Below are 112155 nucleotides of genomic sequence, written 5' to 3' on the forward strand. Positions count from 1 at the left end.
CGCGGCCACCGGCCTGCTGGCGCTCGCGGGTCGCGTCGCGCGGGCGCGCGCGATGCTGCTGGTGCTGATCGCCTGCGGCATCGCGGTGCAAGCCGTGCTGCTGCGCGTGCCGGCGATCGGCTGGTATGGCGGGCTGTCCGGTGCGCTGCACGGGCTGGCCGTGTGGGGCGCGCTGGCGCTGCTGCGCGCGCCGGGCTTCTCACGCGCGCTGGGCGTGCTGCTGTGCCTGGGCGTGCTGGTCAAGGTCTGGCTGGAACAGTCGTGGCTGGCGCCGGTGGTGTTCGAGCCGGCGCTGGGTTTCGGCGTGGTGCGCGCCGCGCATGCGGCGGGCGCCGTGGCCGGGTTGCTGTGCTGGGTGTTGCAGGAGTGGTGGCTGGCGCGGCGGCCGGCGGCAGGCGCGGGCGACGCCTGACCGGCAGCGCCCGCGCGCCACGCTTCAGAATTCAGGCACGCCGCCGCAGCGTAAAGGCCAGCAGGCCGGATAACGTCAGCAGCAACGCACCCCAGACCGGCACCGCGCCGCCGCCGCCGCCGGATGAGGGCGCCGGCGCCACTGCGGCGGCCGGTGCCGCCCCCGCCGCCACCAGGGCCCCGTCGGCATCGAGCAGCCCCGCGCCGCACACACCGGGGTTGGTGGTGCAGAAGGTGCCGGACGGGTGCGGCCGCGCCGAAGCTTTCAGCGCCGTGGTCACCTGCGCCGGGGTCAGCGCCCCGTTCACCGCAAACATCATCGCCACCACGCCCGACACCATCGGCGCCGCAAAGCTGGTGCCCTGCGACGACGACACCGTGTACGCGCCCAGCGAGGTCTGCCCGAGGTTGCTCAGCGTGCGGATCACCGACGGCGTCACCGTGCACTGCCCGTTCTGCACGCGCGAATTGCCGCAGCCGCCGCCGGGCGCACTGATGGCGACCTGCGCGCCGATGTTGGCATAGGTGGCGTTCTCGCCGTCGTTGGCATGCGCGGTAACGGCGATCACGCCGCTGCAATCGGCCGGCGCTTCCACCGCGCCGCGGTTGTTGCCCGCCGCGGCCACCACCACCACGCCGCGCGCGTTCAGGTCGTTGACGGCCTGCTGCTCGATGCTGCTGCAGGTGCCGCCACCCAGGCTGATATTGACCACGCGCGCGGGCGTCGGGTTGGCCGGCACGTCGGGCACCGGCAGGCCACCGGCCCAGCGTAAGGCGTCGACGGTATCGGACAGCAGCGCGCCGCAGCGCCCCGATACGCGCACCGGCAGAATGCGCGCATTCCAGTCGACGCCGGCGATGTCCTGGGCGTTGTTGGTGAGCGCCCCCAGCACGCCCGCCACGCGCGTGCCGTGCCAGCTGTTTGGCGTAGCCTCCTGTTCCGCCGTGGAGCTGCCGGGGCAGGTGAAGCCCACCGGCACGTTGTCGCCGGCATCGGTGGCGTCGCTGTCACGGCCGTTGTCGTCATTGGAGATGGTGGTGCTGCTGATGAAGTCATAGCCCGGCAGCAGCCGTCCCGCCAGGTCGGGGTGGGGCAGCACGCCGGTATCGACCACCGCGATCACCACGCCGCTGCTGCCGCGCGTGCGGTCCCAGGCGCGCGGCAGGTTGACGCCGCCGACCGCAGTGCCGGTGCCCATCAGATAGGGCTGGTTGACGCGGAACTCAGGGTCGTCGGGCAGGGTGTCGTGCAGCCGCAGCCAGCGGTCGGGCACGGCGTCGGCCACGCGTGGGTCCTGGCGCAGCCGCGCCGCGGCCGCTTCGGGGTCGGCGGCGAGTTCGGCCGGGACCTGCAGCAGCTGCAGGTTGCCGCCCATCGGGCGGCGCAGCGTGGCCGCGATGCCGGTGCGCTCGCGCAGTTGCTGCAGGTTGTCCTTGGGCGCGCCCGTCGCTGCCGAGGCCGGGTCCTTGCCGGCGGTGGCAGGGTCGGTGACGGAGGTGGAGCCATCGCGCCAGCGCACGATGATATGGCCGGTGTAGGCCTGGGCGCCCGGCGCGGCAAGCGCCCCGGTCGCCGGCACCGCGCCGCAAATCGCGGCTGCGGTGAGGAGGGTTACCCGCCAGCGGCGGGCCGGCGAGCATCGGCGGAAGACGGGCTGCGCGTTGGATTGCGGCATGTGTTCCTCCTGGGGCGCCGGCCGGCGGGGACGGTGCGGGGCATGCTATGTAGCGAATACGATCCTGGCCGATAGCGCAAGGGCTACCGAGGGCTTAGAACTCGTCTCTTCCGGACAGCGCCGGAGCGCCGTCAGCTTTGCGGCATGTCCCGGCTGGTGGGCATATTCCGGTTGGGCTTGATCAGGCGGTCGGGCTCGGCGGTGTCGATGCGCGGCGTGGCGCGCAGGGTGTCGACGGCCTGGTCGATGGTCGCCTCCGCCGACGGCGAGATTGCCGTCACCAGCCAGACACCGTCCGACATCGGGCGCTTGACCACGAAGCGGATCGGCCCCTTGATCTCGGCCAGCAGCTTGCCGGCATCTTCTGACAGATTCACCGCGGGCGGCTTGAAGCGGACCATGATGTCGCCGAGCGAGCGGTCGTCGCTGATGCTGCCCGGCGGCGGGGCGTAGGCCTTGGACTGGGCCTGGCAGCCGGACAGCGCCAGCAGTGCCGCCGAGGCGGCGGTGGCGATCGCCAGCACGGCGCGCAGGGATGCCCGGGGGCGATGCCGGAAGCCGGCTTGCGGCGCTTGGCGGGTCATGGTGAAGCTCCTGTCAGTATCGGGTGGGCGGCCGCCGCAGTGGGCGGCCATGGGCGGGCAGCGGGGCGATCAGCCTGCGGCGCGGCGGCCGCGCCGGCCTTCCTTGGCGCCCGCGCTGCGCGCCGACTGGCTGGCTGGTGCCTCGGCCATGCCTTGCGCAAGCATTTCCTCGGCATGCTGCAGCGTGGTCGCGGTGACGGTGGCGCCGCCCAGCATGCGGGCAGTCTCGACCACGCGGCCGGCGGGATCGAGCACGCGGATGCGCGAGCGTGTGACCGAGCCGTCGCCTGCCCCGGTGGTTTCCTTGCTGACCAGCAGGTGCGTGCCGGCCTGCGCGGCGACCTGGGGCAAGTGGGTCACACACAGCACCTGGCGCGCGCGGCCCAGCTCCTGCAGGCGCCGGCCGACCACCTCCGCGACCGCGCCGCCGATGCCGGTGTCGACCTCGTCGAAGATCAGCGTGGGCGTGGGCGAGGCTTCGCTGGTGATCACCGAGATCGCCAGGCTGATCCGCGCCAGTTCGCCGCCGGAAGCCACCCGGGCCAGCGGCCGCGCGCTGACGCCGGCATGGCCGGCAACCAGGAACTCGACCTGCTCGAGCCCATAGCTCTGGCCTTCCTCGAGCGCGTTCAGCGCGGCCACAAAGCTGCCGCCGGCCATCGACAGTCCCTGCATGGCCTCGGTGACCGCGGCCGACAGCGCCTGCGCCGCCTGCCGGCGGGCGTGGCTCAGGTGTTGCGCCAAGGTCAGGTAGGCGGCCTTGGCCGCGGCCTCGCGCGCCATCACCTTGTTCAGGTCCTGGGCGGCCTGCAGGTCGTCGAGCTGCTGGCGGCGTGCGGTCAGTTCGTCGGGCAGTTGTTCCGGCGGCAGGCGGTACTTGCGCGCGGTGGCGTGCAAAGCCTGCATCCGCTCTTCCACCGCCTGCAGCCGCTCGGGGTCAAGTTCGAGCCGGTCGACATAGCGCGTCAGCGAGTGTGCGGCTTCCTCGGCCTGCATCTGGGCGGGTTCGAGCGCGGCCAGCACGTCGCGCAGCGCCGGGTCGAGATCGGCCAGCTGCTGCAGCCTGTGCACGATGGTGTTCAGCGCCGACAGCACCGAGCCGTCGGCCTCGGACAGCGCATCCAGCGCGGCGCGGCTGCCGTCGATCAGGCCGGCGGCGTGCGAGAGTCGGTTGTACTCGGACTGGATCTCTTCCCATTCGCCCGGCTGCGGGTTGAGCTTGTCCAGCTCGCCCACCTGCCATTCCAGCCGCTCGCGCTCGAGCTGCATCTCGCGCGACTGGTGCTCGACCGCCTCGCGCTGGCGCACGCAGGCACGCCACGCGCGCCAGGCCTCGGCCACGGCGCCGGCCTGCTGGGTCAGCCCGGCATGGGCGTCGAACAGCAGGCGCTGGGCGTCGGGGCGCAGCAGCAGCTGGTGCGCGTGCTGGCCGTGGATGTCGACCAGCTGATCGCCGACTTCGCGCAGCTGCGCCAGCGTGGCGGCGGCGCCATTGATAAAGGCTTTGCTGCGGCCGCCGGCATCGACGGTGCGGCGCAGCAGCACGCTATGCACGCCGTCTTCCGCGTCGCCGTTGAGTTCGCGCTCGGCCAGCCAGGCGTCCAGCGCCGGGTGGGTCGAGAAGGTGGCGCTGACGCTGGCGCGCGGGGCGCCTTCGCGCACCACGCCGGCATCGGCGCGCTCGCCCAGCACCAGGGCCAGGGCATCGATCAGGATGGACTTGCCGGCGCCGGTTTCGCCGGTGAAGACGGTGAAGCCGGAGGTGAAATCCAGGTCGAGCGTGTCGACGATGACGAAATCACGGATGGACAGGCTGCGCAGCATCGTGGCGTGAGGGGGTGTCGGTCCGGTGGGTCGGGCTCGGGCTGGGGGGCGGCTCAGAGGCGGTTGTCTTCGGACGGATACTCGTGCCAGTGCAGCTTCTTGCGCAGCGTGGCGTAGTAGTTGTAGCCGACCGGGTGCAGCAGGTTGATGTGCTTCTCCGAGCGCCGCACTACAATGCGGTCGCCCGGCAGCAGCGAGGTCAGCGACTGCATGTCGAAGTTGACGCTCGCGTCGCGCGCGCTGGCCACTTCGATGGTGACCTCGGCGTCGTGCGGCAGCACGATCGGGCGGTTCGAGAGCGCGTGCGGGGCGATCGGCACCAGCACCACGCCGGACAGCGTAGGATGCAGGATCGGGCCGCCGGCGGACAGCGCGTACGCGGTCGAGCCGGTGGCGGTCGACACGATCAGGCCGTCCGAGCGCTGGTTGTACATGAAAAAGCCGTCCACCGACACCGCCAGCTCGACCATGCCGGAGATGCCCGAGCGGTTCACCACCACATCGTTCAGCGCCAGCGCGGAAAAGATATCCATGTCGTCGCGCACCACGCGCGATTCCAGCAGCAGCCGGGTCTCGGCCTCGTAGCGGCCGTCGAGCATGTCGGGCAATACCGTATGCGCGTCTTCCAACGCGATATCGGTCATGAAGCCGAGCCGCCCGTGGTTGACGCCGATCAGCGGCACGTCGTGGCCGGCCAGCTGGCGCGCCAGGCCCAGCAGGGTGCCGTCGCCGCCCAGGACCACGGCGACATCGGCCTGTTCGGCGATCTCCTCGGCGGAGAGGGCCGGGTAGCCGGTCAGCCCGGTGGCCAGCGCGGTCTCGCGCTCGAACACCACATCCTGGCCGTTGCGCAGGATATAAGAGGCGATCTCCTCCAGCGGCCCTTCGATGCCGGCGGTGGAATACCGGCCCACCAGGGCGACGGTCTTGAACGGAGTGCGCAACGCGCTGTCTTTGGGGGGGGCGGACATGCCGGGATTAGACCATACCGCCGTAACCGTTGTCAGCATGCCGGGTGCGGAACCCGGCGCCGGGCGAGGCCGGGCGCCGGAAGGTCCAAAACTTGCGTAAAATCGGGACATCATGGATGAACGTTCCAAAACGCTGCTCAAGACCCTGATCGAGCGCTACATCGCGGAAGGTCAGCCGGTCGGTTCCCGCACCCTGTCCAAGTACTCGGGGCTGGACCTGTCGCCGGCGACGATCCGCAATGTGATGTCCGACCTGGAGGAGATGGGCTTTATCTCCAGCCCGCACACCTCGGCTGGCCGTATCCCGACGCCGCGCGGCTACCGGCTGTTCGTTGATTCCATGCTGACGGCCAAGCCGCTCGAGCGCAACGCCGACCTGGCCGAGCTGACCGGCCAGATCCAGGACCAGCTCGGCGGCCAGCAGCTGGGCCCGCAGCGGATGATCACCATGGCGGCGCGCACGCTGTCCAACCTGTCGCACTTTGCCGGCGTGGTGATGACGCCGCGGCGCGCGCAGGCGTTCCGGCAGATCGAATTCATGCGGCTGTCGGAAAAGCGCATCCTGCTGATCATCGTCAGCCCTGAAGGCGACGTCCAGAACCGCATCATCCAGACCGAACTGGCTTATACGCCGGCGCAACTGATCGAGGCGGCCAACTACTTCAACTCGCATTACGCCGGCATGAGCTTCGACTCGGTTCGCGACCACCTGCGCGTGGAACTGCGCGACCTGCGCCGCGACATGTCGCAGCTGATGCAGGCGGCGGTCGAGGCCGGCAGCACCGTCGAGGACGAGGAGGACGACCACGTCTATATCAGCGGCGAGCGCAAGCTGCTGGAAGTGGAAGACCTGGCCTCCAGCATGGACAAGCTGCGCCGGCTGTTCGACGTGTTCGAGCACAAGACCAGCCTGCTGCAGCTGCTGGACGTGTCCAGCCACGCCCAGGGCGTGCAGATCTTCATCGGCGGCGAGAGCCGGCTGGTGCCGCTGGAAGACATGGCGGTCATCACCGCGCCGTACGAAGTCGACGGGCAGATCGTCGGCACGCTGGGCGTGATCGGCCCCACGCGCATGGCCTACGAGCGCGTGATCCCCATCGTCGACATCACCGCGCGGCTGCTGTCCAGCGCGCTGAGCCAGAACCAGTGACACGGCTGGCCGGTCTCAAAAGCTGCCCCATTCCTACCGAGCGCGGCAAATATTGCCGAAGCGTGTTGCGAGCGCTCGTTATCTGCGCTCGCCGCGCCAACCCGGAAGCGACATGACGTTTTCTCCCGAACCGGCCTACCAGCACGGCCAGGCGCCACGCACGGCGATCCTGCTGGTCAACCTGGGCACCCCCGACGCGCCCACGCCCAAGGCGGTGGGGCGCTACCTGAAGGAGTTCCTGTCCGACCCGCGCGTGGTGGAGATCCCGCGCGCGGCCTGGCTGCCGCTGCTGCACGGTGTGATCCTGCCGCTGCGTTCGCGCGCCTCGGCGCTCAAGTACGAATCGATCTGGCTGCGCGAGGCGCATATGACGGGCTCGCCGCTGCTGGTCTACAGCGAGCGGCAGGCGCATGCGCTGCAGCGGCTGCTGAACCAGAACGGCCATGAGGTGACGGTGGCCTGCGCGATGCGCTACGGCAACCCGTCGATCGCGTCGGTGCTGGAGGCGCTGCGCCGCCAGGGCTGCGAGCAGGTGCTGGTGCTGCCGATGTACCCGCAATACTCGGGCACCACCACGGCGACCGCGTTCGACGAGGTGTTCCGCGTGCTCGGCCAGTGGCGCAACCAGCCCGAGTTGCGGCTGGTCAAGCATTTCCATGACCACCCGGCCTATATTTCGGCACTGCACCAGCAGGTCGGCGCCTACTGGGCCCGGCACGGCATGCCGGACTTCGCCCACGGCGACAAGCTGATCCTGTCGTTCCACGGCGTGCCGCGGCGCACGCTGGAGCTGGGCGACCCGTACCACTGCGAGTGCCTGAAGACCGGCCGCTTGCTGGGCGAGGCGCTGGGCCTGCAGCCGGGACAATACCAGGTGACGTTCCAGTCTCGTTTCGGCAAGGCGGAATGGCTGCAGCCGTACACGGCCCCGACGCTGGCCGAACTGGGCAAGGTCGGCGCCGGCCGGGTCGACGTGTTCTGCCCCGGCTTCCCTGCCGATTGCATCGAGACGCTGGAAGAGATCGCCATGGAAGGGCAGACTGAATTCAAGGTCGCGGGCGGCAAGGACTTCCACTTCATCGCGTGCATGAATGATTCGGCACCGTGGGTGGCGGCGATGGCGGAGATCGCGCTGCAGCACCTGCAGGGCTGGCCACTGGCCACGCCGCACCCGCACGAACTGGAAGCGCGGCGCTCGCGCGCGCAGACCCGGGGAGCGGCGGCATGAATGTGGATTTTGAGGCGGATGCGCGCCAGCGCATCGACAAGTGGCTGTGGTGCGCGCGCTTTTTCAAGACGCGTTCGCTGGCGGCCGAAGCGGTGGAGCGTGGCAAGGTGACTGTCAACGGCCAGCCGTGCAAGAATTCGCGCGAGGTGAAGCCGGGCGACAAGGTCGTGCTGGAAGCGCACCAGCAGCGCTGGGAACTGGCGGTCAAGGGCATTGCCCCGGCGCGCGGCCCGGCGCCGGTGGCGCAGACGCTGTACGAGGAAAGCACAGAGAGCCAGGCGCGCCGGCAGGCCGATGCCGAACGCCGGCGCCTGCAGCCGGAGCCGTCCGCGCAGATCCAGGGCCGTCCGACCAAGCGCGACCGCCGCCGCATCGACGACTTCAAGGGATGAAATGACAACGCGGCGGCACCGGCATAGCGCCGGTGCCGCCGCGCAGCGGAAGGGTGTCGGACAGGAGGCTGTTGGTCCCGGCCGACTATTCCTGCGTGACTTCCTGACTGACGATAGGAACGATGTAATGCTTGAACACCGCCTTGCCACTGCCATACTCCGTATCGCGCGGCGTGAACGCGCCGGAGAGGCAGATAAAGGTGGTCATGACCGCTAATGCGGCCACGAGGCACAGCGTCACCACAGGCAGCTTATGCATGGCCAAATTTTCCGAAGAGGCACAAATGTGAACCATCTCCTGGGCCCCCGACATTTTTGTCATTTTTCTTAATGAGAATCTTAGTGAGTGCGGTGCAGCAAAGCAATAAGGCGTCTATTGCACAGGCCAACGCTTTGTAACGGTGTGTTTCCGCGTCTCGCTGGCGCCACTCTTGAAAACCGGCGCCTTGCCACCAACTGCACGCAACACACGCCGATTTACCACCCGGGGCCGCGCCATCGGCCGGCCGCGACAATGTATTGATACGGATCGACATGGAAGACCAGAAGCAGACGCCATCCACCCAGACGCCTACGCCCGCGGGCGATGAGGCGGCCAGCGCCGCGACCGCAGGCCAGGAGACCGCCGCGCCGGAAACCGCTGCCGTGGAGGATGTGGCGGCCCAGCTGGCCGCCCTCGAAGCCAAGGCACGCGAGAACTATGACCTGTACATGCGCGCCGTTGCCGACGGCGAGAACATCCGCCGCCGCGGGCAGGAAGATATTTCCAAGGCGCACAAGTTCGCGATCGAGAACTTCGCCGACAACCTGCTGCCGGTGATGGACAGCCTGCAGGCCGCGCTGGCCGACGGCTCGGGCGATATCGCCAAGCTGCGCGAAGGGGTCGAGCTGACCGCGCGCCAACTGGCGGCGGCGTTCGAGCGCGGCAAGATCGTGGAACTGAACCCGGTGGGCGAGAAATTCGACCCGCACCGCCACCAGGCCATCTCGATGGTGCCGGCCGACCAGGAACCGAACACCGTGGTTGCCGTGCTGCAGCGCGGTTACACGATTGCCGACCGCGTGCTGCGGCCGGCGCTGGTGACGGTGGCGGCACCCAAGTAAGCCGGGCAGGGCGGCTGCGCGACTGCGCTGTGTGTCCTGACCCTGTACCCTGATGCAGCGCCCGGTGCCGACTGGCCCGGGCGTTTGTCTTTTCGGAGCCAACCGTGAGTATGGAACAGGAATCGTCCCAGGCCCCCCATCTCGACCACCGCGCCTTCGATGCCTTCGGCATGCGGCAGGTCGATGACAAGACCATCGACGCCGCCATTGCCGGCGCCGGCGATGCGCTGGTGTGCGTGTTCTTCTGGGGCGTGGACTGCTTCAACTGCGAGATGGCCAAGAAGGCCATGCTCGCCAATCCCGAGCCGATCCGAGCGCTCGAACTGCACTGGCTGCACGCCAATGTCTATACGTACCCGGAACTGGGCCGCCGCTTCGGGCTGCACGGGATCCCGGTCTTCATGTTCTTCCAGAATGGCAAAAAACTGGGCCGCGCCACCGGCTGGCACGGCCACGGCCAGTTTGCCGCCGCGGTCGGCAATGCGCGGCTGAAGGCGAGCGGCAAGCCGCTGGCGGGCTGAGTCGGGCTAGCGCCGTCAGCGTGACAGCGCGTAGCCGATGCGGAACTGCCAGGGCAGCTTGTGGTTGTAGTCGAGCAGGCTCTCCCCGTAGCCAACGAAGTAGCCCGCCACCAGGTACCCGGCGGTGCCGGGCAGCAGCCGCGCCATCGGGTAGCTGACCTGCGCGTCGACGCTGCCGTACCACTTGCGCGTGCCCTTGCGCAGGGTCGCCGAGAACTCCCACGAATCCGGCCGCCCGTAGGCGATGCCCAGGTCCATGTAGCCGCGGTAGTAGGCGATATCGGGGTTCTCCGACTTTTCCACGTAGGCGTAGACCTTGGGTGCGACGCGCCAGTGCCAGTCGTTCTGGTCGCCAAAGTAGAAGGTCGGCTTGACGAAGACCGTGTTGATGCTGCGCGATTCGTCGCCGTCGCGGCCGTTGGATTCATGCTCAAAGCCGGTGGCCAGCGACAGCCGGCTGATCACGCTGTTGCGCACGCCGGTATCGGACAGGTAATAGAACAGGCTGGGCTTGTAGTTGGTATCGCGGAACGGCTTGGACTTCTCGGACAGATCCCATATCGAGAACTGGGTGTAGCCCACGTAGAGGTTGTCGAACAGGCTTTTCGACGCGGGGTCCTCGCCTTCGAAGATGCGGTACTTGAAGCTGAGCTGGAACTTGGCGTTGGCGCCGCCATGCCCGCCGACCATCAAGTACATCGGATCGTGGAACGACAGGCGTGCGCTGTCGCGCAGGTCGGCCGGTGCGGGGGCGGCGGCGCTGGCGGTAGTGACCGGGGTCACCGGCACGGGCGCGGCATCGGTTGTATCGGCGGGCGGCGCCGGCGGCTTGGCGGCGACCGGCGGGGTTGCCGTGGTCGACTCGCCGGGCTGCGGCAGGCGGTTCAGCGTTACCGTTACGGGAGCGGCGTCGATGCCGGTTGCGTCCAGCCGCACCTGGCCGCGCAGGGCCGGCGGCAATGCCACCGTGTAGCGGATCGCTCGGTGCTCGCCGCGGCGCAGGTTGACCACGGCCGGGCCCGACACCTCGCGCCATAGCACCAGACGTACCGGCGCCTGCAGGTCGCCGGAAGCGGTCACCTCCAGCGTGTCGGGGATACGGTAGCGGCGCGTGGCGTCGTCGGCGCTGACCACCAGCGTCAGCGTCAGCGGCTTGTTACCGTCGATCACGCGCGGCGGTTGCAGCAGCGCCACGCCGGCGTGGCCGGCCAGCGGCCAGGCCAGCATCAGCGACAGGCAGATCGGGGCAAGGGCGCGGCCGGCGAGCGCCAGCCGGCGCCGGCGGGGAGGAGGGGCAATGCGGGACATGGCTTGCGGGCACCGCGCAACCATGTGACGGCAACGCGGCTAGGGAAAATACTGACCCGCAAAGCCTACCACGCACCCGTCCGAGGGTTGTGACGAAATGTACGCTGCACTTGGCGCGTACCTTAGCGGTTGGCGCGGCGCTTGATGCAGTCGACGTAGTGGTCGCCGTCGGGGGGCTGGCCGGTGCGCTGCGCCTGCCACAGCATTTCTCCGAGGCATTCCATCACCTGGTGCTGCGCTTCGTGCGGCGAGTCCAGGCGGCGCGCCAGCGTCTCGTAGGCCTGGCGGATGCCGCGCGGCTGGTCGACCGAGACCTGCTCGGAAATCGACAGGTGCATGGCCAGATGCAGGAAGGGATTGGCCTGGCCGTGCTCCGGGGTGTAGTCCTGCGCCAGCGCGCCTTCGGTGTCGCGCAGCAGGTCCTGGTACTCGGGATGCTCGCCGATCCAGTCGACGGCGATGGCTTCCAGCGGGGTCAGCACGCCGCCTGCAATCTGCTTCTGCCAGGCATCGCAGAAGAACCGGCGGACTTCTTCTCGTGAGGGATTGAACATGGTGGCGCCATTGTAAACGAGGGCTGCGGCCCTCGCTGGCGTGCCCCGCCGCGCCAAGTAGAATGCAGCATCGCCGACTCCCGACCCCCCCGATGACCGCTTCCACCGCCGCCGACCACGCCCGCAACAAACTCGCTGGCGTGCTGCTGATCGCGTTGTCGGCCAGCGCCTTCGGGGCCATGGCGATCTTTGCGCGCTTTGCCTACGCGGCCGGCGCGGATGTCTACGGCCTGCTGTTCGTGCGCTTCGTGCTGGCGGCCGTGGCGCTGGCGTGGGTGATGCGCGCGCGCGGCATCGGCCTGCCGCCATGGCGCCGCGTGCTGGCGCTCGCGGCGATGGGCGGCATCGGCTATGTGGGGCAGTCGTTCTGCTTCTTCAGCGCGCTCAACCATGCACAGGCCAGCCTGGTGGCACTGCTGCTGTACCTGTATCCGCTGTTCGTGACGATCCTGGCGGCCATCTTCCTGAAGGAGCGGCTGACTACGGCGGCGGTGATCGCGCTGGTGCTGTGCTCGGTCGGTGCCGGCCTGACCGTGGGCGGCGGCGAGGGCTCGCCGCTGGGCATTGCACTGGGCCTGGCGGCGGCGGTGATTTATTCCGTCTACATCATCGTCGGCGCGCGCGTGACCGCCAGCGTCAACCCCATCGCCACCACCACGGTGATCTGCACCGCGGCCGCACTGGTTTACGGCGTGGTCGGCTTGCTGCGCCTGGGCGCGGGCGCGCCGCCGCAGTTCCCGGCCACCGCCGGCGGCTGGCTGGCGATGGTGGGCATCGCGCTGCTGTCGACGGTGTTGGCGATCCTGACCTTCTTTGCCGGCCTGCAGCGGCTGGGTGCGGCGCAGGCGTCGATGCTGTCGACGCTGGAACCGGTGGTGACCGTGCTGCTGGCCGCCGTGCTGCTGGGCGAGCATATCGGCCCGGCGCAGGCCGTCGGCGGCGGGCTGATCCTCGCCGGCGTGCTGTGGCTCACGCGCCGCGCGAATGCGCCCGTGCCAGCCCGGGCCAACGTGCAAGAGAATTGAACGGCTTGCTCAAAGGTGCTGTCGCGGCACGCTGACACCGTTCGGTACAATCGCGTCTTCTCACCAATCCTGACCAGGAAGGAGCACATGTCCCAGATCGACCAAGCCGCGCTGGCGCAGCTGTTTACCGAAGCCCGCACCCACAACGTGTGGCAGGACCGCCACGTGGACGATGCCGTGCTGCACCAGGTCTATGAAGCGATGAAGTTCGGCCCGACCGCCGCCAACAGCTGCCCGGTCCGCATCGTCTTCGTCAAGACCGCCGCCGAAAAGGCGCGCCTGGTCGAGTGCGTGTCGGCCGGCAATACCGAGAAGACCCGCTCGGCGCCGGTGACCGCGATCATTGCCTATGACACCGCGTTCCACGACCAGTTGCCCAAGCTGTTCCCGCACGCCGACGCCCGTTCCTGGTACGCCGGCAACGACGAGAAGATCGCCCGCGATGCACTGGTGAACAGCTCGCTGCAAGGCGGCTACTTCATCCTGGCGGCACGCGCGCTGGGCCTGGACTGCGGTCCGATGGGTGGTTTCGATGCCGACAAGGTCAACGCGGCGTTCTTCCCGGACGGCAAATGGAAGGTCAACTTCCTGTGCAACCTGGGCTACGGTGAAATCGACAAGCTGCATCCGCGCGGCCCGCGCCTGTCGTTCGACGAAGCCTGCCGCATCGTCTGACGCACGGCCAGCGTGAATAAGAAAAACCCGCCTCGGCGGGTTTTTCTTTTGCCGGCTCACACGCGCGGCGCCTCCGTTTTCTCACGGTACTCGCACAGCGGCTCGATCACGCAGTGCCAGCACTCCGGCCTGCGCGCCTTGCACACGTAGCGCCCATGCAGGATCAGCCAGTGGTGGGCATCGTGCAGGAATTCATGCGGCACGCACTTGAGCAGCTTCTGCTCGACCTCCTGCACGTTCTTGCCCGGCGCCAGCCCGGTGCGGTTCGAGACGCGGAAGATATGCGTGTCCACCGCGATGGTGGGCTCGCCGAACGCCGTGTTGAGCACCACGTTGGCGGTCTTGCGCCCCACGCCCTGCAACGCCTCCAGCGCTTCGCGGTCGGGCGGGACCTTGCCGCCGTGGCGCTCGACCAAGATGCGGCAGGTCTCGATCACGTGCTTGGCCTTGGTCTTGTACAGCCCGATGGTCTTGATGTATTCGCTCAGCCCGGCCTCGCCCAGGTCGAGCATCTGCTGCGGGGTATGAGCGACCGGGAACAGCCGGCGCGTGGCCTTGTTGACGCCGACGTCGGTGGCCTGGGCCGACAGCAGCACGGCGATCAGCAGCTCGAACGGCGAGCTGTATTCGAGTTCAGTGGTCGGGGCCGGATTGACCTCGCGCAGCGTCTCGAAGATGGCACGGCACTTGGCGGCGTTCATTGTTTTTCTTCTGGAACTTTGTTGGCGTTCTTGTCTGTCGCAGGCGCGGTGAGGCCGGCACGCGCGCGGCGCGCTTCCGCTTCATCGATCTGAGCCTGCACCGCGGGCGAAACGTTCTCCGTATTGCGCGGTTGCACAGCCTGCTGCTTCTGCCGGGCGCGCTCGATCGCGGCCTGGATGATGGCGCGCTTGCGTTCCCGCGCGGCGCGCTCGGCTTCGCTTTCCGGCGTTTCCGCCTGCACCGCGGCGAGCTTGGCCGCGGCCTTGGCGGCCAGGCGCGCGTCGTTCTCTTCGCGCTCGCGCACCAGCCGCGCCTTGCGCGCGAGGTAGCGCGCGTGCGCGGCATCGGCCTGTTCCTGCGACCACGCGGCCCAGCCGGTGCGCTCGCCGGTGACCGGGAGCATGGCGATGCAGTCGACCGGGCAGGGGGCCACGCACAGGTCGCAGCCGGTGCACAGCTCCGGGATTACGGTATGCATCTGCTTGGCCGCGCCGGCGATGGCATCGACGGGGCAGGCCTGGATGCACAGCGTGCAGCCGATGCAGAGGCTCTCGTCGATGCACGCCACCGCGCGCGGCTGCTCGATGCCGCGCTCAGGATCGAGCGGCAGCGGTTCGACCTTCAGCACCGCGGCCAGGCGGCGCACCCCTTCCGCGCCGCCCGGCGGGCAGCGGTTGCAGGCGGCCTCGCCGCTGGCCATGGCCTCGGCGTAGGGGCGGCAGCCATTAAAGCCGCACTTGGTGCACTGGGTCTGCGGCAGCAGCGCCTCGATGCGGTCGGCAAGGGTCTGGGCGGCGGGATTCACGACAGCGGGCAGGAAATCAGGGGACAAAACCGGAAAAGGCACACGGTGGACAGGACATGACAGGACATTGGCGGGGCGCTGTGCGTGCTTGGCGACATAACGTCCGCATCATCGGGCGAACAATAGGGGCGGACAATATGCCGGCTGGCCGCTGCGGCCCCTGCAGGCTTCTCCGAGCCTTCGCGCCGCAAGGATTATCCCCGATTTCGCCGGCGGACAGAAACGGCGATGATGCGCGTCGCACAGCCGGATTGCCGCACTCCGGCCTGTGCCATAATCCGCGCAACAATCGACCAGCCACCCAATGTCAACAGAGACCAAGACCAAACGCGACCCGGAAGGGACGCGCCGACGCATCCTCGCTGCGGCCACCGAGGAATTCGCCAAGGGGGGCCTGGCCGGCGCCCGCGTCGACCAGATTGCCCGACGCGCGGAAACCAACGAGCGCATGCTGTATTACTACTACGGCAGCAAGGAAGGCCTGTTTCTCGCTGTACTTGAGAAGCAATACGCGGAATTCCGCGCCGCCGAAGAGCAACTCCACTTGGTCGACGAAGACCCCGTGGCGGGCGTGCGCACCCTGGCGCGCTTTGTCTGGGACTGGTACTACGAGCACCCCGAGTTCATCCGCCTGGTCAACAGCGAGAACCTGCACGAGGCCCGGCACCTGAAGAAGTCCGCACAGCTGCAGCAGCTGATCAACCCGGTGGTGGACGTGCTGGCCGATGTGATCCGGCGTGGGCAGCAGCAGGGCGTGTTCCGCGACAATATCGACGTGCCGCAGTTCTACCTGACGATCTCCGCGCTGGGCTACTACGTGCTGTCCAACCGCTACACCATCAGCGCCGTGATCGGCCGCGACGTGGCCTCGCAGCACGAGCATGAGCGCTTTGCCGAGCTGCACTCCGAAATGCTGCTCTGTTACCTGAAGCGGCACTGACCGCCCAAGAAGAAACGCCCGCGATTGCGGGCGTTTTCTTTTGTTACTTGGCTGCCGCAGTGGCAGCGGAAGCTGTGGCCGGGTGGTACTGGCGGATGAAATCGCGCAGCAGCGGGTAGATGTCGTCGCGCCAGCGTCGGCCCGAGAAGATCCCGTAGTGGCCGCAGCGTTCGGCGTTCAGGTGCTGCTTGCGCGCTTTCGGGATGCCGCTGCACAGGTCGTGCGCGGCCGCGGTCTGGCCGGCGCCGGAGATATCGTCCAGCTCGCCTTCGATGGTCAGCAGCGCGGTGCTCTTGATGTCCTGCGGACGCACCGGTTTGCCGTCGATGGCCCAGGTGCCGTTGGCCAGGCGAAATTCCTGGAACACTTCGCGGATGGTGTCGAGATAGTACTCGGCGGCCATGTCGAGCACGGCGTTGTACTCGTCGTAGAAGCGTACATGAGCCTCGGCGTCGTCGGCATCGCCTTCGACCAGGCTCAGGTAGTAGTCATAGTGTGAGGAGAGGTGCCGGTCCGGGTTCATCGCCACGAAACCGGCATGCTGCAAAAAGCCCGGGTAGACGCGGCGGCCGTGGCCGGGATAGTTGGCCGGCACGGTGTAGATGACGTTGTTCTCGAACCACTCGTAGGATTTGTTGATCGCCAGCGAGTTGACCGCGGTCGGGCTCTTCCGTGCGTCAATGGGGCCGCCCATCATCGTCATGGTGCGCGGCGTCTTCTCGCCGGCCGAGGCCATCAGCGAGATCGCGGCCAGCACCGGTACGGTCGGCTGGCACACCGAGATCACATGCAGGTTCTCGGCGCCGATATGGCGGATGAATTCCTGGATGTAGTAGATGTAGTCCGAAAGGTGGAACGCCCCCTGGTCGGCCGGCACCATGCGCGCGTCGATCCAGTCGGTGACGTAGACCTTGTGGTCCTGCAGCAGCGTGCGCACGGTGTCGCGCAGCAGCGTGGCGTGGTGCCCGGACAACGGCGCGGCCACCAGCACCACCGGCTCGTCCTTGAGCAGCTTGATGGTTTCCGGATCGTCGGCATAGCGCTTGAAGCGCAGCAGCTTGCAGAACGGTTTTTCCAGCACGGTCTGTTCGACGATGGGGATGTCGCGGCCGTTGGAGCGCACCGACTTGATGTCGAACGCCGGCTTTTCATATTCCTTGCCGAGCCGGTACAGCAGTTCGTAGCCGGCTGCCAGGCGGGGGGCGCCAGGAACCAGCGACATCGGGCTGAGGGGGTTGGTGAAGGTCTTGGCGGTCGCCTGGGCCCACGCGGTCAGCGGGTGCAGGATCGAGCGCTGGAACTCATGCAATTGATAGAGCATGCCGTTTCTGCCTGGTCTTACAACGAAATACGTACCACCAAGTACTAATGTACTGACAATACACCTTGGATCGTGGCGCTGATTATGCCCTTAATCGAACGGCCGTGCTAACGATCTTGCTGTGCAGCATATACCTTAAGGTACATCGATATCCGCAGAAAACAATACGACAAAGGCCTGATTTCTGGATGACACCGTCTTACAAAAAACGCAAACAAATGCAAAAAGCGGCCGAAGCCGCTTTTTTTGTGTTGCTTTGTGATCTTCTCGGCAGTCGCCCGCCGAAGGGTGACCTCGAAAATCATCCCTTTCCGACCGCAGAAATCATCCTTTTCTGACGGCCGGATTGCGCATCGCCTTACATTACCGTTGCGATCGCATCGACCACTGCGTCGATATTGCGGCTGTTCAGCGCTGCCACGCAGATACGGCCGGTACCGACCGCGTAGATGCCGTGCTCGTTGCGCAGGCGGTCGACCTGGGGCGAGGTCAGGCCCGAGTACGAGAACATGCCGCGCTGCGCCTTGACGAAGGAGAAGTCGCCCGGCACGCCTTTGGCGGCCAGCTTGTCCACCAGTGCGTGGCGCATCAGCTTGATGCGGTCGCGCATCTCGGCCAGCTCTTCTTCCCACATGGCGCGCAGTTCCGGGCTGTTCAGCACGGTGGCGACCACGGTGCCGCCGTGCGTCGGCGGGTTGGAGTAGTTGGTGCGGATCACGCGCTTGACCTGCGACATCACGCGTTGCGCTTCTTCCTTGCCGGTGGTGACGATCGACAGCGCGCCCACGCGCTCGCCGTACAGCGAGAAGCTCTTGGAGAACGAGCTCGACACGAAGAAGGGCAGGCCGGAGTCGGCGAACAGGCGCACCGCGGCGCCGTCGGCGTCGATGCCGTCGGCAAAGCCCTGGTAGGCCATGTCCAGGAACGGGATCAGGTTGCGTTCCTTGACCAGCTCGACCACCTGCTTCCACTGCTCGGGCGACAGGTCGACACCGGTCGGGTTGTGGCAGCAGGCGTGCAGTACGACGATGGTGTTGGCCGGGTATGACTTCAGCGATTCCACCATGCCGGCGAAGTTCAGGCCGTGGCTGGGGGCGTCGTAGTAGGTGTAGTTGACCACCGGGAAGCCGGCGGCTTCGAACAGCGCGCGGTGGTTTTCCCAGCTCGGGTCGCTGATGGCGACCTTGGCGTCAGGGTAAAGGCGCTTCAGGAAGTCGGCGCCGATCTTCAGCGCGCCGGTGCCGCCGAGTGCCTGGGCCGTCACCACACGGCCTTCCGTGATCAGCGGCGATTCCTTGCCGAACAGCAGCGTCTGCACGGCCTGGTCATAGGCGGCGATGCCTTCGATCGGCAGATAGCCACGCGGCGTGGCGGTGGTCAGACGGGCCTTTTCTGCCTCCTGGACGGCGCGCAGCAGGGGGATTTTCCCTTCGTCGGTGAAGTACACGCCAACGCCCAGGTTGACCTTGGTCGGGCGGGTGTCGGCATTGAAGGCTTCGTTGAGGCCCAGGATCGGGTCGCGCGGGGCCATCTCGACGGCAGAAAACAAACTCATTTGGAATCTCGTGGTCGGCAATGAAAGAAAACGGGAAGGCGTAGAATGCTCCGGACTGCGCTGGGGGCTGGCAGGCCCCCGTTCTCTTCCGGCTTGAAGCGGGGGCTGACAACCCCAAGATTCTAGCGTATCCGCCCCGTATTCCTGAGGTATTTCCCTAATCTCGCCCGTAATTTCGCCCCCTATGTCGAACCTTGCAGAAGCCGCGCCGGCCCTGGACGAAGACAAATTCGTCACATTTCCCGGCTCCCCGTTCCAGCTCTACCAGCCGTTCCCGCCAGCCGGCGACCAGCCGGAGGCCATCCGGCAACTGGTGGAGGGGGTCGAGGACGGCCTGTCGTTCCAGACGCTGCTGGGCGTGACGGGGTCGGGCAAGACCTTCACCATGGCCAACGTGATGGCCCGCATGGGACGGCCGGCAATCGTGTTCGCGCCCAACAAGACGCTGGCCGCCCAGCTCTATTCCGAGTTCCGCGAGTTCTTCCCGCGTAACGCGGTCGAGTACTTCGTCAGCTATTACGACTATTACCAGCCTGAGGCCTACGTCCCGCAGCGCGACCTGTTTATCGAGAAGGACTCATCGATCAACGAGCATATCGAGCAGATGCGGCTGTCGGCGACCAAGAGCCTGCTGGAGCGCCGCGACACGATCATCGTGGCAACCGTCTCTGCGATCTATGGTATCGGCAACCCGACCGAATACCACCAGATGATTCTCACCTTGCGGGCCGGCGACAAGATCAGCCAGCGCGACGTGATCGCGCGCCTGATCGCGATGCAGTACACCCGCAACGAGACCGACTTCCAGCGCGGCACCTTCCGCGTGCGCGGCGACACCATCGATATCTTCCCGGCCGAACATGCGGAGATGGCGGTGCGGCTGGAGATGTTCGACGACGAGGTGGAGTCGCTGCACTTCTTCGATCCGCTCACGGGCCGCGTGCGCCAGAAGATCCCGCGCTTCACGGTCTACCCCTCGAGCCACTACGTGACGCCGCGCGAGACCGTGCTGCGCGCGATCGAGGCCATCAAGTCCGAACTGCGCGATCGGCTGGAGTTCTTCCACAAGGAAAACCGGCTGGTCGAGGCGCAGCGGCTGGAGCAGCGCACCCGCTTCGACCTGGAAATGCTGTCCGAGCTGGGCTTCTGCAAAGGCATCGAGAACTATTCGCGGCATCTGTCCGGCGCGCGCCCGGGTGAGCCGCCGCCGACGCTGGTCGACTACCTCCCGCCCGACGCCCTGATGTTCCTGGACGAGTCGCACGTGCTGATCGGCCAGCTCAACGGCATGTACAACGGCGACCGCGCGCGCAAGACCACGCTGGTGGAGTATGGCTTTCGGCTGCCGTCGGCGCTGGACAACCGGCCGCTGAAGTTCGACGAGTTCGAGCGCAAGATGCGCCAGGTGATGTTTGTCTCGGCCACGCCGGCGCAGTTCGAGCAGGAGCATGCGGGGCAGGTGGTGGAGCAGGTGGTGCGGCCGACCGGCCTGGTCGATCCCATCATCATGGTGCGGCCGGCCACCACGCAGGTGGATGACCTGCTGTCCGAGATCCATCTGCGCGTTGAAGCCGGCGAGCGCGTGCTGGTGACCACGCTGACCAAGCGCATGGCCGAGCAGCTCACGGAGTTCCTGTCCGAGAATGGCGTCAAGGTCCGCTATCTGCACTCGGACATCGATACCGTCGAACGCGTGGAGATCATCCGTGACCTGCGCCTGGGCGCCTTCGACGTGCTGGTGGGCATCAACCTGCTGCGCGAGGGTCTGGATATCCCCGAGGTGTCACTGGTGGCGATCCTGGACGCGGACAAGGAAGGCTTCCTGCGCGCCGAGCGCTCGCTGATCCAGACCATCGGCCGCGCAGCGCGCAACGTCAACGGCACCGCCATCCTGTACGCGGACCGCATGACCGACTCGATGAAGAAGGCCATCGGCGAGACCGAGCGCCGCCGCGCCAAGCAGATCGCCTTCAACGAGGCCAACGGCATCACCCCGCGCGGCGTGGTCAAGCGCATCAAGGACATCATCGACGGCGTCTACAACGTCAGCGACGCCAGGGCCGAGCTGCAGGCCGCGCAGGAGCAGGCGCGCTACGAGGACATGAGCGAGAAGCAGGTCTCCAAGGAGATCAAGCGGCTGGAAAAGCTCATGCTCGACCATGCCCGCAACCTGGAATTCGAGCAGGCCGCGCAGGTGCGCGACCAGCTGGCCAAGCTCAAGGCGCAGGTGTTCGGCGCCAGCGGCGACGGCGCGCTGCCGCCGGCCTGATGTGCGATGGCGGCCGGCCCGGCTCGCCTATAGTGAAATGCGTCACACCTGAACGGAGACGCGTCATGGTCAAGCTTGGACTGTGGGTACCGCTGGAAGCCAGGCCCGGCAAGGAGCAGGAAATCGAGCAGTTCCTGCGCGACGCGGCGGCGCTGGTAGAGCAGGAGGCCGGCACCACGGCCTGGTTTGCGCTGCGCCTGGGCGCGTCGATGTTCGGCATCTTCGATGCCTTTGCCGACGAGTCCGCGCGCGAGGCGCACCTGGGCGGCAAGGTCGCGGCGGCGCTGATGGCGAGGGCGCCGGAGCTGTTCGTGGGCACTCCGCCGATCCAGAGGCTGGAGGTGCTGGCGGCCAAGCTGCCTTGATGCCCACGGACGAGGAGCTACGATGGAACGCCAGTTCGAATACGGCGGTTACGCGGTCGTGGTCTGCGCGGTGCCGAACGCCGCCGGCGGGTTTGCGGCCCAGCTGCGCATCGCCGACGCCTTCGGCGAGCAAGCCGGCCCCACCTACGAGGCGATCGCGGGCGATGCGCCCACGCCCGAAGCGGCCGTCGCCATGGCGGAAGCCGCCGCCATGCGGGCCATCGACGCGGGCGAGGTCAACTAGCCGCGCCAGCCCCGCGTCCCCATTTCCCGAGGAGAACACGATGCCCGACATCGGCGAATGGAAGAAAAAAGTCTATGAAACCCACGAGGTGCAGGTCCAGGTCAAGCCGCGCTCGCAGAGCGAATGGACCTACACCGTGCGCGTCTGCCGCCCGGGCACCAATATCCGTGCGGCCGGCACGCTGACCGAAAGCTCCCGCATCACCGATCACTACAAGTCGGCCGAGGCCGCGGAGATCGCCGGTTTTGCGCACGGCGATCGGCTGGCCAAGCAGCTGGCCTAGGCGCCTGCCACGCCGGCGGCCTGTGCTTCGGCGCCTGGCCTGACGGCGCTGCGCTCGAGTTCGTAGGCGATGGTGCGGATCACGCCACCGCCCGAGGACACTTCGCACAGCACGCGCGAGGAGCGCACGCGCAGGTTGAACGGCGGCGCGGTCACGATCACGCCGCTCGGCGGCCGGTCCCACAATCGGATCGCAGCACCGGACGTCTTGTCCGTATTGGGCATGAAGCCGCCCAGTGGCACCTGCTCGGTCAGCACCAGCGTGCGGTACTGGCCCAGCTTGGCCAGCACGCTGGCAATGCGGGCGTTGTCCAGGTGCTGCAGCACCATGCGCACGAACACCACGTCGCCGGGTGGCAGCGGGTCGCCGGCAATGTCGAGGCAGCGGAAGTCGACGTCCAGGCCGGCATGGCGCCTGCGATTGGCCGCGATTACGGCTTCCACCACGTCGCAGGCGATGTAGCGCCCGCAGGCGGCGCGCAGCTGGCTGCCAATATGGAAGTCGCCGCAGCCGAGGTCGACTACGTCCGGCGGGGCGCCCTGCGCGGCCAGCCACGCGGTGACGCTGGAGAGGTAGGCATTGGCGATCTCGGGCGAGTGCGTGCCGACGCCGCTGTAGTGCTCCCCATGACCCTTGGGCGCGCCCCAGGCCTGCGAAGCGTAGACATGCGAGAAGATTTCGCCGGGCGTCTTGCCCTGGTACAGGTCGGCGTCGCGGCGCAGTGCGCGGGCGTGGTACTGGTCGAGCAGCCAGCGGGGCACGAGCGGTTTCACCAGGAGCTTCAGGCGCTGCATCAGCCGCGGCTGCGACGACGGGGAAGGGGCGGGCACTATGTTCTCCTTGCAGGATGGCGGCGCTGGCGACCGGTTGCCGGCGGGCCGTCATGCCGGCCACCGGCGCTCAGTGACTGTAGGGGGGCGGCGTGCGGGCTGGCGGTGGGCTCGCGCACATAACCCGGCAGGAACATAGCTCGCGGTGGCGCGGGCTACAGTGGGTAGAATTACGCCTGCCCGCACGTCGCCGCAGTGCGCCGGAATCCCTCGCCATTCCTCCCCTCGAAGTCGTGATCCTATGAAGAAATACGCCATCCTGATGTGCTGCATGGGAAACATCTGTCGTTCCCCGACGGCGGAGGGCGTGCTGCGCGCCAAGCTGGCCGCAGCCGGGTTGGAGCCGATGGTCGAACTGGATTCGGCCGGCACGCACGAATACCACCTCGGCCGTGCGCCCGACCCGCGCACCCAGCGTCATGCGCTTACCCGCGGCTATGACCTGTCCGCGCTGCGCGCGCGCAAGGTGGGCCTGCCCGACTTCGACCGCTTCGACCTGATCCTGGCGATGGATCGCGAGAACCTGGCCGGCCTGACCCGGCTGCGCCCCGACGCCGCCGACAGGGTGCGCCTCCTGATGAGCTTCGCCACCCGCCACGATGCCGACGAAGTGCCGGATCCGTACTACGGCGAGGGTGACGGCTTCGAGCGCGTGCTCGACTACATCGAAGACGCCTGCGACGGCCTGGTCGAGGTGCTGCGCCAGCGCCTGCAAGACGACGCCGGCTGATCCCGGCGCGGTGAGCTTTGCGCTGGCGTTCAATATGGCACTGCGGTCACGCAACCTGCGCCGCGTGGATCGGGCCGAACTGAGCCGGGCCGTGCGGCGGCGCATCCTGAAACAGCCGTTGTCGCTGGTGATGCCGCCGCGCGTGGCCGACCCGCAACCGGCCGCGGGCGGCCGGGAGGCTTGATGCACTGCGGGAGGGGTAGTTGACTGAATTAGTCGGGTACCTTTATACTTGACGGAATCGATCAAGTATTAGCTTTACCCCAAAAGCGTTTTACCCCAAAAGCCCTGCACCATGAGACTGACCACCAAAGGCCGCTTCGCGGTCACCGCGATGATCGACCTGGCCATGCGCCAGGACCAGGGACCGGTCACGCTCGCCGGCATCAGCCAGCGGCAGAAGATCTCGTTGTCCTACCTGGAGCAGCTGTTTGGCAAGCTGCGCCGGCACGAGATCGTCGAAAGCGTGCGCGGCCCGGGCGGCGGCTACAGTCTCGCCCGCAAGGCCGAAGACGTCACGGTGGCGGACATCATCATCGCCGTGGACGAGCCCCTGGACGCCACCCAATGCGGTGGGAAGGGCAATTGTAACGGAGATGACGGCTCCGGGCGCTGCATGACCCATGAACTGTGGGCCACGCTGAACCAGAAGATGGTCGAGTACCTCGACTCCGTTTCCCTCAAGAACCTGGTGGACCAGCAGCGCGAGCGCCAGCCCGCGGTGCTGCACGACATGCGCGAGGAAGCCGCCGCACAGTCGGCTACGGCACGCGGCAAGGCCGACAAGCAGGAAAAGCCGGTCCGGGCCCGGGTGGTGAATTCAGTTTTCAGCCTGGCGCAGTCCTGAGCACTTACTCGGGCGCACGACAGGCAACGGTAGAAATCAGCGATCAGCGGTCCCTAAAAAGGCAGTCATAACGATGAGCACCCCACATTTCCCCATCTACATGGATTACTCGGCCACCACGCCGGTGGACCCGCGCGTGGCGGACAAGATGATTCCGTACCTGCGCGAGCAGTTCGGCAACCCCGCTTCGCGCAGCCACGCGTACGGCTGGGAAGCGGAGCGCGCGGTGGAAGAGGCGCGTGAGCAGGTGGCCGCACTGGTCGGCGCCGACCCGCGCGAGATCGTGTGGACATCGGGTGCGACCGAATCGAACAACCTGGCGATTAAGGGTGCCGCGAACTTCTATTCGGGCAAGGGCAAGCACCTCATCACCGTGAAGACCGAGCACAAGGCCGTGCTCGACACCACGCGCGAACTGGAGCGCCAGGGCTTCGAGGTGACCTACCTGGACGTGAAGGAAAACGGCCTGCTCGACATGGAAGTGTTCAAGCAGGCGCTGCGCCCGGACACGATCCTGGTGTCGGTGATGCTGGTCAATAACGAGATCGGCGTGATCCAGGACGTCGAGCAGATCGGCGAGATCTGCCGCGCGAAGGGCATTATCTTCCACTGCGACGCCGCGCAGGCGACCGGCAAGGTGGCGATCGACCTGAACAAGCTGAAGTGCGACCTGATGTCGTTCTCGGCCCACAAGACCTACGGCCCCAAGGGCGTCGGCGCGCTGTACGTGCGCCGCAAGCCGCGCGTGCGCATCGAGGCGCAGATGCACGGCGGCGGCCATGAGCGCGGTATGCGCTCGGGCACGCTGGCCACGCACCAGATCGTCGGCATGGGCGAAGCCTTCCGCATCGCCCGCGAAGAAATGGCAACGGAAAACGAGCGCATCCGCATGCTGCGCGACCGCCTGTGGAACGGCCTGTCGGACATGGAAGAGGTCTACCTGAACGGCGACCTGGAACATCGCGTGCCGCACAACCTGAACGTCAGCTTCAACTTCGTCGAAGGCGAGTCGCTGATCATGGCAATCAAGGACGTGGCGGTGTCGTCGGGCTCGGCCTGCACCTCGGCCTCGCTGGAGCCGTCCTACGTGCTGCGCGCGCTGGGCCGCAACGACGAACTGGCGCACAGCTCGATCCGCTTCACGGTCGGCCGCTTCACCACCGAGCAGGAAATCGACTACACCATCCAGTTGCTCAAGTCGAAGATCGGCAAGCTGCGCGATCTGTCGCCGCTGTGGGAAATGTTCAAGGATGGTGTCGACCTGAATTCGATCCAGTGGGCTGCGCACTGACGCGCCCGCCGGAACAGCACAAATAACAGCAATACCCCCGCAAAAGATACGCAAGAGGTAAGCAAAATGTCATACAGCACAAAGGTTCTCGACCACTATGAAAACCCCCGCAACGTCGGTTCGTTCGACAAGAACGACGATGCGGTCGGCACCGGTATGGTTGGCGCACCGGCTTGCGGCGACGTGATGAAGCTGCAGATCAAGGTCAACGAGGCTGGCGTGATCGAAGACGCCAAGTTCAAGACCTACGGCTGCGGCTCGGCCATCGCTTCGTCCTCGCTCGTGACCGAGTGGGTCAAGGGCAAGACCGTGGACCAGGCGCTGGAGATCAAGAACACCCAGATCGCCGAAGAACTGGCGCTGCCGCCGGTGAAGATCCACTGCTCGATCCTGGCCGAAGACGCGATCAAGGCCGCTGTCGAGGACTACAAGAAGAAGCACGGCGAGGCCGAGCAGAAGGCTGCCTGATTCTGTCGAGCCGACGAAGGAAGACGCAACGATGATCACGATGACCGAGAAGGCGGCCAAGCATGTCGCCCGCTACCTGGAACGCCGCGGCAAGGGCGTGGGCCTGCGCCTGGGCGTGAAGACCACCGGCTGCTCGGGCCTCGCCTACAAGCTGGAATACGTGGACGACCTGCTGCCGGAAGACAAGGTGTTCGAGTCGCACGGCATCAAGGTCATCGTCGACGCCAAGAGCCTGCCGTATATCGACGGCACCGAACTCGACTATGCGCGCGAAGGGTTGAACGAAGGTTTCCGCTTCAACAACCCCAACGTCAAGGACGAGTGCGGCTGCGGCGAGTCCTTCACGGTCTGAGCCGCGTCAGCGTACGCAAGCCGCGGTGGAGCGCAGCATCGTCGGGTTCCGCCGGGACGAGGAAGGCCACTGGGTGGCGGAACTCGACTGCGGGCACGGCCAGCATGTGCGGCATGATCCGCCGTGGCAGTCGCGGCCATGGACTCAGAGCGAGCAGGGCCGCGCCGGCATGATCGGCAGGCGGGTGAACTGCCTGAAGTGCGACCGCAACGAGCCGCCAGCCGAGTGGGCAGGTAAGCCTGCTGAGCGGTAGCGGGGCGGCAAATGGACAAAGGGGCGGCGCGGCCGCTCCTTTTTCTTGGGGAAGCAGTTGAAAGACGATTTTTTTGCGCTGTTCGGCCTGCCCGCGCAGTACGGCGTCGACGAGGCCGCGCTGGATGCGGCGTACCGCACCGTGCAGTCGCAGGCGCATCCGGACCGCTTTGCCAGTGCGGGCGACGCCGAACGCCGTGTGGCCATGCAGTGGGCCGCGCATGCCAATGAAGCCTATCGTACGCTGCGCCAGCCGCTGCGGCGCGCGACCTACCTGCTGAAGCTGCGCGGCGTCGATGTGCAGGCCGAGAACAACACGGCCATGACGCCGGCCTTCCTGATGCAGCAGATGGAATGGCGCGAGGCGCTGCAGGAGGCGGTGGAAGCGCGTGACGTGGACCGGCTCGATGCGCTGCTGCGCAGCCTGCGCCAGGAAAAGCGCGAGCGCCACGCCGCGCTGGGTGCGCTGCTGGACGCCGGCGACAACGAGGCGGCCGGCGGCGCGGTACGGCAACTGATGTTCATCGAGAAGATCGAGCACGATACCAGCGAGGCCATCGACCGGCTGGAAGACTGACCGGCACGATTGCCGGGCCCGTGACACAATGGCGCCCGGCGCGAAATCCGCCCGCATGGCGGTTTCCCCTGCCGCACAAGACAGCGAAGAATTACCATGGCACTGCTCCAGATTTCCGAACCCGGCATGTCGCCGGCGCCCCACCAACGCCGCCTGGCGGTCGGCATCGACCTCGGCACCACCAACTCGCTGGTGGCCGCGGTACGCAGCAGCATCCCCGAAGTGCTGGGGGACGAGCGCGGCCGCGCGCTGCTGCCCTCGGTCGTGCGCTACCTGCCGGACCACACCACGCATATCGGCTACCGGGCCCAGGATGAGGCGGTGCGCGACCCGAAGAACACCATCGTCTCGGTCAAGCGCTTCATGGGCCGCGGCCTGCGCGACATCGCCAATATCGAGCACAGCCCGTACGACTTCGTCGACGCGCCTGGCATGCTGCAGATCAAGACCGTGGCCGGCGTGAAGAGCCCGGTCGAGATCTCGGCCGAGATCCTCGCCACGCTGCGCCAGCGCGCCGAGGATTCGCTCGGCGACGACCTGGTCGGCGCGGTCATCACCGTGCCTGCGTACTTCGACGAGGCCCAGCGCCAGGCGACCAAGGACGCCGCGCGCCTGGCCGGCCTGGAAGTGCTGCGCCTGCTCAACGAGCCGACCGCGGCGGCCATCGCCTATGGGCTGGACAATGCATCGGAAGGCATTTACGCGGTCTACGACCTGGGTGGCGGCACCTTCGATATTTCCGTGCTGAAGCTCACCCGCGGCGTGTTCGAAGTGATGGCCACGGGCGGCGACTCGGCGCTCGGCGGCGACGATTTCGACCAGCGCGTGCTGTGCTGGATCGTCGAGCAGGCCGGCCTGCAGCCGCTGTCGGCGCAGGACATGCGCCTGCTGATGGTGCGCGCGCGCGCCGCCAAGGAAGCGCTGTCGGAAGCGGACAGTACCGTGATCGATGCCGTGCTGGATTCCGGCGAGATCGTCCACCTGACGCTGACCGACGAAACCTTTGAGCAGATCACTGCCCATCTGGTGCAGAAAACGCTGGCGCCGGTGCGCAAGGTGCTGCGCGACGCCGGTGTGAGCCCCGACGAGGTCAAGGGCGTGGTGCTGGTTGGCGGCGCCACGCGCATGCCGTCGATCCGCAAGGCCGTGGGCGACTACTTCGGTCAGACCCCGCTGACCAACCTCGATCCGGACCGCGTGGTGGCGCTGGGCGCCGCGATGCAGGCCAACCTGCTGGCCGGCAACCATGCCCCGGGCGAAGACTGGCTGCTGCTCGACGTGATCCCGCTGTCGCTGGGCGTGGAGACCATGGGCGGCCTGGTCGAGAAGATCATCCCGCGCAACAGCACCATCCCGGTGGCGCGCGCGCAGGAATTCACCACCTTCAAGGATGGCCAGACCGCGATGGCGATCCATGTGCTGCAGGGCGAGCGCGAGCTGGCCAGCGACTGCCGCTCGCTGGCGCGCTTCGAGCTGCGCGGCATCCCGCCGATGGTGGCGGGCGCGGCACGCATCCGCGTGACCTACCAGGTCGACGCCGACGGGCTGCTGTCGGTGACCGCGCGCGAAACCCATTCGGGCGTGGAAGCGTCGGTCACGGTCAAGCCGTCGTACGGCCTGGCCGACGACGATATCGCGCGCATGCTGCAGGAGAGCTTCCGCGAAGCCGAGCACGACATGAAGAGCCGCGCGCTGGCGGAAGAGCGCGTCGAAGCCGACCGCCTGGCCGAGGCCACGCTGCGCGCGCTGGAAACCGACGGCGACCTGTTGTCGGCGGACGAGCGCGCCGCGGTCGAGGCGCTGGTGGCTTCGGTGCGCGAGATTGCCACCGGCGAAGACCACCACGCCATCCACGCCGCGGTGGAGAAGCTGTCGCACGGCACCGACGAATTCGCCGCACGCCGTATGGACCGCTCGATCAAGAGCGCGCTGGCGGGGCGCAAGGTGCAGGAGCTGGGCTGATCACCACGCCTGCACCGCATTACAGATACCAGGACACGAGATGCCACAGATCATAGTTTTGCCACACGTCGAATACTGCCCGGACGGGACGGTGATCGAAGCCGAGCAGGGCGTCAGCGTCTGCGACGCGCTGCTTTCCCACGGCATCGCGATCGAGCATGCGTGCGAGAAATCGTGCGCCTGCACCACCTGCCACGTGATCGTGCGCGAGGGCTTCAACTCGCTCAACGAGGCCGAGGAGAAGGAAGAAGACCTGCTCGACAAGGCCTGGGGGCTGGAGCCGAATTCGCGGCTCTCGTGCCAGGCCATCGTCGATGAGGACGACCTGACCATCGAGATCCCGAAGTACACCATCAACCACGCCAAGGAAGGCCACTGAGCGGCCGGCACTGACCTCAGCGGAGAAGAACCTCATGAAGTGGACCGATACCTACGCCATCGCGGCAGCCCTGTACGACAAGTATCCTGACGTCGATCCGGTCGGCGTGCGCTTTACCGACCTGCGCCGCTGGGTGCTGGAGCTCGACGGCTTTGCCGACGTGCCGGAACGCTCGGGCGAGAAGATCCTGGAGGCCATCCAGCAGGCCTGGATCCAGGAAGCGGAATAACTTCGCAGTATCGGGAGGAAGCAGAAAGGCCGGCCAGATGCCGGCCTTTCTGCTTTGGTGTTTCGCAAGAGCCTGGTCAGCCCCGCACCAGCGCGCCGTTCTCCATGTGCACGCGCTCGCCTACCTGCACTGCAGGATCCTGCTCGTAGGTGAAGCTGCGTTGACTGCCATCGTCCATGCGCACGCGGACTTCGTAATGCGTGTCCTTGCTGACCGCCTTCTCGATCTGGTTGCCGGCCACGCCGCCGCCCACCGCACCGACCACGGTGCCGACGATGCGGCCGTTGCCCTTGCCGACCTGGTTGCCCAGCAGGCCGCCGACCACGGCACCGCCTAGCGCGCCCAGGCCGCTGGTGTTGGGCTTCTGGGTCTGGATCGGGGTCACGGCGACCACGCGGCCGGCGTAGGGACTGCCCTTGGCGGCCTGGCGCTCGGTGTCGGCGCGCTGGCTGGCGCGCGGCTCGCTCTCGCGCTGCGCGGCCTGGCTTGCCGGGGCGGTGCGTGGTGCGGCTTGCGACGAACGGACGGCGTCCGGATTGGCCGAGCGCGGCTGGCCGTCATCGTAGACCGGTGGGCGCGTGGTGCTGCCCGGCGGGGGCGCAGTCTCCGCGGTGACTGGCAGCGGGCCTTGCGGACCTTGTTGCGTTTGCAGGTCAGGGTTGGCCTTGCTGATCGGCAGCACGCCGGTTACGGCGGCAACGGCGGTCAGGCTGGCGATCACCACGGCCACGGCTGCCGCGCCGATCAGCGGATGCAGCCGGCGTTGCGGCGGCAGCGGGGCAGGGGTGTGGTCTTGCGAGGTGGCTTGGCTCTGCATTGTTGTGGCTCCGGTGCGGCGAAGGCCGCGATGGGATGGAACCAGTGTGGCCGAAGCGGGTGGCGTTTTCCGTTTGTTTTTGTAAATATATGTAGGCGGAAAAGGCCTTTTGTATCAATGGGTTGGGTGTTGCTCGCGCTGCCTGTTGGCGGGATGGCTGTAACAATCGGGGGCCGCGCGACGCGATCTGGATGACCGCTGTGTGCTCCCTCTCCCGCTTGCGGGAGAGGGAGCACACCATCAGTCTTCCCGGCGCAGGTGCGGGAACAGGATGACGTCGCGGATATTGGGGCTGTCCGTCAGCAGCATCACCAGGCGGTCGATGCCGATACCGCAGCCGCCCGTCGGGGGCATGCCGTACTCCAGCGCGCGGATGTAGTCGGCGTCGAAGTACATCGCCTCCTCGTCGCCGGCGTCCTTCTGCTCGACCTGCTTGCGGAAACGATCAGCCTGGTCCTCGGCATCGTTCAGCTCCGAGAAGCCGTTGGCGATCTCGCGGCCGGTGATGAACAGCTCGAAGCGCTCGGTAATGCCCGGCACCGTGTCCGAGGCGCGCGCCAGCGGCGAGACCTCGACCGGGTAGTCGACGATGAAAGTCGGCTCCCACAGCTGGCTTTCAGCGGTTTCCTCGAACAGCACCAGTTGCAGTGTGCCCAGGCCGGCGTTGAGGAACTGCGGCGCGTTGGTGTTGACGCCGAACTTCTTCAGCTCGGTGCGCAGGAATTCCGAATCGGCCAGCTGCGCGTCGGTGTACTGCGGCGCGAACTTCTGGATCGCCTGGCAGATGGTCAGGCGGTGGAACGGCTTCGACAGGTCCAGCTCGCGGTCCTGGTAGGTCAGCACGGCGCTGCCGCGCGCATCGATGGCGGCCTTGCGGATCAGGTCCTCGGTGAAGTCCATCAGCCAGCGGTAGTCCGTGTAGGCCGCGTAGAACTCCATCATGGTGAACTCGGGGTTGTGGCGCGGGCTCACCCCTTCGTTGCGGAAGTTGCGGTTGATCTCGAACACCCGCTCGAAGCCGCCCACGACCAGGCGCTTCAGGTACAGCTCAGGCGCGATGCGCAGGAACATCTGCATGTCCAGCGCATTGTGGTGCGTGATAAAGGGCTTGGCCGCGGCGCCGCCCGGGATCGGGTGCAGCATCGGCGTTTCCACTTCCATGAAGCCTGCATCGGCCATATGGCGGCGCAGCGACGAGATCGCGTTGGTGCGGGCGCGGAAGGTGTTGCGCGTTTCCGGCGACACGATCAGGTCGACATAGCGCTGGCGGTACTTCATTTCCTGGTCGGCCAGGCCGTGGAACTTGTCCGGCAGCGGGCGCAGCGACTTGGACAGCAGGCGCAGCTCGCGCACCTGCACCGACAGCTCGCCCTTGTTGGTGCGGAACAGCTCGCCGCGGGCGCTGATGATGTCGCCCAGGTCCCAGTGCTTGAACGCGGCGTAGACTTCTTCGCCGACCTTGTCGCGCGTGATGTAGAACTGGATCTGGCCGCTGCCGTCCTGCACGGTGGCGAAGCTGGCCTTGCCCATCACGCGCTTGAGCATCATGCGGCCGGCGATGGACACCTCGACGGGGCTGGCTTCGAGCGCGGCCTGGTCGGTTTCGCCGTACTGCGCGTGCAGCGTGGCGGCCTGGTGGGTCGGGCGGAAATCGTTGGGGAAGGCCACGCCTTGCTGGCGCAGCGCGGCCAGTTTCTCGCGCCGCTCCGCGATGATCTTGTTCTCGTCGACGGCGGGCGTTTCTGCGGCGGCGGGCTTGGCCTGGGCGCGGTTCGGTTCAGTCATGGTGTCTGGTGGGATCGCGCGCGGCAGGCCGCGCGCGGATTCGTTATGGCTTCAGTAATTGCGGAGATCGTCCAGTTCGGTCGTACCGAAATCCGGACGATGCAGGTAGGCAACGATGCGGCCCGCGGTTTCCTCGGCGGAGGCCAGCTGCTGGTTCGCCTTCAGGTCGCGGAAGCGCTGCACCTGCGCGAAGTCGGCATTGCGGATCACGTCCTGCATGCCGGTGTCGATCACGCCCGGGGCCAGCGCCACCGCGCGCACCGTGCGCGGTGCTGCGGCCTGCGCGTATTCGGCGTTGACCGAGCGCATGAACATGTCGAGTCCCGCCTTGCTGGCGCAGTAGGCGCTCCAGCCCTCGACCGGGCGGCGCGCCGCGCCGGACGAGATCGCCAGCACCTTGCGCGGGCAGTCGAACTTTTCGGTGCGCTCCAGGAACGTCCCGGTCATCGTCATCGGCGCCGCCAGGTTGGTCAGCAGGTGTGGCACCAGCGTGCTTTCCTGCAGCCGCGAGACCGGGCCGATCGGCTCGACCACGCCCGCGTTCAGGATCAGCGTGGCGCTGGTCGGCGGCTGGTCGAGCGTGTCGAGCACGCTGGCCAGCCAGGTGGCGGCGGGGCCGGCCTGCGACAGGTCCTGCAGGTGCCACGCCACCGGCACGCCGCTCAGGGTGGCAATGCGCTCCAGCTCGTTGTTGCGGCTGCGCGCCACGCAGATCAGGCGGTTGCCCGGCACGAGCAGGGCATTGGTCAGTGCCGCGCCCAGCCCGCGCGAGGCGCCGGTGATGATGTACAGGTGATTGGCTTCGCTCATGGTGCCCCGGTCGGAAAGGCCGCCGTGCCGGTGTGGCGCGGGCGGCGGTACAGCGATGATCCAGCGATTGCGGTGATGTTGCTGTGCCGCCGCGGGCGCCACCGCCGCGCCGGAGGGCGCGGGGCGGGCGGCCCGGTTCGGCCTTACAGTCCCTGCTTGAGGCTGGCCTCGATGAACGGGTCCAGGTCGCCGTCCAGCACCTTTTGGGTGTTGGACATTTCCACGTTGGTGCGCAGGTCCTTGATGCGGCTCTGGTCCAGCACGTACGAGCGGATCTGGTGGCCCCAGCCCACGTCGGTCTTGCCGGCTTCGAGCTTGTCGGCCTCGGCCTGGCGCTTGCGCATCTCATGCTCGTACAGGCGCGACTTCAGCATCGACATGGCCTCGGCACGGTTGCGGTGCTGCGAGCGGTCGTTCTGGCACTGCACCACGATGCCGGTCGGGATGTGCGTGATCCGCACGGCCGAATCGGTCTTGTTGATGTGCTGGCCGCCGGCGCCCGAGGCGCGGTAGGTATCCACGCGCAGGTCGGCCGGGTTGACTTCCACTTCGAACGATTCGTCGACCTCGGGGTAGACGAACACCGACGAGAACGAGGTATGGCGCCCGCCCGACGAATCGAACGGCGACTTGCGCACCAGGCGGTGCACGCCCGTTTCCGTACGCAGGTAGCCGAAGGCATATTCGCCCTCGATCTTGATGGTCGCGCTCTTGATGCCGGCCACGTCGCCTTCGGACTCTTCCAGCACCTCGGCCTTGAAGCCCTTGCGCTCGCAGTACTTCAGGTACTGGCGCAGCAGCATCGAGGCCCAGTCGCACGCTTCGGTGCCGCCTGCGCCGGCCTGGATGTCGATAAAGGCGTTGGCCTGGTCCATCTCGCCCGAGAACATGCGGCGGAATTCCATGCCCGCGACGATCTCCTCGAAGCCCGTGACGTCGGCCTCGATCGCTTCGAGCGTGTCGTCGTCGCCTTCTTCCTTGGCGAGCTCGAACAGCTCCTCGGCGCCGCTAAGGTCGTCGGTGAGCTTGCCGAGGACGCTTACCACGCCCTCGAGTGCCTTCTTTTCCTTGCCGAGGTCCTGGGCCCGCTTGGGGTTGTTCCAGACGTCGGGGTCTTCCAGCAAGCCGTTGACTTCGTCCAGCCTTCCTACTTTGACATCGTAGTCAAAGATACCCCCGTAGATCTTCCGTCCGGGAACGGAGATCGGAGATGGCACCGGAGATGGCGTTGAGGCGTTCTGCTTCCATGATGTTCCTGCGCTTCGAAAACCCTGAATTATAGCGGATCAGGGCCCTGATCCGGGCGCGGATTCAGGGATTTGGGCCGGTTCGCGGGCCTTGGACGGCGAACGGAACGCGCCCGAAACGGTCTATCCGGCGGTGCCGGGCAGTGCACGCGGCGATAATACGCGTTAGCAAGCCGCCCCCGGCTAGACAACGAACAGGGACGAATGACGCAAACCAGACATGACATCGAGCCAGGCCGGCGCCGCGCGCTGGGCCTGCTGCTGGCCGCCGCGGCCATGGTCGCAGCGGGCTGCAGCACCTTGGACAGCGGCCCGGCGCCGGACGGTTTCTACCGCGTGGAGCGCGGCGACACGCTCTATTCGATCGCCCGCAAGCACCGCCGCAGCGTGCGCGACCTGACCCGCTGGAACCCCGACCTGGCGCGCCCCGAACAGATCGAGGTCGGCCAGCTGATCCGCGTGCGGCCGCCTGGCGCAAGCGCATCAGCGTCTAACGGCACCGGCCAGACCGTCACCGAGACCCCGCGCGTGGACAGCGGCTCGTCGAAGCCGCCCGCCAGCAGCATTCGCTTGCAATGGCCGGCCGACGGCCGCGTCACGGCCGGCTTCTCGCCTCCGGCCAGCAAGGGCCTGAGCATCGCCGTGCCCGCCAACGGCACGGTGCGTGCCGCTGCCGCCGGACGGGCCATCCATGTCGGCAACCTGCGCGGCTACGGCATGCTGGTGATCGTCAAGCACAACGACGACTGGCTGACCGTCTACGGCAACCTGGACCAGCCGCTGGTCAGCGAAGGCGCGCAGGTCTCCGCCGGCCAGGACGTAGGCCGCATGGGCGCGAGCCCGAGCGAGCTGCATTTCGAGGTGCGCGGCAACGGCAAGCCGGTCGATCCGGCCAACTACCTGCCGGCGCGGGGCTGAGCGCCCCCGGGGCAGGCTATTGCGCGTGCTCGATCACCAGTTGCACCCGCGTGACGCCGTTAAAGGTGTTGTTGTCGAGCCGGTAGGCCACCTGCGCACTGGCGCCGAGCGAGTCGGCGTGGTTGAACCAGATCGCGTCGAAGCGCTGGCTGCCGCGCCCGAGCTGCAGCTTCAGGTGCTTGCCCTTGAGCACGCTCTGGCGCAGCACGTCGAACTCGCCGCAGAAGGTCGGTGCCGGGAAGCCCTGGCCCCACACCTGCTGCTCCAGCAGCGTGACGAATTCCGGGCTGAAGCACTGGTCCTCGATATCGCCGTCGGTCTCTATCACGCGCGCGAGCTGGTCGTCGGTCAGCCATTCCTTGCCGATCGATTCGAACGCTTCCTGGAACTCGGCAAAGCGCTCGGCTCGCACGGTCAGGCCTGCCGCCATCGCGTGGCCGCCGAACTTGACCAGCATGCCGGGATGGCGCTTGGACACCAGGTCGAGGGCATCGCGCAGGTGGAAACCGGGGATCGAACGGCCTGAGCCCTTGATGGTGGCTTCGTCGCCCGGCGCGAAGGTGATGGTGGGGCGGTGGAACTTGTCCTTCAGCCGCGAAGCCACGATGCCGATCACGCCCTGGTGCCAGGTGTCGTTGAACACGCTGACGGTAAATCGCGCCGACGGGTCCGGGCCGGCCAGCGGCTGCTCCAGGATCTGCAGCGCCTCCTGCTGCATGCCGGCCTCGATATCGCGCCGCTCGCGGTTCATGCTGTCGAGCTCCTGGGCGATCTCCCAGGCGCGGTTGGCATCGTCGGTCAGCAGGCATTCGATGCCGAGCGACATGTCCGCCAGCCGCCCGGCCGCGTTCAGGCGCGGACCGAGTCCGAAGCCCAGGTCGAAGGTATTGGCGCGCGAGGCCTCGCGGCCCGCCGCGCGGAACAGCGCCGCCACGCCAGGCTGCATGCGCCCGGCGCGCATGCGACGCAGGCCCTGCGCGACCAGGATGCGGTTGTTGGTGTCGAGCTTGACCACGTCCGCCACGGTGCCCAGCGCCACCAGGTCCAGCAGCGTCTGCAGCGGCGGCTGGGTCGCCTGCGTGTAGACCCCGCGGTTGCGCAGCTCGGCGCGTAGCGCCAGCAGCACATAGAACATCACGCCCACGCCCGCCAGGTTCTTGCTGGGGAATTCGCAGCCGGGCTGGTTGGGGTTGACGATCACTGCGGCTTCCGGCAGCTCCGCGCCCGGCAAGTGGTGGTCGGTCACCACCACGTCGATGCCCAGCGCATTGGCCGCGGCCACGCCGTCGACGCTGGCGATGCCGTTATCCACCGTGACGATCACGTCCGGCTGCTGCTTCGCCGCCAGCGCCACGATTTCCGGCGTCAGGCCGTAGCCGTACTCGAAGCGGTTCGGCACGATGTACTCGACCCGCGCGCCCAGCATGCGCAGCCCGCGTACGCCCACCGCGCAGGCGGTGGCGCCGTCGCAGTCATAGTCGGCGACGATCAGCAGGCGCTTGCCGGCGGCGATGGCGTCGGTCAGGTAGGCGGCGGCGTGGCCGATGCCCTTCATCGCGGCAGGAGGCACCAGTTCAGGCAGATCGGTCGCCAGTTCGGCGGTGCGGGCCACGCCGCGCGCGGCCAGGATGCGGGCCAGCGTGGGATGCAGGCCGGCGGCGGCCAGCGAGCTGGCGTGTTCGGGGGAATATTGGCGGATGGCGATCCGGGTCATGGGCGGGGCAGGTGAGGTTTCGGGAGTCGGCCGGAGCGGGTCAGGCGGCGAAGGCGAGGTCGGACAGCAAGGCGCGCCAGTCGCCGCGCGAGCCCATGCCGCGCCAGAACTTGCGCAGGTCGGCGCGCCGCACGGTGAACTCGGCGAAGTGGTTCTCGCCGCCCAGCACCAGCGTCACCGAGCCGATCTGGCCGGCAGCGAGCGCGTCCAGCGCCGGGCCGAACCAGTCTGCGTCGAGCGCGTGCATGCGGTCCAGCCACAGACCCCAGTCTTCGAAGATATGCGCCTCGGTGGCGTGGTCGAGCATGGCCAGCACCGAGCCTTCCAGATCTGCCGCGCCGGCAAGGTCCGCCGGCACCGGCAGCACGCGGCTGCCGGCTGCCAGCGCCAGGCCGCCGAGGAAAGGATCGCCGCTGAGCACCGTGTCGGCCAGCCGTGGCACCGGCTGCAGCGTGCCGCCGCCATACAGCCAGACCGAGTTGACCGTCGGCTCGCCGGCGGCCTCGCGGGCCTGGTTGACCGGGTGGTCGTACCAGGTCATCTGGATTTCGTTCTGGATGCGGCGCCAGTCGCGAGCGCGCTCGCCGGCCTGCATCCAGATATCGATGTTGCGGCCGGCGGCGCGCAGTGGCGTGGTAGCCTCCAGCGGGCCGAACACCGCCTCGGGCAGGTACCAGCGCGACGGGCAGGGGGCTTCCAGCACGATGCCGGATTCCTGCAGCAGCCCGTCGATGGCGGCGTAAAGGGCGGCGGATTCCTCCGGGCGGATATTGAGCTGCGCCGGCGGCATCAGCACCAGATGGTCGCGCGCGGCGTGGATATGCACCGGCTGCAGACAGGCCCAGGCCTGGCCGTCCGCGGCTGCGGGGCCGGTCGCTCCGCTGTCGGCCAGTCGCATATAGGGCGCCAACGGCACCCGGCTGGTGTCCAGCCCCGCCTTGCCGGCCAGCCAGCGCTCTTGCGGCAGGCTGCGCAGGAAGGGGTCGTCGTGCCGCTCGCGCGGGCCGGGCTCGGCCCGGGTCAGCAACTTTCCGAGCGCGGGCAGCTCCAACTGCCGCAGCAGCGCGCCGGGTACGACATCGTCCCGGCCGTCGTCGCCGGCGCCTGGCGGGACGGAAAAGGGCACAATCAGGGTCAGGTGCGTCATCATGGTGGCGAGATTGTAAACTCCCGGCTGGCCCGCGCCACTCCCGCGAAACGCCGTTGCGTGACCGGGGCGACGCACGCCAGGGCGCGCAAGCGTGCCGCCAACGCCCCACCACCGGGCGCCGGCGATTTCCCGAAACAACAGGAATTCTCTTGAACTTTCCCTACGAATGGCAGATCGGCTGGCGATATACCCGCGCAAGCAAGCGCGCCAGCCGCAACACCTTCATTTCGTTCATCTCGATGATCTCGATGCTGGGGATCGCGCTCGGCGTGGCCGCGCTGATCGTGGTGCTGTCGGTGATGAACGGGTTCCAGAAGGAAGTGCGCGACCGCATGCTGTCGGTGCTGTCGCATATCGAAGTGATCGGCCCGTCGGCGCTGCCGGACTGGCAGCAGACCGCGGCCGAGGCGATGCAGAACAAGGAAGTGGTCGGTGCCGCGCCCTACGTGGCGGCACAGGCCATGCTGACTCGCGACGACGCCGTGCGCGGCGTGCTGCTGCGCGGCGTGGAGCCGTCGCAGGAGCCCAAGGTCTCGGACATCGGCAACCAGTTCAAGGCCGGCAGCATGAACGCGCTGGCGCCGGGCGAGTTCGGCATCGCGCTCGGCAATGAACTGGCCAACGCCATGGGCGTGCAGGTCGGCGACAAAGTCACGCTGGTGGCGCCACAGGGCACCATCACGCCGGCGGGCGTGCTGCCGCGGCTCAAGCAGTTCACCGTGACCGGCATTTTCTCGTCGGGCCACTTTGAGTTCGACAGCGCGCTGGCGCTGGTCAACATGCATGACGCCGAGACCCTGTTCCGCCTGAGTGGTCCCACCGGCGTGCGGCTGAAGCTGGATGACATGCAGCGCGCGCCGCAGGTCGCCCAGCAGCTCGCCGGCACGCTGTCGGGCGAGCTCTACCTGCGCGACTGGTCCAAGCAGAACCGCAACTGGTTCGCCGCGGTGCAGACCGAGAAGCGCATGATGTTCATCATCCTGACGCTGATCATCGCCGTGGCCGCGTTCAACCTGGTGTCGACGCTGGTGATGACCGTCACCGACAAGCAGGCCGATATCGCCATCCTGCGCACCATGGGCGCGCAGCCCCGCTCGATCATGAAGATCTTTATCGTGCAGGGCGTGGCCATCGGCTTTATCGGCACGGTGCTGGGCGTGGCCGGCGGCACGCTGATCGCCACCAATATCGACGTGATCGTGCCCTTTATCGAGCGCGTGCTGCAGGTCCAGTTCCTGCCGCGCGACATCTATTTCATCAGCGAATTGCCCTCGGATCCCCGCGTGAACGACATCGCCACCATCGGCATCATCTCCTTCGTGCTGGCCACGCTGGCCACGCTCTATCCCAGCTGGCGTGCTGCCCGCGTCAACCCGGCGGAGGCGCTGCGCTATGAGTGAGGCCGTGTTGCACGCAGATACCCCCACGCCAGCCACCGGGCAGCCGCGCACCGGCACGCCGGTGCTCGTGGCCGAAGGACTGACCAAGCGCTTCCGTCAGGGCGAACTCGACGTGGACGTGCTGCGCGGCGTGGACGTGCGCGTCGATGCGGGAGAGAAGGTCGCCATCGTGGGCGCGTCGGGCTCGGGCAAGAGCACGCTGTTGCATGTGCTGGGCGGGCTCGACAATCCCGACTCGGGCCGCGTCGCGCTGCTCGGCAAGCCCTTTACCGCGCTGCGCGAGCGCGAACGCAATGTGGTACGCAATCGCTCGCTGGGTTTCGTCTACCAGTTCCACCACCTGCTGCCGGAATTCACGGCGCTCGACAACGTGGCGATGCCGATGCGCATCCGCGGCCTGACCCAGCATGACGCGCGCGGCGTGGCGCAGGCGATGCTGGAGCGCGTGGGACTGGGCGGGCGCGCCAAGCACCGGCCCGGCGAGCTGTCAGGCGGTGAGCGCCAGCGCGTGGCCGTAGCCCGTGCGCTGGTGGGCCAGCCCGCCTGCGTGCTGGCCGACGAGCCCACCGGCAACCTCGACGACCACACTGCCGGCGGCGTCTATGACCTGATGCTGGAGCTGTCGCGCACGCTCGGCACCAGCTTTGTCATCGTCACCCACGACCTGGACCTGGCCGGACGCTGTGACCGCGTGCTGCGGCTGCGCGACGGCCACCTGCATCAGGAACGCTGAGCCGGCCCGCCCATGTGGATCGACACCCATTGCCACCTCGACGCCAGCGAGTTCGACGCCGACCGCCGCCAGGTGGCCGATGCGGCCGAAGCCGCCGGTGTGCGCGGCATCGTGGTGCCGGCGGTGGCGGTGTGGAATTTCGAGGCCGTGCGCGCGCTGTCGCGGCAGGATGCGCGCTGCGTCTATGCGCTCGGCATCCACCCGCTGTGCTCGCCCGGGGCGGGCCAGGCCGATGTGGACACGCTGCGGCGCGAAGTTGCGGCCAGCATGGGCGATCCGCGTTTTGTCGGCATCGGCGAGATCGGGCTCGATTTCTTCGTGGCCGGGCTCGATGCCGAACACCAGACCTGGCTCTACGCCGAGCAACTGAAGATCGCGCGCGAGTTCGACCTGCCGGTGCTGCTGCATGTGCGCAAGTCGCAGGACCAGGTCGGCGCGCAACTGCGCAAGCTGGGCGTCAAGCGCGGCATTGCGCATGCGTTCAACGGCAGCAACGAGCAGGCGCGGCGTTTTGTCGAGCAGGGGATGAAGCTGGGCTTTGGCGGCAACGTCACGTTCAGCCGCGCGCGGCAGATCCGCCGGCTGGCGGCGGAGTTGCCGCTGGAGGCGCTGGTGCTGGAAACCGATGCGCCCGACATTGCCCCGGCATGGCTGTCGGACGACCAGTTCGGCGAGCAGCACAAGTTCCGTAATACGCCGGCGGAGGTTGCGGGCGTGGCGCGCGTGATGGGCGAGCTGCGCGGCATCGATGCGCCCACGCTGGCGCAGGCGACATGGCGCAATGCCGTGGACGCGTTGCCGCGGCTGTCGGCGTTTGCCGAGAGCATGGCGCCGCGATTGGGCTGAAGCGCAGGGAGCCCATCGCACGCCGGTGGTTTGCTCCCCTCTCCCGCCTGCGGGAGTAGGGCCGGGGGTGAGGGCAGGCGCTGGAAGTAAAGTACCTCACCACATCCCGATCACTGGCATGCCATACAGATGCCAGTCACACATCTTCACTCCCTCCTGACAGCCTGACAACCATCCAGCCCCGCCGCGGCGGTACAACCCTCACTGTGCGAAACACACAGGAGCATGGTGGTGCGCAGATTCGTGCTGGCCTTCGTCGCAGGATGCTGGACACTGCAGCAGCAGGCAAGCTGCCGGCGCCGCATGCCTTGCGCGCGACCGCACTCGTGCTAGCACTGCTCGCTATCGGCATGATCATGCGTGGCTGGCGGCTGCATCCCGCACTTCGCAGCCTGGCGCTCGCCAGCCTGGCATTCGCCGCCGCGTTCAGTTGGACCGCCTGGCGCGCTGACCTGCGCATGCGCGACTGGCTGCCCGCGACGCTGGAATCGCGCGATCTCGACGTGCGCGGCGTGGTGTCTGGCCTGCCGGCGGAGACCACTGCCGGGACCCGCTTTGCCTTCACCGTCGAGCATGCCGGAGCAAACGTGCAATTGCCCACCCGCCTGATCGTCAACTGGCGCGGCGCGCCGCCCGACCTGCGCCCGGGTCAACGCTTCACGCTGACCGTACGCCGGCGGCGTCCGCGCGGGCTCGCTAATCCCTTTGGCTTCGACTACGCCTACTGGCTGCTGGCGCTGGGCTATGGCGCCACCGGCTATGTGCGCCGCGCGCAAGGGCCGCCGCAGGATGCGACCGGCGAACGCCTCGCATGGCGCATCCAAGCCCAACGCGCCGCCATGCGCGACCACCTGCGCGCGGCACTGCCACCCGATGCCCGCTTCGGCGCCGTGCTAGTCGCGCTGGTGATCGGCGACCAGCGCGGCATCGAGGCCGACGACTGGCAGCTGTTCCGGCGCACGGGCATCAGCCACCTGGTCGCCATTTCGGGGCTGCATATCACCATGATTGCCGGCATGGTGGCGTCGGCGGCGGCGCTGTTGTGGCGGCACTCGTTCGGTCTCGGCCGCTGGCTGCGCCGGCCGTTGCCGCTGTGGCTGCCGGCCCGTCAGGCGGCGCTGGTGGCTGCGGTGGCCAGTGCGCTGACTTATGGGCTGCTGGCCGGCATGCAGATTCCGGCGCTGCGTACTGTGGCGATGCTGTGCGTGGCGGCGATTGCGGTCTGGGGCGCACGCGCGCCGCCGGCATCGGTGGTGCTGGCCTGGGCGGCGCTGGTGGCGTTGCTGCTGGATCCGTGGGCGGTGATGTCGCCGGGCTTCTGGCTGTCCTTTGGTGCGGTGGCGGTGATCTTCTTCGCCGCGCGGCCCGGGCGCGATGCCGTGCAGGATGGACGTTGGCAACGCTTGCGGGCGACGCTGGCCGCCGCGGCGCACACCCAATGGGCCGTGACCATCGGGCTGGTGCCGCTGACGCTGCTGCTGTTCCGGCAGGTGTCGGTGGTATCCCCGTTCGCCAATGCGGTGGCGATCCCGGTCGTGAGCCTGCTGGTGACGCCACTGTCCCTGCTGGCGGCGGCCTTGCCGCTGGCGCTTGCCGTGCCCGTGCTGGTGGTCGCGCACCAGGCAATGGTGTGGCTGGCTGCGGCGCTGGCGTGGCTGTCCGCCTTGCCGTGGGCGATGTGGGAGGCGGCCAGCGCCGGACCTGTGCTGCTGCTGGCGGCGATGGGCGTGGCACTGCTGGTTGCGCCGGCCGCGACGGCTCGGGTGCGCCTGCACGGCGGCCTGCTGATGTTGCCGATGGTGCTGGCACGCGGCCCGCCGGTGCCGCATGGCGAGTTTCGGGCGGTGGTGCTGGACGTGGGGCAGGGCACCGCCGTGCTGGTGCAGACGCGCTCGCATGCGCTGCTGTACGACGCCGGACCCGGCTATGCATCGGGATCGAGTGCCGGGGCGCAGGTGGTCGTGCCGCTGTTGCGCGGCGCGGGCATTGGGCGGCTCGATCACCTGATGGTCAGCCATGAGGATGCCGACCATGCTGGCGGTGTGGCGGACGTGTCCGCTGCGGTGGCGGAGGTCGCGCGCAGCACCGGGGCGCCGGCAGGGCACGCGCTGCTCGGGCCAGAGCGCGAGGACTGTGGGCCGTGTGCGGCAGGCCAGCAATGGGCGTGGGACGGCGTGCGCTTCGCGGTGCTGCATCCGCTTGCCGGGCATGCTCAGCGTGCCGTGGTCGCCAGCAATGCGCGCAGCTGTGTGCTGCGCGTGGACACGGCGCGGCACAGCCTGCTGCTGACCGGCGATATCGGACTGGCGGAAGAGCGCGCGTTGATCGAGCGCTAGCCTGGCGCCGCGTTGCGAGCCGACGTGCTGGTGGTAGCGCACCATGGCAGCGGCACGTCCTCCGGTGCGGCCTGGCTGGACGCGGTGCGACCGCACGCGGCGGTGTTCCAGCTCGGCTATGCCAACCGCTATCGCCACCCGCAGGCAGACGTGTGGGAGCGCTACGGCCGCGCCGGCATCCTGCGCTATCGCACCGACGAAACCGGGGCGGTGACCATGACGACGTCGCCGGCGGGCTATGTGCTGTCCATGTTTCGGCAGGCTGAGCCACGCTACTGGCGGGCGCGGCCGCTGGCGCCGCGCTAGCCGGTCAGCCGGCCTTGCCGCGGCGCGTGCGGGTAGTGGGCTGCGCGGTATCGCGCTTGCGTGGTGGCGCTGCGGCAGCCGGATCTGCCGGGTCTTCCGTGGGCGCAGTCGCCGGCCTTGCGCGGCCTTTGGCGGGCGGTACCGCCCGTGCCGGCTCGGCGCCGGCGATGCGCCGTTCGCGCAGATGTGCCTTGGCGCGCTGCAGGCCGGCCGCGACCGTATCCGCGCGCTCCAGCGCCACGCCGGCGGCCAGCACGTCGCCCAGCACCAGGTGGCTGATGCGCGAGGTCATCGGCGTATAGACCTCGCTGTCTTCCTCGACGTCCGAGAACACGCACACGTCGGCCAGCCGCGCCAGCGGCGAGCCACTGTGGGTGATGGCCAGCACGCTGGCGCCGCTGCTGCGCGCCAGCGTGGCGGCGGTCAGCATGTCCCAGGTGCGGCCGCTGTTCGAGACCAGCACGGCCACGTCGCCAGGGCCGAGCAGCGCTGCCGACATGCTGAACACGTGCGGGTCGGAGTAGGCCACGGTCGGCATGCCCAGGCGGAAGAACTTGTGCTGGATATCCAGCGCGACGATGCCGGAGTTGCCGCAGCCATAGAACTCGATGCGGCGCGCGCTGGCCAGCAGTTGGATGCCATGTTCGATCTGGTCGGCCGACAGCGCATTGCGCACACTCATCAGCGTGGCGATGGTGCGGTCGAAGACTTTGCCGGCGATATCGGCAGGGCGGTCGTGCGCCTCCACGTCCTGGTGCACGAAGGGCGTGCCGCCGCCGACGTTTTGCGCAAACTGCAGCTTGAATTCGCGAAAGCCATCATACCCCAGCGCCGCGCAGAAGCGCGCGATGGTCGGCTGCGACACGCCGGCGCGCTCGGCCAGCTCGGGCATCGACAGCCGGATCACGGCGGCGCCGTGCCTGGCGACGTAGTCCGCCAGGCGGCGTTCGGAAGGGCGGAGCGTGTCGTAGACGGCAAGGATTCGGTCGCGCATGGCGGCGGGGTGTTAGCAAGCGGGTAGGAGATATGTAGATATTCTACATGGATTGGCGCGGCATCTTGCCCGAAACCCGGCAGGGTGCGCAGTCAGGGTTTGCCCGTATTCCGTGCATTCTCCGTGTACGGATGCGCAATTGTGACGCATGACCCCGTCGACGGCACGCTCTCGATCGGTATAATGTAGAAATTCTACATACGATGGCACAGCGCATGCTGCGCCGTCGCCAAGCCCACAAGGAACGTCTCCGCCATGCCCATCGCCGTCCATGCCGAGCTTCTGGCCGTCACCGAACAAATCGTCGAACGCAGCCGCGCCAGCCGCGCCGCCTACCTTGCCCGCTGCGAGCGCGCGCAGGCCGAGCTGGGTCCGCTGCGCGGCATGTCATGCGCTAACCTGGCCCATGGCTTTGCCGCGCTGCCGGCCAATGACAAGCTCAAGCTGCGCGTCGATCATGCGCCCAACCTGGGCATCGTCACCGCCTACAACGACATGCTGTCGGCGCACCAGCCCTACGAGCGCTATCCCGGCGTGATCCGCGAAGCGGCGCGCGCGGTCGGTGCGGTGGCGCAGGTGGCAGGCGGCGTGCCGGCGATGTGCGACGGCATCACGCAAGGCAATCCGGGCATGGAGCTGTCGCTGTTCTCGCGCGACGCGATCGCCATGGGCACCGCGGTCGCACTGTCGCACAACACCTTTGACGCGGCGCTGATGCTGGGCGTATGCGACAAGATCGTGCCGGGCCTGCTGATGGGCGCACTCCAGTTCGGCCACCTGCCGATGGTGTTCGTGCCGGCGGGGCCGATGGCCACCGGCCTGTCCAACAAGGAAAAGGCGCGCGTGCGCCAGCTCTATGCCACCGGCCAGGTGGGCCGCGACGCGCTGCTCGAGGCCGAATGCCAGGCCTACCACGGCGCCGGCACCTGCACCTTCTACGGCACCGCCAACAGCAACCAGTTCCTGATGGAAATCATGGGCCTGCACCTGCCGGGCGCGGCCTTCGTGCACCCGGACAGCGGCCTGCGCGACGCGCTGACGGCCGCCGCGGCGCAGCGGGCCATCGAACTGCGTGCGCGTGGCGACCAATACCTGCCGCTGGCGCGCATCGTCGACGAGCACGCGATCGCCAACGCGATGGTCGGCCTGCTGGCCACCGGCGGCTCCACCAACCACACCATCCACCTGGTGGCGATGGCGCGCGCGGCCGGGATCGTGATCGACTGGAACGACTTCGATCGCCTGTCGCGCATCACGCCGCTGCTGGCGCGCGTCTACCCGAACGGCTCGGCTGACGTGAACCACTTCCACGCCGCCGGCGGCGCCGGCCTGGTCATTCGCGAGCTGTTGCAGGCCGGGCTGCTGCACGAGGACGTGCAGACCGTGGCCGGCCCCGGCCTGGCGCGCTACACGCAGGAGCCGGTGATGACCGACGGCGTGCTGCGCTGGCGCGACGGCGCGGCGCAAACCGGCGACGAGCAGGTGGTGGCCAGCGCCGCGGCGCCGTTCTCGCCCGAGGGCGGGCTGCGGCTGATGCAGGGCAACCTGGGCCGCGGCGTGATCAAGGTGTCCGCGGTCGCGCCGGAGCACCGCGTGGTCGAGGCGCCGGTGCGGGTGTTCGATGCGCAGGAAGGGCTGCAGGCTGCCTTCGATGCCGGCGAGCTGACCGGCGACGTGGTCGCGGTGGTCCGCTTCCAGGGCCCCAACGCCAACGGCATGCCCGAGTTGCACCGGCTGACGCCCGTGCTGGGCGCGCTGCAGGACGCCGGCCACAAGGTGGCGCTGGTGACCGACGGCCGCATGTCCGGCGCGTCGGGCAAGGTGCCGGCGGTGATCCACGTCGGTCCGGAAGCGCTCGCCGGTGGTCCGCTGGCGCGCGTGCGCGACGGCGACCGCGTCCGCGTGGACGCCGTTGCCGGCACGCTGCAATGGCTGGGCGACGAGGCCGCGTTCGCGGCGCGGGAGCTGGCCGCGGCGCCGGCCGACGATTTTGCGCAGTTCAGCCTGGGGCGGGGCTTGTTCGGCCTGTTCCGGCGCCATGCCCGCATCGCGGAAGAGGGCGGCAGCGCACTCGACCTGTCCGAGGCGGATGCCGCCGCGGTTGCCAAAGCCGGCGCAAGCGGCAGCAAGCCTGCCGCCGCGGAGCAAACCGTCGCACAATAGCCAGGCCAGAGGCCGATTTTTCCCCCTGAAGTTTCCAGCGGGGCGGCAGCGCCCCCGGACGCCTTTGCGTCGCCGCAAGGACGTCAGGCTGGACAAGGACCGACAAGGATGGCCACACCATCCGATACCAAGACCGACGGAGCAGACATGATCTATATCCTGATGGGCGTTTCCGGCAGCGGCAAGACCACGGTCGGCCAGATGCTGGCGCAGCGCCTTGGCTGCGGCTTCCAAGACGCCGACGCGTTCCACGGTGAAGCCAACAAGGCCAAGATGCACGCGGGCATCCCGCTCACCGACGAGGACCGCTGGCCCTGGCTGGCGGCGATGCGTGCGGCCATCGACGCGGCTCGCGCCGAAGGCCGCACGCACGTGTTCACCTGCTCGGCGCTGCGCCAGGTGTACCGTGACCGGCTGACGCCGCCCGACGGCGGCGTGACCTTCGTCTTCATGAAGGGCGATGCGTCGCTGATCGGCCAGCGCCTGTCCGAGCGTACCGAGCACTTCTTTAACCCGGACCTGCTGCAGAGCCAGCTCGATACCCTCGAGGAACCGCGCGACGCGCTGGTGCTCGATATCCGCCAGTCCCCCGAGGCGCTGGTGGACACGATTCTGCAGGCCAACACAGCGCAGGGCGCCGGCGCGACGCGCTGAGGGCTGCACCGATCCTCCCGGGCTCCAAACGGCCGCCAGCCTCGCTGGCGGCCGTTTTTTACGTGCGCTGGCAGACATCTTGCTAGTTCACTTTCCGTGCCGGCCAGCGTCTGCCAGCTTGCGGCTTTCGCCGGCACAAGTATGCTGAAAGGGCCAGTGACTCGACAGCATCGCCGCGGCACCCCCGAACGGGCAGCGGCGGCGGGCTTGGGGCAGGACAGCCAGGGCAAAACCAGGGCGCCGGTAGCAGCGAGGAAGTGGCGGCACCGGAAGCCCGCGACATGGAGGAACGGCCATCATGGCGGGGCGGTATTTCGACGAGATGCTGGACTGGCGCACCGACGGGGCGCCCAAGGTCATCCAGGCAGGACAGGCATTGCCCGAAAGTGCGGTGCGTCAACACTACCGGCATTTCGCGGACTGGCTGGCGCGGCAGTCTGAAAGCACCATGGACAACAAGCGCGCAGAGGCGGACCTGATCTTCCGGCGCGTGGGGATTACCTTTGCCGTCTACGGCGACAAGGACGAAGCCAACAGCGGCACCGAGCGCACCATCCCGTTCGACGTGATCCCGCGCATCTTCCCGGCCAGCGAGTGGGCGCTGCTGGAAAAAGGCCTGCGCCAGCGCGTGGCGGCGCTGAACCGCTTTATCCACGACATCTACCACGGCCAGGACATCATCCGCGCCGGCGTGATCCCGCCCGACCAGATCTACAACAACGCCCAGTACCGGCCCGAGATGCTCGGCGTCGACGTGCCGCGCGACATCTACGCCCATGTGGCCGGCATCGACGTGGTGCGCGCCGGCGAGGGCGAGTTCTACGTGCTGGAAGACAACCTGCGCGTGCCTTCGGGCGTGTCGTACATGCTGGAAAACCGCAAGATGATGATGCGGTTGTTCCCGGACTTGTTCGCTCGCAACCGTGTGGCGCCGGTGGCGCACTACCCGGACCTGCTGCTCGACATGCTGCGTGGCGTCTCGCCGCAGGCCATCGCCGATCCCACCGTGGTGGTGCTGACCCCCGGCATGTACAACTCGGCCTACTTCGAGCATGCCTTCCTGGCACAGCAGATGGGGGTGGAGCTGGTGGAAGGCAGCGACCTCTTCGTCGAGGACGACCACCTGTTCATGCGCACCACGCAGGGCCCGCAGCGCATCGACGTGATCTACCGCCGCGTCGACGACGACTTCCTCGATCCGCTGGTGTTCCGGCCCGATTCCGCGCTGGGCGCGGCGGGGCTGCTGTCGGTCTACCGTGCCGGCAACGTGACCATCTGCAATGCGATCGGAACCGGCGTGGCCGACGACAAGTCGATCTATCCGTACGTGCCGGACATGATCCGCTTCTACCTGGGCGAGGAGGCCATCCTCAGCAACGTGCCGACCTATATGTGCCGGCGCCCGGACGACCTGCAGTACGTGATGGACCACATGGACGAACTGGTGGTGAAGGAAACCCACGGTGCCGGCGGCTACGGCATGCTGGTGGGGCCGGCCGCCACGCGCGCGGAGATCGACGCTTTCCGCGAGGTGGTGAAGTCGCGGCCGGAGCAGTACATCGCGCAGCCGACGCTGGCGCTGTCGACCTGCCCGACCTATGTGGAGGCCGGCATCGCGCCGCGCCATATCGACCTGCGGCCGTTCGTGCTGTCGGGCAAGGAAGTGCGCATGGTGCCCGGCGGGCTGACCCGCGTGGCGCTGCGCGAAGGCTCGCTGGTGGTCAATTCCTCGCAAGGGGGCGGCACCAAGGATACCTGGGTGCTGGAACGATGACGACGACAACCAACCACGTGATGAACACTGCCGCCGCCATGCGAGGAGAGTCGATATGCTGAGCCGTACCGCCGACCACCTGTTCTGGATGGCCCGCTATACCGAGCGCGCGGAGAACACCGCCCGCATGCTCGACGTCAACTATCAGACCTCGCTGTTGCCGCAATCGGCCGAGGTGGCCGAGCAGGGCTGGTGGGCCATGCTCGATATCTCCGAGCTGACGCAAGCCTTCGACCACAAGTACGGGCTGCTGTCGCGCGACGACGTGATCGACTTCATGGTGCGCGACATGACCAACGCCTCGTCGATCATGAGTTGCCTGCGCGCGGCGCGCGAGAATGCGCGCGCGGTGCGCGGCTCGCTGACCACCGAGGTATGGGAGACGGTCAACACCACCTGGCTGGAGGTGCAGCGCATGATCGCAGACGGCGTGTTGAAGGAGGACCCGTCGGCGTTCTTCGAGTGGGTCAAGTTCCGCTCGCACCTGGCGCGCGGCGTGCAGTTCGGCACCATGCTCAAGGATGACGCCTTCCACTTCATGCGGCTGGGCACCTTCCTGGAGCGCGCCGACAACACCGCGCGGATCCTCGACGTCAAGTTCCAGGCCTCGGCCAGCGACGACAGCGACGTTCACCGCGACCCCAGCCGCGACCAGAACGACTTCTACCACTGGGCCGCGGTGCTGCGCTCGGTATCGGGCTTCGAGGTCTACCGCAAGGTCTATCGTGCGGTGATCACGCCGCAGCGCGTGGCCGAGCTGCTGATCCTGCGTCCGGACATGCCGCGCTCGCTAGTATCGAGCATGGACGAGGTTGTGGCGATCCTCGGCACGGTGCACAACCAGCAGTCGGCGGAAACCGAGCGCCAGGCTGGTAAACTCCACGCCGACCTGAAGTACGCGCGGATCGACGATATCTTTGCCGTCGGCCTGCATGCGTACCTGACCAGCTTCCTGGAGCGCATCGGCGATCTCGGCAATGGCATCAGCCGGGACTTCCTTGTGCCGCTGCAGGCGGCCTGACGTGGGCCTGCCGGCGGCGCCACCATGTGCTGCCGCCGCCGCGCCGCGCCCTGATACCGTGAAATACAAGATCCACCACCATACTGTCTACCGCTACGCCGAGCCGGTGCGCCGCAGCGTGCACGAGGTGCGGCTCGAGCCGCGCTCGGGCCCGCTGCAGACCGTGCACCGCTGGCAACTGGCCACGCCCGGCAACCCGTCGGCGGCACGCGACGGCTTCGGCAATATCGTGCACAACTTCACCGTCGCCGGGCCCACCAGCACCATCTCCATCGAGGCCAGCGGTGAGGTGGAAGTCCTGCCGCCGCATGGCGACCTCGACCGCGACGGCCATCACGCGTTCTGCGATGTGCCGCCCCCCGGCGAGTCGCGGGTGTCGCCGCTGTACTTCCTCGGCAGCACGCCGCTGACCACGGCGCCACCGGAAATGCAGGCGTTCGCCGCGCCGTTCCTGACCGCCGGCCATGACATCCCGGCGCTGCTGGCGCTGGCCCAGGGCATTGCCGAGCGGGTGCGCTACAAGCCCAATACCACCGATGTCGGCACCTCGGCGGCCGAGGCCTTCAGCCTGGGCAGCGGCGTGTGCCAGGACCAGGCGCAGGTGATGGTGGCGGCGTGCCGGGCGCTGGGCATCCCGGCGCGCTATGTGAGCGGATACTTCTACGATCCGGCCGCCACCGAAATGGCGAGCCATGCCTGGGCGGATGTAAGCCTGGATGCCGAACGCGAACTGTGGTGCAGTATTGACGTCACGCACGGATGCGTGACCGATGAGCGCCATGTGCGCCTTGCGGTGGGGCGCGACTACCAGTCCGCCGCACCAGTCCGGGGCATTCTTGAGGGAGGCTCCGGCGAAACGCTGGAGGTAAATGTCAGTATCACGCCACTTCCGGCCGAGGACTGAGCGCAGTTGTGCCAATTAGGTGCTTGATTCCAGACAGGGCCCGATGCCGAGGCACCGGCGCTAGAATCCGGGGTAATGCAGCCCACCGGCCCCCGTCGAACCCTTCAGGGGCCGCCGTGAAGAACAACACAACAAGACCATGACGTATTGTGTAGCCATGCGGCTGGATGCCGGCCTGGTATTCCTGTCCGACTCCCGCACCAATGCCGGAGTAGACGCCATTTCGACGGCGCGCAAGATGACGGTGTTCGAGGAACCCGGCGACCGCGTGATGGTGCTGCTGACCGCCGGCAACCTGGCCATCAGCCAGTCGGTGCGCCAGATCCTGGCCGAGAACCATGACGAGAAGCGTTCGCTGTGGACCGCGCGCGACATGTTCGAGGCCGCCTCCATCGTCGGCGAGGCCGTGCGCCAGGTGCACAAGCGCGATGCGCACGCATTGCGCGACGCCGGCATCGAATTCAATGTCAGCCTGGTCTTCGGCGGCCAGATCCGCGGCGAGCGGGTGCGGCTGTTCAACATCTACGCGGCCGGCAACTTTGTCGAGGCCACGCCCGAGAACTGCTACTTCCAGATCGGCGAGGCCAAGTACGGCAAGCCCATCATCGACCGCGTGGTGCACCCGTCGCTGCCGCTGGGCGAGGCCGCCAAATGCGCGCTGATCTCGATGGACTCGACCCTCAAGTCCAATATCTCGGTCGGGCTGCCGCTGGACCTGCTGGTCTACGAGGCCGATTCGCTGCGCGTCACGCGCTTCGTCAACATCGACGAGCGCAACACCTACTTCCGCATGATCCGCGACACCTGGGGGCACCGCCTGCGCCAGGTCTTCGGCGAGATCCAGAACCCGGAATGGAATCCCACCGAGCCGGCGGAATTCCCTCTGGCGCGCGCCGGCGAGCCGGACTGCTGGGGCCAGCCGGTACGCGCCAGGCGCAATCCTGCGCGCACCCAGGAATAGGCGGCGGAGCGGCGATGCGCGAGATCATCCATTTTTCCCATGCCAACGGCTTCCCGGTGACCACCTACCGCAAGCTGTTCGCGGAGCTGGAAGACGACTTCGAGTTCCGCGCGGTGGACCGCTATGGACACAAGCCCCAGTTCCCGGTCACGCGCGGCTGGCCGCACCTGGTGGAGGAGCTGCTGGGCGAGATCGACCGCCAGTACCATGAGCCGGTCTGGCTGGTGGGGCATTCGCTGGGCGGCTTCCTGTCGCTGATGGCGGCGCTGCGCCGCCCCGGGCAGGTGCGCGGCGTGGTGATGCTGGATTCGCCGATCATCGCCGGCTGGCGCGCTTCGTTGCTGAAGACCGCGCAATGGCTGGGCGTGGACGAGAAACCGGGTCCGGCCGCGGTGACCAAGAACCGCCGCACCCACTGGCCCGATGCCGAGGCGGTGTGGGAGCACTTCCGCTCCAAGCCGAACTTCGCGGTGTGGGACGAGGAAGTGCTGCGCGACTACGCCATCCACGGCACCGAGCCCACCGGCAAGGACAAGGAGCGCCGGTTGCGCTTCAATCGCGAAGTCGAGTACTGGATCTACCGCACGCTGCCCACCGGCCTGGGGCGCAAGGTGTCGCGCGGCGCGCCGGTGCCGGTGGGATTCGTCGCCGGCACGCGCTCGCGCGAAGTCCGCCAGGCCGGGTTGGGGGCTACCCGCAAGCTGGTGGGGCCGAACCTGCGCTTTATCGAGGGCGGCCACCTGTACCCGATGGAGCGGCCGCTGGAGACCGCGCAGCTGGTACAGGACCTGATCGGGGCGATGCGCCGCGACGGACGCTGACCCCCCCAGGCGGCGCATGCGCCGCAGGACGGCTGAACCCCCGTTTGCGGCCGTTTGCAACGCCGCCGCAGCCCCGCTGAAGAGGGGCGATGTCACAATTTCCGGGTCGGCGGGGATCGGGCTCTCATGTATAATCCCGATTTCCCCGGCAAGCTCGGTTTATGACCAAATTCGTCTTCGTCACCGGTGGCGTCGTCTCTTCTCTCGGCAAGGGCATCGCTGCTGCTTCGCTCGCGGCCATTCTTGAGTCGCGCGGCCTCAAAGTCACCCTCCTCAAGCTAGATCCCTACATCAACGTCGATCCCGGCACGATGAGCCCCTTCCAGCATGGTGAGGTGTTTGTCACGGAAGACGGTGCGGAAACCGACTTGGATCTCGGCCACTACGAGCGTTTCGTCTCGGCCAAGATGCGCAAGTCGAACAACTTCACCACCGGCCAGATCTACGAATCGGTGATCCGCAAGGAGCGCCGCGGCGAATACCTGGGCAAGACCGTGCAGGTGATCCCGCATATCACCAACGAGATCCAGGCCTTCATCGAGAAGGGCGCGGCCGCGTCGCACGACGGCAAGGCCGACGTTGCGCTGGTGGAAATCGGCGGGACCGTGGGTGACATCGAGTCTCTGCCGTTCCTGGAAGCCGCGCGCCAGATGAGCCTGCGCATGGGCCGCAACCACTGCGCCTTCGTGCACCTGACGCTGGTGCCGTTCATCGCCAGCGCCGGCGAGCTGAAGACCAAGCCGACCCAGCACTCGGTGCAGAAGCTGCGTGAAATCGGCATCTCGCCGACCGCGCTGCTGTGCCGCGCCGACCGCCCGATCCCGGACGACGAGCGCGCCAAGATCTCGCTGTTCGCCAATATCCCGCAAGACGCCGTGATTTCGGTGTGGGACGCGGACAGCATCTACAAGATCCCGCAGATGCTCAACGAGCAGGGCCTGGACCGCCTGATCTGCGAGGAGCTGCGCCTGGATCCGAGGCCGGCCGACCTGTCGATGTGGCAGAAGCTGGTCAAAGCGCAGGAAAATCCCGAGCACGAAATCACCATCGGCATGGTCGGCAAGTACGTCGACCTGACCGAGTCGTACAAGTCGCTGATCGAGGCGCTGCGCCACGCCGGCATGCACACCGCCACGCGCGTCAACATCGAGTACATCGATTCCGAAGAGCTGGAATCGGGGCACCTCGAAGTGCTGGCCCCGCTGGACGCCATCCTGGTGCCGGGCGGCTTCGGCAAGCGCGGCACGGAAGGCAAGATCCGCGCGATCCAGTACGCCCGCGAGAACAAGATCCCGTACCTGGGCATCTGCCTGGGCATGCAGCTGGCTGTGATCGAGTTTGCCCGCCACCTGGCCGGCATGGGTGACGCCAACTCGACCGAGTTCAACCTCGAAACCGAGCACCCGGTGGTCGCGCTGATCACCGAGTGGGTGGACCGCGAAGGCAAGGTCGAGCAGCGCTCGGCCGATTCCGACCTAGGCGGCACCATGCGCCTGGGCGCCCAGCGCGTGCCGGTCAAAGAAGGCACCAAGGCCGGCACCATCTACGGCGCCGAGGTCAACGAACGCCACCGTCACCGCTACGAGGTCAACAACCACTACGTGCCGACGCTGGAAAAGGCCGGCATGGTGATCTCGGCCCGCACGCCGACCGAGAACCTGCCGGAAATGATGGAGCTGCCCGAGTCGATGCACCCCTGGTTCGTCGGCGTGCAGTTCCACCCGGAATTCACCTCGACCCCGCGCGATGGCCACCCGCTGTTCAAGGCCTACGTCGAAGCCGCGCTGGCCAGCCAGCAGCGCAAGGGCGCCTGAGGCCCGGCGGCAAGCAGGAGACTGTCATGAAACTCTGTGGATTCGAGGCCGGCCTCGACAAGCCGTTCTTCCTGATCGCCGGTCCGTGCGTGATCGAGTCCGAGCAGATGGCGCTGGATACGGCCGGCGAGCTCAAGGCCATCACCGCTGAACTGGGTATCCCGTTCATCTACAAGTCGTCGTTCGACAAGGCCAACCGTTCCTCGGGCAAGTCGTTTCGCGGCCTGGGCATGGAAAAGGGCCTGGAGATCCTGGCGACCGTCAAGCGCGAGATCGGCGTACCGGTGCTGACCGACATCCACGAGATCGACGAGATCAAGCCCGTCGCCGCCGTGGTGGACGTGCTGCAGACGCCGGCCTTCCTGTGCCGCCAGACTGATTTCATCCGTGCCTGCGCCCAGAGCGGCAAGCCGGTGAACATCAAGAAGGGCCAGTTCCTGGCGCCGCACGACATGAAGAACGTGATCGACAAGGCCCGCGATGCCGCGCGCGAAGCCGGCCTGCCCGATGACGTCTTCATGGCCTGCGAACGCGGTGTCTCGTTCGGCTACAACAACCTGGTGTCCGACATGCGCTCGCTGGCGATCATGCGCGAGACCGGTGCTCCGGTGGTGTTCGACGCCACCCACTCGGTGCAGCTGCCGGGCGGCCAGGGCACCAGTTCGGGCGGCCAGCGCGAGTTCGTGCCAGTGCTGTCGCGCGCCGCCGTCGCCACCGGCGTGGCGGGCCTCTTCATGGAAACGCACCCGGACCCGAGCAAGGCCATGTCCGATGGCCCCAACGCGGTGCCGCTGTCGCGCATGAAGGAACTGCTGGCCATGCTCAAGGACCTGGACACGCTGGTCAAGCGCGCCGGCTTCCTGGAAGACAATTTCGGCTGGCCGGCCTGCGCCTGAGCAGGCCCGGTTTTGTCACCACCGCAATGCCGGTGGTGACAAACCATATCGAAAGACAATACAAAAAATCGGGAGATACTTCATGGCCGCGGGCTATATCATCGCCTACGTCGACGTGACCGACCCCCAGCAGTACGAGGAGTACAAGGTGCTCTCGAGCAAGGCCATGCAGATCCATGGCGCCGAGGTGCTGGTACGCGGCGGCAAGACCGAGCCGCTGGAGGGCGAGTGGGCGCCGACGCGCGTCGTGGTGCTGAAATTCCCCAGCTATGACGCCGCCAAGTCGTTCCATGACGGCGAAGCCTATCGCGCCGCCCGCAAGGCGCGCGAGCATGCGGCAAAGATGAACATGATCGTGGTGGAAGGCGCGGCCTGAGATCGGTTGAGGCCGGGCCGCAGGCATGGCATGCGCCTGCCACGCGGACAGGTTGAAGTAATCAGCAGCAGCAAGAATCAACAGTCAGAGAGGAATTCATGAGTGCAATCGTAGATATCATCGGTCGCGAGGTTCTCGACTCGCGCGGCAACCCCACCGTCGAATGCGACGTGCTGCTGGAATCCGGCGTGATGGGCCGTGCGGCCGTGCCGTCGGGCGCCTCCACCGGTTCGCGCGAAGCCATCGAACTGCGTGACGGCGACAAGAGCCGCTACCTGGGCAAGGGCGTGCTGAAGGCCGTCGAGCACATCAACACCGAAATCTCCGAAGCCATCATGGGCCTGGACGCCTCCGAGCAGGCCTTCCTGGACCGCACCCTGATCGACCTCGACGGCACCGAGAACAAGGGCCGCTTGGGCGCTAACGCCATGCTGGCCGTGTCGATGGCAGTGGCCAAGGCCGCCGCTGAAGAAGCCGGCCTGCCGCTGTACCGCTACTTCGGCGGCTCGGGCGCGATGCAGCTTCCGGTGCCGATGATGAACATCGTCAACGGTGGTGCACACGCCAACAACAGCCTGGATATCCAGGAATTCATGATCATGCCGGTGTCGCAGACCAGCTTCCGCGAAGCCCTGCGTTGCGGCGCCGAGATCTTCCACGCGCTGAAGAAGATCCTGGCCGACAAGGGCATGTCCACCGCGGTGGGCGACGAAGGCGGCTTCGCCCCGAACTTCTCGTCCAATGAAGAGTGCCTGAACACCGTGGTGCAGGCCATCGAGAAGGCCGGCTACCGCGCTGGTGAAGACGTGCTGCTGGCGCTGGACTGCGCCGCCAGCGAGTTCTACCACGAAGGCGAGGGCGTGTACCAGCTGGAGGGCGAAGGCCTGAAGCTGTCGTCGACGCAGTTCGCCGACTACCTGGCCAACCTGTGCGACAAGTTCCCGATCGTGTCGATCGAGGACGGCATGGCCGAAGGCGACTGGGACGGCTGGAAGACGCTGACCGAGAAGCTGGGCGAGCGCGTGCAGCTGGTGGGCGACGACCTGTTCGTTACCAACACCAAGATCCTGAAGGAAGGCATCGAGAAGGGCATCGGCAACTCGATCCTGATCAAGATCAACCAGATCGGCACGCTGACCGAAACGTTTGCCGCCATCGAGATGGCCAAGCGCGCCGGCTACACCGCCGTGATCTCGCATCGCTCGGGCGAAACCGAAGACAGCACCATTGCCGACATCGCCGTGGGCACCAACGCCGGCCAGATCAAGACCGGTTCGCTGTCGCGCTCGGACCGCATCGCCAAGTACAACCAGCTGCTGCGCATCGAGGAAGACCTGGGTGATATCGCCAGCTACCCGGGCAAGAGCGCGTTCTACAACCTGCGCTAAGGCCTGTGGTCGTCATTCCCGCCCGCGCGGGAATGACGTACTGGTTCGCAAAGGGCGGCGGTACGGATTGATCTCCGGCCGCCGTTTTTGTATCGAAATCTGCCTGGCAATTGCCTTCCGGCCTGAGTTCGCAGATCATTGTGCGGAATTTCTTGTCCGCAACCTTTCATGCGTCTGATCTCGCTGCTGTTGTTCGTGCTGCTGCTTGCGATCCAGTATCCGCTCTGGCTGGGCAAGGGTGGCTGGCTGCGTGTCTGGGACCTGAACCGGCAGCTGACCGAGCAGGGCACCCGCAACCAGACGCTCAAGCTGCGTAACGCCAAGCTGGAAGGGGAAGTCGCCGACCTGCAGGACGGCACCGGCGCCATCGAGGAACGGGCCCGCTATGAGCTGGGCATGGTGAAGGAAGGCGAGGTGTTCGTACAGTTCGTCGCGCCGGCACCCAAGGTCAGCGCCACGCCCCCGCTGCCGCCGCCGCCGAACTCCGCGGCCGGCATGGCGCGCCACTGAGCGGGCGCCTGAGAGCCCGCCGTCTTCACAAGCACACCCAGGCAGTGGCATTGCGCCCGCTGCCGTCACCACCAGTACGGATAGCCCCAGCCGCCCCAGTAGCCGGGCATGCCGACGCTGACGCCACCGCCCCAGCCACCCCATCCGCCGTAGAACAGGCTCCAGTTCGTGTTGGGGTACGCCGCGCGCGCATACGCCTCAGCCTGCTGTTGGCGCGCGATGGCGTCCGCCTGTTCGCGCAGCACTTCCTGGTTGAGCGTATCGAGTTTCTGCCGCTGTTCAGCCGTCAGCCGGGCGGGCGGAATGGTGTTGGGCGCGAGCCGCGCCGTCGGCGGCGAGCCGTTGGCGTCGCGTGGCAATTCCGCGCAGCCGCCGGCCAGCAGCATGGCGCCGGCCAGCGCCAGGGAGCAAGCGCCACGCAGCCTGCCGCGCGAGGCGGTCGCGGTGGTGGCGCCGGAATCCTGCAGGGGGTGGGAGGCACGGGCGGACATGGTGGTTCTCAGGCGCGCTAGGTACTGCAGCTAGGTACTGCAATCGTACAGCCGTTGGACCGGGCGGCGCAGTGGATGTTTCCGTTGCGCCGCCCCGCACCTTCCTGATGTTCCGCCGTCGTGCGCGCCCGCGCTCAGTGGTGCTGGTGCGCGCCGGCACCGGCGCCGGTGGCGATGTGGGTGGCCGAGAACAGCTGGGCGCAGTCGACCGGGTCGAACTCGTAGCGCTGGCCGCAGAAATCGCAATGGATCTCGACATTGCCGCGCTCGGCGATGATGCTGTCGATCTCGTCCTGGCCCAGCGACTGCAGCATGCCCGCCACCTTGGGGCGAGAGCACGAGCAGTGAAAATGCGGCGTCAGCGGCTCAAACACGCGCAGGCCGGCATCCTGCAGGTCTTCCCAGAACAGGCGGCGCAGCAGCGTGTCAGGGGTCTCGGCCAGCAGTTCGTCGGCCTTGAGCGTGGTGCCCAGTTGCACGGCGCGGTCCCAGGTGTCCAGGTCCTGCGCACGCGCGTGGCTGGCCAGCGGCGCGCCGGTTTCGCCGACTTCCGCGGTGCCACCGTAGGCAGGCAGCTTCTGCAACAGCATGCCGGCGGCGACGTGGTCGTCCGCGGCCAGCCACAGGCGCGTGTCGAGCTGCTCGGAGGCATGCATGTAGTGCTCCAGCACCGCGCTGATCGAGGCCAGCGGGCCGTGGGCGTCGGCCAGCGGCACGATGCCCTGGTACGGCTGCTGCCCCGGCAGCTTGTCCTTCGGGTCCAGCGTGATGGCGAAGCGGCCGTGGCCGTGGGCGTGGACCATGTCGGCCAGCGTGGCGTCGTCGGCAATCTCGGCACCTTCCGCCAGCTTGGCGGTGGCGCGCATCGACAGGTCGGACAGGCACTCCACCACCAGCATGCGCACCGGGCCGTCGCCGTGCAGCTGCATCACCAGCGCGCCGTTGAACTTCAGGTTGGCCGACAGCAGCGCGGCGGCGGCCATCATCTCGCCCAGCAGCCGGCGGACCGGGGCGGGGTAGGTGTGGCGGCCCAGCACTTCTTGCCAGGTGGCTTCCATGCGCACCAGCTCGCCGCGCACGGGGGCCGCGTCGAACAGGAACTTCTGCAGGGTGTCGGGGGTGGTGGTATCGGTCACAATGTCGGTCGATGCTTCGGTTAGTGCTGCCGCGGGGCGCTGGACTGGGTTCAGCCGATCCGCTTGAGCTGTTGCTTGTACAAGGCCTGACGCGTGGCGTAGGTCTCGGCGTTGCGGTACAGGTTGGCGACGTCTTCGTCGGTCAGCTGGCGCACCACCTTGGCCGGCGCGCCCAGGATCAGCGAGCGGTCCGGGAAGACCTTGCCCTCGGTGACCACGGCGCCGGCGCCGACCAGGCACTCCTTGCCGATCACGGCGCGGTTCAGCACCACGGCCTGGATGCCGATCAGCGAGCCTTCGCCGACGGTGCAGCCGTGCAGCATGGCCTGGTGGCCGATCGAGACCTTGTCGCCCAGGGTCAGCGGGCAGCCCGGATCGGTGTGCAGCACGGAGCCCTCCTGGATATTGGTGTCCTGGCCTACCACGATCGGTTCGTTGTCGCCGCGGATCACGACACCGGGCCAGGCGCTGGCGCGGGACTTGAGGGTCACGTTGCCGATGACGGTGGCTTCGGGGGCCACGTAGGCATCGCTGTCGATATTGGGCTTGACGTCGCCGAGTTGATAAAGCGCCATGGGGTCTCCTGCACGAAAGGCTTTTGTTGAAATGGGGGTTGCCGCCGGACTTTAAAGGGTCGAGGCGGGCGCCGGGGGGCGCGGCAGTGGGCTCGATGCCTCGCGCGCGAGGCGCCACGGGACTGCGCGGCGACGGGTGCCGGCGAGGCCCTACAATGGCGGCAGTCCGGATTTTACGCCCATGCCAGAAAAAACACCCGCCGTCGCTTTGCCTGATCCATCACTTTCGCCACGCCGCCAGGCGCTGGCGGTGCTGTGCATGAAGGATGCGCGCGCCAAGGCCGCGGCGGCGCGGGCGCTGTATCGGCAGGCAATGGCGCTGCCAGATGAGGCGCTGCGCCCGGACGAGGCGATCGAGGCCGAAGACGCCGGCCGCATCCCGGGCCGTCCCGAGCGGCCGCCGTTGGTGGCGCCGCAGGGCGTCGAGCGGCGCCGCTCGCTCCATACCGCCGCCGGCCGCGCGGCGATGATCCACGCGCTGTGCCATATCGAATTCAACGCGATCAACCTGGCGCTCGACGCGGCATGGCGCTTTGCCGGCATGCCGTCCGCCTACTACCGCGACTGGTTGCGCGTGGCCGATGAAGAGGCGTACCACTTCACGCTGCTGGCCGACCACCTCGGCACGCTGGGCGCGGCCTATGGCGATTTCCCGGCGCACAACAGCCTGTGGGAGATGACCGACAAGACCGCGGGCGACGTGCTGGCGCGCATGGCGCTCGTGCCGCGCACTTTGGAAGCGCGCGGGCTCGATGCCTCGCCGCCGGTGCGCGCCAGGCTGGCGGGGGCGGGCGACCATGCCGCCGCGGCCATCATCGACATCATCCTGCGCGATGAGGTCGGGCACGTGGCGATCGGCAATCACTGGTATCGCTGGCTGTGCGCGCAGCGCGGGCTGGAGCCGGTCGGGACTTATGCAAAGCTGGCCGAGCAGTACCGTGCGCCGAAGCTGCGCGGGCCGTTCAATCTCGAAGCCCGCCGGGCGGCGGGCTTCGACGAGGACGAGCTGGCGTGGCTGGAGGCGTCTGCCGGCTAAGCCGACTGCCGCCGCTGCTCGGCGCGCTCCTCTTCCAGCAGCCGCAACACCCGCCGCTGGATCTTGCCCGTCGTCGTCATCGGCAACTGGTCGATAAACTCGATCGCCTTCGGATATTCATACGGCGCGAGCTGCCCACGCACATGCGCCTGTAATTCCGCCACCAGCGCCGCATCGCCATCGAACGAGCGCGCCACCGCAGGCGTCAGCACCACGAAGGCCTTGACCACCGCGCCGCGCTCGGGATCGGGCGAGGGCACCACGGCGCAGTTGGATACCGCCGGATGCTTGAGCAGGCAGTTCTCGATCTCGCTCGGCCCGATGCGGTAGCCCGAGGACTTGAAGACATCGTCCGCACGCCCCTGGTACCAGAGATAGCCATCGGCATCGATGCGCGCCAGGTCGCCGGTGCGGCACCAGCGCAGGCCGTCGCGCTCGACGTACTTGGCTTCGGTCGCGGCCTCGTTCTTCCAGTAGCCGAGAAAGAACACCGGATCCGGATGCCCGGCGATATCGGTCGCGCACACCGCGACCTCGCCATCCTCGCCTGGCGGGCAGGGCCGGCCTTCGTCGTCGATCACCTGCACGCGGTGGCCGGGGTAGGGGCGTCCCATCGAGCCCGGCCGCGCCGGCCAGCCCAGCCGTTCATCGTCGTACTGTGCGGTGCAGTTGCCGACGATGTAGTTGATCTCGGTCTGGCCGAACATCTCGTTGACGATCACGCCCAGCGCGTCGCGGCACCAGCCGAACACGGTCTCGCCCACCGCCTCGCCGGCACTCATCAGCGCGCGCAGCTTGATCGCATAGCACTGCTGCGGCTCGGGGCAGGCCTTCATCATCTGCTTGAGCGCGGTCGGGAACAGGAAGGTGCTGGTGACGGCGTAGCGCTCCAGCAGCTCGAAGGCGCGCTCGGCGGAGAAGCGCCCCTGGTAGCCTACGATCGGCTTGCCGAAGTACAGCGCCGGCATCAATGCATCCCACAGGCCGCCGGTCCAGGCCCAGTCGGCGGGGCTCCAGAACACGTCGTCATCCTGCGGATACCAGTTCTGCGAGCAGACGAAGCCGGTCAGGTTGCCGATCAGCGCGCGGTGCGGGATCAGCGCGCCCTTGGGCGGGCCGGTGGTGCCGCTGGTGTAGATCAGCACCGCGGCCTCGTCGGCCTTGGTCTGCTCGGCGGTGAAGGTGGGCAGTTGCGCGGCCAGCAGCACGTCCCAGTCGTGGTCGCCGCGCCCGTGCGCGTCGCCTGCGGCGATCACGGCGGCCAGCGTCGGGCATTCCGGGCGCGCGGCCAGCACGTTGTCGATCGAGGTCTCGTCGGCGATGGCAACGTTGGCTTCGCTGTGCGCAATGCGGTAGGCCAGCGCCTCGGGCCCGAACAGCATCGACAGCGGCATCGCGATCGCACCGAGCTGGTAGATCGCCATATGCGCGATCACGGTCTCGATCCGCTGCGGCATCACGATCGCGACGCGGTCGCCGCGCGCCACGCCGAGCGCGCGCAGCGCCGCCGAGAGCCGGTTGGCCTCGGCCTGGATGTAGGCGAAGGTATGGGCATTGCGGCGGCCGTCCTCGTGCTCGGTGTAGACGGCGATGCGGTCCATGGTGGCCGGATCGCGCGCCCAGCGTCCGCAGCAGGCCTCGGCGATATTGAACTGCGGGGGGATTTCCCAGCGGAAGGATTCGTACAGGGCGCGGTAATCGTCGCGCCGGCTTGCCGGCAAGGCAGCTGCGGCCATCCAAGGTCTCCTGTAGGTCCGCCCGGCGCTATAATGCCCGCAAGCGAACGATCGTTCTATTTTGTTCGGGCTTCCCCTGCCACCCCCGCGGCGCCGCAGTCAGCGGCAGGAAGACCCCGACGCAAGGGTGGAGACAATGACAATCAAGGAAACCTCGCGGTCTGAATTTATCACGTTGCGCGGGCTGCGCTACCACGTGCGCCACTGGGGCACGCCGGGCGCGCGCAAGCTGTTCATGCTGCATGGCTGGATGGATGTGGCCGCGTCGTTCCAGTTCCTGGTCGACCACCTGCGTGGCGACTGGCACGTGATCGCGCCGGACTGGCGCGGGTTTGGCGAGACCGACTGGCCCACGCGCTATCCGGGCACGCAGTCGTACTGGTTTGCCGACTACATCGCCGACCTGGAGGCGCTGCTCGACCATTACCAGTCCGAAGGGCAAGTCGACCTGGTCGGCCACAGCATGGGCGCCAACGTGATCTGCCTGTACGCCGGCATCCGCCCCGAGCGCGTGCGCCGCGTGGTGGACCTGGAGGGCTTCGGCATGACGGCGACGCGGCCGCAGCACGCGCCCAGGCGCTATGCGCGCTGGCTCGACGAACTGCGCGCCGGTGCCGGACTGAAGACGTATGACAGCGTGGAGGGTGTGGCCGCACGCCTGCAGAAGACCAACCCGCGCCTGCCGGACGACCGCGCCGCCTTCCTCGCCGCGCACTGGTCGCGCCAGAACGCCGACGGCCGCTGGGAGATCCTGGGCGATCCCGCGCACAAGCTGGTCAACCCGATGCTGTACCGGGTCGACGAAGTGATGGCGATCTGGGAGCAGGTCAGCGCGCCGGTGCTGCACGTGGAAGCGCGCGACTCGGACACGCTACGCCATATCGCCCACAAGCAGACCATCGCCGAGTTCAAGGAGCGCTTCCGCGCCTTCCGCGATTTCCGTGAAGAGGTAGTCGACGATGCCGGCCACATGCTGCACCACGACCAGCCCGCCGCGGTGGCGGCGCTGGTCGAGTCGTTCTGCAGCTGACGCTCACGCGTGCGTGAGCTTTTCCTTCAGCGCGGCGTTGTTGCTGGTGTGCACGTGCACCAGTGCCTTTTCCGGGAAGGCATAGTGGTAGGCGCGGCGCAACGCCAGCGCGGCTTCATGGAAGCCTGACAGGATCAGCTTCTGCTTGTTGGTGTAGAAGGCGATATCGCCCGCGGCAAAGATGCCGCGGCGCGAGCTTTCGTAGGTGGTGGTGTCGACCAGGATGCGGCCAGCGCGCATGTCCATATCCCACTGCGCGATCGGGCCCGGTTCGGACACCAGGCCGTACAGCGCCACCAGTTCGTCGGCGGGCACGACCGTGCTGCCGTCGCGCGTACGCACCTCGACTTCGGTGAGCGCGCCACCTTCCCCAGTGGTACGCAGCGCGCCCAGCATGCCGACCACGAAATCCATCTCGCCGGCCGCCACGGCCTCGCGCATCTCCGCGACGGTGCCATCGGCGGCGCGGAAGCCCTCGCGCCGGTGCAGCAGCGTTACGCGCGCGGCCACCTTGCGCAGCGCCAGCGCCCAGTCCAGCGCCGAGTCGCCGCCGCCGGCCACCACCACGCGCTTGCCGGCAAAGCGCGACACGTCGCGCACGGCGTAGTGCACGTGGCGGCCTTCCAGCGCCGGTGCTTCCGGCAGCGACACGCGCTGCGGCGCAAAGGCGCCGGCACCCGCGCAGATCAGCACCGCGGCGACATCGAAGCGCTTGCCGCCGTCGGTGGTCACCAGCAGGCGCTGGTGGGCGGGATGGCCACCCTGCGGCGGCTCTGCCGGGATTTCGGACAGGCTCTCGGCGCGCTGGCCGAAGTGCATCGGGAAGGCAAACGGCTCGCACTGTTCCAGCAACCGGTCCACCAGCTCTTGCGCCAGGCAGCCCGGCACGGCGGGGATATCGTAGATCGGCTTCTCGGGGTAGAGCTCGGTGCACTGGCCGCCGGCGCGGTCCAGTACATCGATCAGTTCACATTTGAGGCCGAGCACGCCGGCCTGGAACGCGGAGAACAGCCCGACCGGGCCGGCGCCCACGATCAGGACGTCGGTGGTGGTGACGGCGGGGGAGGTGTCGTTGGACATTGAGCATGGCGGGCACACCAGGCGCCCGAAGAAGACGGTGCAAAGCCCGACTATACCCCCCGCAAGGCCCGTTTCCGCCGACGCCAGCGTTGCCGGCAGGGCTTTGCCAGGGCACGCCGGCGTCACGCAAGCAGGGGCGACAAGAGTAGAATGGCGCCATGCAAAACGCCAATGCCCTCAACGCCGACCTGCACTGCCATTCCACCGTGTCCGACGGCACGCTGTCACCCCGCGCGGTGGCGCAACTGGCCCGCGATGCGGGGGTCGCGATGTGGGCGTTGACCGACCATGACGAGCTGGCCGGCCAGGCCGAGGCGCGCGCTGCGGCGGAAGAATTCGGCATGCGCTATGTCCCGGGCGTGGAGATCTCGGTGACCTGGGCGGGGCAGACCGTCCATATCGTCGGTCTGCAGATCGACCCGTTCTGCCCCGAACTGATCGACGGCCTGACCGACACCCGCTCCGGCCGCGCGCGCCGCGCCCGCGATATCGGCGATGCGCTGGCCAAGGTCGGCATCAGCGGCGCCTTCGAAGGCGCGCTCAAGTACGTGGGCAACCCGGACCTGATCTCGCGCACACACTTTGCGCGGTGGCTGGTCGACGAGGGCCGTTGCACCACCATCGGCGATGTCTTCAGCGAATACCTGTCCGAAGGCCGCCCGGGCTATGTCGGCCACCGCTGGGCCAGCCTGGCTGACGCGATCGGCTGGATCCGCGCCGCCGGCGGCATTGCCGTGATGGCGCACCCGGGCCGCTACAACTACACCGTCACCCAGCACGACGCGCTGTTCGACGAATTCACCGCACTGGGTGGCGGCGCGGTCGAGGTCGTGACCGGCAGCCATACGCCGGACCAGTACCGCCGTTATGCCGATGTGGCGCGCCATTACGGGCTGCTGGCCTCGCGCGGCTCGGACTTCCACGGCCCCGGCGAAGGGCGGGTGGAGCTGGGCGCGCTGCCGCCGCTGCCGCCGTCGGTCACGCCGGTCTGGCACGACTGGTAAGCGCACGCCCGGCATGGGCCTCCGTTTCGATCCCCCGATCCGTCAGCATCCGTTACCGACACCTGGTCCATGTCCCAGTACTTCGAGATCCATCCGCTCAACCCGCAGTCGCGCCTGATCAAGCAGGCCGCCCAGATCCTGCAGAAGGGCGGGCTGATCGCGCTGCCGACCGACTCCAGCTACGCGCTCGCCTGCCAGCTCGACGACAAGCACGCGGTCGAGCGCCTGCGCCGGCTGCGCGGCATCGACGACCGCCACCACCTGACGCTGATGTGCCGCGACCTGTCCGAACTCGGCAACTTCGCCCGCGTCGACAACCGGCAGTACCGCTGGATCAAGGGCGCCACCCCGGGCCCCTACGTGTTTATCCTGGAAGCGACCAAGGAAGTGCCGCGGCGGCTCTCGCACCCGGCGCGCAAGACCATCGGCGTGCGCGTGCCCGACCATGCGATCCCGCTGGCGCTGCTGGGCGAGACCGGCGAGCCGCTGATCTCGGCCACGCTGCAGATGCCGGGCGACGAGAAGCCGCTCAACGACCCGTCGGAAATCCGCGCCCGGCTGGAAAAGCAACTCGACCTGGTGGTGTGCGGCGGCCCGGCGCCGGCGCAGCCGACCACGGTGATCGACCTGACCGGCGGCGAGCCCGAACTGGTGCGCGCCGGCCGCGGCGACATGGAGCGATTCGGGCTCTGAGCGCTGCCACGGACGCCGCGACAGGTGCGTCGTCCTGCGCCTGGCAGCTTGCCGGGCCGTTACAATAGGGACCATGGATTCCTCCCTTATCCAGACCTTCGCGGTCTATGCCCTGCCGGTGCTGTTTGCCATCACGCTGCACGAGGCCTCGCACGGCTACGTGGCCAAGCTCTTTGGCGACAACACGGCCTACGCGCTTGGGCGCGTCAGCCTGAACCCCATCCGCCACATCGACCCGATCGGCACGGTCGCGGTGCCGTTGCTGCTCTACATCATGACCAGCGGCCAGTTCGTGTTCGGCTATGCCAAGCCGGTGCCGGTGGTGTTCGAGCGCCTGCGCAATCCGCGCTGGCACGGCATGTGGGTGGCGCTGGCCGGGCCCGCCAGCAACGTGGTGCAAGCCTTCGTCTGGGTGCTGCTGGCGATCGGCCTGACCTGGGGTGGCGTGCGCGAACCGTTCTTCGGCGAGATGGCGCTGGCCGGCGTGCGCGTCAACCTGGTGGTGGCCGCCTTCAACCTGTTCCCGGTGCCGCCTTTGGACGGCGGCCGCGTGCTGACCGCGCTGCTGCCGCAGCGCATAGCCCGCGCGGTTTCCCGCATCGAGCCTTATGGCATCTTCGTGGTGCTGGCGCTGGTGGCGGCGGGCGTGATCACCACGATCTGGATGACGCCGGTGGTCAACGTGCTGATGTCGCTGATCGAGCTGATGCTGCGCCCGATCGTGATGCTGCTGCAGTGAGCGGAAGGGGTAATGGGAGGTGTAATGCCATGATGCCGCTGCAACCCGCATCGCATGCCGGACTTTCAGAACCATCTCGCTGGGTCACGCGCTGGGCCCACCTGCTGCGCCCGGGCGCACGCGTGCTCGACCTGGCCTGCGGCAGCGGCCGCCATGCCGCCTGGCTGGTCGCGCGTGGCCATGCGGTGCTGGCGGTCGACCGCGATGCCGACGCCATCGCCGGCCTGCCGGCGGGCGTCAGTGGCCGCGTGGCCGGCCTGGAGCAGGGCGGCTGGCCGCTGGCAGGGGAGGCGCCGTTCGACGCCATCGTCGTCACCAACTATCTGCACCGGCCGCTGTGGCCGCACTTGGCCGCCGCGCTGGCGCCGGGCGGCGTGTGGCTGTACGAGACCTTTGCCGTGGGCAACGAAAGCGTCGGCAAGCCGTCGCGGCCGGATTTCCTGCTGCGACCGGGCGAATTGCTCGAGGTGGCGAATGCGCACGGCCTGCGCGTGATCGCCTATGAGGATGGCGTCATCGAAGTGCCGAAAACAGCCTTCGTGCAGCGGCTATGTGCGGTGCGCGCGGCGGATTCCGCCGACGATGCGGCTGCCCCTGCACGCTACCGCCTGGACCCGTGACCCTGGCCTCGGGCGGTCGGCGAGAATGCCGCTGCACACGTTGATACAGTTGGTAGCAACCCCTGTCCGGACAGCGGTCGAAGCGACCTGCGGTTCCGGTACAATCCCGTTATTCGCATCCCGAATCCCTAACCTTATGACACAGATTACCGGCAGCATTGTCGCCATTGTCACCCCGATGCATGAGGACGGCAGCCTGGACTTCCCGGCCCTGCGCGCACTGGTCGACTGGCACGTGGCCGAAGGCACCGACGGCATCGTGATCGTGGGCACCACTGGCGAGTCCCCGACGGTTACCGTCGAGGAGCACTGCGAACTGGTCCGCGTCGCCGTGGAACAGGCCGGCAAGCGCATCCCGATCATCGCAGGTACCGGCGGCAATTCCACCAAGGAAGCCATCGAGCTGACGGCTTTCGCCAAGAAGGTGGGCGCCGATGCGTCGCTGCAGGTCGTGCCATACTACAACAAGCCGACCCAGGAAGGCATGTACCGCCATTTCCGCACCATCGCGGAAGCGGTGGACCTGCCGGTGCTGCTATACAACGTGCCGGGCCGCACGGTCGCGGACATGAGCAACGAGACCATCCTGCGCCTGGCGCAGGTGCCGGGCATCGTTGGCGTGAAGGAAGCCACGGGCAATATCGACCGCGCCGCGCAACTGATCAAGGACGCGCCGGAAGGCTTTGCCATCTACAGCGGCGACGACCCCACGGCCGTTGCGCTGATCCTGCTGGGCGGCCACGGTAATATCTCGGTCACCGCGAACGTGGCGCCGCGCAAGATGCACGAGATGTGCGTCGCGGCGCTCAAGGGCGATGTCGTCACCGCACGCCGCCTGCATATGGAACTGATCGGACTAAACAAGGCCATGTTCGTCGAAGCCAATCCGATCCCGGTCAAGTGGGCGCTGCAGCAGATGGGCAGGATGGAAGGCGGTATCCGCCTGCCGCTGACCCCGCTGTCCGAGGACAACCACGAAACCGTACGCAAGGCACTGGCCGCCGCCGGCCTGCTGGCCTGATTTTCCGCGGCGTCTTGCTGTCGCTCGCTCAACTAGGATTGCGTGTCAATGAAACTGAAGCTTAACCGCCGCGGCGCGACGCAAGTCCGCCGCGCCGCTCTGGTTGTGCCCGTGCTCGCCGCGGGCGTGATTACCGGCTGCAGCAGCATCAACGAGGCGATGCAGCCCGACAAGATCGACTACAAGTCGTCGGCCTCGAAGCGCACGCCTACGCTGGATATCCCGCCCGATCTGACCAAGCTGGAGGGCGATCGCCGCTATTCGGTGCCCGACCAGAACGGTACCTCGACGCTGTCGAACTACAGCCAGGCCACGAAGGTACGCGAGCAATCCCCGACCGAGAACGTGCTGCCCTCCGCGCAGGGCATCCGCATGGAGCGTGACGGCAACACGCGCTGGCTGGTGATCAGCAACGGCATGCGCGGCGACCAGCTGTGGCAGCAGCTGCGCGGCTTCTGGCAGGAAAGCGGTTTCCTGCTGGTGCAGGACTCGCCCGAGACCGGCATCATGGAAACCGACTGGGCCGAGAACCGCGCCAAGATCCCGCAGGACATCATCCGCAACACCATCGGCAAGGTGTTCGATGGCCTGTACTCGACCTCGGAGCGCGACAAGTTCCGCACCCGGGTCGAGCGCTCGCAGAACGGCACGCTGGAGGTCTTCATCAGCCACCGCGGTGCGCAGGAGCAACTGACCGGCATCGACAAGTCCAGCACCGTGTGGACCCCGCGTCCGGCCGATCCCGAGCTGGAAGCCGAATTCCTGTCGCGCCTGGCGCAGCGCCTGGGCGTGCAGAAGGAGCAGGCCGACCGCATGGCCAAGAACCCGGCTGCTGCCGGCAATGCCGCAGCTCCTGCTGCTACCGGTACCGCTGCTGCTGCCGCGGGCACCGCTGCCCCGGCAGAAGGCGCGGCGACGGGCAAGTCGTACCTGGCCCAGGTCAACGGCGCCCCGGCGCTGCAGATCCCCGAACCGTTCGACCGCGCCTGGCGCTCGGTCGGGCTGTCGCTGGATCGCGTCAACTTCACCGTTGAAGACCGCGACCGCGCCCAGGGGCTGTACTACGTGCGCTATGTCGACCCGCGCACCGTTGCCGACAGCCGCGGCTTCTTCTCCAAGCTGTTCACCAAGCCGGAAGATCCCAAGACCGCCAAGAAGTACCGCGTGTCGCTCAAGGGCACCGGCAGCGGTACCCTGGTGACGGTGCTCAACGACGCCGGCCAGCCCGAGAGCGGCGAAATCGGCAAGCGCATCCTGTCGCTGCTCGACGAGCAACTGCACTGAGCCGGCAGGTGACCGGCATATCAACCGGCCGGCGCGCGACGCGTCGGCAGGGCAGGCCAGGGCGGGCGCATCCATGATGCGCTTTGCCTTCCTTGGCAGCGGCAGCGAGGGCAACTCGCTGCTGATCGAATCCCGCGAAGACACCACCACCACCCGCGTACTGCTGGACTGCGGTTTCGGCATCCGCGAGACCGCCCGGCGCCTGGAGCGCCTGGGCGTCACGCCGGACCAGCTTGACGCGGTGCTGGTGACGCACGAGCACGGCGACCATGTCGGCTCGGCCTACGCATTCGCGGCCCGTCATCGCCTGACCGTCTACACCAGCCACGGCACCTGGCTGGCCACTTCGCATCTGCGCGGCGCCGACGTGGCCGACGTGCGGGTCTGCTGCGCTGACCATGCGTTCGGCATCGGCAGCCTGCAGGTGATGCCGTACACCGTGCCGCATGACGCGCGCGAGCCGCTGCAGTTCGTGCTGTCCGACGGACAGGCGCGGCTGGGCGTGCTGACGGATGCGGGGATGGAAACGCCCTACGTGACGGCGCGCCTGTCAGGCGTCGACGCCCTGGTGCTGGAATGCAACCATGACCGCGAGATGCTGCGCAATTCGGTTTATCCGGCTTCGCTGAAGCGGCGCATCGGCGGCGACTTCGGCCACCTGGCCAATGAAGTGGCGGCGAGCATCCTGGGGCAGGTGGCCCATGCAGGCCTGAACCGCGTGGTCGCGGCCCATCTGAGCAAGCAGAACAACACGCGCGAACTGGCCACCGGCGCGCTGGCGACTGCATTGGGTGCGCTGCCGGCTGATGTGCTGGTGGCGGATCAGGATGAGGGGCTGGGCTGGCAGGCGGTGCGTGCCTGACGCGGCGGGATGTACAAGCGGCGGCCGCAGTAGCGTGGCGGCGCGCCAAATAAAAAAACCGGCCCGAAGGCCGGTTTTTTTATCGGTGAGAAACCGATTACTGCTTGGCAGCCGGAGCCGAAGCGTCAGCGGCCGGAGCCGAAGCGTCAGCAGCCGGAGCCGATGCGTCAGCAGCGGCAGCAGCCGGTGCAGCCGGAGCCGAAGCTTCAGCAGCCGGAGCGGCGGCAGCCGGAGCAGCCGTGTCAGCGGCCGGAGCAGCCGGTTCTTCCTTCTTGCCGCAGGCGGCGAGAGCAACAGCGGCCAGCAGCGATGCGATCAGGAGAGACTTCTTCATTGTTCGTCCTTTAACTTGTAATAACGGAAAACAGGCGATGAATAATTACCGGTAATTATCGCTCTTGAACTGCAAAATAGAGGCCCTCCCGGGTGCCGACATATGCAGTGGTCCACAGTACTAGCCAGCCGCCGATTATATCCGCGTTTTCCCGGCTTGTGTAGCGCAGAAATTTGCTGATTCGCATTGTTACGCATTATTACAGGCGCGGCCCCAATAGTAACCATCCTTCAAGCGCCCAGTGATGGAAAGTTTCCAGCAGGTCTGGCAAGTCCGCGCAGGCTGCAACATCTTCGCCACTAAGGTGGCGATAATCGGCCAATTTTTTCAGCCAGGGCATCAGTTCTGACGGGGGCTCGTAAGCTTCGCCATTCAGAAAGAAATTGGCCCGGTCGTAAAGCGCAATCGATGCCGGTGCAAGCACGACGCCGTGCTGGGCCGCCAGTTTCGCATAACGGCGCGGGGGAATGTCGGATATCTCGGCAAACTCGACGCCGGGCTTGGGCTCGGACAAGTGGCTGCCCAGAAATTCAGACACCATCTGGCTGTTCCATTGCAGCGCCTTCAGGCGTTCGGCGACGGCCTTGGCCATGCCCGCGGGCAATTGCGCGGGACGTGCCGCGGCGCGCTCGCCGGGGTCGGCATAACGGCCGCCAAGGTCTTCGTTGTCCTCGACCGTTTCTGAGAGCCATGCGAGGAAATGCCCGGCCAGTTCGCGATACGCCGGGGCGCGGAAACCGATCGAGCAGGTCATGCATTCGCCCTCGGCAATGCCGTCGTGCGCGTATTGCGGCGGCAGGTACAGCATGTCGCCGGGCTCCAGCACCCATTCCTGTTCGGCGCTGAAGTCGGCAAGGATCTTCAGCGGCATGTCGGGCACCAGCTCCAGGCTGGTCTGCGACGAGATGCGCCAGCGTCGCCGGCCCGAGACTTGCAGCAGGAACACGTCGTAGGAATCGAAGTGCGGGCCTACGCCACCGCCGTCGGTGGCGTAGCTGATCATCAGGTCGTCCAGGCGCGCATCGGGCACGAAACGGAAGCGGCCCATCAGTTCCGCTGCAGCGGCATCGTGCAGGTTCACGCCCTGCACCAGCAAAGTCCACTGTCGGGTCTTGACGGCGGGCAGGTTTTCGCGCGCAAATGGACCATGTTCGAGCTTCCAGCGGTTGCGGAAGTGCGTCACCAGTCGCGATTCGACATCGTCGCGGTCGGCAAGGTCAAAAAGGGCATCGCGCGACACAGGCGGCACGATTTCAGGCACCGCCTGTCGAATGAGCAAAGGCTTTTGGTGCCAGACATCCCGCATGAATGCAGCAGGCGTCATGCCACCGAGCAGGCCGAGCGGAGTGTCTGGATCGACGGGGCCAGGGGGCAGGGCCTGCGCGTATAATGCGGAATCGTTCATGGAGTCAAGAATTGAAAATCGCTAAGAACACGGTAGTGTCCGTGATGTACAAGCTTTCGGACGCGCAGGGCAATCTGATCGAGGAGTCAGATGAAGCCATGGTCTATTTGCACGGCGGGTATGATGGCACGTTCCCCAAGATCGAGGAAGCGCTCGACGGCCATGACACAGGCTTCGAAACCCAGTTGCAGCTGGAGCCGGATGACGCGTTCGGCGACTACGATGCCGATCTGGTAAAGGTCGAGCCGCGCAACCGTTTCCCCGAGCCGCTGGAAGTCGGCATGCAGTTCGAAGGCATGCCGGAAGATGGCGACGAAGAAGATTCCGTCATCTACACAGTGACCGACGTGGCCGAAGACAAGGTGGTGCTGGACGGCAACCATCCGCTGGCTGGCATGTCGCTGCGCTTCTGGCTGAAGGTTGCCGAAGTGCGCGAAGCCACCGCCGAGGAAATCGAGCACGGCCACGCCCATGGCGCTTCCGGCGTCGAGGTGGTGGACGAGGACGAGGACGACGATACCCCGCGCACGCTGCATTGATTTTGCTCCCCAGGGCCCCATGGAAAAGCCGGCTTAGCGCCGGCTTTTTCATTTCCGTGGCGGCAGCGAACATGTTCAGTGAACGGTCGGCGCGTCCTTGAGCACCACCGAGAACGGCGACCCCGCGCCTGGCGTGATCACCAGCTCGACCCACTGCGACACCGTGTCGTTCGGCAGCGACACGCGCGTGAAGTTCTGCAGGGGTTTGCCGGCGGTATCGCGCAATGGCTTGTCGATGCCGAAGCCGTTCTCGCCGGCATGCACCAGCAGCACCTGGCCGCGGAAACGCGCGGCCAGCTCGCGCAGCTGGCGCTTGAACTCGAGATAGCCATCGCGCGTGCGGTGCCGCAGGAAGCCGTCCAGCAGCGACGGGCGGCCTTTCTTCTCCCAGCCGTTGGCAAAGTGCGGGTCACCGTGCGCGACCACCACGATGCCGTCCATGTCCCGCTGCCGCGCCACCGAGAACGCACGCGCCAGCCACTGCCGGTTGGCCTCGCGCCGGTCCTCGAACTCGCTGTTGCGCCCGCCCTCGTTGCGGTAGTGGTTGTTGTCGCCGGGCACGTTCAGGCCGACGATCAGGACCTCGCCCACGCTCAGGCGCATGTTCTCGCGAAAGCTGCGGAACAGCGCCTGGTCCGATTGCCTCAGCACGGCCCGCGGATGGCGGCCCAGCGTGGCGTCCTCGGGGAAGAACAATTCGCGCAGCCGGTTCAGCCGTTCGACCGCGTCAAAGCTGCCGTTGACCGGCAGCTTGCATTCGGCCCAGTCGGTCTCGCCGGGCACGTAGACCAGCGGCAGCGGCGACTGGTTCAGCAGCTGCTGGCGGCTGGTCAGCACCGCATCGCTGCACGATTCCGTATCGCCCTTGATGCCGCCAGCGTGGATCACCAGGTCGAGCTTGCGCTCGGCGAAATAGTCGAGCAGCGCCGCCGCATTGGCTTCGGCGGCAGGCCATTGCGGCAGGTCGGCGGTCAGCGCGATGCGCGTCACCCGCGGCTTGGGCGGTGCAGTCTTGCCACCGCGGCCGGCCGGCGCGGCCCACGCCGTGCCGGCCGCGCACAGCAGCGGCAGCAGCAGGGCAATCAGGGCCCGACGCGAGGCGTTCATGCCGTGTCGACCGCCTCGCCTGCGAGCGCCTTGAGCCGGTATAGCGCCTCCAGCGCGGCGCGCGGCGTCAGGCTGTCCGGGTCCAGGTCAGTCAGGGCATCGATGACGGCGGCCTGTTCGGGCGCAAGGCGTGCTGCAGGCGCCGCGGCCGCTGCGTATGCGTCCTCGTCCTCGTCGCTGTCCGGCATCGGCGGCGCGGCAAACAGGTCCAGTTGCGGCGTGGGCGTGGCATCGGCCGATTGCTGCTCCAGCCACGCCAGGTGCTTGCGCGCGGCGCGGATCACCGGCTGCGGCACGCCCGCCAGCTGCGCCACCTGCAGGCCGTAGCTCTGGCTGGCGGGGCCGTCCTGCACCGCGTGCAGGAACACGATGCCGTCGCCATGCTCGACCGCCGACAGGTGCACGTTGGCCGCCTGCGGGAATTCCTGCGGCAGTTGCGTCAGCTCGAAATAGTGCGTGGCGAACAGCGTATGGCTGCGGTTGTGCGACAGCAGGTGGCGCGCGATCGCCCACGCCAGCGCCAGCCCGTCGAAGGTGGAAGTACCGCGCCCGATCTCGTCCATCAGCACCAGCGACGCCGGCGTGGCATGGTGCAGGATGCCGGCGGCCTCGGTCATCTCCACCATGAAGGTGGAGCGCCCGCCCGCCAGGTCGTCGGCGGCGCCGATGCGGGTGAAGATGCGGTCAATCGGCCCGATCACCGCGCGCCGCGCCGGCACATAGGCGCCCACGCAGGCCAGCAGCACGATCAGCGCGGTCTGGCGCATGAAGGTCGATTTACCGCCCATGTTCGGGCCCGTGATCAGCAGCAGCTTGCGCGCTTCATTGAGCTGGCAGTCGTTGGCGATAAACGCCACCGATTCCGCTGCGAGCTGGCCTTCCACCACCGGGTGACGGCCCTGCACGATATCGATGACGTTCTCGGCCACGCGCTCCGGCGCGGACCAGTCCAGCGTCTGCGCGCGCTCGGCCAGCGCCGCCAGCACGTCCAGCCGCGCCAGTGCGCCCGCCACGCGCTGCAGCTCGCCGATATGCGGCAGCAGCGCCTGCAGCAGGCCGTCGTAGAGCTGCTTCTCGCGCGCCAGCGCGCGGTCCTGCGCCGACAGCGCCTTGTCCTCGAACGCCTTCAGCTCGGGCGTGATGTAGCGCTCGGCGTTCTTCAGCGTCTGGCGGCGGCGGTAATCGTCCGGCACCTTGTCGGCCTGGCCGTTGGTGACCTCGATATAGAAGCCGTGCACGCGGTTGAACTCGACGCGCAGGTTGGCGATGCCGGTGCGGGTGCGTTCGCGCGCTTCCAGGTCGATCAGGAACTGGCCGCAGTTCTCGGAAATGTCGCGCAGCTCGTCCAGGTCCTTGTCGTAGCCGCGCGCGATCACGCCGCCGTCGCGCACCACGGTGGCCGGCTCTTCGGCGACGGCGCGCACCAGCAGGTCCAGGCAGGCCTGCGGCACGGCCAGTTCGTCCAACGTCCGGGCCAGCAGGACGCTGTCGTCGCCGGCGCGGATGCAGGCCTGCACGTCAGGCAGCGCGCGCAGCGTATCGCGCAGCGAGGACAGGTCGCGCGGGCGCGCGCCCAGCAGCGCCAGCCGCGCGGTAATGCGCTCGACATCGGCCAGACGGCGCAGCGCCGCGCGCAGTGCATCGGTGCCCTGGTCGATCAGCTCGCCGATCGCTTGCTGGCGTGCCTGCGGTACCGCGGGGTCGCGCAGCGGGTGGTGCAGCCAGTGGCGCAGCGCGCGGCTGCCCATCGCCGTGCAGCAGGTGTCGAGCAGCGAGAACAGCGTCGGCGACTCGCCGCCGCGCAGCGTCTCGGTCAGCTCCAGGTTGCGGCGCGTGGCCGAGTCGATGCCGACGTACTCCGATTCGCGCTCGACTTTCACGCCCTGCACATGGCGCAGCGACTGGCCCTGCGTGGTGGCGGCGTAGTTCAGCAGCGCTCCGGCGGCACCCAGCGCCGCGCCCAAGCCGGCACAGCCGAACGGGTCCAGGCTGGCCACGCCCAGCTGCTCGCGCAGCCGCCGCGTGCCGGCATCCTGGTCAAAATGCCATTCGGGCAGGCGGGTACGCGCGCACGCCAGCGCGGGCAGCTCGATGCCATCGGCGTACAGCAGCTCGGCCGGGCGGATGCGCTCCAGCTCGCGGCCCAGCTGCGCCACCTCGCATTCCATCAGGCGCAGCTCGCCGCTGGCCAGGTTCAGCCATGCCAGCCCGGTCTTGCTGATCCCGCGGCGCGTGGTCTGCTGGTGCACGGCCATCAGGAAGGTATCGGCCTTGTCCGGCAGCAGCGCGGCATCGGTCAGCGTGCCCGGGGTGACGATCCGCACCACCTTGCGCTCCACCGGCCCCTTGCTGGTGGCCGGGTCGCCGATCTGCTCGCAGATCGCCACCGACTCGCCCAGCTTGACCAGGCGCGCCAGGTACTGGTCCGCCGAATGGAAGGGGATGCCCGCCATGCGGATCGGCACGCCGTTGGAGGCGCCGCGGGCGGTCAGCGTGATATCGAGCAGGCGGGCCGCCTTCTCCGCGTCGTCGTGGAAGAGCTCGTAGAAGTCACCCATGCGGTAGAACAGCAGGGTGTCGGGGTGGTCTGCCTTGATGCGAAGGTATTGCTGCATCATCGGCGTGTGACGGCTGGCGCCCGAATCTACCTGCGCCTGTACCTGTTCGGGGTCTGTTTTCTTCTGCAATCCCATTGCCATTTTGCTTGTCTGGCGGTGGGGCTGCGCTGTGCCGCCCACTCCGCACGGATCGCCACCCTGGCGCGGTCCGGATAGCGGCCGCGCGGGGCCCTTCAGGGCCTGCAGGGCGGTCGTCCGACGGCCTGGGGCCGTGCGCGAAGGGGGCGTTTTCGAGTATGGGCGATATGGTACAGCACGGGGCCCCGGCTGCCGCGCCAAATCGGGCGCGACGCCACGGTGTCTTTGGCGCCGGATATCCCGTCAGCAGTGCGCCATCAGCGGAACACCAGCACCGGCACGTCGCTATGGGTCAGCACCTTCTGCGTCTCGCTGCCCAGCAGCAGCCCGCTGATGCCCCGGCGGCCGTGCGAGGCCATGAAGATCACGTCGCAGTCCAGCTCGCGCGCGGCGTTGATGATGCCGCGGTACGGCGCCATGGCCGCCGACACGTGCCCGCTGCACGGCACGCCGGCCAGCGCCGCCGCGGCCTCGATCCTGGCGAGTTCCTGGCGCGCCTGCGCTTCCACGCGTTGCTGGAACACCTCGCGCTTCTCATGGCTGCTGTCGCTGGTCAGCGAGTAGGGGTACGTCTCCACGCACATATAGGGCGTGAGGCGCGCGGCGGCGGTGCGGGCAAACTGGATGGCGGCTGACACGGCCTTCTGCGAAAGCTCGGAACCATCGACGGGAAGCAGGATGTGCTTGAACATAGGGGCCTTTGAAGTAAGGGACGGAGAAATGGCGGGAATCCCGCAGGCGCCACCGCGGCATGGCGGCGGCGCCGGGTTCAGTTGGCCAGTGCGCGCCCGACGATCAGCGGATCGGGCTGGCCGATGGCGGTGGTATCGCGGTTGGCGTAGGGAAAGCGCGCCAGGATGTAGCGCAGCGCATTGAGCCGCGCGCGCTTCTTGCAGTCCGAGCGGATCACGGTCCACGGCGCATCGGCGGTATCGGTGTGGGCGAACATCGCCTCCTTGGCGCGGGTGTAGTCGTCCCACTTGTCCAGCGAGGCCACGTCGACCGGGCTCAGCTTCCATTGCTTGAGCGGATGGATCTCGCGCTCGCGGAAGCGCCGGCGCTGTTCCTTCTGGCTCACCGAGAACCAGAACTTGAACAGGTGGATGCCGCTGCGCACCAGGTGCCGCTCGAACTCGGGCGCCTGCTGCAGGAATTCCTGGTACTCCTGCTGCGAGCAGAAGCCCATCACGTGCTCGATCCCGGCACGGTTGTACCAGGACCGGTCGAACAGCACGATCTCGCCCGCGGCGGGCAGGTGCTGGACGTAGCGCTGGAAGTACCACTGGCCGCGTTCGGACTCGGTCGGCTTTTCCAGTGCGACCACGCGTGCTCCGCGCGGATTCATGTGTTCCATGAAGCGTTTGATGGTGCCGCCCTTGCCGGCGGCATCGCGGCCTTCGAAGACGATCACTACACGGTGGCCGGTTTCGCGCACCCACGCCTGGAACTTGAGCAACTCCACCTGCAGCCGGTACTTCTGCTTTTCGTAATTGCACCGCGACATCAGGTTCTGGTACGGGTACGCGCCCTCGCGCCAGCCCGCGGAAAGTTCGTCGTCCGGATGGCGCTTGCGGCCGGCCTGCCAGGCCGCCGGGTCGCCTTCGAGGATCAGGCTGCGCAGCTGCGCGGCTTCATCTGGCGCGAGGCCGTCGAGCAGCGTGCGCATCGCGTCCAGCATGCCGGCGCCTTGCCCGGCGCGGCTGACGAGGATGTCCTGCATGCTGCTGGCCACCAGTTGCACGGCGGCGTCCACGGCGCTGCCGACTTCATTGCGTTCGGCGGAAAGCGCGGAGTTGGTCGGCAGCACGTCGCCTCTGGCGGCGGCACGGGCACGCGGCGGCGCTGCAGTGTGGGAGGGGGGCGGGGTGGTGTCCTGGTCCGTCATTGCCGTCCTCCCTCAGGCAGCGTTGCGCAGGATTTCGTAGAGCTGGTCCTTGATCTGCAGCTTTTCCTTCTTGAGCCGCTCGATCTCGAAGGTGGCGGCGGGCACGATGCCGGCCTCCATGTTGCGGATTTCCTGGTCCAGCGCATTGTGGCGGTGGAACAGGCGGGCGAAGTGGGCGTCCTGGGTCTTCAGGGCCGAGATCTGGTCGCGGTATTCGGGAAACATCCTGGCTCTCCTCTGCTGGTGCCGCACGCACAGTGCGTGGCGCATGGTTTCATTCTGGGGAGAGCAGGGCGGCGCGACCTTGACCAGGATCATGGCCGTCCGGGGTATGGGAAGAGTCTCTGGCGCGCTGGCGAGATGGGGCCACAGGCCCGTGCAGAAGGTAGAAAGCAAAACGCCCGCCGGAGTGCGGCGGGCGTTTGCGCGGCATGGCCGTCAGGCGGCCATATACCGGTATCAGGCGGCAGGCTTGGCGTTGTCGAGCGAGAACGGCGACAGCAGACGCACCATCTGGGCGAATGCCTTGGGGTTGCCGGCCAGCACTTCACCTTGTTCCATCTGGCGCGGCTCGCCGGCGTAGTTGCCGACCAGGCCGCCCGATTCGGTGATCAGCAGCATGCCGGCGGCCATGTCCCACGGCTTCAGGCCGCGCTCGAAGAAGCCGTCCAGGCGGCCGCAGGCCACGTAGGCCAGGTCCAGCGCGGCCGCGCCAGGGCGGCGCAGGCCGGCGCAGCTACGCGTCATCAGCGAGAAGATTTCCAGGTATTCCTCGACGCCTTCCAGGTCGCGGAAGGGGAAGCCCGTGCCGATCAGGCAGTCGGCCAGCTTGTCGCGGCGTGTAACGCGGATGCGGCGGTTGTTCAGGAAGGCGCCGGCACCCTTGGTGGCGGTGAACAGTTCGTCGCGGGTCGGGTCGTAGACCACCGCCTGCACCGGCGTGCCGCGGTGCAGCTGGGCGATCGAGACCGCGTACTGGGGGAAGCCGTGGATGAAGTTGGTGGTGCCGTCCAGCGGGTCGATGACCCAGGTGTACTCGTGCGCGACTTCGCCCTCGGCCCAGGACTGGCCGGACTCTTCCGCTAGAATGGCGTGTTCCGGGTAGGCGGTGCGGATGACCTCGATGATCGCGGCTTCGGCGGCGCGGTCCACCTCGGTAACGAAATCGTTGTGTTGCTTGCGCGAGACGCGCACCAGATCGACGTCGAGCGACGCGCGGTTGATGATGGAACCCGCCTTGCGGGCCGCCTTGATGGCGATATTAAGCATCGGATGCATGAATCTCTCCAGGCCGGCCACGATGAAGCGGCGGGGCGCCATGGCACCGCGCGCCCGCTCATGGGCAGCTGACAACACAACGGATTGTAGAAGAACGTCGGGCGTCGCTGGTCTGATATGTGCCGCGAAAGTCTCGCGAGCAAGCAAATACCTGGCGCCGCGCCAAAGAAGAACCCCGAATTGTATATGAACCCGGCCATCGATACGAGCCAGTCCCCATCCGCCGCGCAGCCAGACGCAGGCGGCGCCCAGCGCGATGCCTTCGGCCGCGTCCGCTTTGTGCTGGTCGAGACCAGCCACCCGGGCAATGTCGGCTCGGTGGCACGCGCGATCAAGACCATGGGCTTCGGCACCCTGGTGCTGGTTTCGCCGCGCGAGCCCGATGTGCTGCGCCATCCCGACGCCATTGCCATGGCCAGCGGCGCCGACGATGTGCTGGCGGGCGCCACCATCGTCGACCAGATCGATGCGGCGCTGGCCGGCGCGGCGCTGACCGTGGCCATGACCGCGCGCCAGCGCGAGTTCGGCCCGCCCCGGCTGCTGCCGCGCGCGGCGGCGGAACGCGCGTGCCAGACACTGGCCGGGAGCGGCGACATCGCCTTCGTATTCGGCAACGAGCGCTACGGCCTGCCCAACGAGGTGGTCGAACGCTGCATGGCCGTCACGCATATCCCGGCCAATCCGGCCTATACCTCGCTGAACCTGGCGCAGGCGGTGCAGCTGGTGGCCTACGAGTTGCGGCTGGCGCTGCTGGACGCGGCCAACGCGCCCGGCGCGCCGTCGGACGCGGGCGCCAATATCGGCTATGCTGGTGAGCCGGCCACGGCCGAACAGGTCGAGGCCATGTTCGGGCATCTGCAGTCGGGCCTAGAGGCGATCGGTTTTCTCGATCCGTCCAACCCGCGCAAGCTGATGACGCGGCTGCGCCGGCTGCTGGCCCGCAGCGGCCTGGAGCGCGAAGAAGTGAATATCCTGCGCGGCATCGCCAAGTACATGCTGCTGGCCGCGAAGGACAAGCCGGCCCCCGATGGGACGACTGACGGGGGCCAGTGACAGGAGCAAGGACAGGTGGCAGCAACCCGGAGCGATTCGATGCAGGACGATGCAGGCGCACGCGGCAAGCGCGTGTGCTGCCAGCCTGCGGCCGCGGGTTTGCGCATGCCCGGGCGATGTTGATCGCCGCATCGCTGCAATGTCCCTGACGGATCAGGGGCCAAAAGCTGGCGCCAAAAGCCGCGTCGGCAAATCACTTACACTCCCTGATCCCCTGATTCCGTCCTCACCGGCCACCGACCTCGCCGGCGACCCTGCCCCTGGCGCAAGCCTCGCGTGGCACGGCGCACGGCGCGGCAACACGACACGACCAAGATGTTCTCTCGCCTGAAGGAAGATATCGACACGATCATGCTGCGCGATCCCGCCGCGCGCAGCCGCCTGGAGGTGCTGACCTGCTACCCCGGCCTGCATGCCGTGGTGTTCCACCGCTTTGCGCACGCCTGCTGGAACGGGGGCTTTCACTGGCTGGGGCGATGGATTTCGCACTGGTCGCGCTTCCTGACCGGCATCGAGATCCATCCGGCGGTCCGGTTGGGGCGGCGCGTGTTTATCGACCACGGCATGGGCGTCGTGATCGGCGAAACCGCCGAGATCGGCGACGACTGCACCATCTACCAGGGCGTGACGCTGGGCGGGACCTCGTTGTACAAGGGCCAGAAGCGCCATCCGACGCTGGGCGCCAACGTGGTGGTGAGCGCGGGTGCCAAGGTGCTGGGTGGTTTCGTGGTGGGCGATGGCGCGCGTGTGGGTTCCAATGCGGTGGTGCTCAAACCGGTGCCGCCGGGAGCGACCGCGGTCGGCGTGCCGGCCCGCATCATCCTGCCCGATGCGCCGGCCGCGCAGCAGGGCGCCAAGCAGGAGTTCTCGGCCTACGGCATCACGCCCAATGCGGACGATCCGGTGTCGCTGGCGCTCAAGAGCCTGATCGACAATGCGGCGCGCCAGCATGAGCGTATCGAGGCCGTGCTGGCCGCGCTGGATCGGCTAGGTGAGCATCTGGAAAACACGCCCAACGACCGCTTCGATGCGAGCGAGCTGCGCAAGCTGATGAAGTGAGCGAAAGCGGATTGGAAAGAAAGCGGCCGGCAATGGCCGCTTTTTTTGGAGCGGAGTTGCGTCAGTCCGTCTGCGGCAGCAGCCGAAAGCCGTCGCGGTCGAGCTCCAGCACCGCGGCGCGCGGATGGGCGCCATCCAGGTCCCAGTCGGTAAGGACCCAGCGCACGCCCGCGGCCTCTTCATGGCGTGCGGGCCGATGGGTGTGGCCATGTACCAGCAGCGACGCTCCCGCTGCCCCCAGCAGCTCCGCCGCGGCCGCAGGCGCCACATCGCCATAGACCACCGGCGCGGGTGCGCCCGCGTTTAGCTGCCTTGCACGGTTGCCTTCACTATCGGCGCGCAACTTGCGTGCGATCGACAAGCGCGCGCTCAGCGGCAGCGCCAGGAACACGCGCTGCACCCAGCCCTTGCGGGTCCAGCGGCGGAAACGGTTGTAGCGTTCGTCGTCGATGCACAGCATGTCGCCGTGGCTCAGCACGACACGCTCGCCGGCGCAGTGGATCACCGTGGGGTCGGGCAGCAGCGTCGCACCCGCGGCGGCGGCAAAGCGCTGGCCCAGCAGGAAGTCGCGGTTGCCGTGCATCAGGTACACGGCCACCCCGCGCGTGGCCAGCGAGCGCAGGGCGCCCGCCACGCGTTGCGCGAACGGCGAGTCGGTTTCCTCGTCGCCGATCCAGAATTCAAAGAAGTCGCCCAGGATGAAGAGAGCGCGCGCGCCGTGCGCGGCGCGTTCGAGCACGCGCTCGAAGGCCGCCAGCGTGCGTGGCATGCCCGGCGTGAGATGCAGGTCTGAAATGAACCACGCCGGCGCCTGTACCTCGAGGGGACCGGCCACCGGCGTGCGGGAGATTGCGGTCATGCGTGGTGTCGGTAGGAAAATGCCGGCACGCGGGCGCGCACGGAACCGCAATCGGCAGGCATAGGCTTATTCGACGACGACAGCCTTCTCGATCACCACGTCTTCCAGCGGCACATCCTGGTGGAAGCCCGAGGTGCCGGTACGCACGCCCTTGATCTGCTCGACCACTTCGGTGCCTTCGACGACCTTGCCGAACACGGCGTAGCCGAAGCCTTGCGGCGTGGGCGAGGTGAAGTTCAGGAAGTCGTTGTCGACCACGTTGATGAAGAACTGCGCGGTGGCCGAGTGCGGCGCGTTGGTGCGTGCCATTGCCACGGTGTAGCGGTCGTTCTTCAGGCCGTTGCCGGCTTCGTTCTCGATCGGGGCGTCGGTGCCCTTTTGCTTCATGCCGGGCTCGAAGCCGCCGCCCTGGATCATGAAGTTCTTGATCACGCGGTGGAAGATCGTGTTGTCATAGTGGCCCTTGCGGACGTACGACAGGAAGTTCTCGACCGATTTCGGTGCCTTCTCGGCGTCGAGTTCGATAGTGATGACACCCTGGTTGGTGTGGAGCTGTACCTTGGACATGGGTTTCCTCTGTTCGGTGTGTTATTTGACGACAGTGGCCGACTCGATCACGATCGGCGAGGCCGGCACATTGCGCATGGGACCGTAGGCCGTGGTCGGCACGCTCTTGATCTTGTCGATCGTGTCCATGCCTTCCACCACCTTGCCGAAGACTGCGTAGCCGTTGCCGTCCGGCTGCGGGTAGTCGAGATTCGGATTATCCACCACATTGACGAAGAACTGCGCGGTGGCCGAGTCGGGGTTGCTGGTACGTGCCATGGCCACCGTGCCGGCCTTGTTCTTCAGGCCGCCGCGCGCTTCCAGCGGGATCGGCGCGCGCGTGGGCTTTTCCTTCATGTCGCGGTCGAAGCCGCCGCCCTGCACCATGAAGCCGTTGATCACGCGGTGGAAGATGGTGCCGCTGTAGAAGCCGCTCTTCACATACTCGAGGAAGTTGGCAACCGTCTTCGGCGCCGCATCCGGGTACAGCTCAATCGTGAACTTGCCGGCGCTGGTGACGAACTGGACGCGCTCGGGGGCTTTCTGCTGTGCCATGGCGCTGAACGACGACAGGGCCAGTGCGGCTGCCGTCAGCGCGGCCAGGACGATGCGACGGGAACGGATCATAGGGAAACTCCGGTAAGTCTGGATACACACGGCCTGGACGCGCGGCGTCCGGGCCTTCGGGATGGGGGCGTCAGTTGACTGCCGGCGCGCTGGCCGGGGCCTGGCGGCCGGCAGGTGCCGGCTTGCGGCCGCCGGCGGGCGCTGCCGGCGTTGCCGGGCTTGCGGGCGCAGCGGTCTCGCGCAGTTGACGCAGGGCGGCGCTGGCGCGGGTATCACCCGGGTTGCGCCGCAGCGCCTCGGCGTAGCTCTGCTCGGCCAGGCGGAGGTAGACGTCGCCCAGGTTGGTATAGGCGATCGCAAAGGCGGGTTTGACCTCGGTGGCCAGCACCAGTTCGGCCTCGGCGCGCTTCAGGTCGCCACGCTTGGCATAGAGCAGCGCCAGGTTGTTGTGGGGCTCGGGCAGTTCGGGGAAGTCCTGCGCCATCTCGGCAAAGGCCTGGATCGCGGCATCCTCGCGGCGGGACTGCGCCAGTGCCCAGGCGCGCTGGAAGCGGGCCTGCGCGTTGCGCGGATTGGTCGCCAGTACCCGGTCGAAGCCCTTGATGGCTTCGTCATAGCGGCGCGCGTTGGCGGCCTGCTGGGCCTCGCTCATGCCCGGGTCGAGCGAGCGGATGCCGTCGACGGGGGAAGTGGGCGCAGGGATCGACAGCGGGCCGTGCTGCGCATGCGCAGGGCCGGCCAGCGCGGCGGCCAGGGCCAGCATGGCCAGCGCGGTGCGAGGGCCGTGTCTGCGTGCAGGGGCGCTGCAGGCAGCGGGGGGCGGGGAGGGCAGCAGCAGGCTCATTGAAGACGGGTCCGTTATACTCCGCGGCATTCTAGCAAAGCGGCAAGTCCGGCACGAAAGCAGCCCCGTGCGCGGTCCGACCTGCGGGCGGGCTGGCGCACGGACCAGCGACGCCGCGCGACCAACTGGCACACCGCCTTCCGGTAAGATATGGGGCGCGGCGGATTTGCGCCAGCGCCAGCCGACGCGGTCGCGGCTGGTGCCAGCGGCGCGCCCGTGGCGCGGGCGCGGACGGACCCGCGTTGCCTGCTGTGCGAACCCGGCAGTCTCCTCTCATCACTCACATCGTTTCATGCAGCTTCTGAACATCTACAACACGCTCGCCCGTGAGAAACAGCCATTCGTGCCGATCGAACCCGGCAAGGTCCGCATGTATGTGTGCGGCATGACGGTGTACGACTACTGTCACGTCGGCCACGCGCGCGTCATGGTGGTGTTCGACATGGTGCACCGCTGGCTGCGCGCCGCCGGCTACGACGTGACATATGTGCAGAACATCACCGACATCGACGACAAGATCATCCGCCGCGCCGTCGAGAATGGCGAGACCATCGGCCAGTTGACCACGCGCTTCATCCAGTACATGCACGAGGATGCCGCCGCGTTGGGCGTGATCCGTCCCGACCACGAGCCACGCGCCACGGACTTTGTGCCGCAGATGCTCGACATGATCGGCAAGCTGGAAGCGAAGGGCCTGGCCTACCAGGCCAGCGACGGCGACGTGAACTATTCGGTGCGCAAGTTTGACGGCTATGGCAAGCTCTCCGGCAAGTCGCTGGAAGACCTGCGCGCCGGCGAGCGCGTCAGCGCCAACGACGCCAAGCAGGACCCGCTGGACTTCGTGCTGTGGAAATCGGCCAAGGCCAGCGAGCCGCCCGAGAGCAAGTGGGAATCGAAGTGGGGCGCTGGCCGCCCCGGCTGGCACATTGAATGCTCCGCCATGAGTTGCGCGCTGCTGGGCGAGCACTTCGACATCCATGGCGGTGGGGCGGATCTGCAGTTCCCGCACCATGAAAACGAGATCGCACAGTCCGAAGGAGCCAGCGGCAAGCCCTTCGTCAACATGTGGATGCACAACGGGTTCGTGCGCATCAACGACGAGAAAATGTCCAAGTCGCTTGGCAATTTCTTCACGATCCGGGAAGTTTTGAAGTCGTACGACGCCGAGGTCGTACGCTTCTTTATCCTGCGCGCGCACTACCGCAGCCCGCTGAACTACAGCGACGCCCACCTGGACGACGCGCGCCACGCGCTCACGCGCCTGTACACCGCGCTCAAGGATAGCCAGCCCGGCGGCTGCGCGGTGGACTGGGAAGAGCCACACGCGAAGCGCTTTGCCGAGGCCATGGGCGACGACTTCAACACCCCGATCGCGATGGCGGTGCTGTTCGACCTGGCCAGCGAAATCAACCGCACCGGCTCGACCGCGGCCGCGCGCCAGCTCAAGGGCCTGGCCGGTACGCTGGGCCTGCTCGAGCGCGACCCGCACACCTTCCTGCAGGGCGGCAAGTCCGACGACGGCCCGTCGCCCGAACAGATCGAAACGCTGATCGCCGCGCGCAAGACCGCCAAGGTCCAGCGCGACTTCGCCGAAGCGGACCGCATCCGCGCCGAACTGCTGGCCGCGGGCATCGTGCTGGAAGACAAGCCGGGCGGTGCCACCGAGTGGAGGCGTGCTTGAAAGCTGCCGCGCGCAAGCCCGCCACCGCCACGCCGCCGGCCGCAACGGGCCGGGGGAAGGCGGCCGGTCCGCGCCCGGACAAGGCTGGCGCCAAGGAGGCGCCGCTGCCTGATGGCCAGGATACGGCCAAGCCGGCCAAGGTCTCGGCAAAATCCGCGCGCAATGCGAAGGCCGTGCTGCCCGAGGTGGACGCGGTGCCGCTGCCGGTCGAAACCGTCATCGATGCGGTGCGCCCCGCCTACTGGGACGAGGCCTGCGCCGACCTGATGAAGCGCGACCGCATCCTGCGCAAGATGATCCCGACCTACGGCCCGGCGCACCTGGTGTCGCGCGGCGATCCGTTCGTCACGCTGGCTCGCGCGGTGGTGGGCCAGCAAATTTCGGTCAAGGCGGCGCAGTCCGTTTGGGAGCGGCTGCATGCGCTCTGCCCCAAGCTGACCCCGGCACAGTTCCTGCGCGCCGGTCCCGAGAAGCTGGCTGGCTGTGGCCTGTCCAAGCGCAAGGGGGAATACCTGATCGACCTGGCCGACCACTTCAAGGCGGGCACGGTGCATGTCGACGAATGGGCGCAGATGGACGACGAAGCGGTGATCGCGGAGCTGACGCAGATCCGCGGCATCGGCCGCTGGACCGCCGAGATGTTCCTGATGTTCAACCTGATGCGGCCCAACGTGCTGCCGCTGGACGACATCGGCCTGATCAACGCGATCTCCGCCAACTATTTCAGCGGCGAACCCGTCACCCGCAGCGAGGCGCGCGAAGTCGCGGCCAACTGGGAGCCGTGGCGAACCGTGGCTACGTGGTATATGTGGCGCAGTCTCGACCCGCTACCAGTGACGTATTAGGCATTACGGCAAGAAAATTTAGGGGTAGGTGCAGTCCGGGCTATCTGGCAGGCGCTAAGATAGCGACCAAATTCCGGTAGAATGCGCCCCTTCACAGACAGGTACGTGTGATTTTATGAAAACCACCTTCCTGGATTTTGAGCAGCCCATTGCCGAACTCGAGGCAAAGATCGAAGAACTGCGCTTTGTGCAGGACGATTCGGCTGTTGATATTTCCGAAGAGATTTCGCGGCTGGCCGGCAAGAGCCAGCAGCTGACCAAAGATATCTACGCCAACCTGACCCCGTGGCAGGTTGCGCAAATCGCCCGCCACCCCCAGCGTCCCTACACGCTGGACTATGTGCGCGAGATCTTCACCGATTTCCACGAACTGCACGGCGACCGCACCTTTGCCGACGATCTGTCGATCATCGGCGGCCTGGCGCGTTTCAACGGCCAGTCGTGCATGGTGATCGGTCACCAGAAAGGCCGTGACACGAAAGAGCGCGCCCTGCGCAATTTCGGCATGCCCAAGCCCGAGGGCTACCGCAAGGCCAAGCGCCTGATGGAGCTGGCGGACAAGTTCGGCCTGCCGATCTTCACCTTCGTCGACACCCCGGGCGCATTCCCCGGCATCGACGCCGAAGAGCGCGGCCAGTCGGAAGCCATTGGCCACAACCTGTACGTGATGGCCGGCCTGAAGGTGCCCCTGATCGCCACCATCATCGGTGAAGGCGGTTCGGGCGGCGCGCTGGCGATTGCCGTGGGCGACGTGGTGCAGATGCTGCAGTTCGCCACCTATGCGGTGATCTCGCCCGAAGGCTGCGCCTCGATCCTGTGGAAGACCGCCGAGAAGGCCCCGGAAGCCGCCGAGGCGCTGGGCCTGACCGCGCACCGCCTGAAGGCGCTGGGCCTGATCGACAAGATCGTCAGCGAACCGCTGGGCGGCGCGCACCGCGACCACAAGGCCATGGCGGCGCTGCTCAAGCGCACGCTGGCCGAGTCGCTGCGCCAGTTCCAGGGCATGAGCGTGAAGGAGCTGCAGGCTCGCCGCTACGAACGCCTGCTCGCCTATGGCAAGTTCAAGGAAACCGGCGTCCAGGACTGACCCGTCCACCCCGCTGACCGACAAGGTCGCACAGGCCCTCCAGGCTGGTGCGGCCTTTGTTGTTTCTGGCGGCGGCGCGGCGGCGGGCGGGGGCGCGCTGACAATCGCGGTGGCGCTGTCGGGCGGGCGCGATTCGGTCGCGCTGCTGCATGCCGCCTGCGCGGCCGCGGCGGGCTGGGGCGCTGCCGCACGCGTGGTGGCGCTGCATGTCCATCACGGCCTGCAGGCTGCTGCCGATGACTGGGACCGCTTCTGCACCGCGCTGTGCGCGCAGTGGCAGGTCGGCTACTTTGTCCGGCGCGTGTTGGTGCAGCCGGAGGCGGGCGAGGGCGTGGAAGCGGCCGCGCGCCGCGCGCGCTATGCCGCGCTGGCGGCGATGTGTGCCGACAGCGGCGCGCGCCTGCTGCTGTTTGCCCATCACCAGGACGACCAGGTCGAGACCGTGCTGCTGCGGTTGTTCCGCGGCGCGGGTGTCGCGGGCATGGCGGGGATGCCGGCCATGCGGCCGCTCGACGAGCGGAGCGGCGTCATGCTGCTGCGCCCGTGGCTGGACGTGGCGCGCGACGAGATCGATGCCTATTGCGCGGCGAACGCGCTGCAATGGATCGAAGATCCGTCCAATACCGATGTCCGTTACGCGCGCAATGCCTTGCGCATGCACCTGCCCGCGCTGGTGTCGGCCTTTCCGGCGCTGCGCGCCAACGTGGTCCAGGCCGCGGCGCATTTCGCGCAGGCCAGCCAGCTGATCGACCACCTGGCGGGCACGGCGCTGTCGCAACTGGCCCGTCCGGGCCGCGATGCCGACACGCTCTCCGAACTCGACCTGAACGGGCTGCGCGCCCTGTCCGCAGCCCATGCCGATGCCGTGCTGCGCCTGTGGCTGCGCGACTTGGGCGTGCGCGCGCCGTCCACCACGCGCCTGGCGGCAATGCGGGAGCAACTGGTTATGCACGATGGTGGTGAGCCCGCGATTCCGCACGACGGCCTGGTGCTGCGCCGCTTCCGCGACCGGGTACTGGCCTGCACGCCGCCGCCCGCAGCGCCGCCCGCGCCCGTGGCACTGGACTGGCGCGGCGAAGGCCGCATCGTCGTGCCAGCGTGGCGGGGCGAACTGCGCTTTTTCCGTGATGACACCTTCGGCGTGCCCGAAGCCGTGCTGCGCCAGCCCTTGCGCCTGGTCGCCCGCGCTGGCGGCGAGCGCATCGTGCTGCACCCGGGCGGCCCCGCGCGCGCGCTCAAGCAGGCCTGCCAGGAGGCCGGCATCCCGGCCTGGCGCCGGGCCTGGCTGCCGCTGCTGTGGGCTGGTGACACGCTGGTGATGGCCGCGGGGCTCGGCATGCACCGGCGCTGGCCGGCCGAGCCCGCCGCCCCGCGCTGGCGCGTGGAATGGCAGCCGCTGCCGCCGGTCGGGCCCGCAACGCCCCGATAAGGCCGGCGAGCTGGCGCACGGGTCACATCCGATCGGCCCGGTGCCCCGCGCCGCCTTGCCTGAGACGGCATGTTCGTGTATTTTCAAGGGCTTTGCACAATCGCTGGCGTCGACAAGAAGATGGCTCTCATCGTTCACAAATACGGCGGCACTTCGATGGGTTCCACGGAACGCATCAAGAATGTCGCCAAGCGCGTGGCCAAATGGCACCGCGCCGGTCACCGCGTAGTCGTGGTGCCTTCGGCCATGTCGGGCGAGACCAATCGCCTGCTAGGACTCGCCAAGGAAATTTCGCCGCAGCCGAATCCGCGTGAATTGGACATGCTCGCCTCCACCGGCGAACAGGCCAGCGTGGCGCTGCTGGCGATCGCGCTGCACGGCGAGAACATCGACGCGGTCAGCTACACCGGCTGGCAAGTGCCGGTGAAGACCGATTCGTCGTACACCAAGGCCCGCATCGAATCGATCGACGACGAGCGCATCCTGGGCGACCTCGACGCCGGCCGCGTGGTCGTGATCACCGGCTTCCAGGGCATCGACGACGACGGCAACATCACCACGCTCGGCCGTGGCGGCTCGGACACCTCGGCCGTGGCCATCGCCGCTGCGATCGAAGCCGACGAGTGCCTGATCTACACCGACGTCGACGGCGTGTACACCACCGACCCGCGCGTGGTGGAAGACGCCCGCCGCCTGGACCAGATCACCTTCGAAGAAATGCTGGAAATGGCCAGCCTCGGCTCCAAGGTGCTGCAGATCCGCTCCGTGGAGTTCGCCGGCAAGTACCGCGTGAAGACCCGCGTGCTGTCGTCGCTGACCGACCCGCTTATGCCGCTCGAGCAGGAAATGCATTCGGGCACGCTGATTACTTTTGAGGAAGAGTCTGAAATGGAAGCAGCCGTCATCTCCGGCATCGCCTTTGCCCGTGACGAGGCGAAGATCACCGTTCTGGGCGTGCCGGACAAGCCGGGCATCGCCTACCAGATCCTGGGCCCGATCGCCGACGCCAACATCGACGTCGACATGATCATCCAGAACCAGTCCGTCGACGGCAAGACCGACTTCACCTTCACCGTGCCGCGCGCCGACTACCAGCGCGCGCTGGCGATCCTGAACGACGGCGTCAAGTCGCATATCGGCGCCGGCAGCGTCTCGGGCGACCCGAAGGTGTCCAAGGTGTCGGTGGTCGGCGTCGGCATGCGCTCGCACGTGGGCATCGCCAGCAAGATGTTCCGCACGCTGTCGGAAGAGGGCATCAATATCCAGATGATCTCGACCTCGGAAATCAAGATCTCGGTCCTGATCGACGAGAAGTACATGGAGCTGGCCGTGCGCGCCCTGCACAAGGCCTTCGAACTGGAACAGGCGTGATCCGTTCGTGAACACTTCTGGCGGCGCAGCAGATTTTGTGTTGTGTCATCGATTTTTCGTTGACCAACCCGCGCGGCGCCGCTAGAATACGCGCTTCGTTGTGTGGCTCCCTCACACAACGCAAGTTTGGGAGACGTGGCCGAGAGGTCGAAGGCACTCCCCTGCTAAGGGAGCATCTGGGCCAAAACCTGGATCGAGGGTTCGAATCCCTCCGTCTCCGCCAGCAATGGCGGCGAACCCCGGAAGATCGCGGTCTTCCGGGGTTTTGTTTTTTCTGGTTCCGGATTCCTGCCGTGCGACGCATGTGTCCCTTGCACATGCGACTGGAGCCGGCAGTGATTACGCGCGCCCGGTCGGGCACGGCGGGCAAGGCGTCACGCCGATATCCAGCTCACGCCTCCTCGGTGGCACGCACCACCATCAGCTTGCGATGAGCAAGCAGCAGCAGTGGGGTCGTAGCCATCGATAGCGCGACTACCACCGTGACGACGGATAGCTGCTCGGCATCAAGCAAGCGAGCAGCCTGTGCGGCCGCCATCACGACAAAGGCGAACTCCCCTCCCTGTGAAAGCAGAATCGCGAAGTATGCGCGCTGTTCTCGCGGCAGATTGATCCGGTTAGCCAGGAACCTCAGTGCCGCGAGCTTGCCTGCGACAAGCGCGAAAACCAGCACCGCAACCAGCAATGGCTTGTCCGCCACGACGCTAAAATCAATCGACATGCCGACTGCGATAAAAAACAGGCCGAGCAGAATGCCCTTGAAGGGGGCCATGTCAGATTCGATCTCGTGACGGAATTCGGACCCTGCCAAAAGCATCCCGGCCACGAACGCACCGAGTGACATCGACAGGTGGACCAGGTGCATGAGCAAGGCGATACCTATGACCCAGAGCAGCGCGAAAACGGTGAATATCTCGCGCGTCCCGCTCCGCTGAATGATGCGCAGCGCGTGTTTCAAAACAAAGCGCCCGCCGATCACAACGGCCGCGATCATGGCCAGCGCTTTCATCGCCATGATCCAGCCAGCCGGGGCGCTCGCTTCCGCTGGCATCGGGGCGAGCAGCGGCATCAGTGCAATCATCGGAATGGCGGCAATATCCTGAAACAGCAGGATGCCGAAACTGGCCTGGCCGACCGGCGTATCCATCAGGCGATTCTGTTCGAGGATCGCAATCACCATCGCGGTGGATGACAGCGAGAGCGCGAATCCGGCGGCAACGCCAACGCGCCATGGCGCGCCAAAGATCGTGAAAATGGCCGCCAGCAGCACCGCACATAGCGCTACCTGGATCCCGCCGTAGCCAAAAATGGAGCGGCGCATCGCCCACAGTTTCTCGATGTCCATTTCGATGCCGATGATAAACATCATCAGCACAATGCCCAGTTCGGACACGTCCAGGATCGAATCGACATCGGTGACCAGCCTCAGCCCCCACGGACCGATCACCACGCCAGCCAGCAGGTAGCCCAGGACGGAGCCGAAGCCAAGGCGTACCGACAGCGGCACCGCGATCATTGCCGCGGCGAGGAATACAACCGAGTCAATCAGCAGTTGCTCCATCATTCCCCTCCCGATTGCGGGGACGGGCTATGGATTCGTGTCAGTCAACCGTCCACCGTTGACAGTCAAGCACACCGCAGCGAATCTTGAAAGGAATTCCACCAGGCCGGAATCCGCAAGCGCCGACCTCGGTGCGTCGGATCCCGGGCCTCGCGCACCTCACATCCTTCCCTTCCAGGGCACCAGCCACTTCGCCATCTTGCGCATCAGCAGGTCGAACACGTAGGCGATCAGGCCGATCAGCACGATGCCCATGATCACCACGTCGGTACGCAGGAAGTTGGACGCATTGAGCACCATCTGGCCCAGACCGGCGGTAGCCGCCACCATTTCAGCGGCGACCAGGGTGGTCCAGCCGAAGCCGATGGCAATGCGCATCCCAGTAAGGATATCGGGCAGCGCGGCGGGTATCACCACATGGCGGACCACCTGCCATGGCGAGGCACCCATCGAGTAGGCCGCGTTGATCTGCTCGATGGTGACCGAGCGCACGCCCGCCTGGGCCGACATAGCCAGCGGCGCGAAGCAGGCCAGGAAAATCAGCAGCACCTTCGAGGTCTCATCGATGCCGAACCAGATCACGATCAGCGGCAGGTAAGCCAGCGGCGGCAGGGGACGGTAGAACTCGATCGGCGGGTCGAAGATGCCGCGCGCGATCCGCGATACGCCCATCATCACGCCGATCGGTACTGCCGTGACCACCGCCAGCCCGAACGCGCCGAACACGCGCAGCATGCTGGCCGTGAAGTGTTCGGTCAGCGGCTGGCCGCCTTGCAGGTTGCCCTGCCAGGCATCGATGAAGGCGGTGAGGATGGACTCCGGCGTAGGCAGGAACAGCGGCGGCAGCCAGCGCAGATGGCTGGCAATCCACCACAGCGCAAGCAGCAGGACCACGGTGACGGTGGAGATGCGCGAACTGGATCCCTCTCCGGGCAGGCGGTAGCCTGAGACGGTCTTCATGTGCTGGCCCGCGCCGGCTGCGGCAATGGCCGGGGCGCGTGGCGTGGGTTCGATGCGTTGGACGGAAGCGGGCATCTCGTGTTCCTCAGGCGGTGGCATGGATCAGATCGACGATCTCTTCGCGATAGCGGATGAATTCGGGGTCGGACTTGACCGCGCGCGCATCCCCGGACTCGATGTAGCGCCGCGCGAACGGCAGCTCATAGGTATGGGCGATGCGGCCGGGCGAGGGCGTCATCACAATCAGCCGCGTGCCCAGGAACAGCGCTTCTTCCACGCTGTGCGTGATAAAGAAGACGATCTTCTGTTCCTTGGCCCAGAGCTTCAGGATCAGCCCCTGGATCGATTCGCGCGTCAGCGCGTCGAGCGCGCCAAGCGGCTCGTCCATCAGCATCACCGCCGGATCGCTGGCGAGCGCGCGGGCAATCCCGACGCGCTGCTGCATGCCGCCTGAGAGCTGGTAGACCGGCTTGTCGGCTACCGCTTGCAGTCCGACCGCCGCCAGCTTCTCGTGCGCGACCCGTAGCCGCTCGGCACGCGCCACGCCGCGCAGGCGCAATCCCAGCGCAACGTTGTCCGCCACGCTGAGCCACGGCATCAGGGCATGCTTCTGGAACACCACGCCGCGTTCGGCACCGGGTCCGTGTACAGCCTTGCCGCACAGGCGGATTTCGCCTTCCGATGGTTCCATGAAGCCCGCGATGCACGACAGCAAGGTGGTCTTGCCGCAGCCGGAGGCACCCAGCGCGACGACGAAATCGCCGCGCTCCATGGTGAGGTTGACTTGTGACAGCGCCAGCGTCTTGGCGCCGCCTGCGGTGCCGTAGTTGACACTGAGATTGTCGATTTCGAGTTTGTACATGAGGGGCTTCCGCAACAGGACTTTCGGGGCTGCCGTGCCGGGATTGGCCTTGCGCACGGCAGCTATCTTCAGTGACACGGTCGCGGCGTCAGCGCAGCGCGCGCTTCGCCCATTCCGCGTTGACCCCCGGCCCATAGTCCGGCAGAACGGTCTGGATCGTGCCCTGCTCCTTGAGGAACTGCGCCGCGGACTGCAGCGCACGCGCCGCACCGCCGCCCAGCCAGCGTTCCGAGACCTGCTCCTGCAACGTGGGGAACGCGTACAACGCCATGCTCGCGGGCACCGACTCAGCCTTGGCGCCGGACATCTTGGCCACGGCCTTCACCATTGGCGAGTCGGCGGTCCAGGCAGCCTTGTTCTTGCGATAATTTTCGTCGGCGGCGGCGAGCACGCGCACCAGCTTGACCATGAACTCCGGGTTTTCACGCGCGAACTTCTTGTTGGCGATCATGCCGTCGAAGGTGGCCTTGCCGGTATCGGCGGCGATTTGCCCCGAGGTCGTCAGCACGGTGCCTGACTGCTTGAGCTTGGCCAGCACCGGGTCCCAGATAAAGGTGGCGTCGATGTCGCCGCGCTCCCATGCGGCCGCGACCTCGGGTGGGCGCATATTGACGATGCGTACGTCCTTCGGATTAATTTTGGCGCGTTCCAGTGCGACCAGCGTGTGGTAGTGCGTAGTCGACACGAACGGCACACCCACGCGCTTGCCCTTCAAGTCCGCCACGCTGGCGATCTTGCTGCCATTTCGCACGACCATCGCTTCTGCCGCGTTGATGTCGTCCAGGATCCAGAACAGTTCGACGTCCAGTCCTTGCGACAAGGCCGAAGCGATCGGCGAAGTGCCCGCCTCGCCAATGGCGATCTGGCCCGATGCCATGGCGCGGATCACATCGCCGCCGCCGCCGAACTGGCGGAATGAAACCGTGTAGCCGGTCTGCTTTTCCAGTTCCTTCATGTCCTGCGCGTAGCGCCAGGGCACCACCATGTCCTGGTAAGCAATCACTACATTCTTGCTTTGCGCGTGTGCGGCCGGCGCCAGCGCCGCTACCAGGGCGACATAGGTCGCGATTTGCTTGATCCACCGCATGGTTGTGCTCCTCGAGAGGGAAAAGGTGTTGGGTGTTCCGGCTTTATAGGTGAGGGCTGTCCCTGGCCAATAGGTCCAGTTGCCGGGATTCGCTGGGACCAGAAACCGCCGCGCGGGCGCGTACCGCGGTGCGCCGGGCGGAGCGGTGGCGTGCGGGGCCGTCAATCATGGAAATCCTGTAGCGGCCCGGATGGCGGGGGCTGTCCGACCGCGTGCGGGAAGGCAGGCATGGCTGCGGGTCGGCGCGAGCAGCAGGCCCCCCATCCGTGCATCCATTCAGGAAAACGACAAGAGCATTGCCAGCGCCCACTGGCTATAGTCTGCGGGGAGCGCAGGCACGCCATGCCACTTGATGAGCACAACGCATGACCCCATGCCTGCCTGCGATGAATGGCGAGCACTGACAAGGAGGAGACATGGATGTCGACCTGCAGCGGGCCATACTGAACAACATCCCGGACCAGGCTTGGCTGAAGGACGTCAGCTCGCGCTACATCCTCGTCAATGACGCCTTCATGGCCGCATGCGGGCGGAGCGAGGCCGAGATCCTTGGCCGCACGCCGGACCAGGTCTGGTCAGAGGACTGGGGGCAGGTGTACCTGCGCACCGACAAGGCCGTGGTGGCCAGCGGTATCCGCCGGCGCTACGAGGAAAGCCGCCATGCCAGGGACGGGAGTCTGCGCTGGTTCGATACGATCAAGATGCCGGTTCGCGGCCGGGATGGCGAGGTCGTCGGCACGGTGGGCATTTCGCGGGATATCACGGACCGGAAGCGCTCCGAGCAGGCGCTGCTTGCCGAAGTGGAGAAGGGCGAGCAAACCAGGCAGGAGCTACTGGCGTCGCGCGCGCAACTGCGCGAGCTCTCCGCCTACCTGCAGTCCGTGCGCGAGGCCGAGCGCACCCGCATTTCACGCGAACTGCACGATGAACTGGGCCAGTCGCTGACGGCGTTGCGCCTCGGGCTCAGTTACATCGAGGCGCAGCAAGGCCCCGATGCCGACGAAGCGTGCCGCAAGCATGTGCAGATGCTCAAGGAGATCGCGGATTCGACGGTGGATGCGGTGCAGCGCATCGCGGCGGACCTGCGGCCGCCGCTGCTGGATGAGCTGGGCCTGAACGCGGCGATCGAGTGGCTGGCCGAATCGCTCTCCGAGCGCGAGCGTGGCGGCATTACCTGCGAGCTGGCGCTGCAGCCCGTCGGCGAGATCAGCGCCGAGGTCAGCACCGCGGTGTTTCGCATTGCACAGGAAGCGCTGACCAATGCCTGCCGCCACGGCCGCGCGGATCGCGTGCTGGTTGAACTCAACGACACCGGCGGAGTCCTGCGGCTGGTGGTCTCCGACAACGGGCGCGGCATCGATGCGTCGAAGACCGGGCACCGGCGCAGCCTGGGCCTGGTGGGCATGCGCGAGCGCGCGCTGATGCTGGGCGGCAAGCTTGCGGTGACCAGCGAGAAGGGCGGGGGCACACGGGTCGAAGCGCAGATACCCAATACCGGCTGCTCCGGCAAGGGAGGCACCAGATGATCCGCATCACGCTTGCCGACGACCACACCATCATCCGCGATGGGCTGAAGAAGATCATTTCCACCGTGCAGGACATGCAGGTGGTCGGCGAGGCAGCCGACGGCCACGAGGTGCTGTCGCTGCTGCGCCTGGACGTGCCCGATGTGCTGTTGCTGGATATGTCGATGCCGGGAAGGAGCGGCATCCTGCTGATCCAGCAGATCCGGGCCAGCCATCCCGCGCTCCCCATCCTGGTCCTGAGCATGTACCGCGAGTCGCAGTATGCCGTCCAGGCCATCCGCGCGGGCGCGGCCGGCTACCTGACCAAGAATGTCGAGTCGGACCAACTGCTCGGCGCCATCCGCAAAGTGGCGCGAGGCGGCACCGTGGTCTCGCCCACGATCGCCGACCGCCTGGTCATGCAGGCCCGGCAGCCGGAGGCCGTGTTGCCGCATGCACGGCTGACGGCGCGCGAACTGCAGGTGTTCCAGATGCTGGCCGAGGGGCTGGGCATCAATGAGATTGCCGTGGCGCTGTCGCTCAGCGCGAAGACGGTGAGCACCCACAAGGCCAATATCCTGGGCAAGATGGATATCTCCTCGACAGCAGGGTTGGTGCATTACGCCATCCGTCACGGACTGCTCGCCGAAGCGGGTGACGCTGCCTAGTTTGTGCGGTGCGTCTAAGCGAATCCTTAGGTCCAATTCAGCCGATCCTGATGTAGCGCTGCCGCCCCTGCACCTACGCTTCAGATCACGAAGCCCCCGTTTCCGCCGCGCATGACCCCGCGGCAGGCCGCCCCCAAAGCCGCTTCATTTGGAGGGCGGCAGCGATACCGCATGGCTTCGTCCCGAAAAAAGAGACCTGAGGAGACAAGCCATGCAACTGGATCTGCTGATCCGGGACGCCTGCGTCCACGACGACGCACCCCTTACCGATATCGCCATCCGCGACGGCCGCATTGCCGCGATGGAACCCGGCATCGACGCGCCGGCGCATGCAGTGATCGAGGCCGGCGGGCGCGCGGCCATCCCGGGGCTGGTCGAGCCCCACCTCCACCTGGACAAGGCCCTGCTGCACCGCCGGCTGCCGGCGCGCTTCGGCACGCTGGACGAGGCCATCCGCGTCACCGGCATCCTGAAGAGCAAGCAGCAGCGCCAGGACGTGCTGGACCGCTCCCGGCAGGTGCTGGACATGGCGGTCAGGCACGGCACCGTGGCCATCCGCGCCCACCCCGATGTCGACCTGATCCAGGGGCTGATCGGGGTGGAGACGCTGCTGGAACTGAAGGCGGAGTACCAGGACCTGCTCGACCTGCAGATCGTGGCCTTCCCGCAAGAGGGCATCCTGAAGTCCCAGGGCACTCGCGAGCTGATGATGGAGGCCATGGACATGGGCGCCGACGTGGTGGGCGGCTGCCCGTACAACGAGCTGACCTGGGCCGACACTGTGCGGCATATCGACATGGTCTTCGAGCTGGCGCAACGGTATGACGCGCCGGTCGACATGCATGCCGACTTCGCCGACGACACCGGCGACCAGCGCTTTGCCGCGGTGTCGTACATCGCGCAGAAAACGATCGAGGCCGGCTACCAGGGACGCGTCTCGCTGGGCCATGTCACCAGCCTCGGCGCGCTCGACGCGGATCAGCTGCAGCCGCTGATCGGGCAGATACGCGAGGCCGGCATCAGCATCGTCACGCTGCCCGCCACCGATCTCTACCTGGGCGGGCGCAAGGACGTACAGAACCAGCGCCGCGGGCTCGCGCCGGTGAAGGCCCTGCACAGCGGCGGGGTCAACGTGGCGTATTCCTCGAACAACATCCGCAATGCGTTCACGCCGTTCGGCAAGGCAGACATGCTGCAGATCGGCAACATGCTCGCGCACGTGGCCCAGTTCGGCGTGCCGGAGCACCAGCTGGCGGTGCTCGACATGGGCACGCACAACGCGGCGCGCGCCATCGGGCTGCACGAGACCTACGGCCTGGCGGTCGGCCGGCAGGCTGACCTGGTGATCCTCGACACCTTCAAGGTGGCGGATGTGCTGATCGATATCCCCCCGCGCCTGTGGGTGGTGAAGCGCGGAAAGATCACCGTAGTCACCCAGCATCGCTGTGAAATCCACCGGCACGGGTGCTGCGCGCACTGACGCCACGCCAGTCCAACAAGGAGACGATCATGAGAAAGCTGCCTGCCGAAGTCGTGGCTTCACTGCTTGCCATCACCACGGTTCCCATTGCCGCGCACGCCTCGCACCTGCCGCCATGGGCCATTTTCATCAGTTGGGCCGCGACCTTTGCCATGGGCGGGCCGACGCCGGAGAACCTGAAGAAGATATGGCCGACCCTGCCGGTGGGCTCGCTGTTTGCCTTCGTGATCGTGCTCTGCTTCAGGCAGGCGGCCGAGCAGTTCTCGGGGCCCGCCCTCATCGTGGCGGAGATGGTGATCCTGTTCATGCTCAATGCCTCGATGATGTTCCTCGCGCGCGTGTTCGCCACGCTGCGCTTTATCCCCGGCATGTTCTTCGGCTTTGCCTCGTACTTCGCCACGCTGTTCGGTGGCTTTGGTCCCGTACCGGGCGATCCGGTCGTCGCGCTCGGTGCAGTCGTCGCCATGAACGCGCTGGGACCGGCATATGCGTGGATCAAGCAGCGCTATGCCGCCCCGGAAGGCGCTACCCGTCAGCCGTGGCATGTGGAAGAGCGAGGCCTGAGCTGACGTGTCCTGCCGGGGTTTCGCGCAAGCGGCGACACGGCCCCGGCACCACCATTGATTCGACATCACGGCAGCCGGCGCAGGGAGGCAATGCGCTGCCCGGCTGCTGCGTTTCCGGGGGAAGAGGGTATGGAATATCTGAGTGAAGTGGATCGCTGCAGTGCCGGCACATCGCGCCGGACATTCCTGGCCGGCTCTGCAGCGCTGGCGGGCAGCACGGTGTTGCCTGCCGTCGCACACGAGGCGCCGCCAGCCGGGCGCGCGGGCCTGGCACGTTCGTCCGCGGGCATGGTCACGAGCCCGCATGAACTCGCCAGCCAGGCGGGGCTGGAAGTGCTGAAGGCCGGGGGCAACGCCATCGAGGCAGCGATCGCCATCGGCGCGGTGCTGAGCGTGACGTATCCCCACTTTACCGGGCTGGGGGGCGATGCCTTCCTGGTGGTCAGCGATCGCGACGGCAGCGTGCGCACGTTTTCCGGCATCGGTCAGGCCGCGTCGCAGACCCCGGGCTATGCCGGCGCCATTCCGCTGCGGGGGCCCGGCGCGGCCCTCACTGCCGCGGCCACCGTTGCCATCTGGGACCGTGCCTTTGCCTTCAGCCGCAGTCACTGGGGCGGTGCCCAGCCCTGGTCCGGCTTGCTGGCGCGGGCAACGGAGTACGCCGCCAACGGGTTTCCCGTCACGCCTTCACAGTGCTTCTGGCAAGAGTTCCGCACGGCGGACCTGGCAGGCTGGAACGGCTTCGGCCGGGTCTTCATGCCGGACGGACACATGCCGAAGCCCGGCGCAATGTTCCGGCAGCCCGAACTGGCCCGCACCCTGGACCGGGTCGCGACGCAGGGCGGGCGGGAGTTCTATGAGGGCGACGTGGCGGGGCGGCTCGCCGCCGGGTTGGCGAAGGCCGGCTCCCCGTTGCGCAGCGAAGACCTGGCGCGTTGCCAGGCGCGGGAAGAAGTGCCGCTGCGCGTCGCCTACCGCGGTGGCGAGCTGCTTGGCCTGCGTCCGCCCACGCAAGGCGTGACCACGCTGGAGATCATGGGGATCCTGGACCGTTTCGATCTGGCGGGCATCCCGGAAGGCAGCGCGGACTACTATCACCTGCTGGTCGAGGCGGTCAAGCTGGCGTTCCTGGACCGGAACCGCTACGTCGCCGATCCCGATTTTGTCGACGTGCCGCTGGATCGCCTGCTGTCCCGGCAGCATCTCGATGCCCACGCGCAGCGTATCCGCATGGACCGGGCGATGCCGTGGCCACATGTGTTCAAGCCCGGCGACACGGTGTACATCGGCGCCGCCGACAAGGACGGCCGCTGCGTGAGCATGCTCCAGACTGTCTATTTCGACTGGGGGAGCGGCCTCGTCGTCGGCGACACCGGCGTGCTCTGGCACAACCGTGGCGCCTCGTTCAGCCTCGACCCCGCGAGCCCCAACGTGCTGCGGGGCGGCAAGCGGCCATTCCACACGCTCAATCCCGGGATCTACCTGAAGAACGGACGGCCCAGCCTGCTGTACGGCACGCAAGGTGCCGACGGCCAGCCGCAGACGCTGGCCGCGGTGCTCACCCGGATGATCGACTACGGCATGGATCCGCTGACGGCACTGGGCCGGCCGCGCTTCCTGCTGGGCAAGACCTTCTCGGACAGCCGCGACAGCCTGAAGCTGGAACAGGATGCCGGCGTGCCGGTGTTCAGCGAACTGGCATCGCGCGGACATCAGTTAAGTCCGATTCCTGCACAGAGCCAGCTTGCCGGCCACCCGGGCGCGATCCGGCTCGATCCGGACGGACAGCTCACCGGCGCGCACGACCCGCGCAGCGACGGGCGGGCGCTGGGACTGTAGGGCGTTGTCGTCCGCGCCTCGGAGGGCAAGCGCGATGGCTTCAGCGTGACACTCAGTCGATCAGCTTGCCCTCGGCATCGAAGAACGGATGTGCCGGCCCATGGTCTCCAATCGCGGCCGCATGTGTCACCAGTCCATGCTGCGGATGCCACCAGTGCAGCAGGTAGCCAGGCGGCTCCATGCGGAAACGCGACGGCGCTTGCGGATCGAGATCGAGTGCTACCTGATGCGCCGGCGCGGGCGCCGTCATGGCGATGGTGCCGCCGAAGCGCCGCGTGATATGCCGGTGCAGGTGCCCGCAGAGCACACGCTCAACCTGCGCATGCTGCCGCACCACAGCTTCGAGCGTCGCGGCGTTCTCCAGACCTTGCTCGTCCATATGCCCGATGCCCGTATAGAAGGGCGGATGGTGCAGCAGCAACAGCGTTGGCGTGGTCGGAGCCGCGGCGAGTGTCGCCTCCAGCCACGGCAGTGCCGCGGCATCGACGCGTCCGCCCGGCCTGCCCGGTACCGTGCAATCGAAGCCCACGATGCGCAGCGGCCCTGCTTCGACCGCGTAGTGCACCGGTGCCTCGCCATCGCCATTGGCGAACAGGTAGTCATGGTCAGCAAAGACCGCGCGCAGCGCATTGCGGCTGTCGTGGTTGCCGGGCAGCAGCCGGTAGGGCATCGGCAGCCGTTGCAGGATGCTGCGCAGGAAGCGGTATTCGGCTTCGGCGCCGAAGTCGACGAGGTCGCCCGTGATGACGACGAGGTCCGCGCATTGCGGCGCGGCCAGCAGCGTGTCGATCCAGCGGTGCAGCGCGCCAGCGGTATCGACCATGCGATACGACAGCTTGCCGGCGGCCTTGATGTGCAGGTCCGTGACGTGCGCGACGAGATAGGGCGTTGTCATGCTGCCTGGGCCTCCGCCAGCGTGATCATATGGGCGGTATCGATGCGCAGGCCGACGCGGTCGCCCGCGCGCCAGGCGTCGCGCCGGGTGGTATCGACGATCAGCGGCGCGCCGGCGCCAACGTCCACCAGCAGCCGCGTGCAGTTGCCGAGGAACAGCGCGGTCACGACCGCACCGAGCAGGTGCGCGTCATGCGCTTCCGCCAGTGCCACATCCTCTGGCCTGAACATCAGTTCGGCGCAGCCGCTGGCGGGAGCGGCGCCAGCACGCGGCAACGCGCCGCCGGGCAGGCGCCAGACGCCGGTCTCCGCCGTGGCGGGCAGGCGGTTCATCGTGCCGATGAAGTCCGCCACGAACGCGCTGCCCGGCGCCCGGTAGATCTCCTGCGGCGTGCCTGACTGCGCGATACGGCCCCGCTCCATGACGACGATACGGTCGCCGAGCGCCATGGCCTCGGCCTGATCGTGCGTCACGTAGACGGCCGTGATGCGCAGGCTGCGCAGCAGCTGGTTGATGTCGGCGCGCAGGGTGTCGCGCAGCTTGGCATCGAGCGCGGTCAGGGGCTCATCCAGCAGCAGCACGCGCGGCTGCACGGCGATGGCGCGGGCTAGCGCCACGCGCTGGCGCTGGCCGCCCGAGAGCTGGTCGACGCGGCGGTCGGCGAACGGCCCGAGATGCATCATGCCCAGCATGTCGTCGACGCGGCGCCGCCGTGTGGCGGCATCGACGCGGCGCACGCGCAGGCCGTAGCCGATGTTCTCGGCAACGGTCATGTTGGGAAACAGCGCGTAGTTCTGGAACACCATGCCGACGCCGCGTTCTTCGATCGGCAGCGCGGTCACGTTGAGGCCGCCGAACCAGACCTCGCCACCGGCGTCCGGCGACTCCAGTCCCGCGATGATGCGCAGCGTGGTGGTCTTGCCGCAGCCGGAGGGGCCGAGCAGCACCAGGGTATCGGCCGCGCCGATGTCGAGGTCCAGCGGCTGCAATGCCGGCGCGCCGTCGGCGAAGGTCTTGCCGCAGTGGCGCAGGCGGATGGTGGTGGCTTCATGCATGGCGGGTCTCGGTGGAGGTGGCGGCCCGAGCGGTCGGGGTGGGCGCGGCGACAGGCGCCGGCGTGTCGGTGCGGGCATGTCGGCGGGCGCGCGCGCCCATGGAGGTCAGCGCCTGCATCAGCACCAGCAGCGGAATGATCATGACGAAGAAGACGATGGTGTAGGCCGAGCCGATCTCCAGGCGCATCGACGCATAGCTGTCGGCCAGCCCGACCGGCAGCGTCTGCGTGGTCGGTGTGTGCAGCATCCAGGTCAGGTTGAACTCGCCGACCGACAGCGTGACCACCATCAGCGCACCGGCCAGGATGCCCTGGCGGCAGTTGGGCAGGATCACGGTGAAGAAGCGCTGCATGCGGCCGGCGCCGAGGCTCGAGGCGGCTTCCTCGAGTGTGCGGATATCGATGGCTGACAGGATCGCCAGCACGGCGCGCACCATGAAGGGCAGCGTGAACAGTACATGCCCGATCAGGATGAAGACCCAGCTCGTGCGCAGTGCCTGCCACTGGCCGTAGAGCAGGATCAGGCCGAGCGCGGTAGCCAGGCCGGGGATGGCCACGGGCAGCATCAGCAGTTCCTCGATCAGGCGCGTCACGCGGTTGCGGCGCAGCGCCATGTAGTAGGCGGCGGGCACGCCGAGCACCAGCGTGCAGGCGAGGCACGCCAGCGCGATGCCCAGCGAGAGGAAGATGGTGTTGCGGTACAGCGACCAGACTTCCTCGATCCAGCGCGTGGTCAGTCCGCTGGCAAGGCCGACGAAGATATTGTTGGTGAGGCCGGCGAGCACGGACAGCACGACCGGCACGATCATGAACAGGCAGACGGTCAGCGTGAGCGCGAGCTGCAGCCAGTAGCGAAAGCGAGGGCGAACGGGAAACATCGTCGGTCTCCTACGCGGTGGCGGCGACGGCATCGCCGGAGAACCAGCGTGCGACGGCCAGCAGCGCCCACGTCACTGCGCCCAGCAGGATCGAGAGCGCGGCGGCCATGCCGAAATTGGCGTAGTTGGTGAATTCGTTGTAGATCGTCAGCGGCAGCACATCAAGCTGCGTCGCCAGCGTGAAGGCGGTGCCGAAGGCGCCCATGCTGGACGCGAAGCAGATCGCGCCGCTGGACAGCAGCGCCGGCATCAGCGCGGGCAGCATCACGTCGCACACCACGCGCCATGGGCTCGCACCGAGCGAGCGGGCGGCTTCCTCGAGCGAGGCGTCGAGCTTCTCGACCGCGGCCATCACCGTCAGGATCACGCGCGGAATCGAGAAGTACAGGTAGCCCACGAAGAGGCCGGCCAGGCCATAGGCAAAAGTCCAGCGCTCGCCCGCGAGCCAGTCGCCGAGCATCGCCGACAGGCCGTTGCGGCCGCCGAGCATGATGACCATGAAGCCGATCACCACGCCCGGGAACGCGAGCGGGAACGTCAGCACCGCGACCAGCGCGGACTTGCCCGGCACGGCGTTGCGCTGCAGGAAGGTGCCGGCGATCCCGGCGATGACGAGCGTCGCCAGCGTGACGGCGCCGGACAGCAGCACCGTGACCGCCAGGCTGTGCAGGTAGCGCGGACTCGTCAGCACGGTCCAGTACACGCCGGCGCCCTGCGGGCCGTCGACGCTGACAGCGAGGAGCCGCGCCATCGGCAGGCAGAAGAACGTGAGGAAGACGACCAGCGCGGGCAGCGCGAAGCCGAACAGGAGAAGATTTCGCTTTGTCATGGCAGGGACCGTGCGGTGGCGTGCGTCCCCGCAGCGGCGGGGACGCAAGGGGACCGGCGGGCTGGGGCCGGCGGCGGCTTCAGCGGACTTCCTTCAGGTATTGCTCGCTGAAGGCCTTCTGCACCTCGGCCATGCGGGAGAAGTCGACGGGCTTTGCGCGCGCATACTCGGCAGCCGGCAGGAAGCGCGCCTGCACTTCCTTCGAGATGCCGGCGCTTCGTACGGGGCGCAGGTAGGCATTGGCCCACAGCGCCTGGCCTGCGTCGGACAGCACGAAGTCGAGCACCTTGCGGCCCTCGGCCTCGTGCGGCGCCTTGTTGACCAGGCTCATCACGTAGGGGACCACGACCGTGCCTTCCTTCGGGATCACGAACGCCACGTTGGCATGGTCCTTGTAGCGGGCGCGGTACGCGTTGAAGTCGTAGTCGAGCAGGATGGGGATTTCGCCGGACAGCACGCGCGCGTAGGCGGTCTGCTTCGGTACGATCGGCTGGTTCTTCTGCAGGTCCTTGAAGAACTTGAAGGCCGGGCCGAAGTTATCCAGCGAGCCGCCCAGCGCCTGGTTGATGGCGACGGCGCCGACATAGCCGATGAATGCGCTGGCGGGATCCAGGTAGCCGATCAGGCCCTTGTACTCAGGCTTCTGCAGGTCGGCCCAGGACTGCGGCACGGGCTTGCCGCGCAACGCGTCCACATTGACCATGAAGCCGAGCGTGCCGGAGTGGATCGCAAACCAGTTGCCCTGCGGATCCTTCAGGCCGTCCGGGATCTCGTTCCAGTGCGCCGGCTTGTACGGGGCGGTCACGCCGTCCTTCTTTGCCTGGATGCCGAAGGTCACGCCGTAGTAGACCACGTCCGCCACGGGGCTCGCTTTCTCCGCCACGAGTTGCGCGAGCGATTGGCCTGAGTTCTTGTTGTCCAGCGGCACGGTGACGCCGGTCTTGTCCTTGATGGCGCGGATCTGCGTGGCCCAGTCGGCCCACTCGGGCGGGCAGTTGTAGCAGATTGCGGTCTGCGCGAAGGCGCCGTGGCTGAACGCGGCTGCGGCAAGCATCAGGGTGAGCCGGCGCAGCGGACGGCGCCAGGACGAGAACGGTTGCATGAAAGGCTCCTTGGTGGCAACGGTCGGTGGAAAGATGTCAGGTCACGGTGAACGGAACGGCCGGCGGCGCGGCGATGCTTCCGCTCACGCGCAGTGCATGCGGCAGCAGGGTCACGCGCGCGGCGGCTGGCGCTTCGCCGGTTGGCGCATGCAGCCACGCCAGCAAGTGGGCGACGGCGCGCGCGCCGATGTCGGTATTGGGTTGCACCACGGTCGCCAGCGGGGGCTCCATCACGCTGCCGAGCGCGATCCCGTCGTAGCCGAGCACGGAGACATCGGCGGGCACGCGCAGACCCAGCCGCCGCAGATCCGAGATCGCGCCGATGGCCAGCAGGTCGTTGGTGCAGAAGAAGGCGGTGGGGGCATCGTCTTCGTCGATCAGCGCGCGGATCTGTGCAGCGTTGCTGGCGGTATGCGAGGGCAGGGACAGCACGGGCAACGGCGCCAAGCCGTGTGCACGCATCGCGTCCTGGTAGCCAGCATAGCGCTGGCGCGCGCGGTCCGAGGCAACGAACGCGCCGGACACCACGACGATGCGCCGGTGCCCGGCGGCGATCAGCGCCTCCACCCCGTTGCAGGCGCTGCCGCGGTTGTCCACGGAAACCGAATGCCTGCGGCTGCGCGGGCCCGCCTGGTTGTAGGCCAGCACGTAGGGCACGCCCTCGGCGTCGAGCTGGTCCAGCACCGCGCTGTGCGCGGCGTCCGCCACCGTCAGGACCATGCCGTCCACGCGATGGCGCAGCAGGTACTCGATCCGCTCGCGCTCTCGCATCGGGTCGTAGCCGCTGGTGACCAGCATCAGCGAGTAGCCCGCGGCCAGCGCGGCCTCCTCGATGCCACGCCAGCACTCGGCGAACACCGCGTTGTCCATCGTCGGCAGCATCACGCCGATCATCCGCGTCTGCTGGGCGCGCAGCTTGCTGCCGAGCAGGTTCGGGCGGAAGTCCAGCCTGCGCGCGGCGTCATGCACGCGCTGCGCGGTGCTGTCGCGCACCATGGCGGGATGGCTGAAGACGCGGGAGGCCGTCGCCAGCGAAACACGCGCGGCGTCCGCGACGTCTGCCAGCGTCGGACCGCCGCCGGATCTCGCCTTGCCATCGGGACTATGCCTCCCAGTCATTGCCGCTGCGCTCCACTGTGCCCGGTCAAGGCTGGCCAGAATGAAAACGTTTTCATTTCGGATGGAAAAAGGCGGGCGTCCAAAACATTCCACTGGTGCGCGGCGTCAGGCCGTCGCTTGGCTGAGAGGAATATCTGCGCCCTGTATCGCCGCGTATTGTTTCCGGGCGTGATGACAGGCGAATGACAGCGCCACCAGCGCTGTCACCGGTCAACGCCGGGCGGGCGAGTGCCGCCGATTGGGAAGGATGGAATGCGGGTATGACAGTGGGGCTGGCCTAGGGCCCGAACAGCACGGATGCTGCCGATGAAAAAGAAGAAGCCAAGGCAGTGCCTTGGCCTCGATGCTGCGCGATCATGCTTGATCGGCCTGGTATGCCATCAAGCGCCATCGGTAAACGTGTCACGCTTATCGATAGTCCTTGCGCCATCGGTAAAGGTGTCACGCTTATCGATCCTTGCGCCGTCGGAGAAGGCGTCACGCCTGTCCGAGATTCTGGCACCGTCCGTGTAGACATCGAACTTGCTTGTCTTTGCCCCATCACTGTATGGATCTGGCGTCCTCACCATGGCGCCATCTGTGTAAACGTCGCGTGGACCGGTAGTCCCAGCCCATGCCGCCCCGGCGCACAACGCGACCGTCGTCGCCCCCAGTACTAACAGTTTCTTGCTCATTTCCCACCTCCCTTCAGGTGGTAGTCGCCCCCGGCTGAAACAAAATTTGTCGTTCAAATATAGATCGGTGGAAACCCTCATCACTTCTGGCACATCGACAGTTTTGTCATGTGCGGCATCTGCATAATGACTTCGCGGAATATCGGTAGTGCGAACGTCCGGCCTGACGAGTAGAAGCGTCGATACAAGGACAAGAGCCGGGTGAAGCGGCGGGACGTGTGTGGTATCGATTACCTGACACTGGACGCGAAAGCTTCGTCTTGCAACCGCTGGCCGTCTCACTCGGCACACGGCGCCGACCGCTTCGGGCTGGCGGTCGGGGAGCGGTCGGTGGTGTTCAAGGTATTGAGCGTGCTGATGGCGGTGGACGTTGGGCCGTCAGATCGAGGGCACGTGCAGTTGGCCATCGGGGCCTAGCACACGGCCGTCCGGCGTGGCGGGCAGATGGGTGACTTGCCACGCCAGAATTTGTTGCGGCGTCCGGTAGATTCCACCATGGATTGCGGACATTGCGGTGGTGTCGAGGGTGCGGCTGGGCAGGTCGCGGATGATCAGGGTGGTCATGGTGGTTCTCCAGGGGTTAGAGAGCGGGGGCGCTCGTACCGAGAATCCGCAACGATCGTGCCTGCCGGGCGCAGGCGCAGCATTCTGCATGGGGAGAGGGCTGGCGTGATGTCAGCGGCGCCGCGGACGGTATGAAGTGTTGGGCTGCGCCGTTCACCCGATCCATAAGGGATGGGGCCGGACCGACACCGGCGCCCGGCTTCGACCCATTCGCCGTTGGCGAAACCTGCTTTCGGAAAACCCGGTTTGCCTGGTCGCGCGATCGCTGGCATTGTTGGCAGCATGCCAGGCCCGTGATGCCTGGCCGCCACTAGCCAAATCGGCTTCCGGAGACCAGCGACCATGCACGACAACCTGCCACAGCGCCTGCGCTCCCTTCTTTTCGTTCCCGCGGACAGCGACCGCAAGCTGGCGGCATCGCTGAAGTCGGGGGCGGACGGCCTGGTGTTCGATCTCGAGGACGCCGTGCCGGAGCATGGCAAGGAGGATGCGCGGCGCAAGCTGGTGTCGTTCCTGGAGCAGAACCGCGCGTCGATGGAGCCGGCCTTGCTGGTGCGCGTCAACGGGCTGGCGTCAGGCCATATCCTGCGCGACCTTGCCGCCGTGATCCCGCACCGGCCAAACGCGATCGTGCTGCCGAAGTGCCGGAGCGTCGACGATGTACACCGGCTCTGTGACTTCCTCGCAGCCTTTGAGTGCGCACTGTTGCCCGACAACTGGGAGGTCGCCATCATCGCCATGGCGACGGAATCGTCCGAAGGCGTCTTCGGCCTCTCGTCCTATCGCAATGCGCCGATGCGGCTGCGGGCGCTGATGTGGGGCGTGGACGATCTTGCCGCCGACCTGGGCGCTTTCTCGTCGCATATCGGCAAGGAACTCACCGCGCCATTCTCCGTGGCACGCACGATGTGCCTGATGGCGGCCGCCCAGGCCGGCATCGATGCCATCGACGCGGTCAGCACCAGCCTGACAGATCCCGCGCAGATCGGGCAGGAAGCCGCGCAGGCGAAGCGCGACGGCTTTACCGCAAAGGCCGCCGCCCATCCTTCACATATCGACGCCATCAATCAGGCCTTCATGCCGCAAGAGGAAGAGGTGCGCTGGGCCCGGCATGTCGTCGACGCCTTCTCCAGGGTCGGCGCCTCGGGCGTGGCAAGGCTCGGCAACGCCATGATCGACCGGCCCCATTTGCGCCTGGCACACCGGATCTTGTGCCACGTGGACGGGGAAGACTGATTCAGCGCTCGCGCGGGGCATGCGGACGCAGCTAAGACGTACGATGCGCCCCACGGTATTGCTGGGGCGTACACAGGGTTGCTGCCTTGAACTGCCGCGAGAACGCGCTGTGGTCCGCATAGCCGCATTCGGCGGCAATGTCGGTGATGCTGGCATCCGTCGTCTCCAGCAGGCGGCAGGCGCGGTCCAGCCGCATGCGCATCATGATCTGCTTCGGCGTCAGCCCGAACACCTCGCGGCAAAGCCGCTCCAGGGTATCCAGTGACAACTGTACTTCGCGGGCGATCTCACTGATGCGCAGGTTCGGTTGCGCCGGCTCTTCCAGGCGCTTGAGGAACTGCAGCAGGCGCTTGTAGCTGGCGTGCTTCTCGTCCGGGCGGGGCAGGATGCGCGAGATGCCCAGCAGGCCGGCGATTTGGCCCTCCGCATCCCTGACCGGAAACTTCGAACTCAGGCACCATTGCCGGTGCCCATCGGCCGAGAAAAACAGGCGCAGCACATCGGTGATCGGCTCGCCGCTGCGGATGACGCTCAGGTCCTGCATCAGCGTGCTCGAACCAGTGACCTCGAACAGCTCGTCTGCCGTCTTGCCGATGACGTCTTCCTTGCTGACCAGGGCGCTGCGCTCGACCAGGGTGGCATTCACCATCAGGTAGCGCGCCTCCTTGTCCTTGACGTAGAAAAGGACGTTGGGAAGCCGGTCGAATACCTGCTCCATCAGCGCCAGATCCAGTACCAGGTCGATCCCGTGCAATAGGTTCTTGGTGTCGAGCATGATTGTCGTAGGGGGCGGCTGCGGCGTGGGTAGCGCGATGTTATCACGCGGTTTCCGCCATTCGTTACCCGCTCGGGCCAGCGGGCAGGGCGCGCGCCCGACCATTCCCGTTGTGCAGTAATCCGCTGCTTTAGGCAGGCCGCCATGCAAGACGCGCGGCGCCACGCACCACAAAATCCCGGGCAACGCATCCGGCGTCGCAGCGTGGCTGCAGCGCGAGATGTGCACGATTCCGATGCGCGGACGGCAACGCCCGCCGGCTCGGGCCTACTGGTTGAACGCGGAGAACCCCAACGTGAACGTCATCCCCTTTCAGAGCGAACCTTTCGATACTTACACCACCGAAGCATCACTCAATGCCATGCGCAGCGCGCTCGACAAGGTCCGTGCGCAAATCGGCAAGACCTACCCGCTGATCATCGATGGTAAGAAGATCGAGACGGCGG

General features: G+C 67.3%; 114 protein-coding genes, 1 tRNA gene and 1 pseudogene (2 of these 116 cut by a window edge). 67 read left to right on the forward strand and 49 right to left on the reverse strand.

The features are described 5' to 3' along the window. On the forward strand, positions 1–412 hold the 3' portion of the coding sequence (gene rrtA / locus AC10V3_RS05310) for a rhombosortase (RefSeq protein WP_454751748.1). The gene continues 239 nt to the left of window position 1, outside the view; only the last 412 of its 651 coding nucleotides appear in the window; the start codon falls outside the window, past its left edge; it ends in the stop codon at positions 410–412. Between the two features lie 31 nt (positions 413–443). Here the strand turns inward: rrtA and mprA are convergent, their stop codons facing one another. From mprA to AC10V3_RS05330, 4 genes are all read right to left on the reverse strand, one after another. Continuing rightward, positions 444–2087 (reverse strand): MprA protease, GlyGly-CTERM protein-sorting domain-containing form, encoded by a 1644-nt coding sequence (gene mprA, locus AC10V3_RS05315; protein WP_490923214.1) that lies wholly within the window; start codon positions 2085–2087, stop codon positions 444–446. Between the two features lie 131 nt (positions 2088–2218). Further along, positions 2219–2671 (reverse strand): hypothetical protein, encoded by a 453-nt coding sequence (locus tag AC10V3_RS05320; protein WP_349609437.1) that lies wholly within the window; start codon positions 2669–2671, stop codon positions 2219–2221. A gap of 69 nt (positions 2672–2740) precedes the next feature. Then, the gene (gene recN / locus AC10V3_RS05325) at positions 2741–4495 is read right to left on the reverse strand and encodes a DNA repair protein RecN (RefSeq protein ID WP_022534140.1); all 1755 of its coding nucleotides are present in this window, start codon (positions 4493–4495) and stop codon (positions 2741–2743) included. A 53-nt stretch (positions 4496–4548) separates the two neighbouring features. Next, positions 4549–5466, reverse strand: coding sequence for an NAD kinase (locus tag AC10V3_RS05330; protein ID WP_041680972.1), 918 nt, complete (start codon positions 5464–5466; stop codon positions 4549–4551). A 112-nt stretch (positions 5467–5578) separates the two neighbouring features. Here AC10V3_RS05330 and hrcA point away from each other — a divergent pair, with 112 nt between their 5' ends. From hrcA to AC10V3_RS05345, 3 genes are all read left to right on the forward strand, one after another. After that, positions 5579–6616, forward strand: coding sequence for a heat-inducible transcriptional repressor HrcA (gene hrcA / locus AC10V3_RS05335; protein WP_022534142.1), 1038 nt, complete (start codon positions 5579–5581; stop codon positions 6614–6616). Between the two features lie 112 nt (positions 6617–6728). Next, positions 6729–7844: a ferrochelatase gene (gene hemH, locus AC10V3_RS05340; protein ID WP_454751751.1), complete on the forward strand. Its 1116-nt coding sequence runs from the start codon at positions 6729–6731 to the stop codon at positions 7842–7844. Continuing rightward, entirely contained in the window at positions 7841–8236 is a 396-nt protein-coding gene (locus AC10V3_RS05345; protein WP_022534144.1) for an RNA-binding S4 domain-containing protein, read from the forward strand. Before hemH ends, AC10V3_RS05345 begins: the two co-directional genes overlap by 4 nt. Before the next feature lie 85 nt (positions 8237–8321). On the opposite strand, the gene AC10V3_RS05350 is transcribed toward AC10V3_RS05345, so the two are convergent. Then, positions 8322–8495: a hypothetical protein gene (locus tag AC10V3_RS05350; RefSeq protein WP_022534145.1), complete on the reverse strand. Its 174-nt coding sequence runs from the start codon at positions 8493–8495 to the stop codon at positions 8322–8324. Between the two features lie 275 nt (positions 8496–8770). On the opposite strand from AC10V3_RS05350, the gene grpE reads away from it, so the two are divergent. Then, positions 8771–9340, forward strand: coding sequence for a nucleotide exchange factor GrpE (gene grpE, locus AC10V3_RS05355; RefSeq protein WP_022534146.1), 570 nt, complete (start codon positions 8771–8773; stop codon positions 9338–9340). A 110-nt stretch (positions 9341–9450) separates the two neighbouring features. Further along, on the forward strand, positions 9451–9861 hold the full coding sequence (locus AC10V3_RS05360) for a thioredoxin family protein (RefSeq protein ID WP_022534147.1): 411 nt from the start codon (positions 9451–9453) through the stop codon (positions 9859–9861). 15 nt (positions 9862–9876) lie between these two features. Here the strand turns inward: AC10V3_RS05360 and AC10V3_RS05365 are convergent, their stop codons facing one another. Then, on the reverse strand, positions 9877–11169 hold the full coding sequence (locus AC10V3_RS05365; protein WP_454751752.1) for a phospholipase A: 1293 nt from the start codon (positions 11167–11169) through the stop codon (positions 9877–9879). A 122-nt stretch (positions 11170–11291) separates the two neighbouring features. Beyond that, the gene (locus AC10V3_RS05370) at positions 11292–11723 is read right to left on the reverse strand and encodes a DUF1841 family protein (protein ID WP_041680973.1); all 432 of its coding nucleotides are present in this window, start codon (positions 11721–11723) and stop codon (positions 11292–11294) included. A gap of 92 nt (positions 11724–11815) precedes the next feature. Here AC10V3_RS05370 and AC10V3_RS05375 point away from each other — a divergent pair, with 92 nt between their 5' ends. Beyond that, positions 11816–12748 (forward strand): DMT family transporter, encoded by a 933-nt coding sequence (locus AC10V3_RS05375; RefSeq protein ID WP_022534150.1) that lies wholly within the window; start codon positions 11816–11818, stop codon positions 12746–12748. 87 nt (positions 12749–12835) lie between these two features. Next, entirely contained in the window at positions 12836–13423 is a 588-nt protein-coding gene (locus AC10V3_RS05380; RefSeq protein WP_022534151.1) for a malonic semialdehyde reductase, read from the forward strand. Between the two features lie 56 nt (positions 13424–13479). On the opposite strand, the gene nth is transcribed toward AC10V3_RS05380, so the two are convergent. Both nth and rsxB read right to left on the reverse strand, forming a co-directional pair. Further along, entirely contained in the window at positions 13480–14124 is a 645-nt protein-coding gene (gene nth, locus AC10V3_RS05385; protein ID WP_454751753.1) for an endonuclease III, read from the reverse strand. Next, complete coding sequence (gene rsxB, locus AC10V3_RS05390) at positions 14121–14930, reverse strand: electron transport complex subunit RsxB (protein WP_022534153.1); 810 nt, start codon at positions 14928–14930, stop codon at positions 14121–14123. Before rsxB ends, nth begins: the two co-directional genes overlap by 4 nt. A 304-nt stretch (positions 14931–15234) precedes the next feature. On the opposite strand from rsxB, the gene AC10V3_RS05395 reads away from it, so the two are divergent. Next, positions 15235–15870, forward strand: a complete 636-nt coding sequence (locus AC10V3_RS05395) for a TetR/AcrR family transcriptional regulator (RefSeq protein WP_022534154.1) — start codon at positions 15235–15237, stop codon at positions 15868–15870. Between the two features lie 43 nt (positions 15871–15913). Here the strand turns inward: AC10V3_RS05395 and AC10V3_RS05400 are convergent, their stop codons facing one another. Both AC10V3_RS05400 and AC10V3_RS05405 read right to left on the reverse strand, forming a co-directional pair. After that, a complete protein-coding gene (locus AC10V3_RS05400; RefSeq protein ID WP_022534155.1) occupies positions 15914–17191 on the reverse strand; it encodes a polyhydroxyalkanoate depolymerase in 1278 nt (425 codons plus the stop codon). Positions 17192–17549: 358 nt separating this feature from the next. After that, a complete protein-coding gene (locus AC10V3_RS05405; RefSeq protein WP_022534156.1) occupies positions 17550–18746 on the reverse strand; it encodes an amino acid aminotransferase in 1197 nt (398 codons plus the stop codon). 184 nt (positions 18747–18930) lie between these two features. Here AC10V3_RS05405 and uvrB point away from each other — a divergent pair, with 184 nt between their 5' ends. From uvrB to AC10V3_RS05425, 4 genes are all read left to right on the forward strand, one after another. Next, positions 18931–21015, forward strand: coding sequence for an excinuclease ABC subunit UvrB (gene uvrB / locus AC10V3_RS05410; RefSeq protein ID WP_022534157.1), 2085 nt, complete (start codon positions 18931–18933; stop codon positions 21013–21015). Positions 21016–21080: 65 nt separating this feature from the next. Beyond that, positions 21081–21380: a putative quinol monooxygenase gene (locus AC10V3_RS05415; protein ID WP_454751754.1), complete on the forward strand. Its 300-nt coding sequence runs from the start codon at positions 21081–21083 to the stop codon at positions 21378–21380. 22 nt (positions 21381–21402) lie between these two features. Beyond that, on the forward strand, positions 21403–21624 hold the full coding sequence (locus tag AC10V3_RS05420) for a hypothetical protein (RefSeq protein WP_022534159.1): 222 nt from the start codon (positions 21403–21405) through the stop codon (positions 21622–21624). A 40-nt stretch (positions 21625–21664) separates the two neighbouring features. Next, complete coding sequence (locus AC10V3_RS05425; protein ID WP_022534160.1) at positions 21665–21907, forward strand: hypothetical protein; 243 nt, start codon at positions 21665–21667, stop codon at positions 21905–21907. On the opposite strand, the gene AC10V3_RS05430 is transcribed toward AC10V3_RS05425, so the two are convergent. Further along, the gene (locus tag AC10V3_RS05430; protein ID WP_349609424.1) at positions 21904–22737 is read right to left on the reverse strand and encodes a class I SAM-dependent methyltransferase; all 834 of its coding nucleotides are present in this window, start codon (positions 22735–22737) and stop codon (positions 21904–21906) included. The genes AC10V3_RS05425 and AC10V3_RS05430 overlap by 4 nt on opposite strands. 241 nt (positions 22738–22978) lie before the next feature. Here AC10V3_RS05430 and AC10V3_RS05435 point away from each other — a divergent pair, with 241 nt between their 5' ends. From AC10V3_RS05435 to iscX, 11 genes and pseudogenes are all read left to right on the forward strand, one after another. Next, a complete protein-coding gene (locus AC10V3_RS05435; RefSeq protein WP_022534162.1) occupies positions 22979–23467 on the forward strand; it encodes a low molecular weight protein-tyrosine-phosphatase in 489 nt (162 codons plus the stop codon). 7 nt (positions 23468–23474) lie between these two features. Continuing rightward, positions 23475–23651, forward strand: a pseudogene (locus AC10V3_RS05440) (hypothetical protein); the annotation flags it as partial. A 111-nt stretch (positions 23652–23762) separates the two neighbouring features. After that, positions 23763–24314, forward strand: a complete 552-nt coding sequence (iscR, locus tag AC10V3_RS05445) for a Fe-S cluster assembly transcriptional regulator IscR (RefSeq protein WP_022534164.1) — start codon at positions 23763–23765, stop codon at positions 24312–24314. Positions 24315–24381: 67 nt separating this feature from the next. Then, entirely contained in the window at positions 24382–25605 is a 1224-nt protein-coding gene (locus AC10V3_RS05450) for an IscS subfamily cysteine desulfurase (protein WP_349609640.1), read from the forward strand. Between the two features lie 66 nt (positions 25606–25671). Continuing rightward, a complete protein-coding gene (gene iscU / locus AC10V3_RS05455) occupies positions 25672–26073 on the forward strand; it encodes a Fe-S cluster assembly scaffold IscU (RefSeq protein WP_022534166.1) in 402 nt (133 codons plus the stop codon). Positions 26074–26104: 31 nt separating this feature from the next. Beyond that, complete coding sequence (gene iscA, locus AC10V3_RS05460) at positions 26105–26425, forward strand: iron-sulfur cluster assembly protein IscA (protein ID WP_022534167.1); 321 nt, start codon at positions 26105–26107, stop codon at positions 26423–26425. 25 nt (positions 26426–26450) lie between these two features. Then, on the forward strand, positions 26451–26678 hold the full coding sequence (locus tag AC10V3_RS05465; RefSeq protein WP_022534168.1) for a DUF3565 domain-containing protein: 228 nt from the start codon (positions 26451–26453) through the stop codon (positions 26676–26678). Positions 26679–26735: 57 nt separating this feature from the next. Continuing rightward, positions 26736–27254, forward strand: coding sequence for a Fe-S protein assembly co-chaperone HscB (hscB, locus tag AC10V3_RS05470; protein ID WP_022534169.1), 519 nt, complete (start codon positions 26736–26738; stop codon positions 27252–27254). Between the two features lie 96 nt (positions 27255–27350). Beyond that, positions 27351–29216, forward strand: a complete 1866-nt coding sequence (hscA, locus tag AC10V3_RS05475) for a Fe-S protein assembly chaperone HscA (protein WP_490923223.1) — start codon at positions 27351–27353, stop codon at positions 29214–29216. 40 nt (positions 29217–29256) lie between these two features. Continuing rightward, entirely contained in the window at positions 29257–29595 is a 339-nt protein-coding gene (gene fdx / locus AC10V3_RS05480; RefSeq protein WP_022534171.1) for an ISC system 2Fe-2S type ferredoxin, read from the forward strand. Between the two features lie 34 nt (positions 29596–29629). Next, positions 29630–29824 (forward strand): Fe-S cluster assembly protein IscX, encoded by a 195-nt coding sequence (gene iscX / locus AC10V3_RS05485; RefSeq protein ID WP_022534172.1) that lies wholly within the window; start codon positions 29630–29632, stop codon positions 29822–29824. 76 nt (positions 29825–29900) lie between these two features. On the opposite strand, the gene AC10V3_RS05490 is transcribed toward iscX, so the two are convergent. From AC10V3_RS05490 to prfB, 4 genes are all read right to left on the reverse strand, one after another. Next, the gene (locus AC10V3_RS05490; RefSeq protein WP_022534173.1) at positions 29901–30641 is read right to left on the reverse strand and encodes a glycine zipper 2TM domain-containing protein; all 741 of its coding nucleotides are present in this window, start codon (positions 30639–30641) and stop codon (positions 29901–29903) included. Between the two features lie 240 nt (positions 30642–30881). Continuing rightward, entirely contained in the window at positions 30882–32426 is a 1545-nt protein-coding gene (gene lysS, locus AC10V3_RS05495) for a lysine--tRNA ligase (protein ID WP_022534174.1), read from the reverse strand. 51 nt (positions 32427–32477) lie between these two features. Beyond that, entirely contained in the window at positions 32478–33236 is a 759-nt protein-coding gene (locus AC10V3_RS05500; protein WP_022534175.1) for an SDR family oxidoreductase, read from the reverse strand. Between the two features lie 143 nt (positions 33237–33379). Continuing rightward, positions 33380–34484 (reverse strand): peptide chain release factor 2 gene (gene prfB, locus AC10V3_RS05505; RefSeq protein ID WP_349609420.1). Its coding sequence is split into 2 segments (ribosomal slippage): positions 33380–34402 and positions 34404–34484, totalling 1104 coding nucleotides; the frame shifts between segments, so codons are not numbered across the junction. A 203-nt stretch (positions 34485–34687) separates the two neighbouring features. On the opposite strand from prfB, the gene AC10V3_RS05510 reads away from it, so the two are divergent. Beyond that, positions 34688–35401 (forward strand): peptidoglycan DD-metalloendopeptidase family protein, encoded by a 714-nt coding sequence (locus tag AC10V3_RS05510; RefSeq protein ID WP_022534177.1) that lies wholly within the window; start codon positions 34688–34690, stop codon positions 35399–35401. A gap of 16 nt (positions 35402–35417) precedes the next feature. Here the strand turns inward: AC10V3_RS05510 and recJ are convergent, their stop codons facing one another. Then, positions 35418–37115 (reverse strand): single-stranded-DNA-specific exonuclease RecJ, encoded by a 1698-nt coding sequence (recJ, locus tag AC10V3_RS05515; RefSeq protein ID WP_022534178.1) that lies wholly within the window; start codon positions 37113–37115, stop codon positions 35418–35420. Positions 37116–37155: 40 nt separating this feature from the next. After that, positions 37156–38265, reverse strand: a complete 1110-nt coding sequence (locus AC10V3_RS05520; RefSeq protein ID WP_022534179.1) for a hypothetical protein — start codon at positions 38263–38265, stop codon at positions 37156–37158. Between the two features lie 149 nt (positions 38266–38414). Between AC10V3_RS05520 and AC10V3_RS05525 the strand changes: the two genes are divergently transcribed. The 5 genes from AC10V3_RS05525 to AC10V3_RS05545 all read left to right on the forward strand — a co-directional run bounded on the left by AC10V3_RS05525 (position 38415) and on the right by AC10V3_RS05545 (position 43886). Beyond that, a complete protein-coding gene (locus tag AC10V3_RS05525) occupies positions 38415–39665 on the forward strand; it encodes a lipoprotein-releasing ABC transporter permease subunit (protein WP_022534180.1) in 1251 nt (416 codons plus the stop codon). Next, the gene (gene lolD, locus AC10V3_RS05530) at positions 39658–40398 is read left to right on the forward strand and encodes a lipoprotein-releasing ABC transporter ATP-binding protein LolD (RefSeq protein ID WP_022534181.1); all 741 of its coding nucleotides are present in this window, start codon (positions 39658–39660) and stop codon (positions 40396–40398) included. Before AC10V3_RS05525 ends, lolD begins: the two co-directional genes overlap by 8 nt. 12 nt (positions 40399–40410) lie before the next feature. Continuing rightward, positions 40411–41244 (forward strand): TatD family hydrolase, encoded by an 834-nt coding sequence (locus AC10V3_RS05535; RefSeq protein WP_022534182.1) that lies wholly within the window; start codon positions 40411–40413, stop codon positions 41242–41244. A gap of 263 nt (positions 41245–41507) precedes the next feature. After that, entirely contained in the window at positions 41508–43580 is a 2073-nt protein-coding gene (locus AC10V3_RS05540) for a DNA internalization-related competence protein ComEC/Rec2 (protein ID WP_490923226.1), read from the forward strand. 12 nt (positions 43581–43592) lie between these two features. Further along, complete coding sequence (locus AC10V3_RS05545; protein WP_490923228.1) at positions 43593–43886, forward strand: ComEC/Rec2 family competence protein; 294 nt, start codon at positions 43593–43595, stop codon at positions 43884–43886. Positions 43887–43890: 4 nt separating this feature from the next. Here the strand turns inward: AC10V3_RS05545 and AC10V3_RS05550 are convergent, their stop codons facing one another. Then, positions 43891–44880, reverse strand: coding sequence for a MurR/RpiR family transcriptional regulator (locus tag AC10V3_RS05550; protein WP_022534184.1), 990 nt, complete (start codon positions 44878–44880; stop codon positions 43891–43893). 255 nt (positions 44881–45135) lie between these two features. On the opposite strand from AC10V3_RS05550, the gene edd reads away from it, so the two are divergent. The 12 genes from edd to ftsB all read left to right on the forward strand — a co-directional run bounded on the left by edd (position 45136) and on the right by ftsB (position 58162). Further along, the gene (edd, locus tag AC10V3_RS05555) at positions 45136–47043 is read left to right on the forward strand and encodes a phosphogluconate dehydratase (protein WP_022534185.1); all 1908 of its coding nucleotides are present in this window, start codon (positions 45136–45138) and stop codon (positions 47041–47043) included. Positions 47044–47190: 147 nt separating this feature from the next. Next, positions 47191–47697: a gluconokinase gene (locus AC10V3_RS05560; protein WP_490923662.1), complete on the forward strand. Its 507-nt coding sequence runs from the start codon at positions 47191–47193 to the stop codon at positions 47695–47697. A gap of 298 nt (positions 47698–47995) precedes the next feature. Next, complete coding sequence (locus tag AC10V3_RS05565; protein WP_490923230.1) at positions 47996–49471, forward strand: circularly permuted type 2 ATP-grasp protein; 1476 nt, start codon at positions 47996–47998, stop codon at positions 49469–49471. A 55-nt stretch (positions 49472–49526) separates the two neighbouring features. After that, positions 49527–50492: an alpha-E domain-containing protein gene (locus tag AC10V3_RS05570; protein WP_022534188.1), complete on the forward strand. Its 966-nt coding sequence runs from the start codon at positions 49527–49529 to the stop codon at positions 50490–50492. 58 nt (positions 50493–50550) lie between these two features. After that, positions 50551–51396: a transglutaminase family protein gene (locus AC10V3_RS05575; RefSeq protein WP_490923232.1), complete on the forward strand. Its 846-nt coding sequence runs from the start codon at positions 50551–50553 to the stop codon at positions 51394–51396. A gap of 139 nt (positions 51397–51535) precedes the next feature. Then, a complete protein-coding gene (locus AC10V3_RS05580) occupies positions 51536–52357 on the forward strand; it encodes a proteasome-type protease (RefSeq protein WP_022534190.1) in 822 nt (273 codons plus the stop codon). Positions 52358–52371: 14 nt separating this feature from the next. After that, positions 52372–53178 (forward strand): alpha/beta fold hydrolase, encoded by an 807-nt coding sequence (locus tag AC10V3_RS05585; RefSeq protein ID WP_490923234.1) that lies wholly within the window; start codon positions 52372–52374, stop codon positions 53176–53178. Between the two features lie 161 nt (positions 53179–53339). After that, positions 53340–54992, forward strand: coding sequence for a CTP synthase (pyrG, locus tag AC10V3_RS05590; protein ID WP_349609411.1), 1653 nt, complete (start codon positions 53340–53342; stop codon positions 54990–54992). A gap of 26 nt (positions 54993–55018) precedes the next feature. Continuing rightward, positions 55019–55888: a 3-deoxy-8-phosphooctulonate synthase gene (gene kdsA, locus AC10V3_RS05595; RefSeq protein ID WP_454751757.1), complete on the forward strand. Its 870-nt coding sequence runs from the start codon at positions 55019–55021 to the stop codon at positions 55886–55888. Between the two features lie 82 nt (positions 55889–55970). Further along, positions 55971–56264, forward strand: a complete 294-nt coding sequence (locus AC10V3_RS05600) for a DUF1330 domain-containing protein (RefSeq protein ID WP_349609409.1) — start codon at positions 55971–55973, stop codon at positions 56262–56264. A 98-nt stretch (positions 56265–56362) separates the two neighbouring features. Next, on the forward strand, positions 56363–57652 hold the full coding sequence (eno, locus tag AC10V3_RS05605) for a phosphopyruvate hydratase (protein WP_022534195.1): 1290 nt from the start codon (positions 56363–56365) through the stop codon (positions 57650–57652). A 168-nt stretch (positions 57653–57820) separates the two neighbouring features. Next, complete coding sequence (gene ftsB / locus AC10V3_RS05610) at positions 57821–58162, forward strand: cell division protein FtsB (protein WP_022534196.1); 342 nt, start codon at positions 57821–57823, stop codon at positions 58160–58162. A gap of 65 nt (positions 58163–58227) precedes the next feature. Here the strand turns inward: ftsB and AC10V3_RS05615 are convergent, their stop codons facing one another. From AC10V3_RS05615 to AC10V3_RS05625, 3 genes are all read right to left on the reverse strand, one after another. Next, positions 58228–58653: a hypothetical protein gene (locus AC10V3_RS05615; RefSeq protein WP_022534197.1), complete on the reverse strand. Its 426-nt coding sequence runs from the start codon at positions 58651–58653 to the stop codon at positions 58228–58230. Between the two features lie 134 nt (positions 58654–58787). Beyond that, entirely contained in the window at positions 58788–59789 is a 1002-nt protein-coding gene (gene hslO / locus AC10V3_RS05620; RefSeq protein WP_022534198.1) for an Hsp33 family molecular chaperone HslO, read from the reverse strand. A gap of 50 nt (positions 59790–59839) precedes the next feature. Next, positions 59840–60364 (reverse strand): gamma carbonic anhydrase family protein, encoded by a 525-nt coding sequence (locus AC10V3_RS05625; RefSeq protein WP_022534199.1) that lies wholly within the window; start codon positions 60362–60364, stop codon positions 59840–59842. Positions 60365–60545: 181 nt separating this feature from the next. On the opposite strand from AC10V3_RS05625, the gene AC10V3_RS05630 reads away from it, so the two are divergent. Beyond that, on the forward strand, positions 60546–61400 hold the full coding sequence (locus AC10V3_RS05630; protein ID WP_490923237.1) for a ferritin-like domain-containing protein: 855 nt from the start codon (positions 60546–60548) through the stop codon (positions 61398–61400). Here AC10V3_RS05630 and AC10V3_RS05635 read toward each other — a convergent pair. Next, complete coding sequence (locus AC10V3_RS05635) at positions 61397–63136, reverse strand: acetate--CoA ligase (RefSeq protein WP_454751759.1); 1740 nt, start codon at positions 63134–63136, stop codon at positions 61397–61399. The two genes, AC10V3_RS05630 and AC10V3_RS05635, sit on opposite strands and share 4 nt — an antisense overlap. 136 nt (positions 63137–63272) lie before the next feature. Between AC10V3_RS05635 and AC10V3_RS05640 the strand changes: the two genes are divergently transcribed. Next, positions 63273–64166, forward strand: a complete 894-nt coding sequence (locus tag AC10V3_RS05640) for an alpha/beta fold hydrolase (protein WP_022534202.1) — start codon at positions 63273–63275, stop codon at positions 64164–64166. 3 nt (positions 64167–64169) lie between these two features. Here the strand turns inward: AC10V3_RS05640 and AC10V3_RS05645 are convergent, their stop codons facing one another. Then, positions 64170–65246, reverse strand: coding sequence for an NAD(P)/FAD-dependent oxidoreductase (locus tag AC10V3_RS05645; RefSeq protein ID WP_490923239.1), 1077 nt, complete (start codon positions 65244–65246; stop codon positions 64170–64172). Between the two features lie 158 nt (positions 65247–65404). Here AC10V3_RS05645 and AC10V3_RS05650 point away from each other — a divergent pair, with 158 nt between their 5' ends. The 7 genes from AC10V3_RS05650 to AC10V3_RS05680 all read left to right on the forward strand — a co-directional run bounded on the left by AC10V3_RS05650 (position 65405) and on the right by AC10V3_RS05680 (position 71469). Continuing rightward, complete coding sequence (locus tag AC10V3_RS05650; protein ID WP_022534204.1) at positions 65405–66250, forward strand: 3',5'-nucleoside bisphosphate phosphatase; 846 nt, start codon at positions 65405–65407, stop codon at positions 66248–66250. A gap of 69 nt (positions 66251–66319) precedes the next feature. Further along, the gene (locus tag AC10V3_RS05655; RefSeq protein WP_022534205.1) at positions 66320–66943 is read left to right on the forward strand and encodes an L-threonylcarbamoyladenylate synthase; all 624 of its coding nucleotides are present in this window, start codon (positions 66320–66322) and stop codon (positions 66941–66943) included. A 73-nt stretch (positions 66944–67016) separates the two neighbouring features. Beyond that, on the forward strand, positions 67017–67682 hold the full coding sequence (locus tag AC10V3_RS05660) for a site-2 protease family protein (protein WP_022534206.1): 666 nt from the start codon (positions 67017–67019) through the stop codon (positions 67680–67682). A gap of 29 nt (positions 67683–67711) precedes the next feature. Continuing rightward, positions 67712–68302 (forward strand): class I SAM-dependent methyltransferase, encoded by a 591-nt coding sequence (locus tag AC10V3_RS05665; RefSeq protein WP_490923242.1) that lies wholly within the window; start codon positions 67712–67714, stop codon positions 68300–68302. A 136-nt stretch (positions 68303–68438) separates the two neighbouring features. Continuing rightward, on the forward strand, positions 68439–69323 hold the full coding sequence (gene dapA / locus AC10V3_RS05670; protein ID WP_022534208.1) for a 4-hydroxy-tetrahydrodipicolinate synthase: 885 nt from the start codon (positions 68439–68441) through the stop codon (positions 69321–69323). 48 nt (positions 69324–69371) lie between these two features. Beyond that, on the forward strand, positions 69372–70607 hold the full coding sequence (gene bamC / locus AC10V3_RS05675; RefSeq protein ID WP_022534209.1) for an NlpB/DapX family lipoprotein: 1236 nt from the start codon (positions 69372–69374) through the stop codon (positions 70605–70607). Between the two features lie 73 nt (positions 70608–70680). Further along, positions 70681–71469, forward strand: coding sequence for an MBL fold metallo-hydrolase (locus AC10V3_RS05680; protein ID WP_022534210.1), 789 nt, complete (start codon positions 70681–70683; stop codon positions 71467–71469). A 97-nt stretch (positions 71470–71566) separates the two neighbouring features. Here AC10V3_RS05680 and AC10V3_RS05685 read toward each other — a convergent pair whose 3' ends face one another. Together AC10V3_RS05685 and AC10V3_RS05690 are read right to left on the reverse strand one after the other, a co-directional pair. Beyond that, a complete protein-coding gene (locus AC10V3_RS05685; RefSeq protein ID WP_022534211.1) occupies positions 71567–71803 on the reverse strand; it encodes a hypothetical protein in 237 nt (78 codons plus the stop codon). Between the two features lie 199 nt (positions 71804–72002). Further along, positions 72003–73208 (reverse strand): cupin domain-containing protein, encoded by a 1206-nt coding sequence (locus AC10V3_RS05690; RefSeq protein WP_022534212.1) that lies wholly within the window; start codon positions 73206–73208, stop codon positions 72003–72005. An 11-nt stretch (positions 73209–73219) separates the two neighbouring features. On the opposite strand from AC10V3_RS05690, the gene AC10V3_RS05695 reads away from it, so the two are divergent. Continuing rightward, entirely contained in the window at positions 73220–73747 is a 528-nt protein-coding gene (locus AC10V3_RS05695; RefSeq protein ID WP_022534213.1) for an FKBP-type peptidyl-prolyl cis-trans isomerase, read from the forward strand. Between the two features lie 75 nt (positions 73748–73822). Here the strand turns inward: AC10V3_RS05695 and AC10V3_RS05700 are convergent, their stop codons facing one another. From AC10V3_RS05700 to AC10V3_RS05725, 6 genes are all read right to left on the reverse strand, one after another. Beyond that, a complete protein-coding gene (locus tag AC10V3_RS05700) occupies positions 73823–74854 on the reverse strand; it encodes a hypothetical protein (RefSeq protein WP_490923245.1) in 1032 nt (343 codons plus the stop codon). After that, positions 74851–77547 (reverse strand): DNA mismatch repair protein MutS, encoded by a 2697-nt coding sequence (gene mutS / locus AC10V3_RS05705; protein WP_349609400.1) that lies wholly within the window; start codon positions 77545–77547, stop codon positions 74851–74853. Before mutS ends, AC10V3_RS05700 begins: the two co-directional genes overlap by 4 nt. Positions 77548–77807: 260 nt before the next feature. After that, positions 77808–78242, reverse strand: coding sequence for a universal stress protein (locus tag AC10V3_RS05710; RefSeq protein WP_022534216.1), 435 nt, complete (start codon positions 78240–78242; stop codon positions 77808–77810). A 77-nt stretch (positions 78243–78319) separates the two neighbouring features. Continuing rightward, entirely contained in the window at positions 78320–79435 is a 1116-nt protein-coding gene (gene ppk2 / locus AC10V3_RS05715; protein WP_490923247.1) for a polyphosphate kinase 2, read from the reverse strand. 12 nt (positions 79436–79447) lie between these two features. Beyond that, positions 79448–79660 (reverse strand): HP1242/YdcH family protein, encoded by a 213-nt coding sequence (locus AC10V3_RS05720; RefSeq protein ID WP_022534218.1) that lies wholly within the window; start codon positions 79658–79660, stop codon positions 79448–79450. A gap of 234 nt (positions 79661–79894) precedes the next feature. Further along, on the reverse strand, positions 79895–80713 hold the full coding sequence (locus AC10V3_RS05725) for an inositol monophosphatase family protein (RefSeq protein ID WP_022534219.1): 819 nt from the start codon (positions 80711–80713) through the stop codon (positions 79895–79897). A gap of 117 nt (positions 80714–80830) precedes the next feature. Here AC10V3_RS05725 and AC10V3_RS05730 point away from each other — a divergent pair, with 117 nt between their 5' ends. Continuing rightward, positions 80831–81766 carry an RNA methyltransferase gene (locus AC10V3_RS05730; RefSeq protein WP_490923250.1) on the forward strand — a complete coding sequence of 312 codons (936 nt, stop codon included), beginning with the start codon at positions 80831–80833 and terminating at the stop codon, positions 81764–81766. Between the two features lie 315 nt (positions 81767–82081). Continuing rightward, entirely contained in the window at positions 82082–82825 is a 744-nt protein-coding gene (gene cysE, locus AC10V3_RS05735) for a serine O-acetyltransferase (RefSeq protein ID WP_022534221.1), read from the forward strand. 61 nt (positions 82826–82886) lie between these two features. Here cysE and AC10V3_RS05740 read toward each other — a convergent pair whose 3' ends face one another. From AC10V3_RS05740 to AC10V3_RS05755, 4 genes are all read right to left on the reverse strand, one after another. Further along, entirely contained in the window at positions 82887–83684 is a 798-nt protein-coding gene (locus AC10V3_RS05740) for a UDP-2,3-diacylglucosamine diphosphatase (RefSeq protein WP_041680977.1), read from the reverse strand. 66 nt (positions 83685–83750) lie between these two features. Next, positions 83751–84251, reverse strand: a complete 501-nt coding sequence (locus AC10V3_RS05745) for a peptidylprolyl isomerase (RefSeq protein ID WP_022534223.1) — start codon at positions 84249–84251, stop codon at positions 83751–83753. A gap of 21 nt (positions 84252–84272) precedes the next feature. Then, positions 84273–84857, reverse strand: a complete 585-nt coding sequence (locus AC10V3_RS05750; RefSeq protein ID WP_022534224.1) for a peptidylprolyl isomerase — start codon at positions 84855–84857, stop codon at positions 84273–84275. Between the two features lie 70 nt (positions 84858–84927). Next, positions 84928–85641 (reverse strand): tetratricopeptide repeat protein, encoded by a 714-nt coding sequence (locus AC10V3_RS05755; protein ID WP_490923252.1) that lies wholly within the window; start codon positions 85639–85641, stop codon positions 84928–84930. 292 nt (positions 85642–85933) lie between these two features. On the opposite strand from AC10V3_RS05755, the gene cysS reads away from it, so the two are divergent. From cysS to AC10V3_RS05785, 6 genes are all read left to right on the forward strand, one after another. After that, positions 85934–87322, forward strand: a complete 1389-nt coding sequence (gene cysS, locus AC10V3_RS05760) for a cysteine--tRNA ligase (RefSeq protein WP_022534226.1) — start codon at positions 85934–85936, stop codon at positions 87320–87322. Then, entirely contained in the window at positions 87319–88167 is an 849-nt protein-coding gene (locus AC10V3_RS05765) for a DNA-3-methyladenine glycosylase family protein (protein WP_041680978.1), read from the forward strand. Before cysS ends, AC10V3_RS05765 begins: the two co-directional genes overlap by 4 nt. 115 nt (positions 88168–88282) lie before the next feature. Next, a complete protein-coding gene (locus AC10V3_RS05770; RefSeq protein ID WP_022534228.1) occupies positions 88283–89254 on the forward strand; it encodes an acetyl-CoA carboxylase carboxyltransferase subunit alpha in 972 nt (323 codons plus the stop codon). After that, positions 89220–90683 carry a tRNA lysidine(34) synthetase TilS gene (tilS, locus tag AC10V3_RS05775; protein ID WP_022534229.1) on the forward strand — a complete coding sequence of 488 codons (1464 nt, stop codon included), beginning with the start codon at positions 89220–89222 and terminating at the stop codon, positions 90681–90683. The genes AC10V3_RS05770 and tilS overlap by 35 nt, the downstream gene beginning before the upstream one ends. A 120-nt stretch (positions 90684–90803) precedes the next feature. Then, a complete protein-coding gene (locus tag AC10V3_RS05780; RefSeq protein WP_041681294.1) occupies positions 90804–92054 on the forward strand; it encodes an aspartate kinase in 1251 nt (416 codons plus the stop codon). Positions 92055–92183: 129 nt separating this feature from the next. Beyond that, positions 92184–92277, forward strand: a tRNA-Ser gene (locus AC10V3_RS05785). 168 nt (positions 92278–92445) lie between these two features. Here the strand turns inward: AC10V3_RS05785 and AC10V3_RS05790 are convergent. From AC10V3_RS05790 to tauA, 4 genes are all read right to left on the reverse strand, one after another. Further along, the gene (locus AC10V3_RS05790; protein WP_041681295.1) at positions 92446–93615 is read right to left on the reverse strand and encodes a monovalent cation:proton antiporter-2 (CPA2) family protein; all 1170 of its coding nucleotides are present in this window, start codon (positions 93613–93615) and stop codon (positions 92446–92448) included. Positions 93616–93774: 159 nt separating this feature from the next. Continuing rightward, on the reverse strand, positions 93775–94650 hold the full coding sequence (locus AC10V3_RS05795; RefSeq protein ID WP_041680980.1) for an ABC transporter permease subunit: 876 nt from the start codon (positions 94648–94650) through the stop codon (positions 93775–93777). 10 nt (positions 94651–94660) lie between these two features. Continuing rightward, positions 94661–95437 (reverse strand): taurine ABC transporter ATP-binding protein, encoded by a 777-nt coding sequence (locus AC10V3_RS05800; RefSeq protein ID WP_022534233.1) that lies wholly within the window; start codon positions 95435–95437, stop codon positions 94661–94663. A gap of 88 nt (positions 95438–95525) precedes the next feature. Further along, positions 95526–96524 carry a taurine ABC transporter substrate-binding protein gene (gene tauA / locus AC10V3_RS05805; RefSeq protein WP_022534234.1) on the reverse strand — a complete coding sequence of 333 codons (999 nt, stop codon included), beginning with the start codon at positions 96522–96524 and terminating at the stop codon, positions 95526–95528. A 416-nt stretch (positions 96525–96940) separates the two neighbouring features. On the opposite strand from tauA, the gene AC10V3_RS05810 reads away from it, so the two are divergent. The 5 genes from AC10V3_RS05810 to AC10V3_RS05830 all read left to right on the forward strand — a co-directional run bounded on the left by AC10V3_RS05810 (position 96941) and on the right by AC10V3_RS05830 (position 102582). Then, positions 96941–98050, forward strand: coding sequence for a PAS domain-containing sensor histidine kinase (locus tag AC10V3_RS05810; protein ID WP_022534235.1), 1110 nt, complete (start codon positions 96941–96943; stop codon positions 98048–98050). Further along, the gene (locus AC10V3_RS05815) at positions 98047–98697 is read left to right on the forward strand and encodes a response regulator (RefSeq protein ID WP_022534236.1); all 651 of its coding nucleotides are present in this window, start codon (positions 98047–98049) and stop codon (positions 98695–98697) included. Before AC10V3_RS05810 ends, AC10V3_RS05815 begins: the two co-directional genes overlap by 4 nt. Positions 98698–98908: 211 nt before the next feature. After that, on the forward strand, positions 98909–100177 hold the full coding sequence (locus AC10V3_RS05820; protein WP_349609392.1) for an amidohydrolase family protein: 1269 nt from the start codon (positions 98909–98911) through the stop codon (positions 100175–100177). 29 nt (positions 100178–100206) lie between these two features. Next, complete coding sequence (locus tag AC10V3_RS05825; protein WP_022534238.1) at positions 100207–100746, forward strand: DUF1097 domain-containing protein; 540 nt, start codon at positions 100207–100209, stop codon at positions 100744–100746. A gap of 126 nt (positions 100747–100872) precedes the next feature. Then, positions 100873–102582 carry a gamma-glutamyltransferase family protein gene (locus AC10V3_RS05830; RefSeq protein ID WP_490923256.1) on the forward strand — a complete coding sequence of 570 codons (1710 nt, stop codon included), beginning with the start codon at positions 100873–100875 and terminating at the stop codon, positions 102580–102582. Positions 102583–102634: 52 nt separating this feature from the next. On the opposite strand, the gene AC10V3_RS05835 is transcribed toward AC10V3_RS05830, so the two are convergent. From AC10V3_RS05835 to AC10V3_RS05870, 8 genes are all read right to left on the reverse strand, one after another. Further along, on the reverse strand, positions 102635–103477 hold the full coding sequence (locus AC10V3_RS05835; RefSeq protein WP_490923258.1) for a phosphodiesterase: 843 nt from the start codon (positions 103475–103477) through the stop codon (positions 102635–102637). Further along, positions 103474–104532, reverse strand: a complete 1059-nt coding sequence (locus tag AC10V3_RS05840) for an ABC transporter ATP-binding protein (RefSeq protein WP_022534241.1) — start codon at positions 104530–104532, stop codon at positions 103474–103476. The genes AC10V3_RS05835 and AC10V3_RS05840 overlap by 4 nt, the downstream gene beginning before the upstream one ends. Then, on the reverse strand, positions 104525–105409 hold the full coding sequence (locus AC10V3_RS05845; protein ID WP_022534242.1) for an ABC transporter permease: 885 nt from the start codon (positions 105407–105409) through the stop codon (positions 104525–104527). The genes AC10V3_RS05840 and AC10V3_RS05845 overlap by 8 nt, the downstream gene beginning before the upstream one ends. 10 nt (positions 105410–105419) lie before the next feature. Further along, positions 105420–106238: an ABC transporter permease subunit gene (locus tag AC10V3_RS05850; RefSeq protein WP_490923260.1), complete on the reverse strand. Its 819-nt coding sequence runs from the start codon at positions 106236–106238 to the stop codon at positions 105420–105422. A gap of 79 nt (positions 106239–106317) precedes the next feature. After that, on the reverse strand, positions 106318–107340 hold the full coding sequence (locus AC10V3_RS05855) for an ABC transporter substrate-binding protein (protein WP_490923262.1): 1023 nt from the start codon (positions 107338–107340) through the stop codon (positions 106318–106320). A gap of 37 nt (positions 107341–107377) precedes the next feature. After that, the gene (locus AC10V3_RS05860; RefSeq protein WP_490923263.1) at positions 107378–108460 is read right to left on the reverse strand and encodes a LacI family DNA-binding transcriptional regulator; all 1083 of its coding nucleotides are present in this window, start codon (positions 108458–108460) and stop codon (positions 107378–107380) included. A gap of 380 nt (positions 108461–108840) precedes the next feature. Beyond that, entirely contained in the window at positions 108841–109134 is a 294-nt protein-coding gene (locus AC10V3_RS05865; protein WP_022534246.1) for a hypothetical protein, read from the reverse strand. Between the two features lie 378 nt (positions 109135–109512). After that, entirely contained in the window at positions 109513–109698 is a 186-nt protein-coding gene (locus AC10V3_RS05870) for a hypothetical protein (RefSeq protein ID WP_022534247.1), read from the reverse strand. 342 nt (positions 109699–110040) lie between these two features. Here AC10V3_RS05870 and AC10V3_RS05875 point away from each other — a divergent pair, with 342 nt between their 5' ends. Further along, entirely contained in the window at positions 110041–110934 is an 894-nt protein-coding gene (locus tag AC10V3_RS05875; RefSeq protein ID WP_022534248.1) for an HpcH/HpaI aldolase/citrate lyase family protein, read from the forward strand. Positions 110935–110965: 31 nt separating this feature from the next. Here the strand turns inward: AC10V3_RS05875 and AC10V3_RS05880 are convergent, their stop codons facing one another. Next, a complete protein-coding gene (locus tag AC10V3_RS05880; protein ID WP_349609383.1) occupies positions 110966–111937 on the reverse strand; it encodes an AraC family transcriptional regulator in 972 nt (323 codons plus the stop codon). A 67-nt stretch (positions 111938–112004) separates the two neighbouring features. Here AC10V3_RS05880 and pruA point away from each other — a divergent pair, with 67 nt between their 5' ends. Further along, a protein-coding gene (pruA, locus tag AC10V3_RS05885; protein ID WP_490923265.1) for an L-glutamate gamma-semialdehyde dehydrogenase crosses the window boundary here: on the forward strand, positions 112005–112155 show its 5' portion. 1400 nt of this gene lie beyond the right edge of the window; 151 of the gene's 1551 nt are visible here — the first part of the coding sequence; its start codon is at positions 112005–112007; the stop codon falls past the right edge of the window.

The sequence above is a fragment of the Cupriavidus sp. PB-02 genome (genome assembly GCF_058252315.1).

Coding starts and splice junctions, on each gene's coding strand:
- AC10V3_RS05435 (WP_022534162.1), top strand. CDS start 22,979: ATGAAGAAATACGCCATCCTGATGTGCTGCATGGGAAACATCTGTCGT.
- pyrG (WP_349609411.1), top strand. CDS start 53,340: ATGACCAAATTCGTCTTCGTCACCGGTGGCGTCGTCTCTTCTCTCGGC.
- ftsB (WP_022534196.1), top strand. CDS start 57,821: ATGCGTCTGATCTCGCTGCTGTTGTTCGTGCTGCTGCTTGCGATCCAG.
- uvrB (WP_022534157.1), top strand. CDS start 18,931: ATGTCGAACCTTGCAGAAGCCGCGCCGGCCCTGGACGAAGACAAATTC.
- AC10V3_RS05860 (WP_490923263.1), bottom strand. CDS start 108,460: ATGACTGGGAGGCATAGTCCCGATGGCAAGGCGAGATCCGGCGGCGGT.
- AC10V3_RS05820 (WP_349609392.1), top strand. CDS start 98,909: ATGCAACTGGATCTGCTGATCCGGGACGCCTGCGTCCACGACGACGCA.
- AC10V3_RS05360 (WP_022534147.1), top strand. CDS start 9,451: ATGGAACAGGAATCGTCCCAGGCCCCCCATCTCGACCACCGCGCCTTC.
- AC10V3_RS05565 (WP_490923230.1), top strand. CDS start 47,996: ATGGCGGGGCGGTATTTCGACGAGATGCTGGACTGGCGCACCGACGGG.
- AC10V3_RS05425 (WP_022534160.1), top strand. CDS start 21,665: ATGCCCGACATCGGCGAATGGAAGAAAAAAGTCTATGAAACCCACGAG.
- AC10V3_RS05825 (WP_022534238.1), top strand. CDS start 100,207: ATGAGAAAGCTGCCTGCCGAAGTCGTGGCTTCACTGCTTGCCATCACC.
- iscX (WP_022534172.1), top strand. CDS start 29,630: ATGAAGTGGACCGATACCTACGCCATCGCGGCAGCCCTGTACGACAAG.
- AC10V3_RS05350 (WP_022534145.1), bottom strand. CDS start 8,495: ATGCATAAGCTGCCTGTGGTGACGCTGTGCCTCGTGGCCGCATTAGCG.
- AC10V3_RS05685 (WP_022534211.1), bottom strand. CDS start 71,803: ATGAAGAAGTCTCTCCTGATCGCATCGCTGCTGGCCGCTGTTGCTCTC.
- AC10V3_RS05405 (WP_022534156.1), bottom strand. CDS start 18,746: ATGAGTTTGTTTTCTGCCGTCGAGATGGCCCCGCGCGACCCGATCCTG.
- AC10V3_RS05370 (WP_041680973.1), bottom strand. CDS start 11,723: ATGTTCAATCCCTCACGAGAAGAAGTCCGCCGGTTCTTCTGCGATGCC.
- fdx (WP_022534171.1), top strand. CDS start 29,257: ATGCCACAGATCATAGTTTTGCCACACGTCGAATACTGCCCGGACGGG.
- iscR (WP_022534164.1), top strand. CDS start 23,763: ATGAGACTGACCACCAAAGGCCGCTTCGCGGTCACCGCGATGATCGAC.
- AC10V3_RS05580 (WP_022534190.1), top strand. CDS start 51,536: ATGACGTATTGTGTAGCCATGCGGCTGGATGCCGGCCTGGTATTCCTG.
- AC10V3_RS05815 (WP_022534236.1), top strand. CDS start 98,047: ATGATCCGCATCACGCTTGCCGACGACCACACCATCATCCGCGATGGG.
- lysS (WP_022534174.1), bottom strand. CDS start 32,426: ATGACTGAACCGAACCGCGCCCAGGCCAAGCCCGCCGCCGCAGAAACG.
- AC10V3_RS05420 (WP_022534159.1), top strand. CDS start 21,403: ATGGAACGCCAGTTCGAATACGGCGGTTACGCGGTCGTGGTCTGCGCG.
- AC10V3_RS05835 (WP_490923258.1), bottom strand. CDS start 103,477: ATGACAACGCCCTATCTCGTCGCGCACGTCACGGACCTGCACATCAAG.
- hrcA (WP_022534142.1), top strand. CDS start 5,579: ATGGATGAACGTTCCAAAACGCTGCTCAAGACCCTGATCGAGCGCTAC.
- iscU (WP_022534166.1), top strand. CDS start 25,672: ATGTCATACAGCACAAAGGTTCTCGACCACTATGAAAACCCCCGCAAC.
- AC10V3_RS05710 (WP_022534216.1), bottom strand. CDS start 78,242: ATGTTCAAGCACATCCTGCTTCCCGTCGATGGTTCCGAGCTTTCGCAG.
- tilS (WP_022534229.1), top strand. CDS start 89,220: ATGGCAAGTTCAAGGAAACCGGCGTCCAGGACTGACCCGTCCACCCCG.
- AC10V3_RS05400 (WP_022534155.1), bottom strand. CDS start 17,191: ATGCTCTATCAATTGCATGAGTTCCAGCGCTCGATCCTGCACCCGCTG.
- bamC (WP_022534209.1), top strand. CDS start 69,372: ATGAAACTGAAGCTTAACCGCCGCGGCGCGACGCAAGTCCGCCGCGCC.
- cysS (WP_022534226.1), top strand. CDS start 85,934: ATGCAGCTTCTGAACATCTACAACACGCTCGCCCGTGAGAAACAGCCA.
- AC10V3_RS05415 (WP_454751754.1), top strand. CDS start 21,081: ATGGTCAAGCTTGGACTGTGGGTACCGCTGGAAGCCAGGCCCGGCAAG.
- AC10V3_RS05810 (WP_022534235.1), top strand. CDS start 96,941: ATGGATGTCGACCTGCAGCGGGCCATACTGAACAACATCCCGGACCAG.
- AC10V3_RS05865 (WP_022534246.1), bottom strand. CDS start 109,134: ATGAGCAAGAAACTGTTAGTACTGGGGGCGACGACGGTCGCGTTGTGC.
- AC10V3_RS05730 (WP_490923250.1), top strand. CDS start 80,831: ATGTGCCGCGAAAGTCTCGCGAGCAAGCAAATACCTGGCGCCGCGCCA.
- AC10V3_RS05645 (WP_490923239.1), bottom strand. CDS start 65,246: ATGTCCAACGACACCTCCCCCGCCGTCACCACCACCGACGTCCTGATC.
- lolD (WP_022534181.1), top strand. CDS start 39,658: ATGAGTGAGGCCGTGTTGCACGCAGATACCCCCACGCCAGCCACCGGG.
- AC10V3_RS05750 (WP_022534224.1), bottom strand. CDS start 84,857: ATGATCCGTTCCCGTCGCATCGTCCTGGCCGCGCTGACGGCAGCCGCA.
- hemH (WP_454751751.1), top strand. CDS start 6,729: ATGACGTTTTCTCCCGAACCGGCCTACCAGCACGGCCAGGCGCCACGC.
- AC10V3_RS05800 (WP_022534233.1), bottom strand. CDS start 95,437: ATGTACAAACTCGAAATCGACAATCTCAGTGTCAACTACGGCACCGCA.
- AC10V3_RS05680 (WP_022534210.1), top strand. CDS start 70,681: ATGATGCGCTTTGCCTTCCTTGGCAGCGGCAGCGAGGGCAACTCGCTG.
- AC10V3_RS05490 (WP_022534173.1), bottom strand. CDS start 30,641: ATGCAGAGCCAAGCCACCTCGCAAGACCACACCCCTGCCCCGCTGCCG.
- AC10V3_RS05535 (WP_022534182.1), top strand. CDS start 40,411: ATGTGGATCGACACCCATTGCCACCTCGACGCCAGCGAGTTCGACGCC.
- AC10V3_RS05540 (WP_490923226.1), top strand. CDS start 41,508: ATGCTGGACACTGCAGCAGCAGGCAAGCTGCCGGCGCCGCATGCCTTG.
- AC10V3_RS05500 (WP_022534175.1), bottom strand. CDS start 33,236: ATGAGCGAAGCCAATCACCTGTACATCATCACCGGCGCCTCGCGCGGG.
- AC10V3_RS05755 (WP_490923252.1), bottom strand. CDS start 85,641: ATGAGCCTGCTGCTGCCCTCCCCGCCCCCCGCTGCCTGCAGCGCCCCT.
- AC10V3_RS05855 (WP_490923262.1), bottom strand. CDS start 107,340: ATGCAACCGTTCTCGTCCTGGCGCCGTCCGCTGCGCCGGCTCACCCTG.
- AC10V3_RS05560 (WP_490923662.1), top strand. CDS start 47,191: ATGATCTATATCCTGATGGGCGTTTCCGGCAGCGGCAAGACCACGGTC.
- AC10V3_RS05585 (WP_490923234.1), top strand. CDS start 52,372: ATGCGCGAGATCATCCATTTTTCCCATGCCAACGGCTTCCCGGTGACC.
- AC10V3_RS05870 (WP_022534247.1), bottom strand. CDS start 109,698: ATGACCACCCTGATCATCCGCGACCTGCCCAGCCGCACCCTCGACACC.
- AC10V3_RS05690 (WP_022534212.1), bottom strand. CDS start 73,208: ATGAACGATTCCGCATTATACGCGCAGGCCCTGCCCCCTGGCCCCGTC.
- recN (WP_022534140.1), bottom strand. CDS start 4,495: ATGCTGCGCAGCCTGTCCATCCGTGATTTCGTCATCGTCGACACGCTC.
- AC10V3_RS05510 (WP_022534177.1), top strand. CDS start 34,688: ATGACGCAAACCAGACATGACATCGAGCCAGGCCGGCGCCGCGCGCTG.
- AC10V3_RS05365 (WP_454751752.1), bottom strand. CDS start 11,169: ATGTCCCGCATTGCCCCTCCTCCCCGCCGGCGCCGGCTGGCGCTCGCC.
- dapA (WP_022534208.1), top strand. CDS start 68,439: ATGACACAGATTACCGGCAGCATTGTCGCCATTGTCACCCCGATGCAT.
- AC10V3_RS05845 (WP_022534242.1), bottom strand. CDS start 105,409: ATGTTTCCCGTTCGCCCTCGCTTTCGCTACTGGCTGCAGCTCGCGCTC.
- AC10V3_RS05375 (WP_022534150.1), top strand. CDS start 11,816: ATGACCGCTTCCACCGCCGCCGACCACGCCCGCAACAAACTCGCTGGC.
- AC10V3_RS05600 (WP_349609409.1), top strand. CDS start 55,971: ATGGCCGCGGGCTATATCATCGCCTACGTCGACGTGACCGACCCCCAG.
- AC10V3_RS05330 (WP_041680972.1), bottom strand. CDS start 5,466: ATGTCCGCCCCCCCCAAAGACAGCGCGTTGCGCACTCCGTTCAAGACC.
- edd (WP_022534185.1), top strand. CDS start 45,136: ATGCCCATCGCCGTCCATGCCGAGCTTCTGGCCGTCACCGAACAAATC.
- grpE (WP_022534146.1), top strand. CDS start 8,771: ATGGAAGACCAGAAGCAGACGCCATCCACCCAGACGCCTACGCCCGCG.
- AC10V3_RS05655 (WP_022534205.1), top strand. CDS start 66,320: ATGTCCCAGTACTTCGAGATCCATCCGCTCAACCCGCAGTCGCGCCTG.
- AC10V3_RS05700 (WP_490923245.1), bottom strand. CDS start 74,854: ATGAACGCCTCGCGTCGGGCCCTGATTGCCCTGCTGCTGCCGCTGCTG.
- AC10V3_RS05615 (WP_022534197.1), bottom strand. CDS start 58,653: ATGTCCGCCCGTGCCTCCCACCCCCTGCAGGATTCCGGCGCCACCACC.
- AC10V3_RS05320 (WP_349609437.1), bottom strand. CDS start 2,671: ATGACCCGCCAAGCGCCGCAAGCCGGCTTCCGGCATCGCCCCCGGGCA.
- nth (WP_454751753.1), bottom strand. CDS start 14,124: ATGAACGCCGCCAAGTGCCGTGCCATCTTCGAGACGCTGCGCGAGGTC.
- recJ (WP_022534178.1), bottom strand. CDS start 37,115: ATGACCCGGATCGCCATCCGCCAATATTCCCCCGAACACGCCAGCTCG.
- AC10V3_RS05665 (WP_490923242.1), top strand. CDS start 67,712: ATGATGCCGCTGCAACCCGCATCGCATGCCGGACTTTCAGAACCATCT.
- AC10V3_RS05745 (WP_022534223.1), bottom strand. CDS start 84,251: ATGTCCAAGGTACAGCTCCACACCAACCAGGGTGTCATCACTATCGAA.
- kdsA (WP_454751757.1), top strand. CDS start 55,019: ATGAAACTCTGTGGATTCGAGGCCGGCCTCGACAAGCCGTTCTTCCTG.
- AC10V3_RS05640 (WP_022534202.1), top strand. CDS start 63,273: ATGACAATCAAGGAAACCTCGCGGTCTGAATTTATCACGTTGCGCGGG.
- AC10V3_RS05875 (WP_022534248.1), top strand. CDS start 110,041: ATGCACGACAACCTGCCACAGCGCCTGCGCTCCCTTCTTTTCGTTCCC.
- hscA (WP_490923223.1), top strand. CDS start 27,351: ATGGCACTGCTCCAGATTTCCGAACCCGGCATGTCGCCGGCGCCCCAC.
- AC10V3_RS05850 (WP_490923260.1), bottom strand. CDS start 106,238: ATGACAAAGCGAAATCTTCTCCTGTTCGGCTTCGCGCTGCCCGCGCTG.
- AC10V3_RS05830 (WP_490923256.1), top strand. CDS start 100,873: ATGGAATATCTGAGTGAAGTGGATCGCTGCAGTGCCGGCACATCGCGC.
- eno (WP_022534195.1), top strand. CDS start 56,363: ATGAGTGCAATCGTAGATATCATCGGTCGCGAGGTTCTCGACTCGCGC.
- AC10V3_RS05395 (WP_022534154.1), top strand. CDS start 15,235: ATGTCAACAGAGACCAAGACCAAACGCGACCCGGAAGGGACGCGCCGA.
- AC10V3_RS05780 (WP_041681294.1), top strand. CDS start 90,804: ATGGCTCTCATCGTTCACAAATACGGCGGCACTTCGATGGGTTCCACG.
- AC10V3_RS05840 (WP_022534241.1), bottom strand. CDS start 104,532: ATGCATGAAGCCACCACCATCCGCCTGCGCCACTGCGGCAAGACCTTC.
- AC10V3_RS05795 (WP_041680980.1), bottom strand. CDS start 94,650: ATGCCCGCTTCCGTCCAACGCATCGAACCCACGCCACGCGCCCCGGCC.
- AC10V3_RS05725 (WP_022534219.1), bottom strand. CDS start 80,713: ATGCATCCGATGCTTAATATCGCCATCAAGGCGGCCCGCAAGGCGGGT.
- iscA (WP_022534167.1), top strand. CDS start 26,105: ATGATCACGATGACCGAGAAGGCGGCCAAGCATGTCGCCCGCTACCTG.
- mutS (WP_349609400.1), bottom strand. CDS start 77,547: ATGGGATTGCAGAAGAAAACAGACCCCGAACAGGTACAGGCGCAGGTA.
- AC10V3_RS05380 (WP_022534151.1), top strand. CDS start 12,836: ATGTCCCAGATCGACCAAGCCGCGCTGGCGCAGCTGTTTACCGAAGCC.
- AC10V3_RS05770 (WP_022534228.1), top strand. CDS start 88,283: ATGAAAACCACCTTCCTGGATTTTGAGCAGCCCATTGCCGAACTCGAG.
- AC10V3_RS05630 (WP_490923237.1), top strand. CDS start 60,546: ATGCCAGAAAAAACACCCGCCGTCGCTTTGCCTGATCCATCACTTTCG.
- tauA (WP_022534234.1), bottom strand. CDS start 96,524: ATGCGGTGGATCAAGCAAATCGCGACCTATGTCGCCCTGGTAGCGGCG.
- AC10V3_RS05570 (WP_022534188.1), top strand. CDS start 49,527: ATGCTGAGCCGTACCGCCGACCACCTGTTCTGGATGGCCCGCTATACC.
- AC10V3_RS05625 (WP_022534199.1), bottom strand. CDS start 60,364: ATGGCGCTTTATCAACTCGGCGACGTCAAGCCCAATATCGACAGCGAT.
- AC10V3_RS05740 (WP_041680977.1), bottom strand. CDS start 83,684: ATGACCGCAATCTCCCGCACGCCGGTGGCCGGTCCCCTCGAGGTACAG.
- AC10V3_RS05345 (WP_022534144.1), top strand. CDS start 7,841: ATGAATGTGGATTTTGAGGCGGATGCGCGCCAGCGCATCGACAAGTGG.
- mprA (WP_490923214.1), bottom strand. CDS start 2,087: ATGCCGCAATCCAACGCGCAGCCCGTCTTCCGCCGATGCTCGCCGGCC.
- AC10V3_RS05720 (WP_022534218.1), bottom strand. CDS start 79,660: ATGTTTCCCGAATACCGCGACCAGATCTCGGCCCTGAAGACCCAGGAC.
- AC10V3_RS05635 (WP_454751759.1), bottom strand. CDS start 63,136: ATGGCCGCAGCTGCCTTGCCGGCAAGCCGGCGCGACGATTACCGCGCC.
- ppk2 (WP_490923247.1), bottom strand. CDS start 79,435: ATGACGGACCAGGACACCACCCCGCCCCCCTCCCACACTGCAGCGCCG.
- cysE (WP_022534221.1), top strand. CDS start 82,082: ATGTTCTCTCGCCTGAAGGAAGATATCGACACGATCATGCTGCGCGAT.
- AC10V3_RS05550 (WP_022534184.1), bottom strand. CDS start 44,880: ATGCGCGACCGAATCCTTGCCGTCTACGACACGCTCCGCCCTTCCGAA.
- AC10V3_RS05790 (WP_041681295.1), bottom strand. CDS start 93,615: ATGGAGCAACTGCTGATTGACTCGGTTGTATTCCTCGCCGCGGCAATG.
- AC10V3_RS05660 (WP_022534206.1), top strand. CDS start 67,017: ATGGATTCCTCCCTTATCCAGACCTTCGCGGTCTATGCCCTGCCGGTG.
- AC10V3_RS05650 (WP_022534204.1), top strand. CDS start 65,405: ATGCAAAACGCCAATGCCCTCAACGCCGACCTGCACTGCCATTCCACC.
- AC10V3_RS05520 (WP_022534179.1), bottom strand. CDS start 38,265: ATGATGACGCACCTGACCCTGATTGTGCCCTTTTCCGTCCCGCCAGGC.